Here is a 113,681-nt window from a genome sequence, read left to right as displayed (position 1 = left end):
CGGCGCCGGGAGGACGTGCTGGGTGAACCAGGTGTAGTTCACCGCCGCGGCGCCGGCCTCCAGATCAGCGCGGATGGCGTCCCACGGACCGCCGTAACCGCGCGAGCGTTCCACCATGAAACGGGCCGCATCCGGGGCGGACATGTCGAAGTGCTTCTCCGCGTCGAAGACCAGGAACGCGTACATCGAGTCCGCACCCGTCGGCGTGTAGCCGGCGATGTAGGCCGGCCCGCCGTAGTACAGCTCTGTCGTGTGCACCTCGGCCGGCCGCGAGACGAAGGCCCGCCAGATCCCCATGCCGGTCGGCTCGGGTCCGGCTTCGATTCCCAGGCCCGCGCGGACGGCGGAGTGCAGGCCGTCCGCGCCGATCACGAGGTCGTACTCACCGACCTCGACGTCACCGGAGAACACCGCGACGAGCTGGCCCCGTTCTTGCGTGCCGCTCACACGGATGCCGAACCGCGTGCGAACACCTGCCGCCTCTGCCCGATCGAGCAGAATGCGCGCCAGCGCCGGGCGGGGCATGCCCATCGCCGAGGGGAGCCCTCCCACTGTGCGCTGCCCAGCTGCGGAGGCGGGCTCCTCAGTGTCCGGGGCTCCCTCGGCTCGGCGTGCGATCACGGGCGCATCGGGACCGGGCGCGCGCAGCGTGAGACCGTCGAAGGCGTAGCCTGCCGCCGCGGCTTCGTCCCAGACCCCCAGCGTCGCGAACGCCTGCAGCGCGTTGCTCTGCAGGGAGATGCCCGACCCCAGAGCCGTCAGTTCGGGCTGCGATTCGATCAGGTCCACCGCCACGCCGGCGTCGGCGAGTCGGATCGCGGTCGCCAACCCGGCGATGCCTGCGCCGATGACGGCGACCTTCTGTACTGCTGTCACGTCAGAACCTCCTTGTTCGTGGTGCGACGGTGCTCCAGGGTGGGCGCGCCGATCGTCAGAGGAGCGCGATCGGGTTGATCGGCGACCCTACGGCGCCTGTGATGGGCAGCGGGGGCGCGGAGAGGAGGAACTCGTATCGTCCCCGCGCGGCGCAGAGGCGGCCGATCTCCTCGAGATCCCACATCTCCCCCACCGTCAGCCCCATGTTGGGGATAACGATCTGGTGCAAGGGCTGGAACGACTCATCGAATTCGTTCGGCCGCACTTCGAAGCCCCAGGTATCCGTGGCGATCGCTGCGATCTCGGAGCGGTGCAGCCAGCCGGCGGTGGTCAGGGACAGCCCCGGCGCGGGCCCGCCGGCGTACTCTCCCCAGCCGTCGCGTCGAGCACGGGCGAGCTGCCCGGTGCGCACGAGCAGGATGTCGCCCCGGGCGACCTGTGACGAGGAGCCCTGCGCCTCGATGCAGGCGGTCAGGTCGTCGACCGTGATCGCGTATCCGTCTTCGAGCTCGCCGGTGTCCGGACGCAGATGCCGGCCCATATCCAGCAGGACACCGCGGGAGAGGATCACGCCGGCTGCGTGTTCGATGCCGGTGACGAGATCGCCTTGCGTCGTGACGACGGCGCCGGCCGGACGGCCGTTGTAGGCCAGCCCCCGGTCGAAGATGTGCCCGAGCCCGTCCCATTGCGTCGAGCACTGCAGCGGCATCATGATGACGTCGTCTGCCCCGCCGATGCCGTGCGGATTCGCTTCCGGATCCCGCTCGTGGTCCAGCCCCGTGCCGGTCATGGTGTGCACCGGGTTGTTGCGCTTCTTCCAACCGCGCTGCGGGCCGTCCTCGTCGAAGGATTGGGCGAGCGAGACGCTCAGCCCTTCGGTGACCAGACGTGCGGCGTGCACCCGCTTCGCCTCGTCGATGAAGTTGAGGGTGCCCAGAACGTCGTCCTCGCCCCAGCGACCCCAGTTCCGGTAGGCCTCGGCGCGGATGAACACCTCGCCCGGGGCGTCCGCACGGTTCAAGTCCTTGGGGTCCTCCGACAGTGAACTCACGACGCGCCCCGTTCCAGTCCGTGTGACGCCACGATGCGCGTCACGCCTTGCCCTTGAGCAGCTGGGCCCGGATCTCTTCGGGCACGCCCTCCTCGGTCGCGGTCGGGCCGTCGGCCGGCGGGAAGGACTCGCTGAGGGACAACGGCATCGTGGTGTTCCGGTAGATGTCGAACGAGCCCTGCGAGGTCACCCACGTCTGCGGCTCCCAGTCCGGGACGTAGTTGCGGTAGCCGCCGGTGTTCAGCTCGACGCGCATCGTCGAGGGGTCACGGTAGTACAGGAACGACTGCTCTCCGATGCCGTGGATGGTAGGGCCGTATTCGATGTGCACACCGCTTTCCATGAGCAGGTCCGCCGCGATCAGCATCTCCTCACGCGTGTCGTACCAGAACGCGAAGTGGTTGACCCGCCCGGCTCGGGTGGAACCGTCCAGGACGACGCCGAGGTCATGGGACTTCTCATTCGTGGTCAACACGGAGAAGACGGAGATGGGCGCCTGCTCGAGCTCGGTCCGCGCCATCAGCCGGAAGCCCAGCACATCGCTGTACCACTGCGCGAACGCGTCGACATCGCTGGCGCAGATCGTGACGTGGTCCAGCTGCCGTGGCGCTCCGGCGATCTTCGAGCGGCGCTGGGGACGGTCCGGGAACGTGGAGGCGAGATCGCCCCCGGTGTAGCGATGGTGCGTCGCCTCCCAGTGCAGGACCATGGTGTGGCCCCAGGGGCCGACGAAACGGTATGCCCGCCCAATGCCGAACGCGTCGAACCACTCGCCGGCTGCGCCGGCCGCCTCGACACGCTCGACGACCGCGTCCAGCGCCTCGGCGCTCGTGGTCCGCCAGGCCATCGAGTCGAGGGAGACCTCATCGCCGGCCACGATGACGAGGCTGTAGCTGTAGTAGTCGCCCCAGCAGCGCAGGTAAACGCCGTGGTCGTCGCGTCCGACGACGGTCATGCCGACCTGGTTGACGTAGAAGTCCACCGACGCCTCGACGTCGGGGGTCGTCAGCGCGACATAGGACAGGTGTGAGAGCAGAGTGATCATCTTCGAGCCTTTCGCGGCGCAGGTGGCGCTTCCCTCCATCATTCGACGCGCAGGATTATTGGACAACCGAATAATCCCTATGTCAGGCATCGGTATCCCCGATAGGCTTGCGCCGACCGGAAGGGGTCAACGTGGAAGAGGATCCGCTGCTGTCCAGGCTCGACCTGAATCTCCTGGTCTCCCTGGACGCTCTGCTCAGAGAGCGCAATGTCACGCGCGCAGCCGAGCGGCTCTACTTGAGCCAACCGTCCCTCAGCACCGCACTGGCACGTCTCCGAGTCCACTTCGATGACGAACTGCTGGCCCGCCGCGGCAACACCTACGAACTGACGCCGCTCGCGACCCGTCTGCTGGAACACACGACCGTCGCACTCAGCACGGTGCGGAGGGTGTTCGAGAGCCAGGCCCGCTGGAATGCCGGTGAATCCACCCGCGAGTTCACGATCCACGGCTCCGACTATGCCCTTGCCACGATTGCCCCATTGGTGTCCCGGGCCGCCCGCGCCGAGGCCCCGGGGGTGAGGTTTCGATTCGTGCCGACATCGAGCCCGGCCATCGACGATGTCATCGTCCGCCTGGCCTCACTGGATGGCATCCTCCTCCCGCACGGGATCGTCAAGGATCGGCCCAGCCTGGATCTGTGGCGCGACGACTGGGTGCTCGTGGCGGCGGCGGACAATCCGCTCGGTGACGCCGTTCCCACCCTCGCCGATCTCTCGGCGCTGCCCTGGGTCTTCACCTATCAGACCCGAGGGGCCTTCACCGCTGTCGGTCGCCAGCTCGAACAGCTGGGCCTGCAGCCGCGTGTGGAAGTGGTCGCGGAGAGCTTCGCCCTGCTGCATCTGTTCGTGGAGTACACCGAGCGACTGGCCCTCATCCAGCGAAAGCTCGTCCCACTCGTCACCAGGATGGGCGGCCTGCGTACCTACGAGCTCCCGTTCGAAGCCGTTCCCCTGATCGAGGCGCTGTGGTGGCATCCGGCACACGACAACGATCCCGGGCACGAATGGATGCGTGGGGTGTTCTCCGCAGCCGCCCGCGAGCTGGACTGACGTTCTCCGCGGCTCGGACCTCGCGGTCGCGGGCGCTGCCGAGGCGGATGGAGCGTACGCCCCGGAGACCTCACTGATCGCCCGCGGCGACGCACCGGACGACCTGCTCGCCCAGCATCGAGATCCGACCGGTCATCACGTCGCCGTCCCTGAGGAACCGTCCCCAGTGCTGACCGTTCCCCGCCGGGCTGCCGGTCAGGATCATATCGCCGGGGAACAGACGCGTGGTCTGGGAAGCGTCGGAGACGAGGGCCGGGACGTCGTAGATCAGCTCCGCGGTCGTCGAGTCCTGCATGACCTCGCCGTTCAGCTCCAGGACCACTCGGGCGTCGCGCGGATCGACGAACCGCGCCGGAACCAGGAACGGGCCGGTCGGCAGGAAGCCCGGGGCGTTCTTGGAACGGAACCAGTCCGCTCCCAGGTCTCCCGGGCCACCCGGGAAGACGAGGTCGCGGGTGGTGATGTCGTTCGCGATCGTGTAACCGGCGATGTGCGCCGACGCTGCTTCCGGCGTCACGCGGAACGCCTCCCGCCCGATGACGACGGCTAGCTCCAGCTCCCAGTCATGCTGGTCGCTGTATGCCGGAAGCACCAGCGGCTCATCGGCGCCGACGACGCAGCCGGCAAGCCCGAGGAAGATGATCGCCTTGCCACTGGCCGCGCGTGCGTCCATCACCCGTTCGGCCCGCGCGCGGAGCACGTCCGGCGCCACGCCACGATCCTCTTTGGCGATGCCGCCCATGATCAGCTGGATCACGTGGGTGCGGTAATTCGCGCCCGCTTGCAGCACGTGACGTGGTTGGACGGGTGCGGTCAACGTCACCTCGGCCAGCGGCCGCCACGGACCGTCGGCGTCCACGAGCCTCTCCAGCCGGTCCCAGTCATCGGCGGCGAGGAAGTCGTTCAGGTGCGCGGCGCCCAGGTCTTCCCTGTCCAATGGACGGACGCGGTCGCCTGCCACCAGACCAAGACGCACGCCCGCGCCGTCGTGGTAACGGGCAAGCGCAAAAGGTGCCTCGGGCCCCATGCTGGTCATCGCGTTCCTCTCATCATCGCCGCGCGCTTCCGCGCGGGGCGCATACCCTCATGTCGCAGCGATCTGCTGGACCAATCCGTGCTCTTGAATCTCCTCGAGGACGCGGGTGCGCAGCTGCACGAACGTCGGCGTCGCTCTGGTGACCAGCTGGTTGCGTTCCCGGCCGAGCGGCACCTCGACATCGTCGACGATCCGCGACGGGCGCCCGCCCAGCACGACCACGCGATCACCGAGGTACACCGCTTCGTCGATGTCGTGCGTGACCACGACGATCGTGATCCCCAGCCGGTCCCTCAGCCCGAGGACGAGATCCTCCAGCTCGAAGCGGGTCTGGGCGTCGAGCGAACCGAACGGCTCGTCCATCAGCATGATCGGCGCCTCGTACGCCAGCGCGCGGGCGATCGCCACCCGCTGCTGCATGCCGCCGGACAGCTGCCAGGGGTACTTGTCTGCGCTCTCGCCGAGGCCGACCACCTCCAGCGCGTCCTGAGCGCGGCGAAGCCGCTCGGCCTTGGGGACCTTGCGGCCTTCCAGGGGGAAGGCCACGTTCTGCGCCACCCGCATCCAGGGCAGCAACGATCCGCGGTAGTCCTGGAAGACGACCGCGATCTGCTCGACCGGTTCCGTGATGACGCTGCCCGCGAGGGACACCGCCCCGGTGCTGGGAGTCGCCAAGCCGGCCAGAAGGCGCAGGAGCGTCGTCTTGCCGACACCGGAGGCCCCCACCAGGCACGTGATGTCACCGGTGCGGATCTCCAGGTGCAGGTCCTCGATCACCGCCACCCGATCGGCGCCCGTGCCGAACGACTTGCCCACATGCGCGGCGCTGAGCGCCACCTCCGCTGTCAGGTCATGAGTCACTTGCTTCTCCTTTCACTGCTGCGGACGCGACGCGACGCGTCCGCATCTTCACGCGTCCACGCGAGCACCCGGTGCTCGATGAGGACATAGACGACCGTGAACGCCCAGCCGATGACGCCGACGAGCAGTGTCCCGCCCCATGCGGCGGCGAGCTGGAACCGCTGCCCGCTCTGCAGGATGAAGTAGCCGACGCCTTCGGTCGAACCGTACATCTCGCTGACGACCAGCATCACCAGGCCGATGGTCACCGCCAGACGGATGCCGACGGCAATCTGCGGAGCCGCGCCGGGCAGGACCACTCGGCGGATCCGCAATCCGAGGGGGATCCGATACCCGCGTGCGGTCTCGAACACGCTCGGTGCGATCGAGCGGACGCCCTCGATGCAGTTCAGCAGGATGGGCCAGACGCACGCGAGGAAGATCAGGAAGACCTTGGGACCTCGGCCCACCCCCAGGACGAGGATGACGATAGGGACGAACACCACGATCGGGAGCGTCCGGAAGAAGTCGAGGTAGGGCGAGAGCACTTCGCCGACGTACGGGAGCAGACCGATCGCGAGCCCGAATCCCAGGCCCACCAGGATCGCGAGGGCCAGGGCGGCGAAGTAGTTGCCGAAGCTGAAGAGAAGATCTCCCCACAGTTGGCCCGAGGCGGCCCAATCCACGACCGTCTGCAGAATGGTCGCCAGCGACGGCCAGAACGCGGAGGTGGAGGCCGCCGACGCGACGAACCAGAGCGCCACCAGCGCGATCGGCAGCCACGCCTGCAGAAGGACGGTCGCCACGGGGCCATACGTTTTCGTCTTCATCTCAGTCATCCCCTCCCATCGCCGGACGCCATTTCAGAAGCGAGGTCTGCAGCTTCTCGAGTCCGGCGTTCACGGCGAACCCGAGGAGGCCGGCGGTGACGATGTACGCGAAGGACAGGGCCGAGTTCGCCCCCATCTGAGCCTCCGTGATCTGGTTGCCGATGCCGGGGGAGCCGCTGAGCACCTCGGTGGCGATCGCCACCAGGATGCCCACCGATGCGCCCAGGCGCAGCCCGGTCAGGATCGACGGTGTGGCACTCGGCAGCATGACCCTGCGCACCAGCAGTGCCCGGGGAATGCGGAACGACCGCGCCGTCTCGATGACAGACGACGGGACCTGGCGCACCCCCTGTTGCGTCTGCAGGATGATGGGGAACACGACCGCTACGAACACCAGGACGGACTTGAGCTCGATGCCACGGCCGAGGATCAGGACCAGCACCGCGATGAGAGCGATCGCCGGGAAGGCCCGACCGAAGTCGACCAGGAAGCGGGTGGACAGCTCAGCGGCAGCGGATGCGCCGGTGATCACACCGATCGCGATGCCGACGACCGCGGCTGCGAGAAGCCCGGCCAGGGCTCCCCACAGCGTCAGCCCGAGCGCCTGCCAGTATCCGGCGGTGACGACCTCCTGCGCCAGGGCAACGACCACGGCGGAAGGGGCGGGGACGAGACCTGCCGGGACGATCCCCACCGCGGCGATCATCGCCCACACGGCGATCCCCGCGACGAAGACACCGACCCGCCAGAGCGCCACGCCCCGCGTCGCGCTCTCGCGCCGTGCCGTCGCCGCACTCGTTCGGATGGATTGCGTCCACGTCATCTCGATCTCACCCCCGCCCTGAACCGAACCGGCCTCAGCGCGCCCCTTCCCAGACGATGTCCTCGACGGTCAGGTCTTCTCGGACCTCGCCGGTCTGCTTCATCGCGGAGAGCACGACGTCCCAGCCCTTGGGGTTGAACGTCACATCGAGCGGCTCGAGGATCATGACGTTGTCGATGAACGGTGCGGGCAGCTCGGTGTTCTCGTGGTAGACCTTGCGCACCGCGTCGGGGTTCTCGTTGCCGTACTCCGTGCCGAGGGTCAGGGCGGCGCGGAAGCGCTCCAGCGCCTCGGGGTTCTTCTCCGCGAACTCGACCGTGGACACCCAGAGCGACTGCGGCGCATAGGGAAGGAACTCCCGCACGCCGGTGCCGACGCGGGTGAAGCCGGCATCCAGCGCCGAGAGCATGAAGATGCTGAAGGTGAAGACGGCGTCGACCTGCCCGTTCTGGGCGGCGGCGACGAGCGCGTCCATGGGCACCGGGACGATCTCGACCGAATCGAGGCTCACGCCGTTCTCCTCCAGGGCGGTCACGACCGTGAGATACGGCAGGCCGCCGAGCTCGGGAACCCCGACCTTCTTACCCTCGAGGTCCTTCCAGTCGGTGATCGTGCTGCCCGGCGGGACGATGAGTCCGTCCGAGACCTCGCCCTCGTAGTCCGGCTTGGCCGACTTGGTCCCGGCCACCACCAGAATTGGCATCCGCTCATTGATGGCGCGGATCGCCGTCACCGCGTCCGTCGCGGCGATGTCGAACTCGCCCGCGATGAGTGCGGAGTTGGTCGCGGCGCCGCCGCCGCCGCCGGTCTCCTGCAGCTGGACGTCCAGACCCTCCTGTTCGAAGAAGCCCTGCTCCTGCGCGATGATCGCGCTTTCGAGGTTCACAGCGCCGCGGGCGACCCGGACGGTGATGAGCTCCTCCTCGCCGCCGGCCGAGGGACCGGCGGAGGGGTCGGCCGGCGCTGCCGGACTCGAGCAGCCTGCCATGGCCGAGACGATGAGAGCTGCCGCGGTGATCAGCGCGGCACCACGCAGTCTGCGAAGTGGTCGGTGATGTTCCATTTCATCTCCTTTGATGCGTCATCTACTTCTGCGGCGGGGGTGGGACCACCCCGACCTGTTCCCACTATCCGCATCAGTGAAGCCATCGGGGAAGACGGGTTCCCCGATGCGTTCCATTGGCGTTCCCAATACCTCGGGGACCCGGCGCCGGGTCTGCAGACCGGCTCCCGCGGCATCCACCCACCAGATCCCGATCGCCGGATCAGCCGACACGTCGCTGAGCCCACCCGCCACGACCCGCGTGCGCGCCCATACACTGAGCCATGACCAGCGCCGCAACCCGTCCGCCCGCCGACCAGTCTGCGGCCGAACCCGCCGCCGTCACCCGGTCGCAGGGGACCAGCCTCGCCTACGCGAGCGGTGTCCTCGGCGCGGTGTACGGCTTGATCCTGGCGCTGGCCGCACCGGACGAGCTGTTCGCCGACGGTCCGACATCATTCGCGCTCTGGGCGGCGGCCGGCTCCGGGGTCTCCGCGGCTGCGGCCTCCGGAATCGGGTACTGGCGTTCGCGCAGTCTGCCAGGGCAGGAATGGCGACGATCGCTGTCCACCTGGAAGTTCCTGATCAACACGCTCTCCGTGGTCATCGTGCACACCGTGCTCGCGTTCATCGAGACCTACGTCATCTATCGCCTGGTGGGCCTCGGCTTCGTCGGTCTGCCGGTGCACACACTGTGGTCGGTGGTCCTGATGGCGGTCACGGTCGGGCTCACGGCTCAGCTGGTGTACGCGTCCGTCTCGGAGATGACCACGCAGCGGATGTCGTCACTGCTGAGGACGTTCATCGCGTTCGGCATCATCACCGCCATGGTGCTCGCACCGGAGCCTGATTGGTGGAAGGTGCACTTCAGCCATCTGGGCACCTTCGACGATCTGTCCAGCCTGCTGTTCAACGGCACACTGGTCGCCGCCGGCCTGCTCGTGACGACCTTCGCGGTCTACATCGCACACGACATGCAGACGCTGGTGGACGCGGGGGTGCTGTCCTCACGGCGTTCGCCGCGTGTCGTATCGGCGCTGTTCGTGGGGATGGGTGCGGCGTTCGCCGGGGTGGGCATCTTCTCCGTCGACCTCAACCGCCTGGTGCACGACATCGCGGCGCTGGGACTGGCCTCGATGTTCCTGGCGCTGCTGGGCGGCGGAGCGAAGCTGCTCCGCGGGATGCCGCGGCACTATTTCATCTGGTCATGGGCCATTCTGGCCACGACGCTGCTGTCGGCGGTCATGTTCGCATTGGGGCTGTTCTCCCTCACGGCGATCGAGATCATCGTGTTCACCCTCATCTTCGGATGGATCTCGCTGTTCATCAGATACCTGGGGCAGGCGGGCGCCGCCGCTGAACTCAGCCCTTCCGGCCCGGTCCGCCGGTGACCAGCCGGTATCCCATTCCCGCTTCGGTCAACAGGTGCACGGGGCGTGCCGGATCTTGCTCGAGCTTCTTGCGCAGCTGCGAGAGGTACAGCCGGAGATAGCCGGTGTCGGTGACCTGAGCGGTGCCCCAGATGTCTTCGAGCAGGGCCCGGCGCGTGACCAGCGCGCCCGGGTTGCGGGCCAGGAGCTCCAGGATCCGCCACTCGGTCGGGGTGAGATGCACGAGGGCACCGTCGCGCGTGACCGCCTTCGCGGCGAGGTCGATCCGCACACCGCCGAAGGAGACGACAGGCTCGTCGGATGAAGCCACGGCGCGCCGGGATAGGGCCCGCAGCCGCGCCAGCAGCTCATCGACCTGGAAAGGCTTGGTCACGAAGTCGTCCGCGCCGGCATCCAGCGCCTCCACTTTGTCGGCCGAGCCGGTCCTGCCGGAGACCACGATGATGGGGATGCCGGTCCAGGCGCGCAGCGATTCGATGACCTGCACGCCGTCCAGGTGCGGCATCCCGAGATCCAGCATCACGAGGTCAGGACGCTCGCGTGCCGCGAGGGCCACCGCGGCGTGCCCGTCGGCTGCCACGACGACCTCGTAGCCGTGGGCGGAGAGGGTGATCTGCAGGGCTCGGACGAGCTGAGGGTCATCGTCCGCGACCAGCACCTTCATGAAGACCCCGCAGCCAGCGGCAGGACGATCACCATCGTGAGCCCGCCTCCGGGGGTCTCCTCGGCCATGAGCATGCCACCCATGCCTTCGGTGAAGCCCTTCGCCAGCGCCAGACCGAGGCCGAGCCCGGTGGTGTTCTCGGTGTCCCCGAAGCGTTGGAAGGGCGCGAACATCTCCTCCCGGCGGTTCGGGGCGATGCCGGTTCCGTGGTCGATGACGCGCAGCTGTGCGCTCCGCCCGTCGACGGCGGTCGTCACACTCAGCCGCGTACCGGCGGGCGCGTGGCGTTCTGCGTTGCTGAGCACGTTGACCAGCACCCGCTGCAGCAGGACGGGGTCGGCCCAGATCGCGGGCAGTTGCGGATCCAGCGCGAGGTCGACCACGTCGGGACCCAACCCGATCTCTTCCACGGCGGACAGCACGACGGCGGCAGCGTCGACGGGTCCGAGCGATGCGCCCAGCGCGCCCGCCTCGACCCGGCTGACATCCAGCAGGTCGGTCACCAGCTTCGACAGAGCGGCAAGGCTCACGTGGGCGGTCTCCAGAAGCTCGCGCGCGTCCTCGCCCGACAGGCTCTCTCCGGCGGCACGGAGTCCGCCGACTGCCGCGATCGCGGCGGCCAGCGGTCGACGCACATCGTGGCTCACCGCAGACAGCAGCGCGCTGCGCACCTGATCCGCGACCGCGAGGGCTTGGGCGGCTCGGGCGATCTCGGCCAGCTCGGCCCGTTCCAGGGCGACATTCAGCTGCGCCAGGATGACCTCGAGCAGGCGGCGCTCTGAGTCGTCCAGCGCCCGTCCGTGCAGTTCCAGTGTTGCCCGCGCCGCCCCACCGCCGGGTCCGACGCGCACCGCGGCGAAGCGCCCGTCGCGGACCGGTTCTCCGTCGGTGGCCAGGACGACCCCGCCCTCATCCAGCAGGCGCACTCCGGACAGGCCGAAGGCCTCGCGCGTCCGTGCGACCAGGGCCAGCGGGGCGCTCTCACCCCGGAGGACGTTGCCGGCCACCGTCGCAAGCAGTTCAGCCTCGGCCGCGGCACGCTGCGCGATGCGCGCCCGCCTGGCGGCGGTGTCGACGATGTAGCTGACCAGGATCGCGATCAGCGCGTAGAGCAGAAGCGCCGACAGGTGCAGGGGGTCGGACACCTCCACCGAGAACTGCGGCGCCACGAAGAGGAAATCCAGCGTCAATCCGGACAGCACGGCCGCCAGGAGCGCCGGCCAGATCCCGCCGACCAGCGCCACCACGACGACCAGGAGCTGGAATGTGAGCACTTCGGTGGTGATCGACTCCGGTGTGCGGAACAGGTACAGCAGCCAGGTGACGACGGGGCCGAGGATCAGGGTGACGATGAACCCGAGCGCGACTCTCTGCCTGCTGAGCGCGCCGCCGCTGAGACGAGGGAGCGCGAACCGGTCGCCCACGGCGGCGTGGGCCACGACGAGGACGTCGATCTGACCCGCTTCTCGGATCAGGGACGCACCGACGCCCGGACGAGACAGCGCCGCGAGCAGGCGGCCGCGGCTGCTTTCGCCGATCACGAGCTGCGTCGCCTTTTCGGAGCGGGCGAACTCCAGGATGGCGCGCGGCACGGCATCGCCGATGACCTGGTGGTACGTTCCGCCGACCGACTCCGTCAGCGCCTGCTGACGGGCAAGCTCGCCGGGAGAAGCCGTGCGGCCATGCTCTTCGCCGGCCACGTGCACCGCCAGGAGTGTCCCGCCGGAACGCTCGGCGACGCGCGCCGCCCGGCGGATCAGCACCTCCCCTTCCGGACCGCCGCTCAGCGCGACCACGACGACTTGTCGGGGGTCCGCGGGCTCGTCGACACCGTCCATCATCGGATCGCTCACCCCCTGCCCCTCGGAATCACCTGCGGCGGGCTCAGCGGACCGGCGCGCCGGCGTCAGCGTAGCGCCTCGGCCGGCCGCTTCTCCGGCTCGGGTTCGGGAGGTCCGGCGGGACGATGGGCGCGCCGCGCTGTCCTCTCCACCTCGGGGACGGGTCGCCCGGCGCGCTGGTCTCCGGGAAGGGGACGCGATCGACGCCCGTAGATGAGCTGCGACGAGTCCAGCAGCCACGGCACGAGGGTGATCGACACCCCGTGCACCATCATCAGCTGCTGCGCGATGCGCCGCGAGCGGCGGTTGTGCAGCAGCGCCTCCCACCAGTGCCCGACGATGTACTGCGGGAGGTACACGGTGACGACGGCCGAGCCGAACTTCTCGCGGTACTGCTTGATGAACTTCGTCACCGGCGCGGTGTACGACCGGTAAGGGGATGCGATGATCACCAGTTCCATCGGCACCCGGTGCTGCTCCCACTGCCGCTGCAGCGCCGCCGACTCCTCGTCGCTGACTGCGACGTGGACCGCGACGGCCCTGCCGTGCTGGGCCGCCAGCGCGTAGTCCACGGCTTTGAGAACGGGCTTCTGTAGACGATTGACCAGGACGATGGCCAGGTCGCCGTCCGCGCCGAAGTGGGTCGTGTCATCGACTTCGATCTCGCGCTCGACGTCGCGGTAGTAGCGGTTCACACCGATCATCAGAGTGGCCAGGATCGGGATGGCGATGAAGACGAGCCACGCGCCGTGGGTGAACTTCGTGATCGTCACGATCAGCAGAACCGAGATGGTCATGGCCGCGCCGAGCGCGTTGATGACGAGCCCGCGGTATGCCGAGCGGCGCTCCCGGCGGGCGGATGCCGCGGCCGCGGCATCCGATGATGCCTCCTGGCGCAGCACCCGCAGCCAGTGCCGCACCATGCCGATCTGGCCGATGGAGAACGAGACGAACACCCCGATGATGTACAGCTGGATCAGCGTGGTGAGGTTGGCCCGGTAGACGACCAGCACCCCGATCGCGGCGATGCCCAGGAGCACCATTCCGTTCGAGAAGACGAGGCGATCGCCGCGCGTGTTGAGCGCTTTCGGCGCGAATCCGTCCCGCGCGAGCACGGCCCCCAGCAGCGGGAATCCGTTGAACGCTGTATTGGCGGCCAGCAGCAGGACGCACGCCGTGGCCGCCTGGATGATGAAGAACGGGACGGACCCCATCCCGAATGTCGCCGCGGCGACCTGAGCCATGAGGCTCGGCTGCGGTGCCGATTCGCAGTCGAAGCCGATCAGATGGCACGGGTTCTCGGCGTAGTGCACTCCGGAGACGAGCGCGATCGCCACCAGGCCGGAGAAGAGCAGGATCGCGATGCCCCCCATCAGGGTGAGGGTCATCTGTGCGTTGCGCACTTTCGGAGCACGGAAGGCGGGCACGCCGTTGGAGACCGCCTCGACCCCGGTGAGCGCGGAGCATCCGCTGGAGAATGCGCGCAGCACGAGGAGGATCACGGCCGCCTGCGTGAGCGACTCCGCCTGCACGGCGAACTCGGCGCTCGATGCCACCGGCGGGTCGCCCAGCGCGGTGCGCGTCAGACCCACCACGATCATCACCGCGACCGATGCGATGAAGACGTACGTCGGGACGGCGAATGCGAACGACGCCTCACGCACCCCCCGGAGATTGACGATCACGATGAGGATCACGAAGCCCACGGCCATCTCCACCCGGGCCGGGTCAAGCTCGGGGATCGCCGAGATGATGTTGTCGACTCCCGATGCGACCGACACAGCCACCGTCAGCACGTAGTCCACGAGCAGCGCCGATGCGACCACGACCCCGGGCAGCTCACCCAGGTTGGTCCGGGCGACCTCGTAGTCGCCGCCGCCGGACGGATACGCCCGGATGAGCTGACGGTAGCTGGCGACCACCACGATGAGCAGCAGCACGACGCCGGCGGCGATCCACGGCGAGAACGCCAGGAATGCGGTCCCTCCGATGAGGAGGATCATCAGAAGCTCCTGGGGAGCGTACGCGACCGAACTCAACGCGTCGGAGGCGAAGATCGGCAGCGCGCGCTTCTTCGGCAGCAGCTGCTCGTCCAGCTTCTCGGAGGTCAGCGGTTCGCCGAGGATGAGGCGCTTGACGCGCGGGTGCTCATCGTCGACCTGCTCTGTTCCATCAGTCACGGGACGCGACACTACGCCGACCGGAGTCCCGCAGATCGCTCCGAGCACTCATCCTCACGGAATCCATACGGGCGCGCGCCGGGGCTATCTGGGGACGTGGGAGTAGTAGAAGAACCCCCGGCCGCTCTTGCGTCCCAGCTCGCCCGCGGCGACCTTGTCGCGCAGGATCTGCGGCGGGGCGAACCGTTCGCCCAGGGTCTGGTGCAGGTATTCGGCTATCCCGAGTCGCACGTCCAGACCGACCAGATCCGACGTCCGCAGCGGCCCGGTGGCGTGACGGTAGCCCAGCACCATCGCGGAGTCGATATCGGCGGCGCTGGCGACGCCCTCCTCCAGCATCCGCATCGCCTCGAGCGCGATCGCTGCGCCGAGGCGCGAGCTGGCGAATCCGGGGGCGTCGGTGACGACGATCGGCGTTTTGCCGAGCGCGGCCACCCAGGCTTCGGCGCCGGCACGCAGCTCGGCAGCGGTGCGCGGGGTGACCACGATCTCGACGAGGGCGGACGGAGGGACGGGGTTGAAGAAGTGCAGTCCGCAGAATCGCTCCGGTCGTTGGAGCGCCTCGGCAAGTCCGGACACCGAAAACGACGACGTGTTCGTCGCCAGCCACGCGGTGGCACCGATCACCCGCTCCGCCTCCGCCAGGGCCGCGATCTTCTGAGCGACCACCTCGGGGACGGCTTCGATCACCAGCTCGGCACCGCCGAGCGCAGCGTAGTTCTCGCTCACGGCGACGCGGGCGAGCACGGATGCGGCATCCATCGACCGATCATGCGAGGCCGCCTTGGCGAGGCCGTCCTGAAGACGGGATCGGGCCGCTGCGACCGAGGGATCGTCGCGCTCGATGACGATGACCGAGGAGCCCGCGCGAGCGAACACCTGCGCGATGCCTGCGCCCATCCGTCCACCGCCGATGACGCCCACCGCAGCCGGAACGGCGATCACGTGGACTCCCTCGGACGGTTCAGGAAGCCGGACATGCGCTCGGTCTTCGCATCGGATTCGAACAGGATCGCCTGCGCGAGATCGTCCACCAGCGGATGCGCGGAGCGCGGGGCGGCCAGGACTCTCTTGGTCAGCCGGACGGCCAGGGGATCCTGCTCGGCGATGCGGTCTGCGAGGGCGTCGGCGGCGGCGAGCAGATCCGGCGGCTCATGGATGGACGCCACCAGGTGGACCCGGAGCGCCTCTTCGGCGGTGAGCCGACGGCCGGTGAAGAGGATCTCCTTGGCGAGAGGCTCTCCGACCAGTTCGAGGAGCCGCCAGGTCGCACCCGCCGCGGCCAGTATCCCGAGCGCCGACTCCGGGTTGCCGAACACGGCACGGGTCGAGGCGATCCGGATGTCGGCGGCGTAGGCCAGCTCGGCCCCGCCGCCTATCGCGTGGCCGTCCACGGCAGCGATGACGGGCATCGGCAGCCGCGCGATCCGCGTGAACAAGCCGGAGTTGATCCCCGCCAGCGCCTCGTCGCGGCCGCGGCCGAGGAGGCTGCGGATATCGGCGCCGGCGGCGAAGATGCCCTTCTCTCCTGCGCTCGCGCCGGTCAGGATCAGGATGCGAGGGTCGCGCTCCAGCCGGGCGCACACCTCATGCAGCTCGGCGACCATCTCATCGTCGATCGCATTCCGCACATCGGGACGATGCAGCTCGACCACGAGCCGGTCACCCCCCTCGCGGATCCGCAAGGTGTTCATCACGTCAGGTTCTCACCCCGGTACGTCCGCGTCCACTAGCGTGCCCACCCCGCATCCGGGGGCGGGGGCGACCGGCATCCGTCCCGGCCGGCGATCACGCTGCGCGGTGGGTGGAGATCGCCGCCGAGTTCACGCCCGCCGGTCCAGGATGGCGCGCACGCTCGCGTCGGGTCGCAGGTCGAGGCGGCGAAGCAGCTGCGCGTTGAGGGCCACGACGACCGTCGACAGCGACATCAGGAAGGCGCCAACCGACATGGGCAGCACGAACCCGAACGGGGCGAGGACGCCCGCGGCCAGTGGCACGGCGATCAGGTTGTAGCCCGCCGCCCACCACAGGTTCTGCGTCATCTTGCGGTAGCCGGCCCGAGAGAGCTCGATCACCGACAGCACCGAGCGAGGGTCGTCGCTGGCGAGGATCACCCCTGCGGAGGCGATGGCCACGTCGGTGCCGGCGCCGATCGCGATGCCGACGTCGGCGCGCGCGAGGGCGGGCGCATCGTTGACGCCGTCGCCGACCACCGCGACGACCAGGCCTGCGTGCTGGAGTTCGGCGACCTTCGCGGACTTGTCCTCGGGGCGGACTTCGGCCAGGACGCGGTCAACACCCAGTTCCGCGCCCACGGAGTGGGCGACCGCATGGGCGTCGCCCGTGATCATCACGACCTGGATGCCGAGTTCGTGCAGCGCGGCGACGGCTTCCCGTGACTCGGGCCGGATCTCGTCGGCCAGTTTCAGCCCGCCGATGACCTCGCCGTCACGCACGACGTGCAGGATGATCGCCCCGTCGGCACGCCATCCCGCGGCCGCCGCCACCTCGCCGGCGCCGATGCCGTCGAGGAGACGCGGCCCGCCGACGCGGATTTCGTGTCCACCCACGGTTGCGACCACCCCGACCGCCGGTGAGGAGGCGAAGCCGCTCGCCGGCGGAACCGTCACGCCGCGGTCCTTCGCCGACCGGACGATCGCCTTCGCCAGCGGGTGCTCGCTGTCTGCTTCGGCCGCGGCAGCCAGGCTGAGCACGGCGTCCGCGTCCAGAACGCCGACGGGTGCGACGTCGATGAGGGTCGGCTCTCCTTTCGTCAGGGTGCCGGTCTTGTCGAACAGGACGGTGTCGATGGTGCGCATGCGCTCCAGCGCCAGGCGGTCTTTGACGAGCACTCCCCCGCGGGCCGCGCGTTCGGTCGCGATCGCCACGACGAGCGGGATGGCCAGACCGAGCGCGTGCGGACACGCGATGACCAGCACCGTGATCGTGCGCACGACGGCCGCGTCGGGGTTGCCCAGCAGCGTCCACACGAGCGCAGTGAGTGCGGCGCCGCCCAGGGCGAACCAGAACAGCCATGCCGCCGCACGATCGGCGATCCGCTGCGCGCGCGAGGTGGAGCTCTGCGCCTGCGCGACAAGCCGCCGGATACCGGCAAGGGTGGTGTCCTCGCCGGTGGCGGTGACTTCGACACGGATGCCGGAGTCCGTCGCCACCGTGCCTGCAGTGACCGTCTCGCCGATTCCGCGCGCGACGGTGCGGGATTCCCCGGTCACCAGGGACTCGTCCATGTCGGCACGACCGGCCACGATCCGCCCGTCCGCGGGCACGCTGCCACCGGGGCGGACCACCACCACATCGCCGACGCGGAGGGCTGACGGCGACACGGTCACCACCCGGTCCCCCTCGACGCGTTCGGCTTCGTCCGGCAGCAGGGCGGCCAGCGAGTCGAGCGCGGAGGTGGTTTGAGCGAGGGATCGCATCTCGATCCAGTGACCGAGGAGCATGATGACGATCAGCAGCGCGAGCTCCCACCAGAACTCGAGTTCGTGATCGAGCAGTCCCAGGGCGGCACCCCAGGAGGCGACGAAGGCGACAGTGATCGCCAGCCCGATCAGCAGCATCATCCCGGGTGTGCGCGTGCGCAGCTCGCTGACCGCGCCGATCAGGAACGGCCGTCCTCCCCACGCGTACATGACGGTCCCGAGCAGCGGCGAGATCAGGTACACGCCGGGGAACGGCGGCAGGCTGTACCCGATCGGCATCGCGAACATGCTCGAGAACCCGATCACCGGGATCGCGAGGATCAGGTTGATCCAGAACAGCCGTCGGAACTGTGCGACGTGGTCGGCACCGTGCCCCGCGTGGGCGCCGGGCCGGCTGTGATGACCGGTGGCAGCGGAGTGACCGGTGTGCTCGGTCCGGTGCGATGTCATGTCGTGCGCCGCGTGCGGGTTCGTCATCAGGGTCCTCCCGGCGCTCGCGCACCAGCCGACGATGGTCAGGAGGGTAGAACTCGATACCCCTCCGGGGTATTCCCGTCAGCCCTGCGCAAGCCCTCCGCGGATGCCGGCGGGTCAGAACGGGAACCACTCAGCGTCACTCCGCCGTTCACGTCCGCAGTCGCGGGCGCGGAAGCACCGCTGCGCGTTCTGCTGGCGCTGCTGGGCGTGATGATGCTCTTCGGGTTGACAGGCAAGGGAGGCCTGACCCGAAAGTCGGCGATCGTGGCGGTGCTCCTCAGCGTCGCCTATGTCGTGTCGCTGGCCGTCGTGATCTCCGCGTTCCCGCCGCATTCGTGGGGCATCCCGCTCATCGTGGTCGGGGCGGGTGATCAGCCCGCGGTGGTGTTCTCGTAGGCGCGCATCGCGGCCTGCTGCGCGTCCTGCAGTGCCTCCTCGGCGGTCTTGTCGCCGAGCAGCGCCGCGGTGATCGCGTTGTTCAGCTCGTTCTGGATCTCCTGGCCGGCAGGCGACGAGCCGAACGACTGGCCGTAGTCCACGACGTCGTAGTACGCGGAGATGACCTGGTCGAAGCCCGGGTTTCCGGTCTCGACGACCCACTTCTCGCGGATCATCTGGTCGGCCGACGGCGATCCGGTGAACAGCCCCGTGTTGATGCCGCCATCCTCGGCGCGGGTCTGCGCGCGCGCTTCACCGGCCGCCGTCCAGCCGTCGTCCGAGGTCAGGTTGATCATCCATGCGCATGCCGCGGCCGGGTTCTCGGCGCCCATCGGGATCACGAACGCAGTCCCGGAAGCCACCGAGAACGGCTCACCATCGGCGTTGCGGAACGGCACCGCTTCGATCTGCACCTGATCGACGTAGGGCGACAGCACGTTCGGGTACCACTGCGCGTTGACCTGAGCGCCCACCTGGTCGGCGACGTACTGGTTGTTGTCGCCGAAGGTGTCGAACGAGTCGGTGAAGCTCTTGACCGAGGCGAAGCCGCCCTGCGCGTCGGTGATCTGCTTCAGCGCCTCGATTCCGGCGAGGTTGCTGGGGTCATCGAGGGTCGGCGCACCGTCAGCGTCGGTCAGCTGTCCCCCCATCCCGAGCACCCACAGCCCGCCCTGGCCGGTCGCGACCGGGTCGAAGCCGAGCCGCGTGGGAACGCCGCCGGACTCCTGGTAGAGCTTGCCGATCGCGCCGAGCAGGGCGTCCATATCCGAGGTGTCGAACTCCTCCGCCGTGACCCCGGCGGCATCCAGCACGCGCGTGTTCAGCAGCACCGCCGGCGGCTGGTAGAACTGCGGCACGGCCCAGACCGCGTCCTCATACGTCACGTCATCCACGACGAACGGGTACCAGTGGTCGCGAGCCGACACGTCGTGCGCCTCGAAGCAGTCGTCCAGGGGCATGATCAGGTCCTGCGCCGCGTATGTGGTGACGTAGCGACGGTCCATCTGGACCACGTCGGGCACGTCGCCGCTGGCGATCCGCGTCGTGAACTTCTGCGCATCGAAGGCCGTGGCGTCCAGTTCGACCTCGACATCACTGAGCTGCTCCTCGGCGAAGTCCACGCGGGACTGACCGACGTCGTCGGCGTTCTCGAATCCCCATGCCTTCATGGTTCCGGTGGGTTCAGTGCTGAAGTCGGCAGCCGAGTCGCTGCCCTCGCCCCCGCCCCCGCCGCCGCAGCCGACGAGCACGACCGCGCTTGCCGTGAGAGCGGCGATTCCCAGAATGCGCCTGCGCATGTCCATCCCTTTCGATCGGGGCGGCTTCCTCGCCGCCGCCGGACGTCCCCCGTGCGAACCTGCGGCAGGGCGAGTGCCCTGCGAGGTCGGCCCGACTACGGGTGCCGTCCGTCTTTCGTTGACTTGTGATGTATCCGGTGATGACGAGTCCGGGATTCAGCCCTTCCTGCCCTGCGTGGCGACGCCCTCGATGAAGTAGCGCTGTCCGAAGGCGAACAGGATGAGCATCGGAATGGTCACGATCAGCGACGCGACCATGACGTACTGGTAGTCGCCCTGCCCGCCCGCCGTCGGGCTGTACTTGGTCATCGCGTAGGCGATCCCGAGCGGGGCGGTGAAATCCTCGACGGAGCCGGCATTGAGGTAGATCAGGGCCGCCTGCAGGTTGTTCCAGCTGGCTTGGAACTCGAACAGGAACACGATGATGAACGACGGAACGGACAGCGGCATCGCGATCCGCCAGAACAGCCCCCAGTAGCTGGCACCATCCAGACGGGCCGCTTCAAACAGCTCCTTGGGCAGACCGAGATAGAACTGGCGTTGCAGGAAGATGTAGAAGGCCGACCCGAACAGGTTCATTCCCCACAGCGGGACCCACGTGCCCAGCAGGCCGGTCTGCTTCCAGATGAGATAGATCGGGATCATGGTGACCGCACCGGGGAGCATCATCGTGGCCAGCACGAGCCCGAACAGGATGCCGCGACCGGGGAACTTGAAGTAGGCGAATCCGAACGCGACGATCGAGCTGGAGATGGCCACGGTTCCCGCTGCCAGCACGGCGATCGCGATGCTGTTCCACATCCAGCTGAGCAGAGGAAGCTGGTTCCACACCTCCACGTAGTTGTCCGGAACCCACGTACGGGGGATGAGGGAGTTGTCGAAAACCTCGCCGCGCGGCTTGAAGCTCGCCGCGAGCAGCCAGGCGAACGGGTACAGGAACAGCAGGGCGAAGCCGATGCCGAGGAGCGCCAGCATGATCCGCCCGAACAGGCTCTTGGGGCGGGCGAGGTTGCGGCGCCAGCGTGACCTCTTGGGCGGCACCGTGGCGGTGATCGTCGCCAGTTCCGGGGTCGGCCGGGCGATACCGGGGGTCTGCAGCGATGCCGACATCAGCGGTCTCCCTCGTAGTAGACGAATCTGTTGCCGAACTTCACCTGGATGACCGTGATCACCATGATGATGACGAACAGCAGCCACGCCATCGCGGCGGCGAACCCGAAGTTGAACTGACGGAAGGCCTGCTGGAAGAGGTAGATGGCGTAGAACAGCGACGCCTCCGGTGACGAGTTGCTCTGATCCCGCCAGAACAGCAGGTATGCCTGGTCGAAGACCTGGAACGCCGCGATCGAGAGCACGATGACGTTGAAGAACATCGCACCCGAAATCATCGGGATGGTGATGGAGAAGAACTTGCGCACCGGGCCGGCGCCGTCCAGGGAGGCGACCTCGTACAGCTCGAGGGGCACATTCTTGAGGGCGGCCAGGAAGATCACCATCGTGCCGGCCACCGCCCACAGCGTCATCAGGACGATGCTCGGTTTGACCCAGTCCGGATCGACAAGCCACTGCGGCCCTTGGATCCCGAAGAACCGCAGCCCCTGGTTGATGGCACCGGTGTTGCCGTTCAGCAGCAGGAAGAACACCGCCGCCGTCGCGACGGCGGGCGTCATCTTGGGAAGGTAGTAGAGGGTGCGGAACAGGCCGGCACCACGGCTCATGCGGTTCAGCAGCAGGGCCAGTGTGAGCGCGAAGATGATCTCCAGCGGCACGGCCATCACGACGTAGAAAAGGGTGTTGGCCAGGGAGACGCCCACGCGCGGGTCATCGAAGAGGCGCGCGTAGTTGTCGACGCCGACGGGGCGCGCGGTGTTGGTGGCGAGGTTGTAGTTGCTGAAGGAGATGTAGAGGCTGTAGACCATCGCCCCGGCGGTGAAGACGAGGAACCCGATCACCCACGGCAGGATGAACAGGTATCCCGCCAGCGCCTCCCGCTTGTCGTAGTGGACCTTGGTCTTGACCTTGCTCCTGCCGCGTCGCGGCTTCTTGGGCATCCGCGCGCGCCGCGCCTCGGCGTCTTCCTCGGCGGGTACCACGACCGCATCCGACGGTGTCGCGAGGCTCATCGCCGCACCTCGCGCGGTGATGCCTTTCGGCGATCCCGACTCGTCATCTCGATTCTCCACCTCAAGATGTGGCATCGTTGCCACAGGCTGGTCTCTACGGCCGGACCGCGCTCGTACGCAACCTCTCTCTCGCGGCCCGGATCCTGTAGGCAGTGGCCGGCACGGTCCCGAGCCGATGGTAGGCGCCGGGCACGACCCCGCCACAGGCCCTTGCGAACGGCGCGGTGCTGTGCTTCTCAGGTCGGTGATCGCGGTGATGCGTAGCCTGCGTCCCGGCTGTCTGCGTGTGCCGCGCCAGTGGCCGGACAGATCTCGACGGGACCTGCCGGTTCATCTGCCTCGTTGCGCGCGGCGGCGAAGAACGCCGGGCCACCGAAGCTGCCTCGCGCGGATGCCGCTGCTGCGGGAGCACCACAAGTGACCAACACAGCACGCCCGACAAGCGCACCGCGATCTTTCGGCACCAGCGTGGAAAAGGGTGCGGCTGAACTACGTTGCTGCGACGGTCGCTCCGAGCGCCGATACCGGCTCGGTGTGTGCGTTATCCATGTGGATCTGCTGTCCCTTGATCAGGGGATAGTCCGCCAAGGCGGTACCGTCGAGGTCTTCGTTGTGCATGTCGACCCCGGTCACCTGGCTGTTCTCGTAGGTCGTGTAGTAGTAGATCCCTTTGTCGGTGTTGCAGCACGAGGAGTAGATCGTGATCTCGAACTTGCCTGGAGAGACCTCCACGCATCCTCGCTGCTGTGCGACGGACCCCAGGATCTGGAAGAACTGGCTGATCGACTCGGACTCGGACTCACCCGAGACCGAGTTCATCTTCGTGAAGGCGGCCTTCACGAACCGGGACGAGGACGACAGATCTCCGGGGAGGCCGATCGCGCCCATCCCGCGACTGTAGACGTCGAAATCCAGCCCATCGGAGAAGTGCTTCTCGGGAGGGTTCTTCGACAGGTGCATGTAGTTGTTCAGGTTGAACAACTGGATGTCGAAGGTCGGGTTGTTGGTGAGGACCCCGACCGGGTTCTCGTAGACCTTGAGCCCCTCCTTGACGCTTTCCACAGTGATGGACTGATTCCGGTCGGAGATGATCCAGTGCAGCGGTGAGAGCTGGAAGGCCTCACTGAAATTGATCTTCACGAGGTTCAGCGTCTTCAGCGCCGTCTTCACCTCGTCCACCGTTTCGAACTGCCCGAGGATCCACGGGATGAACTCGAACGGAGTGATGTTGGTCTTGTCCTGCGCCTCGGGCTTGTAGTCGGCGTTCTCCGGGAAGTTGAGCCCCGCCATGCTGAGGCCCTTCTCGTTGGTCGCGTCGTAGTACAACGGGTATCCATCCGCGATCGTCGCCATCCCGATGATCGCGTGGTGCGTCGGGAGCGGTTCCGCCTTCCGGAATTCGAAGGGGAAGTTCCGAGGAGTCACCGTGACGGTCTCGTGGTACGAGAACTCCAGGTCCAGGTTGCGGCCGAAGTAGTGATCCCGCGTGGTGTAATTCGCTCCCGTGCACATGTGGCCCCTCCGAGCTGATTGGTCTCCGGCGTAATGGATAACCGTACGTCTGTGACGACCGCCCCGGTACTGCCGAAGGTCCCGCGAAGAGTCACCGGTGCTCGACGCCCGGCGCAGGCTCCACCCGTGTGTGCTGCAACTTCGCGCCGTGCGCCGCACGGGCAGCGCCATGCCGCCGGAGGGACGTACGCCTCATAGGGGCTTTCGTCCTCCGGGCCGCGACGGGACCTACTGCTCTGGGAAGCGGCCGACGCTCGTCGCAGAGTGGGTCCATACCGCTCGTCGCAGAGTGGGTTCCAAACCACGCGGCGAGAACAACATGAAAGGCAGATGAATGACTGATCGAAATTACGAGCTCCTGGTCGCCTCTTACGACGATGAGCAGTCGGCGCAAGAAGACTTCTCATCCATCAAGTCGCTGGACGACGTCAGGCTCGTGGCGGCGGTCGTTCTGTCCCGCGACACCGATGGCAACGTTCACGTGAAAGAGCACGGCGGGAAGTTCGTTGCGAAAGGAACAGCGATCGGCGTTGTTGCCGGCCTGGTGATCGGACTCTTCGCCCCGCCGTTGCTTCTCGTCACCGGTGTCGTCGGCCTCGGCGCCGGTGCCGGAATCGGCGAGATCGTGAAACGGCACGAAGAGAAGTCCATCGGCGTCGACGCCGAGGAATGGCTTGTCCCCGGCTCCTCAGCGATAGTCGCCGTGGTGGACGAGGAGGCTCTCGACCGAATCGACAAGGCCCTGGAGCGGGCCACGAAGCGAATCAACAAGGCCATCGAAAAGGGCGACTACGACGCCGTCGTCAAAGCCATCAACAAGGGTGACGAGAAGATCGCCGAAGCCGTCGACGCCTGACCCTGAGGCTGGCCGGAGCACGTGCCCCAGGCCGCAGAAACAGAAAAGGAGTGCCGGTTTCCCGGCACTCCTTTTCTGATCACTGTCTCAACACAGTGCGCGCCCGAAGAGACTCGAACTCCCAACCATGAGATCTGCGGGTCGACGTCGCGGTGAGGAGTTCCGAACGGCGCATCACGTCGCCGCGGCTGCCGTTGACGGCACGTGTTCGCAAAGCCCTCGGAGGCCGACCAGGTCGACCGTGTCGAAGCCGAGCCCCCGGCAGCCGCCGGCGCCTGTGCGAGGTCGTATCGCCGAAGGCACCGCGGAAACGGTGTAGCGGTTGGTTCCCGCGCTGGTCACGCTGTCTGCCCGACGCTCGTGTCAGCCTCTAACGCGTCGCGCCCCGCGGCATCGATGAATGGATACAGCCACTCATCGAGCGACCACATGGCGTCCAGATCGATCCGGTGGAGACGCCGTGTGCCTGCAGCATCCGCACGAACGAGCCCGGCATCACGCAGCACGCTCAGATGCCGTGAGGCCGTGAATCGATTGGTTCCCGTCGCCGCGGCGAGCGCGGTGATCGTCGTTCCGTCATTGCCATCGAGGTGCTGGTGAAGCAGCTGCTCGAGGAGCGCGCGTCGCTCGCCGAAGGCAACGGCACTCAGCCGGCGCTCGAGTTCATCCTCGCGCGTCATTGGGTCGTCCATGACCCTGTCAGCCCAGCTCGCGGAGGACTCTGGCGACGATCGTGGCGACCGCGAGTCCGTAGCGTTCGTGGAGCGTCGGAAGTGCGCCGGCATCCAGGAACTCGTCGGGCAGTGCCACGGGGACGACCTTGCGCGCGACTCCGCGGCGCACGAGCGAGGATGCGACGGTCTCGAACAGACCGCCGACCACGGTGTGGTTCTCGAGTGTGACGGCGAGACGTGGGGTGTCGATTTCTCGGATCACCGTTTCCTCGTCGAACGGCTTGAGTGTCGGGCTGTGCACAACGGCGACGTCGACCTTGTGGGCGGCGAGAGCTTCGGCAGCCTGCAGAGCACGCATCGTCATGAGTCCGCTGGAGACGAAGACGACGTCCGCGCCGGGGCGCAGTACCTTCGCCTTGCCTAGCTCGAAGGTGTAGTCGTACTCGTCGAGGACCGTCGGCACGTTCCCGCGCAGCAGGCGGAGGTAGGTCGGTCCTGGCGCGGCAGCGAGCTGCGGCACCGCCTGCTCTAGATCGACCGAGTCGCAGGGATCGACGATCGTGAGCCCCGGGATGCCGCGGAAGATGGCGACATCCTCCGTCGCCTGATGGCTCGGGCCATAGCCGGTGGTCAGGCCCGGGAGCCCGCCGACGATGTTGACGTTGAGGCCGGGTTCAGCGATGTCGAGGGCGATGAAGTCGTACGCGCGACGGGTGGCGAAGACCGAGTACGTCGATGCGAACGGGATGAGCCCGACCTCAGCCATGCCCGCGGCGGCACCGAAGAGGAGCTGTTCGGCCATCCCCATCTGGAAGAACCGCTCGGGGTGCGCGTCCCGGAAGATGTGCATGTCGGTGTACTTCGCGAGGTCCGCGGACAGTCCCACGATCCGCGGGTCGGACTCGGCCAGCGCGGCAAGGGCGTGGCCGAACGGAGCGGGCGCCGTCTTCTGACCGGGGTCGGCGAAGGAGGCGATCATTGCCGAGGTCTTGAGCTTCGGCTTGGTGGGGGTGCTCATGATGCCGCTCCTTCCGCCACGGTTGCGGCAGCCGCTTCGAATCCTGCAATCAGCTGCTCGCGGCAGACGGCCCACTCGCGCTCCTCGATGCGCATGAAGTGCGACTTCTCGCGCGTCTCAAGCAGCGGAACACCGCGGCCGACCTTGGTATCGCAGACGAGGACGTGCGGTGCACCCACGGGGTCGCTCTCGCCGATGGCGTCGAAGGCGCGGAGCAGTGCCTCGGGATCGTTTCCGTTGACTCGCTGCGTGTGCCAACCAAACGAGGCCCACTTGTCTTCGGCAGGCTCGATGTTGAGGACTCCGGCGGTCGGGCCGTCAGCCTGAAGTGCATTCATGTCGACGAGGGCGATGAGGTTTCCGAGCCGGTGGGATGCCGCACCCATCGCGGCCTCCCACGTCGAGCCTTCGTTCAGCTCGCCGTCGGAGAGGAAATTGATGATGCGGGACCGGCTTTGGAGGTGCCGCAGGCCGAGGGCCATGCCGACCGCGACCGTGAGGCCGTGGCCGAGCGATCCGCCGGAGATCTCCATGCCCGGCGTGTAGCTGGCCATGCCCGACATCGGCAGTCGCGAGTCGTCGGAGCCGTAGGTGTCGAGTTCTTCGATCGGGATGATGCCCGCCTCAGCGAGGGCGGCGTAGAGGGCGATCGCATAGTGTCCGGTGGAGAGCAGGAATCGATCGCGCTCTTCCCAGTGCGGGTCGTCAGGGCGGAAGCGAAGCTGGTCGGCATAGACCGCGGCAAGCATGTCCGCGGCACCCAGGGCCTGGCCGACATAGCCCTGGCCCTGCACTTCGCCCATCGCCAGGGCATTGAGACGGATGCGCTGCGCAGCCGCGCGCACGCGGGAGACCCGCCTGGCGAGGTCGACGTCAGTGGTGGCGGTAGTCATGGATGAAACTCCTTCGTTCGATCGCAGATACTCGGTAGACGCGAAAGCACCGGTCAGTGCATGTGGCTGCCACCGTTGATGTCGATAGTGGTGCCCTGCAGATAGCTGGCCTCGTCACTGGAGAGGAACACGAACACGTCCGCGACCTCTTTGGGAGTTGCCGTGCGTCCGAGTGGGATGGCTCCGACGATCGCGGCCTCGATCTCGTCGGTCGTTCCCACGCGGATGTTGGTGGCGACGGCACCGGGCGTCACGGCGTTGACAGTCACTCCGGTGGACCCCAGTTCGCGGGCAAGAGCCTTGGTGAAGCCGAGGATCGCGGCCTTCGCTGCGGAGTAGGGGACCTTGCCGAACACGCCGCCACCCCGCTGGGCGGACACCGACGACATGTTGACGATGCGGCCGAACCCGTTCTCGATCATGTCGGGCAGGAAGGCCTTCGTCACGAGGTAGGTGCCGGTCGCGTTGACGGCCATGACCTTGTTCCACAGGTCGAGCGTGGTCTCGAGGAACGGGACCGGTGAGGTGATGCCCGCGATGTTCGCGAGCGCGCCGACGGGCGGGAGCGAGCCGTCGGTCACTCGGCTCGCGACCTCCTGCTGTGCTGCGGTGACGGACGCCTCGTCGGCCACGTTCACCGGGCCGCCGTAAGCCGGGACGTCATACTCGGCGGCGATGTCTGCTGCGACCCGGGCAGCTGCTTCTCCGTCGAGGTCGAGGACGGCGATCGCCCATCCTGCCTTCGCGTACTCGCGGGCCGCTGCTTGTCCGATTCCCCGTTCGGCGGCTGCGCCGGTCAGGACTGCGGTGCGTGTGGAAGTCATCATCTCCTGCTCTCAGCCGCTCCATCGCGGCGGCGGTTTTGATCGTAACCTGAAATTGCCGACAGTTCAATAGTTAGCTGTTCGACTGTTGACAATGGCCGGGATTGTCCTGATACTGGGTTCTGCCACTCGCGCCGCGGGTCGGTCACAATGACGTGAGGAAGGCAGAGAGATGAGCGAAGCAGCCATCACCATGCGGGGTGTCGTCAACGGCACACCCCAGAGAAAGCGAGTCGCCGTCGGTTCCGGCGTCGGCGCAGTCATCGAGACGTATGACTTCATCGGCTTCGGCACAGCCGCGGCCCTGTACTTCGGCACCGCGTTCTTCCCCGGGTCCGACCCGATAACCGGAACACTGCTGTCGTTCGCCACCCTCGGTGCCGGATTTGCCGCACGCCCCATTGGCGGGATCATCGGCGGACACCTCGGCGACCGCGTCGGGCGGAAGCCGGTCCTCGTCGCATCGCTGATTCTGATGGGTCTGGCCACTTTCGCCATCGGCCTTCTTCCCACCTACGCGATGGTCGGCATCGTCGCCCCGATCCTGCTCGTGCTCGTCCGCATCGTCCAGGGCCTCGCATTCGGTGCTGAGTGGGGCGGCGCGATCTTGATGACGTATGAGCATGCGCCGTGGCGCTTCAAGGGTGGCTTCACCGGTATCGTCCAAGCTGGCTTCCCCGTCGGACTGCTGCTCGCGAACCTCGTCTTCCTCGTCAGCGTCCACCTGCCTGGCGACTGGGCATGGCGCGTGCCGTTCTTGGCCAGCATCATCCTGGTCATCGTCGGTCTGATCATCCGCGCGAAGGTTCCCGAGTCCCCGGTCTTCGAAGACGTTAAGGCTGAGGGCAAGGTCCTCCGGGCTCCGATTATCGAGGTCATCAAGACCGACTGGGGCAACATCCTCCGCGGCATTGGCCTCCGGGTCGCAGAAACCGCCGGCTACGCGATCTCGATCACCTACCTGATCTCCTACCTCAACACCAACAGGATCACCGAAAGCTGGCAGACACTGACCGCGCTGTCCCTCGCGGCCGGGATCGGCATCTTCGCCACCTGGGGTTGGGCACGACTCACCGACAAGATCGGGCGGCGACCGCTGTACCTGATCGTGACCGCTTTGGGTGTGTTCTGGGGATTCCTGATGTTCCTCGGCGTCAACACCGCCGTCTACCCCATGGTCATCATCGTCATCGTGCTCTCCTACGCGGTGTTCCAAAACGCACTCGCGGGTGCGCAGGGCGCCTGGTTCCCTGAGCTGTTCAACGCCAACACCCGCACCTCGGGGGCATCGCTGGCCTACCAGATCTCGGCCATGGTGTCCGGATTCACCCCCTTCATCACGACACTGCTGTTCGGCGCCTTCGGATGGGTCGGCCCGGCAGCCCTGTTCTCGCTATACGCACTCATCGGACTCGTCTCGGCCGTCGTGACGCCTGAGACCTGGACGAAGGCGCAGCGGGAGTACGCGAAGGAAGCATCCGCCGAGGCACGCGAGCTCGAACGCGCCAACTGAGTTGACTCGGCGCATACGAGAGCGGCGCACCCGAACACGTGCGCCGCTCTCGTAGACTCGACACGCAAACCACGGGAGGGATAGCGGATGACCGATAGTCCCGCCATTCTCGGATTGCAACGCAATACGCTGCGGATGCAGGCGATCGAGGTCCTCCGACGTGCCATCACCACCGGCGAGCTTCCGCCCGGGTCGCACGTCTCAGAGATCGAGATGTCTCAACGACTGCAGATCAGCCGCGGCACCCTCCGCGAGGCCATGCGCACTCTGCAGATCGAAGGTCTCCTCACCGAGGGATCACGGGGACGGCTCCTGGTCCGCCGCATGGACGACGAAGAGCTGCGGGACCTGTTCCTCGTCCGTGCTGCCCTCGAGGCTTTGGCCGCCCGCACTGTCGCTGAGAGCCCGCAGCGCGAGTCGGCCGTCGAAAGTCTGCGAGCGGCAGTCGGACTGATGAGCGCGGCGGAGAATGAATCGCTCGACGCGCGCATGCGTGCCGACCTCGACTTTCACCGCGAACTCTGCCGGCTGACGGGCAACGACACGCTCATGCGCGCCTGGAGCGCCTTGGAAGGGTCCATCCTGATGTCGATCACCCGATCCGGGATCGAGCGGGCGGTGCGGAACATGGACGTGCCCCGCCACCTCGAGATCGTGGACGCCATTGCAACGGGCGACCCCGACACGGCGGCCGCAGCGGTGGCGCAGCACATGGAGCTCGCCACCCGAACCTTGATCTCCTAGACCGGCTTCGACCGGATGTCGGTGACCTGGTGCTGTTCGTCTGGGCGCGCGCGACCCCTTGGGACCTGCGCAATCGATTCCGTCTCGATGGCGGCGATAGCGCGCTCCGCGCCTTCAGCCGCACCCCGGTACACCTGTAGCGACGACCCATTCCGGCCCGGGCAGTTGGCGACGGTGCAGACATGTGGCGCCCACAAGACCTTCTGACTCACCGCTGGCGACGAGCCCCGAAGGGCCGAATTCCGCGGAATCACGCGGGCGTACCAGCCCGCACCGGCCTCGGACTCTTCTGATTCGAGTCAGAGGCGGATCAGAAGAGTCCGGAAACAGAAAAAAGTGCCGGTTTCCCGGCACTTTTCCCTAATCACTGTCTCAACACAGTGTGCGCCCGAAGAGACTCGAACTCCCAACCTTCTGATCCGTAGTCAGATGCTCTATCCATTGAGCTACGGGCGCATGGCGTGCACTCGCGTGCGGCCAGCGTCCAGAATACCTCAGCATGGCGCTCCCGCCGAATCGAGCCGCCGCGAGGGCGGATCGGGCGGATAAGGGCACTGGCGAGGCGGCGCCGTCAGTCACCGAACGGGACCACCGGGTCCGCGTCCAGCGCGCGCAACTGACGGGTGAGCGCGACCCGGCGGTACGAGGCATCCAGCAGTTCTGCGACCAGGTCCCAGTCCGCGGCATCCGAGTCCACGCGCATGGCCAGCCAGCCATACGCGCCCTCGTATGCCGGCACGAAGACGTCTTCTCGCTCGAGAAGCGCGTCGCGTTCCGCCAGATCGGGCAGGAATTCGACCGCGTCGCGATCGTCGTGGGCAGCGCCGACGATGGCGAACTGTCGTTTGCCGGCCCGGAAGGTGACGCGACCGTGGGCGATGACCTCGGCCGCTTCGGGGTAGCGCATGCAGAGCGTGCGCATCCGCTGGACCAGCGGGTGGTCCACCGGAAACCGCATCGGGTGGGGCTCTGTCGCCACGGCATTCACTCCCGCTCGAGCTCGGCCGACTGCAGGCTCTCCCCCTCGACCAGGCGACGGCGGTGGGCAGCCAGTCGCGGCAGGTCTACCAGGCGAAGCGCCTGCATGCGCGCGCCACGCATCGTGTCGTACTCGGGGTCGTTGTCCGCGCGCATGCCTTCGACCTGCAGTCGGCGCTGGAGATTGGATTCCACGTCTCCCCACGCGGCATCGCGCGCCTGCTCGACGAGTTCGCTGACCGCCTCGGGGTCGGCGGCGCGGTTGCGCAGTTCCTGCGCCACGCCACGGTACTGCTTGTCGCGCTTGCGCAGGTTGCGGGTGTCGCGGTCACGGTAGTCGTGGGTGCTGTCCGGGTCGGAGAACTTGCCCCACGCGGTCTTGCGCTGACGGCGCGCGAGATCCGCGGCCGCCTCCTGCTCGTCGGCCAGCGCGATCAGCGTGTCGCGCGCGTACCCGGCGACGGCGTCCGCATCGAACTGCGCGTCGTGGGCGATCGTCTCCATCAGGATGTGGTTGCGCACGGCAAGGCGCGCAGCAGCCGAAGCGATCGAGACGCCTTCGAAAACGGCATCGGAGGTCTTTCCCATGCGACGCACTCCCCTCAGGACGAGGTTACCGTCAGCGGCGTCGAGGCGAAGTCGGCAAGAATCGTACGACGACGACGGGGTGGGGGCGAACGTGGGCAGAACGCGGCGATTGGACGTGCACGGCAGGACGAGCGTCATCACCGGCGCAGCCAGCGGCATGGGTGCCGAGATCGCCCGGGAGCTCGATCGCCGCGGTGCGCGGCTGGTTCTGATCGACAGGGATGCTGCCGGCCTGAGCGCCCTGGCTGCCGAGCTCTCCGGCACCGGCCACAGCGCGCACATCCTCGATCTGACCGATGATGCGGCCGTTGCGGCGCTCGGCGCCGCGATTACGGCATCCCACCCCCACGTGCAGTCGCTGATCACGTGTGCGGGCTCGTCCATGCTGGGCGACATCACGCAGCTGACCATGGCGGAGATGCGCTGGCTGATGGACGTGAACCTGTGGGGGACGGTGAGCATCACCCAGGCGCTGCTGCCGGCGCTGAGGCGCGAGCCGGCCGCGCACATCACGCACCTGGTCAGCATCTACGGCCTGGCAGCGCCCGCCGGTCGGATCCCGTACGCGATGAGCAAGTTCGCGGTGCGTGGTTTCACCGAGTCGTTGCGGCACGAGCTGGAGCGTTCGACGGTGACGGTCGGGGCCGTCTATCCGGCGGGGGTCAAGACGGGCATCATCCTCCACGGGCGCTTCGCCGCGGCGATCGAGCCGGCGGTGGCCCAGCGGGCGGCTGCCGCGCAGGCTCGGATGTATCACACCGAGCCGCAGGATGCCGCGTATCGCATCGTCGAGGCGACGGTGCGACGCAGAGCTCGCACCTTCGTGGGACGTGAGGCGCGACTTGTGGACGTCCTGACCCGGCTGGCGCCGACGCGCTACTGGAGTGCGATGCGGCGGCCGTTGCGGGAGGCGACGGACACGACGACGCCGATCGTCTAGTGCTCGAGAGCACAGCGGACGATCGGCGTCGTGGGTATGCGGGGACGGCGGCCCCGCAGGGGTCAGACTCCCTTGGTGCGGAACTTCTGGACGATCCCGCATTCGAAGGGGTCCCGAGCCGCGAGGCCGACCTCGTTGAGGTACCGGATCACGATTCCGTAGGACTTCAGAAGCGTCGTTTCCGTGTACGGCACATCGAGGGTCCGGCAGTGCTCGATCACGATCTCGCGGGCCTGCGCGAGGTGCGGGCGCGGCATGCTCGGGAACAGGTGGTGCTCGATCTGGTAGTTGAGGCCACCCATGAGCCACGTCGCCCACCAGCCACCGGACACGTTGCGGGACGTGCGCACCTGCTTGGTGAAGAAGTCGAGCTTCGCGTCGGCGTCGATGATGGGCATGCCCTTGTGATTCGGCGCGAACGCCGCTCCCATGTACACGCCGAAGACGGCGAGCTGCACGCCCAGGAAGGCGAAGGCCAGGCCCAGGGGCAGGAACACGAAGATCGGGGTCAGTACGACCGCGAAGCGGAGGGCGATGAGGACCAGCTCGATCCAGCGGCCCTTGACCGGCTGACGGAAATCGAGGAGGTGGCGCAGGCCGATGTAGTGGAGGTTGAGGCCTTCCAGCAGCAGCAGCGGGAAGAACAGCCAGCCCTGACGGCGGGTGATGAAGCTCATCGCCCCGTGCACCTTCACGGCGTCCTCTTCGAGGAAGCGGATCGTGTCGATCTCGATGTCCGGGTCCTTGCCGACGCGGTTCGGGTTGGCATGGTGGCGGGTGTGCTTGGAGCCCCACCAGTCCCTGCTCATGCCGACGATGCCGTTGCCGAGGATCAGCGCAAGCCTGTCGTTCGCTTTGCCCGACGTGAGGATCGTGCGGTGGGCGGCCTCGTGCGAGAGGAACGCGACCTGCGTGAACAGGATGCCGAGCGCGGCGGCGATGAGGAGCTGGAACCAGCTGTCGCCGAGCAGGATGAATCCGGTGATGGCTCCAGCGAAGCCCAGCGCGATCGCGCTGCCGACGGCGATGTAGAACCACGGAGTGCGGTCCAGAAGACCGGTCTCACGCACAACCTGGGACACCTTCGTGTACGCCTGCGTGATGGGCGGGAAGTCCTCTTTGCGGGCGTACGTCTGGCGTACGGCGCCGAGAGTGGACCCGGGTGCGGAGAGTGTAGTGATTGCGGCACCTACCTGATCGGGTTCCCGCACAGGCGGGAAGGGCGAAAAAGCGAAGGGCGGGCGCCTATCGCTGGTACCCCACAATACGTGCTGGCACATGCGCCGTCAGGAATGTGCTACGGGGGGTTGACATATGACGCGTGTCCCCCACAGGGGATGCGCAACCTGGCGTGCTAGCGTGGTCTTGGCGGTTTATTCCGCCCAGCGTCGTTGTCACGCTCCGCAGCTTCTGTGCCGCGGCTCTTTACACACGGCGAACCGATGCGCGAACCCGCGCCGTCGCCCCTTCAACGCCCATCTTGCGGCGTGCCCGGACTGAAAGCTCCTTCTCTATGTCTACTTTCCTCGACCTCGGCGTGCCCGCGCCGCTGGCCAACGTTCTCGCCACAGAAGGCAAGACCGAAGCGTTCCCGATCCAGCGCGACACGCTGCCGGACTCCCTTGCGGGCCGTGACGTGCTCGGCCGCGGCCGCACCGGCAGCGGCAAGACGATCGCGTTCGCCCTCCCCCTGGTGGCCCGCCTCTCCGGCGCGTACGCCGCCAGCCGGACCACGAGCCGCCCGCGCGGCTTGATCCTGGCACCGACGCGTGAGCTCGCGACCCAGATCGCCGCCACCGTCCAGCCCCTGGCCGCGGCCTCCGGCCTGACCGTGACCACCATCTTCGGCGGCGTCAGCCAGAAGCCGCAGGAGACGGCACTGCGCAACGGCGTCGACATCGTCGTGGCCTGCCCCGGCCGGCTCGAAGACCTCATGAAGCAGGGTGTCGTCAAGCTCGACCGCGTGGAGATCACGGTGCTGGACGAAGCCGACCACATGGCCGACCTCGGGTTCCTGCCCGGCGTCACGCGCATTCTGGCCGCCACGCCGCAGGGCGGGCAGCGCATGCTCTTCAGCGCCACGCTGGATCGCGGTGTCGACGGCCTCGTGAAGCGCTTCCTGCGCGACGAGGTGCGCCATGAGGTGGACGACCAGAGCGTCCCGCAGGGCGAGATGACCCACCGCGTGTTCATGATCAGCGATGACGAGAAGCCCGCGCTGGTCCGCCATCTCGCCTCCGGCCGTGGCCGTCGCATCCTGTTCACCCGCACCAAGCACCAGGCCAAGAAGCTGGCCAAGCTCCTGACGGCAGCCGGCATCCCGGCCGTCGATCTGCACGGCAACCTGTCGCAGGCAGCCCGCGAGCGCAACCTCGCGGCTTTCGGCGCCGACGCGGCCAAGGGCGGCGTCCGTGTGCTGGTCGCCACCGACGTGGCCGCTCGCGGCGTCCACGTCGATGACGTCGAGCTGGTCGTTCACGTCGATCCGCCGATGGAGCACAAGGCGTACCTGCACCGCTCGGGCCGCACCGCTCGGGCCGGCGCCGCCGGCACGGTCGTCACCGTCGTGATCCCCTCGCAGCGACGCGACGTGGCGGACCTGCTCCGCAAGGCCGGCATCCAGGCGCCGCTCGAGCAGGTCACCGCCGAGTCCGCTCCCATCACCGAGCTCGTCGGCGAGCGGGCCGAGCACGTCCGCCCCGCTCCGATCCAGGCCGAGCCGCAGCGTTCCGGCAAGCCCCGCACTGGTCAGACCTCGCAGGGTCGTGGCGGTCAAGGTCGTGGCGGTCAGGGCCGCGGCGGCAACGCCGGCGGCGCGAGCGCGGGCCGCGGCGGCGCAGCCGCCGGTCGCGGAGGCGCAGCCGGAGGCCGCGATCGTGCAGCGGCGGGATCCGCACCGCACGCGCGTCCGGTGTACTCGACCGGAACCGGTCAGCCCGCCGCCGCGCACAACCCGCGCGCCGGCCAGGCGGCCCGGCCCACAGGCAACCGTCGCGCGCAGCACAACGGAACGCGCTCCGGCGCACCCCGCGGCTGAATCGCAGCAGTGACGGGAACGGCCGGGTGGATTCTTCCGCCCGGCCGTTCCGCATTCGCGGCGGACACCTCCGCGTTCTAGCGACCTCCCCGGGCACGTGCAACCCCCCCTCCCGTCGGGCGTCGCAGGCGTAACGTCGGCAGCGTTACTTCACGAAAGGAGGCGCACATGGGATTCATGGATGACGCCAAAGAGACGGCCGAGACCGCGGGACGCAAGATCGAGGACAAGTGGGAAGACACCACTGACGCGATCGGCGACAAGATGGACGCGGCGAAGGCGGACGCGGACGTGAAGAAAGCGGAAGCCGACGTGGACAAGGCGCAAGCCGAACGCGATTCCGTCGAGACGCGCAACTCTCTCAAGGAGAAGATGCGCAACAGCTGACGCACAGCGACCTGCCCGGCTCGGCCGTGGCACAACGGGGGGCCTCGGAGAATACTCCGGGGCCTTCTGTCTGCCTCGGCCGCCCGCTCCCCGGCCCCGCCCGTTCGCCTGTCGCAATCCGCCGCCCCGCGCGGCGTGTCGTGACAGGCGAGCGGCCGCGGTGCGTGGCTCAGCTGTCGCAATCCGCGGCCCGCGCGGCGTGTCGTGACAGGCGAACGGCCACGGTGCGTGGCTCAGCTGTCGCAATCCGCGGCCCGCTCGGCGTGTCGTGACAGGCGAGCGGGCGGGGCAGGGGCGCGGGGTCAGGCGACCGACGCGGGGCGGAGCGAGGCGAGGGGAGCGGGGCGGGGCGGGGCGGGGCGATCGAGCGGGGTCAGGAGATGGCGGCGATGCGCCAGGATGCCTCGGTCGAGGCTTCCGGGTCGAGCACGATGAGACCGGTGTCGTAGTCGTACGATGCCGCGTTGAACGCGTCGGGCGCACAGGTCATCGGCTCGACGGCGAGACCGGCGCGGTGGCCCGGCTTGCCGACTCCCTTGTCCGACGTGTGGATCTGAACCCACGGGCACGCCTCGTTCCACACCATCTCGACACCCGAGCCGGCGGCATCCGTCAGACGCACGGTCGCACATCCGGACCCGTCTCGCGTCAGGGCGGTGTAGGCGTGGTCGAGTTCGACCGAGCCGATGCGACGCGGCTCGCGGAAGTCGAACCGTGCCGGATCATCGGCATCGACCGCACGCAGGTCGGTGGGGATGAGGCGATCCCGCGTCACAGCCAGAACCTCCCCGGCAGGCAGCTCGAGCGTCCAGTCGTCGACGGTTCCCGGCCCGGCCACCAGGTACGGGTGCGGCCCGGTGCCCCAGGGTGCGGCATCCGGGCTCTCGTTCGTCGCCCGGACGGTCTGCGTCAGACCGTCCGGGCCGAGCGAGAATGTGGTCGCCACGAGGATGCGCCAGGGATACCCGGTCTGCGGTTCGATCGTCGCGGCGAGGGTGACGTGGCTCGGGCCCTTGTCGATGGGCTGGAAGTCCAGCCACCCCGCCAGGCCGTGCATCGCATGGTGGCGGGCTGGCTCGGTCAGTGCCACCTGCCGCTCCGCGCCGGCGAAGGTGTAGCGGCCGTCGACGATGCGATTGGGCCACGGCGCCAGGGTCGCACCCCGATAGGACGGGCGGACCTGGTCGGCGTCGAAGGGGACGACGAGATCGCGTCCGCCGAACGTGAGCGAGCGCAGGGAGGCCCCGACGCTGGCGATGACGGCTTGGTGATCCCCCGCCCGCAGGGCGTGCTGGGTACCTGAGAGAACTGTGCGCATGAGAGAGGAGTGCCCCGGACGGGTCAGAAGCCCTGGGCCAGTCGATAGTACGCCTGGTTCCAGCGAAGCTCCTTCTGGAAGGCTCGCACCGTCGTCTCGTCGTCGATGACGAGCAGCTCGGTCCGGGCGATCTCGGCGAAGTCCCGGAACACCTCGATCCCGACTGCGGTCGTCATCACGGTGTGGTGGGCCGCTCCGGCGGCGAGCCAGCAGGCCGCGCTCGTGGCGAAATCGGGCGCCGGGCTCCACACCGCCCTGCCCACCGGGAGCTTCGGCAGATCCGGAGCCGTCACGTTCTGGATCACGTTGGCGACCAGGCGGAACCGGTCGCGCATGTCGCTCAGCGCGACGACGACACCGGGACCGGGGTCGGCAGTGAAGACCAGGCGGACGGGATCCTCCTTGCCGCCGATGCCGAGGGGGTGCACCTCCAGGCGCGGCGTCGCGGTCGTCAGCGACGGCGAGACTTCGAGCATGTGCGCGCCCAGGATGCGCTCCCGGCCGGGGACCAGGTCGTAGGTGTAGTCCTCCATCAGGCTCGCGCCGCCGGGCAGGCCGGCCCCCATGACGTTCGCGACGCGCACCAGGATCGCGGTCTTCCAGTCCCCCTCCGCGCCGAAGCCGTAGCCTTCGGCCATCAGCCGCTGCACCGCGAGGCCGGGCAGCTGCCTGAGCGAACCCAGGTCCTCGAAGGACGTCGTGAACGCGCCGAAGCCGCCCTCCTCGAGGAAGGAGCGCAGACCCAGTTCGATCGCCGCGCCGTCGCGCAGGGACTGGTGGCGGGCGCCCTCGCGACGCAGCTCCGCGGCCACGTCGTAGCGGTCTTCGTATTCGGCTACGAGCGCGTCGATGTCGGCGGCGGTCGCGGCATCCACCGCCTCGACCAGCTCGTTGACCCCCCAGGTGTTGACCTGTACGCCGAACCGCAGCTCCGCCTCGGTCTTGTCACCCTCGGTCACGGCGACGTAGCGCATATTGTCGCCGAAGCGGGCGAGCTTGAGCGTGCGCGCCGCAGTCCAGCCGGCCGCGGCGCGCTGCCAGTCCTCGATCTGCTGACGCACGGGCGGATGCGACACGTGTCCCACCACCGTCTTGCGGGCGACGCCCAGACGGGTCTGGATGTAGCCGAACTCGCGGTCCCCGTGCGCCGCCTGATTGAGGTTCATGAAATCGAAGTCGATGTCCGCCCAGGGCAGCTCGACATTCGCCTGCGTGTGCAGGTGCAGCAGGGGCTTCTGCAGCGCGGCCAGGCCGGCGATCCACATCTTGGCCGGGCTGAACGTGTGCATCCACGCGATCACGCCGATCACGTCGTCGCGCGCGTTCACCTCGAGAGCGAGGCGGCGGATGCCGTCCGGGTCCTTCAGAACGGGCTTCCACACGACTTTCACCGGAAGACCGGCCAGCGCCTCGGCCACCGCCAGCGACTGTGACGCCACCTGTCGCAGCGTCGCCTCCCCGTACAGGTCCTGGCTGCCGGTGACGAACCAGACCTCGTAGCCCTCGAGGGCGGTGCTCAGCGGTGTCCTGCTCATCTGGTCTCTTCTCGGTCGAGCGCCCCGGGCCGGGCGTGTGATGCGGCGTTCGTCTCGGTCAGGTCCCATCCGTTGTTGCTCCCGGACCCTCCGGGCCACAACGATGGGGACATCGCCGCGGGGGTCACAGGTACTCCACGGCAGCTCGCTCGACGTGCAGTCCGGCGCGGTACCGGTCGAGGTAGGCCGCGAAACCCGACACGTCCTCGGGCTGCGGTGCGGCGATGTGGATGCCGGCGCCGGCGAAGACGCGCCGGCCGAGGTACGCGGTCAGATCGGTGCGTGCGGCGTGCCCGAGGTACGAGGCCAGGACCGCCATGCCCCACGCGCCACCCTCGGACGCCGTCCCTCCGACGGCGACGGGGGCGTCCAGCGCGCCCGCGAGCAGCCGCTGCGCGACACCGGTGGTCCGGAACATGCCGCCGTGGGCGTGCATCCGGTCGATGGTGACGCCTTCACCGTCGAGCACCCGCATCCCGAGTGCGAGGGTCGCGAAGACGCCGTACAGCTGGGAACGCATGAAGTTGGCCAGCGAGAAACGGCTGTCCGGGGTGCGGACGAACAGCGGCCGGCCCTCGTCGAGCCCCGCGATCGGCTCGCCGGCGAGATGGTTGTAGGCCAGCAGCCCGCCGGCGTCCGCGTCGCCCTCGAGTGCCTCGCTGAAGAGCGTGTCGAACACCTCGTCGGCGCCGACCGGGCTTCCGCTCGCGGCGGCGAACCGGCCGAACAGGCCCGCCCACGCGGCAAGCTCGCTCGCGCCGTTGTTGCAGTGCACCATGGCCACCGGATCCGCCGCGGGGGTGGTGACCAGGTCAAGCTCGGGATGAACCCGGTGCAGCGGCCGCTCGAGCACGGTCATCGCGAAGATGCTCGTGCCGGCGCTGACATTGCCGGTGCGCGGCGCGACCGCGTTGGTGGCGACCATTCCGGTGCCCGCGTCACCCTCCGGCGGGCAGAACGGGATGCCGGGGCGCAGCGTCCCGGAGGGATCCAGCAGCTCGGCGCCCGCGGTGGTGAGCTCCCCGGCCCGCTGTCCGGCCACCAGCACGATGGGCAGCAGGTCCGCGATGCGCAGGCCGGGAGCGACATCGGCGACGAGCCCGTCGAAGCGGTCCAGCAGCTGCGCGTCATAGTCGCTCGTGCCTGCGGCGATGGGGAACATGCCCGAGGCGTCGCCGACTCCGAGGACCGGCCGCCCGGTGAGGCGCCAGTGCACGTGGCCGGCGAGTGTCGTGATGCGCCGCACGTGCGGCACGTGCGGCTCACCGTCCAGGACGGCCTGATACAGATGTGCGATCGACCACCGCAGGGGGATGTTCGTGCCGAAGGCCGCGGACAGCTGGGATGCCGCCGGTCCGGTGGTCGTGTTGCGCCAGGTGCGGAACGGGACCAGCAACTCGTCGTCTGCTCCGAAGGCGAGATAGCCGTGCATCATCGCCGACACCCCGATGGCGCCGATGGTCTCGAGAGGTTCGCCGTGGCGGCGCTCGGCATCGGCGTGCAGATCGGCGTAGGCGGCGCGGATCCCCGCCCACACGTCCTCCAGCGAGTACGTCCACATCCGGCCCTCGAAGCGGTTCTGCCACTCGTGGCTGCCGACAGCCAGAACATCGGAAGGGTCATCGCTGGAGATCAGGCACGCCTTGATGCGCGTCGAGCCCAGTTCGATGCCGAGCGCCGTGCGGCCTGCGCGGATCACCTCGGCGCTCATCTGCGCCCTCCGGGGTCGCGGCGTTCGTCCGTGGGCTGGCCGTACACGTTCTGGTAGCGCCGGTAGAGCGAGTCGATCCGCTCTTGCGGGATCGGGATGAGCGGGCCCGCCTGACGCGCGATGTGGACGGTTCGCGCGGCGTCCTCGCACATGACCGCCGCCTTGACGGCGTCCTTCGCCGAGACGCCGACCGTGAACGGACCGTGGTTCTGCATCAGCACAGCCCGTGACCGGTGACCGCGCAGCGTCTCCACGATGCCGCGTCCGATCGAGTCGTCCCCGATGATCGCGAACGGGCCCACCGGGATGGGTCCGCCGAACTCGTCTGCCATCCCGGTGATCACACACGGGATCTCCTCACCCCGCGCTGCCCAGGCCACGGCGTAGGTCGAGTGGGTGTGCACGACCCCGCCGATCTCGGGCATGTGACGGTAGACATAGGCGTGCGCGGCGGTGTCACTGGAGGGGCCGCGCTCACTGCCGGCCGTGGCCGGCACGACCGATCCGTCCAGGTCGCACAGGATCATGTTCTGCGGTGCGAGGTCGTCGTAGGCGACGCCGGACGGTTTGATCACGAAGAGGTCGGCGCCCGGCACGCGGCCTGAGACGTTGCCTGCGGTCCACACGACCAGCCCGTAGCGGACCAGTTCGCCGTGCAAACGCGCGACGTCTGTGCGCACGGCGGCGATCGCCGCCTCGAGGTCGGGGCTGAATGTCGTCACGGGAACCCTCCATCGGGTATGTGCAGCGCGGCGGACCGAACCGCGCCGGATGCCGTGAAGGTTACCGGTAACATGCGTGCTGCGCCACATCCGATCGCCGCGCGTGCGGGCATCAGAGCCGGCGCGTGCTCTTCCGGACGACCAATTCGGGTGCGGCCACGACGATGGATGCCGCCGATTGCGGCTCGGCGAGCACTTCGGCGATGCACCGCGCCGCCTCGGCCGCGACGTCCAGGCGCACCGTGGTCAGCGGCGGACGGTAGAACGCGGCATCCGGGTTGTCGTCGACCCCCACGACGCTGACGTCGCCCGGAACGGAGAGGCCGGCATCCACGAGCCCGGCGATGAGCCCCAGCGCCATCTGGTCGTTGCCGGCGAAGACGGCGGTGACCTCGCTGCGGGCTCGGATGGCGTCCGCGATCCCGGCCGCCGCCGCCATACCGGAGGCCGCGCCCCAGTCCCCTCCCCAGACACCGGCCGCCACGAGCCCGTGCGCGCCCAGGGCGGCGTGGAAGCCGTCCGCCCTGGCCTGCGCCTCCAGCCACTCCTCGGGCCCGGCGAGGTGGGCGATGTGCACATGCCCGGCATCGACGAGGTGATCGATTGCCCTGATCGCGGCGTCCCGCTGCAGCTCCGCGGCGTCTGGCCCGTGCAGGGCGACCACGGGCACGCCGACGCGCGCCGAACCCAGCGCCGCAAGGGTGCGCGCATGGGGCGCGACGACGACGATGCCGTCGACGTCCTGTGCGGACAGGTGCCGGGCGGCGTGGACGACGGATGCCTCGTCGCCGGCGTCCGCATACGCCGCGGTGATCCAGCGGCCTGCCGCGCGCGCGGCCGCCTCGAGGGCCAGGATGCCGATCGCCGGCCCGTACATGTTCGCGTCGGACGCCAGGATGCCGATGGTCCGGGTGCGGCGGGTGCCGAGGGCCCGCGCGGCGTTGTTCACGCGATAGTCCAGAGCGGCCATGGCCTCGATCACACGCCGGCGTGTCTCGTCGCGGATGCCGGGGTGCTCATTCAGCACGCGGGAGACGGTCTGCGTGGAGACACCCGCGACGCGGGCGACGTCCCGCACGCCCACGCGATCGGATGACCGGGGCCGGGCGGATTCGCTCATGCGCCCAGGCTATCCGCGCTGTGCGCGGGCGCAGCTTCCCTGACCGGCTCCCGCGCGGCGGGCGTAGATGTGATCGCTCACTCCCGAGGTGTCGGTGCGCGTCGGAGGTCCTCCGCGACAGGGTTGCGGGCAGCCGCTCGTTACCGAAATGTTACCGCTAACATGTTGCGCTCGTCGTGATTGTGAAGGCTAACATTCAGTCACACGACCGCCCGTGCTCGCGGCGGCGACGACCGGCAGCGGTGCCGGACCCGAACGAGGAGGTTTGGACATGAAGAAGAGCATTCTCGCCGGCGGTGCGCTGCTGGCGGCCCTGGCGCTGGTGGCGAGCGGCTGTGCCGGTTCGAGCGGCGGCAGCGGCGATGGCGGCGGCAGCGGGGGCGACGAGCCCATCACGGTCGGCTTCGCGCAGACCGGTTCGGAATCCGGTTGGCGCAGTGCGAACACGGAGTCCATGAAGACCGCCTTCTCCGCGGAGAACGGCTTCGACCTGACCTTCAATGCGGCCGACAACGACACTGCCGCCCAGATCGCCGCCGTGCGGGACTTCATCAATCAGGGTGTCGACGCGATCGTGATCGCCCCGATCGTGGAGGACGGCTGGGACGACGTGCTGCAGGAAGCTGCGGATGCCGGCATCCCGGTGATCCTCGAGGACCGCACGGTGTCGGCCTCGGACGATCTGTACGCCAGCTGGGTCGGCCTGGACTTCAAGAAGGAAGGGGTCATGGCCGCCGAGTGGGCGGCGGAGACCTTCGGCGACACCCCGACCAACATGGTGGTCCTGGAAGGGACGACCGGCTCGGCCCCGGCCAACGATCGGGCCGAGGGTTTCGATGAGGCCATCGAAGGAACCGCCATCGAGAAGATCGACTCGCAGACCGGTGATTTCACGCGCGACGGGGGCAAGACGGTCATGGAGGGATTCCTTCAGAAGTACGGCGTGGACGGCATCGACCTCGTCTACGCGCACAACGACGACATGGCCCTCGGTGCGATCGAGGCCATCGAGGCTGCCGGTGGCGAGCCGGGAGTGGACATCCAGATCGTGTCGATCGACGCCGTCAAGGACGGGATGCAGGCTCTCGTGGACGGCAAGATCAACTTCATCGTCGAGTGCAACCCGCTGCTGGGCGAACTGGCCGCCGGACTCGTCAAGGACGTCCTCGCCGGCGAAGAGGTGGAGAAGGAGGTCTACGTCGAAGACCAGACCTTCACCCAGGACCAGGCCGCCGAGGTCATCGACGACCGTCTGTACTGATCCGATCCGAATCCACCCGCAGAGCCGGACCGATCCTGTATCAAGGTAGGTCAGAGCACGCCGCCGGGGGCCGCCCAGGTCCCCGGCGACCGTGCCGGCGATGAGCTCGGAAAGGCACTGAGTCACCATGTCCGCGGACACCGCAGTCGGCCCGGTCGTCGAAATGACCGGAATCACCGTTCGATTCCCCGGCGTGCTCGCCCTGGATGCCGTCGATTTCACGCTCCGCCCCGGTGAGGTGCACGCACTGATGGGCGAGAACGGGGCCGGCAAGTCGACCCTGATCAAGGCGCTCACCGGAGTGCAGGCGGTGGACGCCGGGACCATCGTGGTCAGCGGCGAGCCGCGAAGGTTCAGCAGCACGGCCGATGCGCAATCCGCCGGCATCTCCACGGTGTACCAGGAGGTGAACCTGTGCGCGAACCTCTCGGTCGGGGAGAACGTCATGCTCGGACACGAGCGACGTCGCGGTGCCGGAATCGACTGGAGGGCGACGCATCGCGAGGCGGCGGAGCACCTCGGCAGCCTCGGACTGGCCATCGACACCCAATCGACCCTCTCCAGCCACTCCATCGCCATCCAGCAGCTGATCGCGATCGGCCGCGCCATGGTGCTGGATGCGAAGGTGCTGATCTTGGACGAGCCCACCTCGAGCCTGGATCGCGGCGAGGTCGAGCAGCTCTTCACCGTCATCCGCGACCTCCGCGGTCGCGGAGTCGCGATCCTGTTCGTGAGCCACTTCCTCGACCAGGTGTACGAGATCTCCGATCGGATCACCGTCCTGCGCAACGGACAGCTGGTCGGTGAGTACGCCATCGGCCGGCTTCCGCGCGGTGCGCTGGTGACGAAGATGATCGGCCGCGAACTGGACGAGCTGGCCGCCCTGGCCTCCGTCGCAGACCGGACGATCGATCGCACCGGAACGCCTGTCCTGAAGGCGACCGGGATCGGACGTCGGGGCGTGCTGGAACCGGCGGACATCGCCGTCTACGACGGCGAGGTCGTCGGTATCGCGGGACTGCTCGGCTCCGGCCGCACCGAACTGGTGCGCCTGCTCTACGGTGCCGACCGCTCGGACTCCGGTCAGCTGGAGGTCGGCGGCCGGGCCACCAGGCACACCACACCGCGTCACGCGATCGAGAACCGGGTGGCCTTCTCGTCCGAGAACCGCCGCGCCGAGGGCATCATCGCCGACCTCACCGTCGCCGAGAACATCGTCCTGGGAATCCAGGCCCGCCGGGGCGCGCTGCGCAAGGTGAGCCGCGCCGAGGCCGAAGCGGTGGTCGCCGAGTACATCGCCGCCCTCGGCGTCCGTCCCGCCGTGCCCGGAATGCTGGCCGGCAACCTCTCCGGCGGCAACCAGCAGAAGGTGCTGCTGGCCCGGTGGCTGGCGACAGCCCCGAAACTGATCGTTCTGGACGAGCCGACCCGAGGCATCGACGTCGGCGCGAAGGCCGACATCCAGCGCAAGGTGGCCGAGCTGAGCGCTCAGGGGCTCTCGGTCGTCTTCATCTCCTCGGAATTGGAGGAGGTGCTCCGCCTGGCGCAGCGGGTCGTGGTCATGCGGGACCGCCGCAAGATCGGCGAGCTGGATTCCAGCGACGTCTCGATCGAGGGGCTGATCGACTACATCGCCGACGAGAGACAGGAGAGCGTCGCGTGAAGACGATCGTGAAGCATCGGCTGTTCTGGCCGGTCGTCGCGCTGGTCGCGCTCATCGCGATCAACACGATCGCGCGACCGCAGTTCATCCTCATCACCGTGCGCAACGGCGAGCTGTACGGGGCGCTCATCGACATCCTCCGCAACAGCGCCCCGCTCATGCTGGTCGCCCTGGGCATGACGATCGTGATCGCCACCCGCGGCATCGACCTCTCCGTGGGAGCGATCATGGCCGTCTCGGGTGCCGTCGCCCTGACGATCATCGACGCCTCGTCCGAGCCGGGCAGTCTCGGCACTGTTCTGGTGGCACTGGCCGTGGCGCTGCTCGTCGCGCTCGTGCTCGGCGTCTGGAACGGCTTCCTCGTCGCCGTCGTGGGCATCCAGCCGATCATCGCCACCCTGGTGCTGATGCTGGCAGGTCGCGGAGTCGCGCTGCTGATCACCGAGGGCTTCATCACGACCGTCAACAGCGGCCCGTACGAGTTCATCGCCACCGGGTACCTGATCGGCCTCCCGTTCGCATTCCTCATCTCCCTCGCCGCGATCGCCACCATCGCGCTGGTGGAGAGACGCACGGCACTGGGGGTGCTCACCGAAGCGGTGGGCATCAACCCGGAAGCCAGCCGGCTGGCCGGCGTGCGGGCCCGCGGGATCGTCTTCAGCGCGTACGCGGTCAGCGGCCTCCTGGCCGGCATGGCGGGAATCATCTACAGCTCCAACATCCGCGCGGCCGACGCGAACGCTGCAGGTCTGTTCATCGAGCTGTACGCGATCCTCGCCGTCGTGCTCGGCGGCACCTCGCTGATGGGCGGCAAGTTCACCATCGCCGGAACCGTGATCGGCGTGCTCACGATCCAGACCCTGGAGGCCACAATCCTCTTCCTCGGCGTTCCGTCGGCACAGAGCCCGGTGTTCTTCGCGCTGGTCGTGATCATCGTGGTGCTCGTCCAGTCCCCCCGGCTGCACCGCTGGGGACGCCGCGCGATCAGCACCGCTGGCAGCAGGAGCCGGTCCGATGCGGGCGATCGGGCGGGGGTGGCCTCATGACGAAAAGCCTGGAACTCGAGCCCCGCCGCGCCGACGCCAGATCCCGGTATGCGACGTTCATGAGCAGGCGTGCCTCGCTCATGCCGACCTTCGCGGCGGTGGCGATCCTGATCGTGCTGCTGATCAGCGCTCAGGCCCGGTTCCCGAAGTTCCTCAGTCCCGGGAACCTGTCTGCACTGCTGCTGGACAACGCCTACCTCGTCGTCCTGGCGGTCGGACTCACCTTCGTCATCCTCACCGGCGGCATCGACCTCTCGGTCGGCTCCGTCATGGCCTTCACCGGCATCCTCGGCGCCAGCCTGCTCGCACAGGGGATGCCCGCCGGGATCGTCGTGCCGATCATGCTGGTCTCCGGCGCGCTCATCGGTCTGCTCATCGGGGTCCTCGTGCACTATTTCGACGTGCAGCCGTTCATCGCATCCTTGGCGGGGCTGTTCCTGGCCCGCGGGCTCGCCTTCGTCGTGAGCCTCTCATCCATCCGCGTGGAGGACCCGGCGGTGCTCTGGCTGCAGCGCACGCGGTTCCAGGTGGCCGGGTGGTACATCACCCCGACGGGCATCATCGCGCTGGTCGCCGTCGCGATCGCCGCGTACGTGCTGCTGTGGACCCGCTTCGGGCGCACCGTGTATGCGATCGGCGGCGGCGAGCAGTCCGCGCGACTGATGGGACTGAACGTGGCGCGCACCAAGGTCATGGTCTACGTCATCAGCGGCGTCTGCGGCGGACTGGCCGGGCTGCTGCTGACCGCGTATTCGGGCGCCGGATACCCGCGCAACGGAATCGGCACGGAACTGGACGCGATCGCTGCGGTGGTCATCGGCGGAACGCTTCTGTCCGGAGGGACCGGCTACGTGCTCGGGTCGCTGATCGGCGTGCTGGTCTACGGCACGATCAAGAAGGTGATCTCCTTCATGGGGGCAGAGCAGGCGTGGACGCAGATCATCATCGGAGCGTTGCTCCTGCTGTTCATCGTGGTGCAGCGCGTGATCGTCACGCGATCGCAAAGACGCAGATAGCCCGCCCGGCCGCTCTGACGGGGAACGCCACGCCGGTGCAGCGCAGTCGCGGACTCCTCCCCCGCGATAATGGCCTGATGGAGGAGTCTCGCCCGTTGCTGCAGCTGCGCGGCGCCACCGTGCGGTTCGGGGCGGAGACGGCGATCGACGATGTGGACTTCCGCATGTTCGCCGGCGAGGTGCACTCGCTCATGGGTGAGAACGGCGCGGGCAAATCCACCCTCATCAAGGCGATAACCGGCGCCATCCCCCTGGACAGCGGCAGCCTCGCCGTCGCGGGCGAGCGCGTGCGGTTCCGCACGCCGCACGATGCGCAACGGGCCGGGATCAGCACGGTCTACCAGGAGATCGATCTGCTCCCGAATCTGACGGTGGCGGAGAACATCTGCCTGGGTCGGGAGCCGCGCAGATTCGGAGCGCTGGATTGGGCGGCGATGCGCACACGCGCACGCGATGTGCTCGCCGACCTGGGGCTGGACATCGACCCGGCCTCGATTCTGGCGACTCATTCGCTCGCGGTGCAACAGCTGGTCGCGATCGCGCGGGCGATCTCGGCCGATGTGCGCGTGCTCGTCCTGGACGAGCCCACCTCCAGCCTGGACGCCGACGAAGTCGCCGAGCTCTTCCGCGTCATGCGCGACCTGACGCAGCGCGGCGTCGGGATCCTGTTCGTCTCGCATTTCCTCGAGCAGGTGTACGAGATCTGCGACCGCATCACCGTTCTGCGCGGCGGCCGACTCGTCGGCGAGTACGTGCCCTCGGAACTGCTGCGGATCGACCTGGTGCAGAAGATGCTGGGACGCGCCGTCGCCGAACTGGGCGTACGCGGTCGGATCGAGGCTGCTCCGGATGCCGAGGCGGTTCTGCACGGCAGCGGTATCACCCGCAGCCCGGGGATCACGGGTGCGGACGTGGAACTGGCCGAGGGCGACGTGCTGGGGCTGGCCGGACTTCTCGGGTCGGGCCGCACCGAGCTGGCACGCGCGCTGACCGGGATCGACCGGCTGGATGCCGGCATCATCACCATCAGCGGGCAGCCGGCGGAGCTGACCGGTCCGCGCCGGGCGATCTCGCTCGGTGTGGTCTACTCCTCCGAGAACCGCCGCATCGAGGGGATCATCAGCGAGCTGAGCGTTCAGGAGAACATCACTCTGGCGCTGCAGGCCGAGCGCGGAATCCTGCGTCGCCTGCGTGCGCAGCGGCGCCGCGAGCTGGCCATCAGCTGGATCGAGGCCTTGGACATCCGCCCCCCGGATCCCGATCGCCCTGCTGGCACCCTGTCCGGGGGCAATCAGCAGAAGGTGCTGCTGGCGCGCCTGCTCGCCCTGTCGCCTCGCGTCATCGTCCTGGACGAACCCACCCGCGGCATCGACGTCGGAGCAAAAGTCGAGATCCAGAACCTGGTCGGCGAACTGGCCGACAACGGCCTGTCGGTCGTGTTCATCTCGGCAGAGCTCGAAGAGGTGCTCCGGGTCGCCAGCAAGGTCGCCGTGCTGCGCGCCGGACGCGTCGTCCAGACGCTTGCGTCAGACAGCCTCACGGTCGACTCGCTGATGGCGCTGGTCGCACAACCCGATGAGTACAGCGAGGTGCCGGCCTCGATCACGGCGCCCGCCGAGTCGCCGCCGTCCACCACCCGGCCGCGCGGAGGGCCGGCGTGACCGACGAGAAGCCGGCGCGCGTGGCGAACATCTTCGACGTGGCCCGGCTCGCGGGCGTCTCGCATCAGACGGTGTCGCGCGTCCTGAACGATCTGCCGAACGTTCGCCCGGCCACCCGGGAACGCGTCGAGCACGCGATCGCCCAGCTGCGCTACAGCCCCTCCCCGGCCGCGCGGGCGCTCGTCACACGCCGCACCCGGACGATCGGACTGGTGGCGCCGGGGGTGTCGGACCACGGTCCCACGTCGATCGCGATGCATTTCAACTTCGCGGCGCGTGCGGAGCGCTATAACGTCGAGACGGTCAGCGCACTGGACCCCGACCCGGCCGGCGTGCGGGGTGTGATCGAGGGCTTGCTGCGCCAGCGCGTGGACGCGATCGTGCTCATCGTCGTGGATGTCGGAGTGCTCGAGGTGGTACGCGGCCTCGACCTCGGCATCCCGGTGGTCGCCGCCGCCGCGACGGCACGCCGCAGCCCGCTGATCGTCTCGATCGATCAGTACCGCGGCGCGCGGGCCGCCGTGCGCCATCTCGCCGAACTCGGCCACCGTCGCATCGTGCACGTGGCCGGCGCCGCTCGGGCGCCGGACGCCCTGGAACGGGTCCGCGGGTGGCGCGACGAGCTGGCGGCGCGCCGGCTGGAGATCGTCGAGCCGGTGCACGGCGACTGGTCGGCTGCGAGCGGTCACCGGATCGGCCGCGAACTGGAGATCGAAGCCGGTATGGCGGTGTTCGCCGGTAACGACCACATGGCGATCGGGCTGATGTCCGCGCTGCGCGAGCGCGGACTGCGCGTCCCAGAGGACGTCAGCGTCGTCGGGTTCGACGACGTTCCGGAAGCGGCATATCTTTACCCCCCGCTGACCACCGTGCGACAGGATTTCGCGGCGCTCGGGGAGCTCATCATGCAGAAGGTCCTGGTCGCCGTCGAGGAGCCGGACAGCGTGACCGAAGACACTCCGCTGCCGACCCATCTGATCGTGCGCACCTCCACCCGGGCACCCGCCGGCTGACGGCCGCTACAGAGCGGAGATCCGCTCCTTCAGCAGTGCTGCCTTGTCCGCCGGGAATCGGCTCGCGGCCATCGCCAGAACCGTGTTGGCCGGCATCCCCTTCACCATCCCGAGCATCGGATGATCCGGCAGCTGCGGCACGAGGTCGACGATGATCGCCCGTGCCTCCGGGTCGTCCAGCAGCTGGCCGAGCGTGGTGACGTCCAGGTCGTACTTACCGGCCATGAGTCGCTCCTCTGGTGCGATGGGGTGTGTCGTCGGTGCTGCGGGGGCGTCGTCGATGTGCCGTCGTCGACGCCCCCGCAGAGGACCGCCGAGGCGACTCAGCAGTCCTCTGCGCTGTTGGGCGTCAGGCGCGCGCGGCCGCGGGCTTGCGATTCTCGGCGCTGACCATCCAGGCGAACTGCTCGAGACTCTCGATGATCGCATGCAGGATGTCGGCGGTGGTCGGATCCTCGTCGTCGACATCGTCGTGCACGTCGCGCATCGTGGCGACGGTGCCCTCGAGTCGGGCGGTGATCAGGTCGACCGTCTCGGACGTGTCGACCTCGCCCTGGGGATACTCCGGCAGGGTGGTGGTCGCCGCGACGATGTCGCTGCGGCCGTCGGGAACCAGGTGCAGCGCCCGCATCCGCTCGGCCACGGTGTCGCTGAACTCCCGCGCGGCCTCGATGATCTCATCCAGGATCCGGTGGGTGTCGCGGAAGTTGCGGCCCACGACGTTCCAGTGCGCCTGCTTGCCCTGCATCTGCAGCTCCAGCAGGTCCACCAGCACCGCCTGCATGTTCTGGCCGAGCTCCTTGGATGCGACGAAGCCCTTCTCGGCGTTCTGCCGTCGCGTGGTCTTCGCTCCCGCACCGCCCCGAGCGGATCGCTTGCTCTTGGGGGAAACGGCAGTGGACTTTTCAATAGTGGCCATGTTCGTGTGAACCTCCTGAAGGAAGAAGCTATCGGCCCGTGCCGCCGGGGAGGGGGGCCTTGACAATCCAGGCCGCCGGCCGGACCGCGCGCGGCTGTGCGATCCGCCGCCGTCACCGACGCCGGCACTACCAGCACGTGCGAAAATTCTGCAATGCCCATCACCACGCCAGCGCTCCTCGTCCCCTCGACCGGCTCGACCTTCGAACGCGGGACAGTGCAGCGCCGGGATGTCGGACCGCACGATGTGCTCATCGACATCGCCTACACCGGCATCTGCCATTCCGACATCCACCAGGCGCGCGAGGAATGGGGGCGCGCGATCTTCCCCATGGTTCCCGGACACGAGATCGCAGGGATCGTGCGCGAGGTCGGCGCCCAGGTCACCGCGCACGCCGTCGGCGAGCGCGTGGGCATCGGATGCTTCGTGGATTCGTGTCGGGAATGCGAGAACTGCCGCGCCGGCGAAGAGCAGTTCTGCCTCCGCGGGAATGTGGCGACCTACAACGGGCGCTACTACCCGGGTTCCGGGCTGTTCGACGGCACCCCCACCTACGGCGGGTACAGCACCCAGATCGTCGCCGATGAGAACTATGTGCTGCACATCCCGGACGCGATCCCGCTGGACCGGGCAGCGCCGCTGCTGTGCGCCGGGATCACGACGTACTCGCCGCTGCGGCACTGGGGTGCCGGTCCCGGCACCCGGGTCGCCGTGATCGGACTGGGCGGGCTCGGGCACATGGCGGTGCAGATCGCTCACGCGATGGGCGCGCACGTCACGGTCCTGTCCCGCACGCTGGCCAAGCAGGACGAAGGCAGGGCACTCGGCGCCGACGAGTACTACGCCACTGAGGATCCCGAAACGCTGAAGACGCTGCGGGGTCGCTTCGATCTGATCATCAACACCGTGTCAGCCGAGATCCCGGTCGACCGCTACCTCGCGACGCTGCGCCTGGACGGGGCGCTGGTGTTCGTCGGGCTTCCGGAGACTCCGCAGCAGTTCCGTGTCTTCTCGCTGACCGGCGCGCGCCGCTCGATCGCGGGCTCGAACATCGGCGGCATCCGCGAGACCCAGGAGATGCTCGATTTCTGCGCCGAGCACGGCATCGCCTCGGTGATCGAGACGATCTCGGCGGACGAGGTCACCGCCGCGTACGACCGGGTCGTGCGGGGCGACGTCCGCTACCGCTTCGTCATCGACACGGGGACCATCCCCGCAGCCTAGGTACGCCGGACACTGCCGGTCGCTACGCCGGCGGGGCGCTCCGGTGTGCAGCGACATAGACCGTGTTGGAGGAGACACCGCCGGTGAGGGCGTTGTCGAACTCGACGACGTGCGCCACCGGACCGTCGAACACTGCAGTGAGGACGTCGAGGAATTCCGCGTCCGGCGGGTCGTCCGACCACAGTGCGAACACTCCACCGACGGTGAGATGCCGCTTCAGCGCCTGCAGACCGGCGACGGTGTACAGATCGGCGTGAGTGGGGTCCAACTGGTGACGAGGCGAGTGGTCGACGTCGAGCAGGATGACGTCGTAGCGGCGATCTCCGACGGGCTCCCGTCGCATCACGGCGAAGAAATCGTCGGCGACCAGCCTCGTGCGCGGATCGCGGACCAGTTCGCCCGAGACGGGCAGCAGTTCCCGTTCGTGCCAGCCGATAACGGCCGGCAGCGCATCGATCACCGTCAGCGATCGCACGCGAGGATCGCGCAGGGCCGCGACCGCCGTGTATCCGAGGCCGAGCCCACCGACCAGCACCGTGAGGTCCGCTCCGGAGGCCGCGGCCAGGCCCAGCCGGGCGAGCTCCTCCTCGGCGACGGTGAACAGGCTCGACATCAGGTATTCGTCACCGAGCTTGACCTCGTAGATGACCTGGCCCGTCGTGGGTTCGGCGCGGCGGCGCAGCGTGAGCTCACCCATCCGGGTCGGCTGCCAGTCGAGCTCTTCGAACCGCGCGATCATGAGACCGCCTCTCCGTCTCGCCCCAGCCTACCCAGTGCGCGCGGCGGCCGACCTGCCTAGCGTGGTAGTCCGGCACGAGCGGAGGGAGCGGGCGTGAGCGGAACAGGTCGTCGGGTGCAACCGGGTACGGGGGGATCGACGTCGACGCAGCGGACCCACCGCTACCTCCGGCTCGGCATCGGCGGGACCCTCGTCGTCCTTCTCATCGCCATCATCCTCACCGTCCCCACGGTGGGCTGGCTGCCCTCGCTCAGCGACTACTTCTACACGCCGGCGCGTAGCGCCTTCGTGGGCGCGCTGCTGGCGGCATCCCTGGCCCTTCTGGCCCTGTCCGGCCGCAATCCCGAGCGCTCGGCCCTCGACGCGGCCGCGCTGTTCGCGCCCCTCGTCGCCCTGATCCCGTCGGTGATCCGGCCCGGGACCGTCCCCGGAGTCGCGGTGGCCTGCACCGGGTGCGTGCCTGCGTCGTTCGAAGCGGACGTCGTCAACGGCGTGACGACCTACCTGATCGTCCTGGCGGCAGGCCTGGTGCTCGCAACGGTGCTGGCCGTCCGGGGTGCGATCCGCGGTGTGCGGTTCTCTCTGATCCTGGGGGGACTGGTCTTGGCCGTCGTACTGGTGACCGGACTGGTGGCGCCCGGGGTGCTCCTCGGCTGGGGGCACATTGTGGCGACCGGACTCTTCCTCGGGTCGATCGCAGCGGATGCCCTGATCAACGCGTTCTGGCGGACGACCAGCGCCACGCCGCCGAGGTGGCTGCGTATCGCCTATATGGGGCTCGCCGTCATCCTCATCGCGGATCTGCTCGCCCTGGCCGCGTTCGCCATCGCGACCAGGGATGCCGAACGCGTGATGTTCCCGTGGATCCTGGTCGGGGAGGTGGTCGCGCTTCTCGCGTTCGTCACGTTCTGGTGGCTGCAGACGTGGCAGCGATGGGACGAGACGGATCCCGCGTCGCTCGTCGCGGCATCCCCTCGCCTGCCGCCCCTCCGAGCGACGCGCTAGCCGATCACGGCGTCGGGATGAGACGGCGCAGCTGCCCGGTCTGGGCGAGGATCGCGAACCGGTCGGGCACGCCCCAGTGCTCCACGATCCTGCCGTCCACCACCCGCGCGATATCGATCACGGTCAGGTGGACGGGCGCTCCGGTCGGCGGCCCGATGAAGGGTCCGGTCTGAGTCGCCGTCGCCTCCGCACGGACCCAGACGGTGTCGCCGTCCTGCGTCCAGTCCCCCACCGTGAAGCGGATGTCGGGCATCGCCCGATGCACCTCGGTGATCCCCCGTTTCACCTTGTCGATCGCTTCCCGCCCCTGCCCGCTCATCCCGAACTGATGCTCGACCATGTCCGGTGCGCACAGCTCGTCCACGATGGCGGTGTTGCCGGTGGCGAATCCCTCCAGCAGCATCCGCTCCAGCACCCGCACCGCGGCGGGCATCGCTCGCTGATCACTCATGGCTCCTCGTTTCTGCAGTATTCGTGCAGTGGGTGCAGTATTACTGCACCCACTGCAGTGGATAGTATGTTGGCCATGGTCGCTCCCGTCAAGACCCCTCGCTCGACGTACCGCCAGGAGCAGGCCGAGGCGACGAAGCTGCGGATCGCGGATGCCGCCCAGACCCTGTTCGCATCGCAGGGGTATGGCGCGACGAGCATGGAGGCCATCGCCCGTGAGGCGGGTGTGGCCAACCGCACCGTGTACGCCGCGGTCGGCGCGAAGCGGCACATCCTGACGCTGATCTGCGAGCGGTGGCTGGAGCGGGCGCGCGCCGTCCCGCGCGCCGCAGCCGTGCTGGACGAGCCGGACCCGGTCGCACGCCTGCGCGGAGCGGCGGGTTGGATCACCGCGCTCTACTCGACCGATTTCGATGTCGCGCTGATTCTGGACTCGGCAGTGGACGAGGACCCCGAGACCCGCGAGCTGCTGCGCACGAAACTGCGTGGACGCAATCGCGTCATGGACAGGTTCATCGACTCGGTGGAGCCCGCGTTGTCGCTCCCCCCGGCGGATGCGAGAGCCATCTACCGCGCCTTGGCGGCCACGGGCGTATACGGCGGGCTGGTGGGGGATGCCGGCTGGAGTCCGGATCGCTTCGAACGCTGGCTCGCCGACACGCTGGTCGGTCAGCTCCTCACCTGAGGCGCGCCGCGCTGGTGTCCGCGCGGCGGTTCTGTCGATACGATCGAAGAAGGCGAAGAGGATAGAGGGCGCGATGTTGTTCCTGGTGTACGTGGTGCTGTTTCTCGGCGGGTTCTACCTGTTCGGCGCGGCTTTCAACGCCGAATCGTGGCAGGGTCTGATCTTCGCCGCCGGCATCCTCGCGGTCTCCCTCGCGCTCGGGCTCGTCGTGCACTCCCAACGCAAGTCCTGACCGACCTTCGCTTCGGGGGACAGACATGGCTGCACGAGCGGCACGGAGCGGATCCCTGCTGCCGCGACGCGGATGCGCACTGGTCACGGTGGTCGTCGTGGACGAGAACGGGTTCTCGCACCAGTACGAGCGGATCGAGGCGCCCATCGGCGCTGTGCGCGAGACCTTGGCGGCGCTGCACCTGCAGTCCACGGCGCTCGCCGCGCCCGCGATGGGGCAGGACACCGCCTGAGCGTGGGTGTGTGGGCACGGAGGCTATGGGTCCCGCGCGGAATGCACAACCCCTGACTGTGCGGGGACGCGGTAGCCCATGATGGGTTCATGATGACGCTGCATTACACCGGCAGGTCCGTGCTCATGCCGAACGACGTATGTGATGCGGTGCTCCGCTATGCACGAGCGCTCGCAGACACCCAGTCGTCCGACGTGGTCGCCGTGCCCGTCATCGCCGAGGGCGGCAATCTGGTGGATGCCGAATTCCTGTTGGGGCCGGCGAGCCAGTTGTATGCGGTGCCGGCAGCGGACAGCTCGAACGATCGCGGGAACGCCGCGGCGGTCGCTGAACTCGATCGCCGCATCAGCCTGTTGCACCCTTCGGTCGTCGTCCCCTCCACCGGCCCCCTCGACTCGAGCGCTCACGTCGACCTGGATCGCTGAGAATCGAGCAGTTCCAGCGTTCATCGCGTGGTCCAGCCCTCGCGACGCCATCACCGGTGCGCGCTTTTGTCAACCCCGGCACCGGTCCGCGACCTCCGGCGCACAGTGGAATCGGAGCTGCCGCACGTCGCGGTTAAACGGCAGCGTCCGCAGGCGGAACGGAGACCGAGGCGATGAACGAGGGACGGCACGGTCAGGCGGGAGGCGCGGGCGCGCCGCAGCGCTTCGTGCTCGCCCGCGTGGATGCGCGGCACTGGGTGATCCACGATCGCCGGTCCGGTACGGCCAGCGCCGGCGTGGCGGCCCGCCTCAGCGTCAGCGACGACGACGACGAGGTGCACGTCACCTGGCTTTCCGTGACACCGCTCCCGATCGTCTACGCGACACCGGGCGATGTGCTGACGAGCCTGGAGATGTGGCAATCCCGGCCGCACGGCGGAACCAAGCCCATCCCGATCCCGCATTTCCCGCCCCCCAGGCACAACGACCGGTCCTCCGCCTCTTAGAGGTATTCGCAGCCGGCGGCAAGGCCTTGGCGATGACCCCGGCCTGCCCCAGACTGTCGGGATGGTCTTTGTCGGCTATCACGCCTCGCACGAACAGGTCCCGCCCAGCAGACTCCTTGCGGCGGTCGTCCGCGCCGAGCAGGTGGGCTTCGACGGGGCGATGTGCTCGGATCATCTCGCCCCGTGGGGGATCGCGCAAGGCGAATCCGGGTACGCCTGGAGCTGGCTGGGAGCAGCGCTCGCATCGACCTCGTTCTCCCTCGGCGTCGTCACGGCGCCCGGTCAGCGCTACCACCCGGTTATCAGCGCGCAGGCCATCGCCACCGTCGAGGAGATGTTCCCCGGCAGATTCTGGGCGGCGCTGGGCAGCGGCGAGGCCGTCAATGAACACGTCACCGGCGACCCCTGGCCGTCGAAGGAACGGCGCAACGCGCGACTGGAGGCCTCGGTCGGGGTGATCCGCGAGCTGCTGGCCGGGCGTGAGGTCTCGCACACCAGCGAAATCACGGTGGACCGCGCTCGCGTCTGGAGTCTGCCCGCCGAACCGCCGCCCCTGCTGGGTGCGGCGGTCACCGCCGAGACTGCCGGGTGGCTGGCCCGGTGGGCGGACGGACTGGCGACCGTGGCCCAGCCGCCCGAGAAGCTGACCGACGTGCTGCGGGCCTATGCCGACGCGGGCGGAACCGGTCCCCGCGTGCTGCAGGTGCATGTCTCGCTGGAAGACACGGAGGAAGCGGCGCTGCGTGTTGCTCGGGAGCAGTGGCGCCATTCGGCGATCACCGAGTCGCTCTGGGACATCGAGCAGCCCGAGCACTTCGACAAACTGGCCGGCGAGCCCACCGACGACCAGCTGCGGAACGGCGCCCTCATCTGCGCCGACCCGATCGAACTGGCAGACCGGGTCGCCGGTCTGGTCGCACTGGGGTTCGACCGGGTCTTCGTCCACGGCATCAGCAAGGATCAGGATGCCTTCCTGGAGCGAGCGGAACGCGATCTGCTCCCCGCGCTGCGGAGGGCGATGTGAGGATCACCGACACCGGCGACCTGTGGTGGAAGACCGCCGTCATCTACTGCCTCGACGTCGAGACGTACATGGACGCCAACGGCGATGGGATCGGCGATTTCGCGGGACTCGCCCAGCGCATCGACTATCTGGCGGATCTGGGAATCACCTGCCTCTGGCTGATGCCGTTCTACCCGTCCCCGGATCGGGACGACGGATACGACATCAGCGACTTCTACGGCATCGATCCGCGCCTGGGCAACCACGGCGACTTCGTCGAAGTGATCCGCACCGCGCACGACCGCGGCATGCGCGTGATCGTCGATCTGGTCGTGAATCACACCTCAGACAAGCATCCGTGGTTCGTCTCCGCGCGGCGCAGCAGATCCTCGCCGTATCGCGACTTCTACGTGTGGCGCGACGAGCCTCCCACGCACCAGCAGCCCACGGTCTTCCCCGGCGAGGAGTCCAGCGTGTGGGAGCTGGACGAACGCAGCGGGCAGTACTTCCAGCACGTCTTCTACAGGCATCAGCCCGACCTCAACATCGCCAATCCACGAGTCCGCGACGAGATCGCCAAGACGATCGGGTTCTGGCTCGCGCTCGGCGTCAGCGGCTTCCGCATCGACGCCGTCCCGTTCTTGATCGCGCCGCCCCACGGCGTCGACCTGGGCGATCCGCACGAGCTGCTGCGGGACCTGAAGCGGTTCCTGCAGCGACGCGCCGGCCATGCGGCCCTGCTCGGCGAGGTGAACCTCCCCTTCGACGAGCAGCTGCAGTTCTTCGGCGGCGAGCGAGGCGGTGAACTGGATCTGCAGTTCGATTTCGTCTCCATGCAGGCGCTGTATCTCTCGCTCGCCCGAAGCGATCCTGCGCCGCTGATCGCCGCACTCAGCGCGCGCCCGCCGGTGCCCTCGGATGCCGCCTGGGCGAACTTCGTGCGCAACCACGACGAGCTGACGCTGGACAAGCTGAACGACGCCGAGCGCGAGGAGGTCTTCGCCGCCTTCGCACCGGACGAGACTCAGCGGGTGTACGGGCGCGGGATCACCCGCCGGCTGCCGCCGATGCTCGGCGGCGATCCACGCCGGATACGCATGGTCTACAGTCTGCTCTTCTCGCTGCCGGGGACCCCGGTGCTCTTCTACGGCGAAGAGATCGGGATGGGCGAGAACATCGAGATCCCGGGACGCGGATCGGTGCGCACCCCGATGCAATGGACGGACGGCAAGAACGGAGGGTTCTCCCACGCGGCGCGAGGACGCCTCGTCGCACCGATCCCGGGCGACGGCTATGCCCCGGCACACATCAACGTGCAACAGCAGCGCAACGACGACGGATCACTGCTGCAGTTCATCCGCCACCTGATCAGCCGTTACCGGGTCTCCCCCGAGATCGGGTGGGGGGATCTGGAGATCCTCGACCACGATGGCGAGGGTGTCCTCGCGCACGCGGTGAACTCCCCCGTCGGTCGGATGGTGGCGCTGCACAATTTCACCGAGGTGCCCGTCCGTCTGCGCGTCCGACTGGGGACAGTGCAGGAAGGCACTGCCCTCATCGATCTGGGTGGCCCGACCCGGATGGAGGTCGGGCCACGCGGGAAGGTCGAAATCGAGCTCGCGCCGTTCGGGCATCGCTGGCTGCGCGTTTCGCCGCCCGGGGACACCCGGATCGGCTGAGCTCACCAGACCTCGATCGCGCCCCTCTGCCTCATCTCGGCCAGCAGCGCGTCCTCGAACGCGTCCGCATCGTCGCGGAGATCTTCGTCGAGGACGTACACGTCGGCGCGGAGATCGTCGTCGATGTCAACCCGCACCTTCTCGCTGTTCATCGCTCACCCCCTCGTGTCGAACGTGTCCATTCTCCGCCGGGCGACACGGCGACGGAATGGGGCTTGACAACGCGCTCACCATGGGAGCGGCAGGCTTCTCAGGCGGTGACCTCGTTCAGCGACGCGGTGAGCGCAGCGGGAAGGTCGCGAGCGAGGAACCCGATGCCGAGGCGGTCGGTGAGCGCATCGCCGGCTCGGGCGTGCACCCAGCTGCCCCACACCGCGGCGCGTGACGGGTCGACGCCGCGCGCCGCGAAACCGGTGATCGCGCCCGCCAGCACGTCGCCGCTGCCGGAGGTCCCGAGGCCCGGGCCTCCGGCCGGAACCTGCCAGGTGGCACCGTGGGGGTCGGCGATGACGCCGTAGCAGTTGACGACTGCGTCGAAGCGACGCGCGATCTCCAGGAGGTCGGATTCGCGGTCCTCTCCCAACTCCCGCGCGAGCAGGAGCTCCGCCTCTTCCTGGTTCGGGTTGAGGATCAGATCGCGGGGCAGCCGTTCGCGGGGAACGTCGGCCAAGACCCCGAGGGCATACGCATCCAGGACCAGACACCGGACACCGACGTCGGCGACGGCGAGCAGCGTCGCCTTCGTCTCGTCGCCGTTGTCGAACCCCGGACCCAGCAGCACCGCATCCGCCGCTTCCAGCTCACCGTGGGCCGGCTCCGCGATCGGATCGGAGGCATGCTGCGGGAGGGAGAGGACTGCCGCTTCGGGAATGACCACGCCGAGCTGACCCTCTACGGATGCCGGGACCACGAGCCCCAGACGTCCAGCACCGACCCGCAGTGCCGCCTCGCCGGCGAGCACGACCGCCCCCGGCGAGCGGCGGGAACCGCCCACGACCATCACCCGACCGCGGGTCTTCTTCGAATCCCCCGGGGCGGGCAGCCCCCACTGGCGAAGAAGCTCCGCCGTGACGAGCTCACTCGGGCTGGACATCGGGGCTCCCGGGGTGCTCGGTGACCGCTGCGCCTTCGCGGGTCAGGTGATCCACCGTCGAGAACTCCACCAGCTGCCATCCCGATTCCACGCGGACCAGGTGGGTGACGGAGGCGTTCAAGACGGTGTGCGCCGCCGCGAACTCGAGCAGATCTCTCTCCTCCAGCGGCAGCAGGAGATACAGCAGGAGCATGACGACAGCGTCGTGCGCGACGATCAGAGCGCTCTGGGCAGGGCTCAGGAGCGCGTCGCCGAGAAAGGAGCGCAGCCGGAGCGCCACGTCCGCCCACGATTCCCCGCCCGGCGGCCGGTGATAGAACTTGCCCAGGCGACGGCGCCGCTCGGCCTCTTCGGGATGCCGCATGGCCACGCCGCGGGTGGTGAGCAGGTCGAGGATGCCCAGTTCACGGTCGCGGAGACGCTCGTCCACCGCGATGACGGCACCGGCCGGACTGCCCGCCAATGCGATGGCGAGGGTCTCGCGCGCGCGGACGTACGGGGACACCCAGAACGCGTCCAGCGCGGAGCGGTGTTCGCCGATCCACGCGCGCAACGCCTCGGCCTGATCCTCGCCGGTGCGGGAGAGCGGAACGTCGGCGTCTCGGATGTCGATCGGGACCACCTCCAGTCCTTCGCGCTCCGCTCGGGACGCGGCGGCGTTCGCGATGCTCTCACCGTGCCGCACCAACCACAGTTCAGTCACTGCCATCGCGTCAGGCTACGTGTCCGGCGCCGGCGCCGACAGAGCTTGACAAGCCCCGCCGTCGTGGGCGTCGCCGGGGCGGGCGCGCCGCACCCCGACCGATAGCGGGCGAGCCGCGCGCGGTCAAGCCCGTCCACCTCCGTCCCACGCGCGCTTACAGTGGCATCCTGAACGGAAGGATTCGACATGTCCAACGTCACGCCCGAACTGCCCCTTCCCGACGGCGACCCGGCCGCCCCGACGACCGAGGTGGACGGCGAGAAGGCTCTCGATCCCGACGTCAATGACGACCTCGTCGACAGCGCCGCGGCCGATGCCGTCGCCGCCGACGGGGACCGTGACGCCCAGCAGAAGTGACCCCGCAATCCCGCGGAGCAGAGACGGCCGAGGACGTCGTGCTGGCTCCGATCGGTCCTGCTGACGCCGGCGAAGTGCTCACGATCCAGCGCGCCGCGTTCGTCTCCGAGGCGCTCATCTACGGCGATCCGGACATGCCGCCCCTGGTGCAGACCCTCGAGGAGCTCGCGGCGGAGTTGCAGGACGCCGACGGCTGGGTCGCCCGCGTCGGCGGCCGCATGGTCGGCGCGATCCGGACGCGTGAGGCGGACGGGGTGCTCCTGATCGGGCGCATCGCGATCGCTCCTGACATGCAGGGCGCGGGCATCGGCCGACGGCTCCTCCAGGCGGCCGAGGAGCATGCCTCGGCCGACGAAGCCGAGCTGTTCACCGGGAGTCTGAGCGAAGCGAACATCCGCCTCTATGAGAGCTGCGGATACGTGCAGACCGAGCGGGTGGACGAAGGCGACGGCACGGCTCAGGTGTTCATGAGGAAGTCGCTTCGCGCACGCTGAGGGGGTCCTATGGCCAGGGTGGGCACCTCCGGCTGGAGCTATGACCACTGGGAGGGTGTGCTGTACCCGCCCCGCCTTCCGCCCCGCGACCGTCTCTCCCACTACATCCGCGCGTTCGACACGGTCGAGCTGAACGCGAGCTTCTACCGTTGGCCGCCTCAGAAGACCTTCGCCTCGTGGCGCGGACGTCTGCCGCAGGGATTCGAGCTGACCGTGAAGGCGCCGCGCGGCCTGACGCACGCCCGCCGCCTGTTCCAGCCCGAGCAGTGGCTGGAACGAATGAGCACGGGGCTGCATGAGCTCGCCGGACGCCGTGGCCCGCTGCTCGTGCAGCTGCCCCCGACGTTGGAGCGCGACGATGACCGCCTGGACTGGTTCCTGGCGCGCGTGCCCGAATGGATGCGCCCGGCGGTCGAGCTGCGGCATCCGTCCTGGAACGACGAGGCCGTCTTCGCACTGCTCGAGCGCCGCGGCGCGGCGTACTGCGTGATGAGCGGCGCCGGCCTGCCCTGCATCCTGCGCGCGACCGCGCCGCTCGTGTACGTCCGCCTGCACGGTCCGGACACCGCGCACCTGTACGCGGGCTCCTACTCGGGTGACGAGGTGGCATGGTGGGCGGACCGCATCCGGGAGTGGGAGGCCGCCGGTCACACTGTCTACGCATACTTCAACAACGACGGCGGGGGCAACGCCGTGCGCGATGCCCAGGGACTGCGCGCGGCCCTGGCGCGGTGACCTGTCTCCGAGACATCGGAACGGACGCGGGACGAGTGGCGCGACAAGCACGCCACGGCCGATCGGTCAAGCCGTCGTCGTCGCCCTGACCGGGATGCAGGGTGGTGTGAGCACGTGCGCTGACCGTGCGGCAGCGTCTGCTCAGCGGACCGCGGGCACCGAAGAACGGAAGACACATGCACAGCGCGCCTCGGCACCATCAGGTCGTCGTGATCGGCGGCGGCAACGCCGGGCTGTCGGTGGCCGGTCGGCTCCGGCGGATGGGGGTGGACGATGTCGTCGTGGTGGAACCGCGAGCGCACCACCGCTACCAGCCGCTCTTCTCCCACATCGCCGGAGGAACGGCACCGGCCGCTATGGCGCTGCGCGACCAGGCCGATGTCATGCCGAAGGGAGTCGGCTGGATCCGGGATGCTGTGACCGCCGTCGACGCGGAATCCAGCAGCCTGCTCCTCGCCTCCGGCACCCGCCTCGGGTATGACCACGTCATCGTGTGCCCGGGCATCCAGCGGGACTGGGATGCGATTCCCGGTCTGGCCGCCGCGATGGCATCCAGGTCCGGCGCCTCCAACTACGAGTTCGAGCTGGCCGCAAAGGCCTCGCCGCTGCTGCGGGACCTGCGCCGCGGCACGGTCGTCTTCAGCCAGCCCCCCGGCCCGGCGTCCTGCGCGGGCGCCGCACAGAAGCCGATGTACCTGGCCTGCGACTACTGGCGCAGGACCGGCGTCCTGGGGAACATCCGGGTGATCCTGCTGGTGCCCGACGAGAGCGTCTTCGGCATCCCCGAGATCGACGCCGAGCTGGACCGCAAGATCACCGAATACGGCATCGAACTGCGCACCCGCACGCAGCTGCTCGACGTGGATGCCGAGGAGCGCACCGCGCTCGTCGGCCGTCCGGACGGAACGGGTCGCGAGAAGCTGTCCTACGACGTGCTGATGGTGGAGCCTCCCCAGTCCGCCCCGGACTGGCTGAAGCGCAGCACCCTTCCCTCCGCCGACGAGACCCGAGGGTTCGTGGAGGTCGACCCGCGGACGCTGAGACACAAACGGTACGAGAACGTGTGGTCGTTGGGCGACGCGGCGGCGACCACCAACTCCAAGTCGGGGGGCGCGCTGCGCAAGCAGACCCTCACGCTGGCCAAGAACCTGGCGGCGGCCTTGAAAGGCAAGCCTGCCGTCGCTGCGTACGAGGGCTACTCGGTGTGCCCCTTCACCGTGTCGCGATCCACCGTCGTGTTCGCCGAGTTCGACGATCGCGGCGAACTGAAGCCGACGATCCCCTTCTGGAAAGGACTCGCGCGAGAGCGACGGCTGACGTGGGTACTGGATCGCCACATCCTGCCCTGGGTGTACTGGCACATGATCCTCAAGGGCCGCGCCTGAATCGGCCGGTCAGAGGCCGCGGCGGCTTCAGCGCAGGTGCGCCGACGCGGCGCGCGGCGTTTGGGCCTCAGTCGGAGGATCCGGGTCGCACGACGGCGTCGGGGACAATGTCGATGCGCGTGACGCCCTCCCGCTTGCTCACGTCGATCCTCGGAGCCGCATCCTCCTCGGTCGATCCGGCGGCGCGCAGGAGTTGATCGCGGCGCTTCTCTTCGTCGGTCATCTCCTCGACCCCGCCCGCCGCGGCATCCATCGCTGTGCTCCCGGCATCCTCGATGCGCGGCGATGCGGCCGTCTGCCCGCTCTGGCCCTGGTGGTCCGCTGACTTCATCGAGTCCTGCCCTTCTCTGCGCACGGTCGGCGCGTCGGCGTTTGCCCTGCCTCTATTCACTCGCATCGGGCTGCGGGCGGGAAGGCCTTGACAAGAGAACAGGCTCCCCGTCCCGGAGTGGGCGATCTGATCTGCGCGCGGTGCGACATGTCCCGTAGCGGTTCCGGCCGATCTTGACCAGCCCAGGACGGAAAGTCCGCCGAACCCGGATAGTGGATGTCATTGACGGAAGGATTCAGCGATGTCTCGCAACGTGAGATTGCTGCAGTGTGCGCCTGAGGATGTCTTCGAGGTTCTCGGCGACGGCTGGCTCTTCCCCTCCTGGGTCGTCGGAGCGTCCCGGATGCGCGAGGTCGACCCGTCCTGGCCGCGCGCCGGATCCCGCCTGCACCATTCCTTCGGGGTCTGGCCGGTGCTGATCAACGACGCGACGCTCGTCGAGGAATACCGCCCGCCGCACCGGATGGTGATGCGTGCGCGCGGCTGGCCGATCGGTGAGGCGCGCGTGACGCTGGATGTCAAGCCGCGGGGGGATTCCACCGTTGTCCGCATCCAGGAGGAAGCGGTGGCCGGACCCGGACGCTTCGTACCCGCTCCGCTGCTGGATCTCGGGCTGCACTGGCGCAATGCGGAGACGCTCCATCGCCTGGCCTACCTCGCCGAGGGCAGGGCCGAAGGCAGGGCCGAAGCGCCGTCCCGGGCGACGACGGCCGAACGTGAGCGGGGAAGCGACGAGGCCTCGGCCAGGTGAACGGTCGGCGGTCGCACCCTCGTGCCGTGGCGCTGGACGCCGTCGTCGTCGGCGCCGGCCCCAACGGGCTGGCCGCGGCCGTCACCCTCGCCCGCGCGGGCCTGCAGGTGCGCGTGTACGAGCGCGATGAGCGTGCCGGCGGCGGGGCGGCCAGCCGTGAGCTCACGCTGCCCGGTTACCTCTCCGACGTCTGTTCCGCGGTGCATCCCCTCGCCTTCGAATCCCGCTTCTTCCGCGAGTTCGGCCTGCAGAACCGAGTGCGATTCGCAACGCCCGACATCTCGTTCGGGCACCCACTCGACGGAGGTCGCGCCGGGATCGCCTACCGGGACCTGGAGCGCACCAGCGCCGGACTGGGCGTCGACGGCCCCGCCTACGCACGCCTCATGGGACCCCTGGTGCAGCGCACCGCGCAGCTCGCCGAGTTCACCGGCTCCTCCCTGCTGCGCGTGCCCGCCGACCCGCGCGCCGCGATCGCGTTCGGCATTCGATCGCTGGAGCAGGGCGGGCCGGCATGGAACGCCCGCTTCCGCACCGACCTCGCACCCGCTCTGCTGACCGGCGTCGCGGCGCACACCATCCTGCCGCAGCCGAGCGTCGCCGCCGCCGGCGCCGGGCTGGTGCTGGGTGCATACGCGCATTCGCGCGGTTGGCCGATACCGATCGGCGGAAGCCAGGCGATCATCGACGCCATGGTCGACGATCTGCGCGCTCATGGCGGTGAACTGGTCACGGGAGTGGAGGTCACGTCACTCGCCGAACTGCCCAGCGCCCGGGTCACCGTGCTGGATGTCACCCCCCGTGCGTTCCTGCGCATGGCCGCCTCCCGGATGCCGGCGCCGTACCGCCGCGCTCTGCAGCGCTTCCGGTACGGAGGCGGCGTCGCGAAGGTCGACTTCGCGCTCAGCGACCCGGTGCCCTGGGCGAACGGCGACCTGCGGCGCGCGGGCACGGTGCACGTGGGCGGCACAAGGGCAGAGATCGCGGATGCCGAGAACCACGTCAACCGAGGACGCCTGCCCGATCGGCCCTACGTGTTGGCCGCCCAGCAGTCCCTGTTCGATGCCTCGCGCGCCCCCGCCGGCCGGCACACGCTGTGGGCGTACACGCATGTTCCGGCCGGCAGCCCGCAAGATCGGCAGGAGGCGGTCATCCGGCAGATCGAGCGCTTCGCACCGGGGTTCCGCGACACCATCCTGGCGACCAGTTCGCGTACCGCCGTCCAGCTGCAGCAGCACAATCCGAATTACATCGGCGGGGACATCTCCGCCGGTGCGCCCTCGCTCGTGCAGCTCCTGCGCCGCCCGGTGCTGCGCCCCGACCCGTGGCGCACGCCGGTTCCCGGGGTCTATCTCGCCTCGGCATCCGTCGCCCCCGGTCCGGGTGTGCACGGACTGGGCGGATGGCACGCCGCATTGAGCGCGCTGCGGCATGACTTCGGCACGCGCGCACTGCCCGATCTGTCTCCGCGCGACGGTCAGTTCATCGACCCCCCACCCTCGATCCGAGAAGAGCCATCGTGAGTCCGAAGACCGCCGTCATCTGGAACCCGACCAAGACCGAGCGAGAGACGTTGGAGGCTGGGCTCGCCCAGACCGGCCATGAAGCGGCGACCGGTGAGATCGGGTGGTGGGAGACCACGGAGGACGACCCCGGGCAGGGAGCGGCCGGTGAGGCGCTGGCGGCGGGTGCGGAGCTGGTCATCGTCGCCGGCGGAGACGGCACGGTCCGTGCCGTGGCCCAACACCTCGCGGAGGTCTCCGCAGACGTCGACCTGGCGATCGTGCCGTTGGGCACCGGAAACCTGCTCGCCAGGAACTTCAGCGTGCCGATCAACGATGTCACCGCAGCCCTCGCGCAGGCGTTCAGCGGTGATCCCAGGCCGCTGGACGTCGGCTGGGTCGACATCGACCTGGTCGGCGGCTCGGAGCGACACGCGTTCGTGGTCATGGTGGGGTTCGGCATCGACGCGCACATGCTGGCGGAGACGAACGATGATCTCAAGGACAAGGCCGGGTGGCTGGCGTATGTGGAGTCGCTGGGCCGCGCCCTGGCCGCGAGCGAGATCGTTCCTTTCCACATCACGACGGACGAGCAGCCCGGGCGGGACGAAGACGGGCACACTCTGCTCATCGCCAACTGCGGGATGATCCAGGGTGGGCTGACGCTTCTTCCGGACGCCGATCCGGCGGACGGCGAACTCAACTACCTTGTGCTCAGCGCGGAAGGTTTCGCGCAGTGGGCCGGCACCCTCAAGACGATGATCTGGGACAACGCATTGAAGCGGCTGATCTCCCAGGACGATGAGCTGACGAACACCGATACGGTTCATCACGGCCGGGCGAGGAAGCTCGTCGTGACACTTCCCGAGCCCCGGGCCTTCGAGATCGACGGCGAAGAGATCGGGGAGACCCGGTCCTTCACCGTGTCGCTCCAGCCCGCGGCGATCCGTCTGCGCTGACGCCCGCCGACCGCGACGGCGGCTACGCGACGAGGGTCAGCGACGCCGCGTGGAACTCCTCCAGCTCGATGACCAGACCGTTCGAGGAGCTCGCCGCCTCGGCGAGGACCTGCAACACCGGAAAAAGCCCGTGACTTGCCTTTTTCCCCGTCCCGGCTATGGTGAGGCTATGTCCATGGCTGTCCTCTCGCGCCCCCCGGAGCGTCCCGCCGACGCCACCGTCGTCGTGCGTGCCATGGATATCGCCGGAGCCCGGCACGAGGTCCTTCCGCCCCGGATGGTCCTGAACGGAAGCACATCGCCCCTCCGTTCGCCGTTGCGCGCTCCACCGTGATCCGTGTCCGAAATACGGGCCATCCGGCTACCCAGCGCGTCGCATCTGCGGCGCTCTTTTTTTTACCTGAGGAGTGGTCATGCTGACCGATAACCCATCCCTGTCCGTCCCGGCTCCCGACATCGACGCGGCGGCCATCCGCCGGTCCTTGGAACAGCAGCTCAAGGAGCGCGAAGAGCTGATCAGCGACCTGGCACCCCGCGCCGCTCCGAACATCGACCCCGTCGCGTGGGCGACCACGGCAGCGACCCGCAAGGTCGTGGACCGCATCCTGGCGGCCCTGGAGCGACTGGACGACGGCACCTACGGACGCTGCGTGCGCTGCGGGGACACCATCGTGGCCGGCCGTCTCGAAGTGCTTCCGTACGGAGAGACGTGCGTGTCCTGTCAGAACGACGTGGACAAGTCCTGAGCTGAGCACACGGCGAGCGTGCGGTCGCCACGGCGGACTCCTGACGGAATCGGAAGAGATTCAGGGTGGTGCCGTTCCGCAAAGAGCACCACCCTGGAAGCGAAGGAAGCGGGATGCCGACCGGCAAGCCTCGACGCGGGCGACCCCGACCGTCGCGTGGCCGGCTCCGCGGCATCCTCCACCCTCGATGAAGAACGGAGCATCATGACGATCGACACCACCACCCCCCTCTGGCACCACGCGCTGTTCTCGGATGGCTGGCGCGCCGGCGCTGCCGAGCCGATCACGGTCACGGCCCCGGGCACCGGCACCCCCCTGGCGACGATCGCCCAGGCGGACCCGACCGACCTCGACCGCGCGGTCGAGTCAGCCACGGCCGCGCAGAAGCGCTGGTCGAAGCTCTCCTACGCCGTACGCGCTGCAGTGATGCTCAAAGCGGCGCAGCTGCTGGAGTCCGACCCGGCCCGCCTGGCGGACGTCCTGGTCCCCGAGAGCGGTTCCGGTCACGGCAAGGCGGCCTTCGAGGTGGGACTGGTGGTGTCCGAGTTGCAGGAGGCTGCGGCGCTGGCATCCCACCCCTATGGCGAGCTGCTGCGCAGCGTGAAAGAGCGCACGTCCATCGCGCGGCGGGTCCCGCTCGGCGTTGTGGGGGTCATCTCGCCGTTCAACTTCCCGGCCATCCTGTCGATGCGCTCGGTCGCTCCGGCGTTGGCTCTCGGCAACGCCGTGATCCTCAAGCCGGACCCGCGCACCTCCATCTCCGGCGGCCTCGCGCTGGCCGCGCTGTTCGAGGAGGCCGGACTGCCCGACGGCGTGCTGCACGTGCTGCCCGGCGGAGGCGAACTCGGTGCCGCGCTGGTCACGCACCCTGGGGTGCCCTGCATCTCGTTCACCGGCTCGACGCAGGCGGGCCGCAAGGTCGGTGCCGCCGCGGCTCCGCTGCTCAAGCGCGTGCACCTTGAACTGGGCGGCAACAACGCGATGCTCGTGCTGCCCGACGCCGACGTCCAGGCCGCCGCGTCCGTCGGTGCGTGGGGATCGTTCCTGCACCAGGGACAGATCTGCATGACCACCGGTCGTCACCTGGTGCACCGTTCGATCGCCGCGGAGTACATCGCTGCCCTCTCCGAGAAGGCGAAGGGGATCCCGGTGGGCGACCCGGCCGAGGGCCTGCCGCTGGGGCCGATCATCGACGAAGGGCAGCGTGATCGAGTGCACGGCTATGTGCTGAACGCGGTCGAGAACGGCGCCACGCTCGCCGCCGGCGGTGAGTATGACGGGCTGTACTACCGCCCTACGGTGCTCACGGACGTCGCCGTGGAGAACCCCGCTTGGACCGAGGAGATCTTCGGCCCGGTGGCGCCGGTGCAGGTATACGACGACATCGACGAGGCGATCGAGATCATCAATGCCACCGAGTACGGCCTGTCGGTGTCGATCATCACGTCGAATCCCTACGCCGCCTACGAACTGTGCGACCGGATCGAGTCCGGCGCCGTTCACATCAACGACGCCACTGTGGACGACGAAGCCGTCATCCCGTTCGGTGGGACCAAGGCCTCCGGTGTCGGCGGTCGCTTCGGCGGTCCGCAGGCCAACCTCGATACCTTCACCGAGACGCAGTGGATCACGATGCAGAGCCGAGTGGAGCGCTATCCGTTCTGATCGTGCGGCGAGTGCGCGGCGCCGCGAACGCACGACCCGGGAATCATGGTTAGCTGGCGGCAGCCCATGTCGCTGATGACACCTCGCCGAAGTTCGTGGCGGCGACAGCTGCATGGCCTGTTCCGCCCACAGCTGCCCGCCCACGATCGGCGGGGGCCCGCCCAAGGACAAGAGGTTTCTCACGTGCTGACCGAACTGCTGACCCCGCACCGCCACATCGCCGAGCAACTTCAGCCCGGTCCACGGCGGCTCGGCGGCCGTCGTGACGCCGACACCCGCGGCCTGGTCTTCGGCGACGCCCTGACGACGGCGCAGCCGGCATGACCGCCGCTGACACGGGCGTCATCGACGTCCACGCCCACGTGCTGCTGCCTTCCCTGCACGCCGAGGTGGAGCGGCGCGCACCCGAACTCGTCGCGGAGGCGGCCGCCCTCGATCTGCGCCGCAACGGCGCCGCCAGCCAGGCGGTGTCGGGTCCCATGATCGGGGTGCGCATCCCGAAGCTCACCGATGTCGGCGTGCGGCTGGCCGACATGGACGCGCAGGGCGTCGAGCGACAGTGGGTCAGCGCCTCCCCGAACCATTTCTACCCGTGGGCACCGGAGGGACTGGCGGTCTGGGCCGCCGGCGAAGCGAACCGCCTGATCGCCGAGTACGTGGCCCATGCCCCGGACCGGCTCACCGGCCTGGGCCTGGTTCCCATGCAGCATCCCGGCCGCATGGTCGAGTACCTCGATGACGCGGTGCTCGGTCACGGGCTCGCCGGAGTCGAGATCTCGTCCTTCGCCGGCGATGTCGAGCTGTCGGACGAGCGGCTCGAGCCCTTCTGGGCACGCGCAGCCGAACTCGGCGCCGTGATCTTCCTCCACCCGTTCGGGTGCAGCCTGGACGAGCGGCTGGACCGGTTCTACCTCGCCAACACCGTCGGCCAACCGGTCGAGAACGCGGTGGCTCTGTCACACCTGATCTTCGCCGGGGTGCTGGATCGGCATCCCGGATTGAAGGTCGTGGCTGCGCACGGCGGGGGGTACCTCCCCACCGTCATCGGGCGCTCAGATCACGCCTGGCACGTGCGCCCGGATGCGCGCGGCTGCGCGCATCCGCCGTCGACCTACCTTCGCAAGCTCTGGTTCGACACCGTCGTGCACGACACGCGAACGCTGCGCGCTCTGGTCGAGGTGGCCGGCGAGGATCGCGTCGTCCTGGGCAGCGACTACCCCTTCGACATGGGGCTCGATGATCCCGTCGCGAAGATCCGGGAAGCGGAACTGCCCGAGCACGTCACTCGGCGGATCCTCGGCGGCAACGCCGCGGCTCTGATCGAGAGGCAGAAGAACGCCTGAGGATCGCTCCTGGCCCTCCGCGGGCGCGGTCACCGCGGTCCGTGCTCGATCATCGTGCGGATCCCAGGTGAGAGGATCACGACGCGGTCCTCTGCTCCCGCCGCCGCCACCGCGGCGGCGGCGATGTCCGCCGGCCCTTCGGTGAAGTGCGCCGATCCCTCCGCATCGACGGGAACGACGACTGCGGAGGGCAGCGCGCCCGTCAGCTCAACCACCTGACTGCTCGTCAGCGATACGTACGCGTCGATCCGGGGCGTACGCCCCGCGCCGGCGAAGACGACCGCGATCCGGATCGGTCCGAGATGGTGCTCGATGTCGCGGACGACGCGAGTGGAGGCGTTGTCCCCGTCATCGCCTTCACAGTCGCGCCCGGCAGACGCTCGGCGGCAGTCGGCGTGGACAAGACCAGGGGAACGCTCGCCAGCAGCCGCCGACCGCGCGCATCGAGGTTGTCCGGGTGCTGATCGTGCGAGAGCAGGACGGCGTCGATGCGACCGATCCTCTCGGCGGGCACAGCCGGTCCGCGCAGCTTGGTGAGGAGGGATCCGCCGGATCCCTGCGGACCGGGCGGGCGACATCGGCGGCTCCGAGCGAAAAGGGGCCTCGGCTCGAGCCCCGCGAGCCGAGGCCGGAGAGTCTGCGCGCAGCATCCGCCCCGGTCAGAAGGTGAGCAGCACCTTGATGGCGGTGCGCTCGTCCATCGCCCGGTAGCCAGCGGCGGCGTCTTCGATCGGCAGGGCGAGGTCGAAGACCCTGCCGGGATCGATGGTGCGGTCCCAGATGAGGCGGATCAACTCGGGCAGGTACTGGCGCACCGGGGCGGGTCCGCCGTGCAGGTGCACGCTCCGGAAGAACAGCGCGTGTCCGTCGAGCTCCACGCCGTGCGAGACGCCGACGTACCCGACATACCCGCCGGGGCGAGTCGAACCGATGGCCTGCCACATGGACTCCTGCGAGCCGACGGCCTCGACGGTTCCGTGCGCGCCGTATCCCCCGGTGAGCCTCTTCGCCTTCACCGCGCCGTCGTCACCGCGTTCCTCGATGATGTCGGTCGCTCCGAACTGGCGGGCGAGGGCCTGCCGCGCGGGGTTCCGGCTGAAGACGATGATCCGCTCCGCGCCGAGCTGCTTCGCTGCCAGGACGGCCGACAGGCCGACAGCGCCGTCACCGACCACGACGATGGCCTTGCCCGGGCCGGCCTCGGCCGCGACCGCGCCGTACCAGCCGGTGCCCAGCACGTCGGACGCTGCCAGCAGCGCGGGGATCAGATCGGGATCGGGGCGCCCGGGGGTCGCGACGAGGGTGCCGTCGGCCCACGGCACGCGAGTCAGCTCCGCCTGCGTTCCGAGCCCGCCCATCATCACGCTGTGGATGCACCGCGACTGGTACCCGGCCCGGCAGATCTCGCAGGTGTTGTCGGAGGCCACGAAGGACCCGACGACGAAATCGCCGACCTGCACGGTGCGCACGTCCTGCCCGATGTGCTCGACGACGCCGGCATACTCGTGCCCCATCGCCTGCGGGGTGCGGCGCAGCGGCTCGACCCCGCGGTACGGCCAGAGGTCGGACCCGCAGATGCACGACGCGGCCAGGCGCACAACGGCATCCGTGGGCTCCAGAATCTGCGGCGCTTCGCGCTGCTCCACCCGCACGTCGCCGGGCCCGTACATCATCACTCCACGCACAACGCGCTCCTTCCGGTGAGCCCGACGAGTGCATCCAGCTCCGCGCCAGGGCACTGCGCCGGCCGGTGGGTGAGACCGACGGGTGCCCTGGACGACGGGGATGACGTTGTCACGCGGCGGTATGGCAGTCAAGTCCTTCCGCGTAGCGGTGCCCCGCGCGGTGGGGAACCGCCCGTCCAGTAGCGTGGGCTGAGTGCAGCAGAACTCCGTCGCCCTTATCCGTGCACGCTGGCACCAGGATGTCGTCGACCAGGCCGTCGACGGGTTCATCCGCGAATTCGCGGCTCTCCGCCCCGACTTCGCGGTCGAGTCCTTCGACGTTCCGGGCGCGCTGGAAATGCCCTTGCTCGCGCGGCGCTTGGCCCGCACCGGGCGCTACGCGGCGGTCGTCGCGGCCGCCTTCGTCGTCGACGGCGGCATCTATCGCCACGAATTCGTCGCCCAGGCCGTGATCGACGGGCTCATGCGCGCCCAATTCGAGACCGACGTCCCCGTGCTCTCGATCAGCCTCACCCCGCATCAGTACCAGCCGACGGCCGAGCACGACGCGTTCTTCAGCGCGCACTTCGCCGCCAAGGGTGCCGAGGCCGCCCGGGCCGCCGACATGATCGTCCGACGCTGGGCCGAGACCGCCTGACCGGCGGACGAACCGGACCGCAGCGACGGCTCACCAGGACGTGGCGACGTGCGCGTGGGCTCGCAGAATCGCCTCGGTCGTGCCCGCAGGCGCGCGTCCGATCCCGCACTCCGTTCCGATCCCGAATCCCGCTGGGAGGCGCGGCCCCTCCGCACTCTTAAGCGACAACGTCCGCATCGCCCCCACCCCTTCGAGACGTCGCTATCTGGCTCCGCCCGAAATCATCCACGTCCGCACGACGCCTCGATCGACAGCGGACGGATCACGCGGTCAGACCTTCGTGGGGGTGCGGCGCGGCTGATCGTCGGAGCCGATGGCCGCGAGGGACGCCGGGAAGAACCGTGGGCGCACCCAGAGAGCGACGTAGACCAGTCCGACGAGGACGGGCACCTCGATGAGCGGGCCGACGATGCCGGCGAGCGCCTGACCGCTGGTTGCACCGTAGGTCCCGATGGCGACGGCTATGGCGAGCTCGAAGTTGTTCCCGGCGGCGGTGAAGGACAGCGTGGCCGTTCGCGCGTAGGTCAGCCCGATGAGCTTGCCGGTGGACAGTCCGATCAGGAACATGACGACGAAATACGCCAGGAGCGGCAGCGCGATCCGGCCGACGTCCACGGGATGCGCGATGACCTGCCGACCCTGCAGGGCGAAGAGCATGACGATCGTGAACAGCAGTCCGCCCAGAGCAAGGGGGCCGATCCTGGGCAGGAAGACGGCCTCATACCAGTCGCGCCCACGACGACGTTCGCCGATCCGGCGCGAGAGATATCCGGCGAGAAGGGGGATACCCAGGAACACCAGGACACTCACGGTGATGGCCCACATCGAGAAATCCGCAGTGGTCGTGGACAGCCCGAGCCAGCCGGGCAGCACCTGGAGGTAGAACCATCCCAGCGCAGCGAAGGCGACGACCTGGAAGACGGAATTCAGCGTCACGAGGAATGCCGCCGCTTCCCGATCCCCGCACGCGAGGTCGTTCCAGATCAGCACCATCGCGATGCAGCGCGCCAGGCCGACGATGATCAGCCCGGTGCGATACTCCGGCAGGTCCGGCAGCAGCAGCCAGGCCAGAGCGAACATCAGCGCAGGTCCGACCAGCCAGTTCAGCACGAGCGAAGAGACCAGGAGGCGCTTGTCGGACGAGACGACCGCCGCGTCGGTGTAGCGCACCTTCGCGAGCACCGGATACATCATCACCAGCAATCCGACGGCGATCGGAACGCTGATCGTCCCGACCGAAGCAGCGTGGAGCAGGGCACCGAACCCGGGCGCGATGACGGCGAGGACGAGCCCCACCGCCATCGCGAGGAGGATCCAGACGGGCAGGAACCGGTCCAGCAGGCCCAACCGTGCGCGGTCGGCAGCAGTGTTCACAGGGCTCCTCGAGACGGATGCGCGAACGGAAGGATCGCGAAGACGGGCTGGGCGGCGCTTCGATTCTGCCGTCGCGTGGAAGGGCGGGAGGCGATGGGTCAGGCCGTGGCGAGGAGACTCGACACCCGATCCAGCGCGCCGGGCACGAGCGCGAAGTACGCCCAGGTCCCGCGCTTGCTGCGTGTCAGGAACCCCGCACTGGTGAGCACCTTCAGGTGATGCGAGACCGTGGGCTGGCTCAGGCCCACCGGTTCGGTCAGGTCGCAGACACAGGCCTCCGCGTTCTGCGACGCGGCCACAATCGACAGAAGCCGCAGACGGGCCGGATCGGCCAGGGCTTTCAGAGTCGTCGCGAGACGCTCCGCTTCGTCGGCGGTGAGCGGTTCCCGGACGAGGGGCGCGCAACACGCGTCGGTGTCGCGGCCACTCACGTTCGTCATCTCGAGCATCCTCGGCATATATCGAGCGTAGTCGATATTGACAGATGTCGATAGATGCGCTCAGACTGGGTATCGAAGTTCATCGATATCTCATGGAGGATGCTGTGACCCTGCTCGATCTGACGCCACGCGTATCGGCATCCGACCGTCTTTCCACGCTGCCCGTGGCGGTCATCGGCGCGGGGCCGGTCGGTCTGGCGGCGGCGGCGAACCTCGTCGAGCGCGGCATCGACTTCGTGGTGTTCGAGGCCGGAGACGAGGTCGCGGCCAGCGTGCGGGCATGGGGTCACACTCGGCTGTTCTCGCCGTGGAAGCACCTCGTGGACCCGGCGTCGCGCCGACTCCTCGCGGAACGCGGCTGGGAGCTGCCGGATCCGGATCGAGCACCGACGGGCACAGAGCTCGTCGAGAAGTACGTCGCACCGCTCGCCGAACTCGACGAGATCGCACCACGGGTTCGGCGGGGTGTCGAGGTCATCGGTGTCTCGCGGGAGGGCATGGACCGCACCCGGACCCGCGCTCGCGCCGCGGCTCCCTTCGTGGTGCGCACCCGCACCGCCGGCGGCGAGGTGCAGGACTTCGCCGCCCGCGCGGTCATCGATGCCTCGGGCACCTACCTCTCCCCCAACCCGCTGTCCTCGAGCGGGCTGGATCTGCTCGGGATGGCGGACATCGGCGACGCGGTGACCGCCGCGCTGCCCGACGTGCTCGGCCGTGATCGCGCGCAGTTCGCCGGCCGCCACACGACCGTCGTGGGCGCAGGCCACTCCGCCGCCAACACGCTGCTCGGGCTCGTCGAACTTGCCCGACAGGAGCCCGGCACCGAGGTCACCTGGCTGATCCGCAACGAGCAGGCGGTGCGGGTCTCGTCCTCTGTGGACGATGAACTCGCCGATCGTGCGCAGCTGGGCAACCGGGTGGATCAGGCCGTCGCGGACGGGCTGATCACGGTCCTGTACGGGGTGGAGATCATCCGAGGACGGCGAGCCGGAACCGCCGTGGAACTCGTGGCGCACCGCCGCGGCGAGGTCGTGACGCACACCACCGACCTGGTCGTCAACGCCACCGGATTCCGCCCGAACCTCGAGATCCTCCGCGAGATCCGCCTCGAGCTGGACGAGATCGTGGAGGCACCCAAGCGGCTGGCCCCGCTGATTGACCCCAATATCCACTCGTGCGGGACCGTCGAACCGCACGGCTTCCGAGAATTGACCCACCCCGAGCAGGGGTTCTTCATCGTCGGCATGAAATCGTACGGCCGCGCCCCGACCTTCCTGCTGGCCACCGGGTACGAGCAGGTCCGCTCCGTGACGGCATGGCTGGCGGGAGACGCCGCCGCGGCGGCGCAGGTGGAGCTGGTCCTCCCGGCGACCGGGGTCTGCTCGACCGACGCCGGCGACGGCGGTGGATGCTGTTCATGACGCAGGTGCGTGAGATGACACCGGCGGATTGGCCGGCGGTCGAGCGGATCTACGCCCAGGGGATCGAGGACGGAGAGGCGACCTTCGAGGTCGCCACCCCGGACTGGCCGGCTTTCGACACGGGAAAGCTGCCCGCTCTGCGCTTGGTGGCCGTCGACACTGCCGGCACGATCCTGGGCTGGATAGCAGGGTCCGCGGTGTCGGCTCGTCCGGCGTACAGCGGTGTCGTTGAGCACTCGGTGTACATCGATCGCAACGCCCGAGGACGAGGGATCGGGCGCCTCCTGCTGGACGCGTTCATCGGCGCTGCCGAGGCAGCCGGCATCTGGACGATCCAGTCGAGCATCTTCCCGGAGAATGCCGCCAGCCTCACGCTCCACGAGGCAGCGGGGTTCCGGGTCGTCGGGCGACGCGAGCGCATCGCCCGGTCCGGAGCCGGCCCGCACGCCGGCGACTGGCGCGACACACTCCTGATCGAGCGGCGCAGCTCGCTGGTGCATGGCGAGCACGATGGATGACGCGACGATCCGCCGATATCTCGGCGATACCCGCACAACCGTCCTGGACATCATCGACACGGAGCGCGTGCGGGACGCGGACGAGGTCGCGCGCGTGTGGTCCGCCCGCCGCGCGGACCTCTCCCCGGCGCATGCCCGGCGGCTGCCCCGGATGGCGGCACAGCTGCTGTGGCAGCTGCGGAATCTAGGGTGGATCGAGCAGCGCCAGCAGGTGTGGGTCATGACCGATCTTGGGCGATACGCCCGTCGACTCGATCACACGCCGACCTAGGCCACCCAGAGCCATCACCTGCCGGTCTTCATGAGCGATGGATCCCGGTCCGATTCCGACTGAGAGAAAGTGAGACCTCGATGACCGACAAGCCCACCGTCCTGTTCGTCTGCGTGCACAACGCGGGGCGTTCGCAGATGGCCGCCGGCTACCTCCGAGCCTTCGCGGGCGACCGCATCGAGGTGCTCTCTGCCGGATCGGCTCCCAAGGATCAGGTCAATCCCGTCGCGGTCCAGGCGATGGCCGAGGAAGGGATCGACATCGGCGCCAGCACCCCGAAAGTGCTCACCGTCGAAGCGGTCAAGGAGTCTGACGCGGTCATCACCATGGGTTGTGGTGACGCCTGCCCGATCTTCCCGGGCAAGCGTTACGAGGACTGGGAGCTCGACGACCCTGCCGGCCAGGGGATCGACGCGGTACGGCCCATCCGCGACGAGATCCGCCGGCGGGTAGCAGCACTCATCGCGGAGCTGTTGCCCGAGAACGACGTGGCATGATCTGACGTCCGGTCGACCGGTTAAGCCTCCTGAGCAGAAATGGCCGATCGCGGAGCAGTAGCCAAGAGAAGTAGCACGTGACCGGGATTTTCTGGACAAGACGGAGGGATTTGAAATCGCGCGGATGGCACCCGGGCTGATAGGAACTGCATGGTTCCGGGGGTTCTGAGGTAGCGGGTGGCTACGCTGTGGAGGCAGGTGGAGCTGTCGGCCTACTCCGTAGGCGTCGCGGAGAAATAGTTTCTGAGGCCGTCGAGGATCTCTGCGTAGAGCGCGCGTGTCGAGGCCTGCTCACCGTTTTCCGTACGTCTCACCCATTCATCAAACGCCAGACGATGGGCCGTGCCCAGCGCGGTGACGAGTATGCGTGCTTCGAGTTCGCTGTCGGATCCGTTGGCTTCGAGCACGATCTGGGCGAGTTGGCGAACATGCTCGGCGTCGATTGCGAGAGCGATGGCCAGGAGAGCGGGCTCAGAGATGACCAGTCGGCGTACTCTGAGCACCCGTTCGTGTTGGTCAGGGTGCTCATCGTCGAACACCTCAAGGAGGTCGCGCTGTGCTCGTTCAATTGCGGCGATCACGGGGGTCCCGCCGTCGACGTCGTGGCGTACGCGGGTGACGAGCTCGTTAAAGCCGTCATCGTCGAGGAAGATGACGTTCTCTTTCGTTTCGGCATAGCGGAAAAAGGTCCGAGCGGAGACGCCTGCGGCTGCTGCGATGTCATCAGCGGTGGTGCCGTGTACCCCGTTGCGCTCGAACAGGTCGAGGGCGGCGTCAGCGAGTTCCCGACGAGTCTCTTGTCGGCGTCGTTCCCGCAAGCCGAGCGGGACGTCGTCAGATGGCGAGCTGTGCGAATCGACCATGGGGAACATTGTTGCACTGTCTGCCTAACTGGCAGTTTCTGCCATATAGTGGTGTGGTTGTGGCCCGCCGTCGTGTCGTCATCCGCGCTTCTGCGCCCGCACCAGAAAGCTTTTCGTGACTCTTCAAGAAGATTCGGACACCGCGTCGGTCTCCACCGTCGATTCCACATCGCAGCGCACCGGGCCTGTGATCGCGCTGCTGGTGGCTTCAGCGTTCGTCGTCATCCTGAACGAGACGATCATGGGCGTGGCGCTGCCGCGACTGATGGTGGACCTCGATATCACGGCGGCCACAGCACAGTGGCTGACGACCGGCTTCCTTCTCACCATGGCGATCGTCATTCCGCTCACCGGTTTTCTGCTCGCACGATTCCCGCTGCGGTCGCTGTTCTTCACCGCGATGTCCTTGTTCGCACTCGGCACGTTGATTGCGGCACTCTCGCCAGGGTTCGAAGTGCTTCTGGCGGGTCGAGTCGTCCAGGCTTCGGGAACTGCCATCATGATGCCCCTGTTGTTCACGACCGTGCTGAATGTCGTGCCCGCTTCACACCGCGGCCGCATGATGGGCGTCATCTCGATCGTGATCGCCGTCGCTCCCGCTGTCGGTCCAACGGTGTCGGGAATCATCCTTTCTGCCCTGGACTGGCGTTGGATGTTCTGGCTTGTGCTTCCGATCGCCGTCATCGCCCTGATCCTCGGGGCCGTCTGGGTGCGCAACATCACTGAGACGCGGCCCGCTCGTTTCGATGTGCTGTCTGTGGTGCTCTCCGCACTCGGCTTCGGTGGACTGATCTACGGACTCAGCTCCATCGGCGAATCCGCATCGGGTCACACACCGGTACCCGTGTGGATCCCGCTCGCCATCGGAGCCTTCTCGCTGGCGATGTTCGTGCTGCGACAGCTCGCCCTGCAGAAGACCGACACCGCGCTGCTGGATCTGCGCACATTCACCTCTCGGTCGTTCAGCCTCGCTGTGGTCCTGGTCGTCGTTGTTATGGCGGCTCTCTTCGGATCGCTGATCCTGCTGCCGATCTACCTGCAGCAGGTTCTCTCGCTCGACACGCTGACCGTCGGGCTCATGCTGCTTCCGGGCGGTGTCCTCATGGGGATCGTTGCACCGATCGTCGGGTCGCTGTTCGACCGATACGGACCGACGCCCCTGGTGATTCCGGGGATGATCGTAGCTGCAGGAGCGCTGTGGGGGATGGCGACCTTTGACGAGCAGAGCTCGATCGGCTGGATCGTCACGGTGCACGTCACACTCAACATCGGCCTCGGATTCGTCTTCACCCCGCTCCTCACATCCGCGCTGGGTTCGCTGCCGCGAAAGCTGTACTCGCATGGCAGCGCCATCGTGAGCACGATCCAGCAGGTCGCCGGCGCCGCAGGAACCGCGCTCTTCATCACATTGATGTCAGTGGGGGCGGCGGATGCCGCCGCTGCCGGTGCCGGCGAGGTCACAGCGACGAACGCGGGCGTGCACGCAGCCTTCCTGCTCGGTGCATGCGTGGCCACCGCTGCAGTCGTATTGGCGTTCTTCGTGCGACGACCCGCGCCGACAGAAGATGAGACGCCCGTCCTGATTCAGCACTGAATCTTCCACGGTCGCTGTGCTGCAGCTATCGATCGCGCGGCGCTTCATCTTCGACAGACCCCGGACGCACGAGCTGAACCTCAATGGATCGAAGCCCTCGTGCAGACCGCGAGAGGCGAGCTAGCCAGAAACGATGGCGGTCTCAACCAGTCAGTGCACCACTCGGGAACGGTTGATCCGGAGGTGCGGGTGAGGTTCGCGAGTGAGCAAGAGGACGAGCTGTGGCAGCGGTGGGCAGCTGGTGAGTCGAGTCGGTTGATTGCCCGGACGCTGGGAAGCACCCCTCAGGCGGTGCGAGCGGTGCTCGGGCGGCACGGCGTCCGACCGCGAACTCGCACACGCGGGAAGCAACAGTTGACCGCTTCGGAGCGCGAGGAGATCTCGCGCGGTGTCGCGGCCGGGCGATCCAGTAGACGGATCGCAGCGTTCTGGGGCGAGCACCGTCCACGGTGTCGCGGGAGATCAGCCGTAACGGTGGACGGACGCGATATCGTGCGGCCGTCGCGGATGCCGCGACGTGGGAGCGCGCGCGTCGCCCCAAGGTGTCGCAGCTCGCGGCTTCTCCGGATCTTCTGGCCGCGGTTCGCGATCGACTGGGGCGCGATCGAGATCTGGGCATCGGACAGGCCACCCAGGTGTCAGCGACCGTCGCAGCCGACAGCATTCTCCCCATCCGAAGCGCGGCTCAGGGCATTGCTGGTGGAGCATCCGGAGGTGCCGAGGACAGTGATCGCGGAGCGGGTCGAGTGGCCCGGGACAATCGCTTGGCTCCGGAACAACGTGCGCAGGTTGCGGCCGGAGCATCGACCAGTCGACCCGGCCGCCCGGCTGAGCTGGGTGCGTGACGTGGACGCAATGCGATCTCTGGTTCCCGCCGCGGAAGATCCCGCTCGAGGACGGCTCTTCCGTGCTGCTGCCGATGACGGCTACTGTCGCCGCTCAATCGAAGCTGAGCATCGAGAGCGTGCGGCAGCAGCTCGGCGATGGCTACCAGTGCCACCCCGGCGCGGGCCTGGGTGGCACACCTGCGCGGTTGTCAGGTGTCTGGAGCAGGAACGGCTCGAGCGAGGAGAGGAAGGCGAATCGCGCGATTCGGTCGTGGCCGTGATTCGTGGCGTGCCCGGCCAGCTCCCCGTGCCCATGGAGAGCCACCGAGGATGTCGTCGGCAGGTTGAGTTGCGTGATGAGGCTGCGGAGATCAGCGGCGAACGTGTCGTCGTCGTAATCGGTGCTCACCCTGCTGGACTGCCCGAATCCGCGACGGTCACAAGTGATGACGCGGTAGCCGGCGGAGACGAGCGACCGAGCCTGAAGCTCCCCAGAACGCCCGCCCAAGGGGGTAGCCGCGATTGAGGACGACGGGGCTGTCCCGCACCCTGGCCCTCGTCTCGACGTCGGTGGTGCTCTGAATACCGACGTGAAGTACGCCATCATGCTCTTCTTGGGGATCGGGCACAGCAGAGGGTGGCGCGGTTCGGGCGCGGAAGCATCCGTAAACACCCCAGTCAGGAGCCTGGTATTCGCTGCTGACACCGCGGTATCGTGGCGCATGCTTCTGGGGAGGCGACAAGAGCGGGAGTTGCTCGACGGACTGATCACGGCTGTGCGCAAGGGCGACAGTCGCGTGCTCGTCCTGGAAGGCGAAGCCGGAGTCGGCAAGACGGCGTTGTTGGATCTGCTGGTCGATCGGGCGGACGGATGCCGCGTGGCTCGCGTCATTGGAATGCAGTTTGGAACCGAGCTGGCGTATGCCGGAGTGCATCAGCTCTGCGCGCCGTTCCTGGACCGAGTCGGCCACCTGCCCGCTCCGCAGGGCGCGGCTCTGGAGATTGCCTTGGGCGCCCGCGCTGGCGTGCCGCCCGACCGATTCCTGGTCGCTCTCGCGGTGCTGGGGCTTCTGTCAGTGATCGCCAAGGAGGCTCCCCTCGTCTGCATCGTCGATGACTTTCAGTGGCTCGATCGCTCCTCCTCGCAGGCGCTCGCCTTCGTCGCCCGGCGACTCCATTCAGAGTCTGTCGGCCTCATCTTCGCGGTGCGAGATGGACACAGCGGGCTTGGAGTTGACTCACTCCCGCACGTGCACCTCGATGGGCTCGGCGACGACGACGCCGCATCGCTCCTCGCCGCCGTAGTCCATGTGCCGCTCGATGCGCGCGTTCGTCAGCGGATCCTCACGGAAGCGCGCGGAAACCCGCTTGCGATCCAGGAGATATCACGCACCCTGACGGACGCCGAGTTGCAGAGCGGTGTGATCTTCCCGGGCACAGGCACAGCATCCGAGTTGGAAGCCTCGTTCGCACAGCGGTGGTCGCAGCTCCCCGCGGAATTGCAGCAGTTGCTGCTCGTCGCTGCAGCGGAGCCATTCGCGGACACGGCGATGATCTGGGGGGCGGCGGAACTGCTCGGTATCACTCCGTACGCGAGCGGGCCTGCGGTCGCCGCTGGATTGTGCGCTGCGGACTCCACCGTGCGCTTCCGACACCCACTCGTGCGGTCGGGGATCTACCACGCAGCATCACCGGACGCGCGCCGCGTTGTGCACCAGGCCCTGGCGGATGTCGCAGGCGCCGATTCTGCCCACGAGTGGCGCGTGTGGCACGTCGCGCGCGCCCAACTGCCGCCCGACGAGGATGTCGCCGCCGAGCTCACCACCGCTGCGGAGCGAACCCTCGCCCGAGGGGCTCCGGCCGCCGCTGCCGCGTTATTGCGCGAGGCGGCCACCTACACAGTCGATCCCGAGCTGCGCAGCGTCCGCGCACTCGCGGCGGCTCAGGCCGGAATGCAAAGTGGCCAGCATACGCAGGCCCTGGCATCGCTCTCGATCGCACAAGGATCATCGAGCTCAGCACACACCTTTCACCGCGCGGAGCTCATCCGCGCCCAGATCGGCGCCGCCGCCGCACGCGGAAGCGGGGCGGTGCCGGCTCTGCTGGCCGCCGCCAAGCATCTTGAGCCGTTGGACCCTGCGCTGGCGCGGGCTACGTACCTCGAGGCGTTCGCTGCCGCGCTCTTCGCTTCGTCGCTCGCCGTTCCGGGCGGAACTCTCCATGATGTCGCCTCGCACGCCCACGCTGTTCAGTTGTCGCCCGAACCAACCCCCTCCGACCTCTTGCTGCGCGCGCTGGCAGCGCGCATTCTTCCGAACGGCGAGCGGAGCACTGAACTCATGCGCGCGGCATTCGACGCCCTCCTTTCAGCGCGCCCCGTCGGCGTTGCGAGCATGCAGGCCCTCTGGGTCGCCGGCATCGCCGCCGTCGATATGTGGGAGCACCAATATTGGGACCGACTGACCGATCTGCACGTCAGCGCGTCTCGTGAGGCCGGCGCGATCAGCCAACTTCCCCTTGCGCTGTCCTCGCGTCAGGGCGCCGTGCTGTTTTCTGGTGATTTCGAGCTGGCCGACCTTATCGGGCAGGAGTGCGCCGCCGCCGCAGAGGCTACCGAGAGCCGCAACGTCCCGTATACGGAACCGGTGCTCACCGCGTGGCGCGGCGACGAGGCAGCCTCCGCACGGATCATCGGCTCTTATCTCAACGACGCGACCGCGCGCGGCGAGGGGGGCGGCGTAGCCTTCATGCATTGGGCGCGCGCACTCCTCGCCAACAGCTCGGGCCGCCATGCCGAAGCGTTGGTGGCGGCCCGAGAGGCTGCGAAGTTGCGGCATCCGTTCGACACCTCAAGCAACCTCGGGCTTATGGAGCTTGTCGAGGCGGCAGCGCGCACCAACGCACATGACGAGGCGCGTGCCGCGATCACGCTTCTCGAAGCCGGAATGAATGGCTCCCAGTCCACCTGGGGTCGCGGGATATTGGCCCGTTCGCGAGCGCTGGTCAGCGCCGGCGAAGACGCCGAGGAAGAGTTCCGCGACGCGATCGCGAATCTGGAGCGGGGTGGAATCGGCACTGAGCTGGCCCGGACGCACATGATGTTCGGGGAATGGCTGCGGCGAGCGCGTCGAATACAGGACGCACGCACGCATCTCCGGGAGGCTCACGACCGGTTCCGACGGATGGGTGCGGCCGCTCTCGCCGCACGCACAGCGCGCGAACTGCGTGCTTCTGGGACGACGGTCACATCCGTCGCCAGGACAGACCGTGGCCTCACTCCTCAGGAGGAGCAGATCGTCAGGCTCACCGCGGAGGGGCTCACCAACCCGGAGATTGCGGAGCGGCTCTTCCTCAGCCCTCGGACGGTCGAGTACCACCTCGGGAAGGTGTACAACAAGCTGGGGATCAGCTCGCGCGTCCAGCTCATTCGGAAGCTGAATGCGTGACGGTGCCGCGGCGCCGCCAGTCACCCCCGAAGCGGCGCCTGATCCTGCTCGCCGGGGCTGTTCGGCGTCCATCCGAACCAACCGTCCTCGGACGGGATCACACTCCACTCACCGCAGGTGAAGACCCGCTTTGCGGCGTACGGGTCCGGCGCGCCCTCGATTGCGTAGGTGGATCCGGACTGCCGGTCAATCTCCACACAGATGCTGGGGTCCAGCGGGGAAGCGCTCGACAGCAGGATGGACGCGTTCGTTGCATCCGGCCTCGTCGACTCGACGATGCGGATGTCGCTCGCATCGTCCGGCACCCATGCCGCGTGGGCGACGGACGAGTCCGGCGCATCGGCCGCCGTCTGGAAGATCGAAGACCTCTGGTGGTAGACGAGCTCGTCGACGACGGAGCAACCGGAGAGCCCGACAGTGAGAGCAGCGAAGGATGCGAGTAGGGCTACAGCACCGGTCCGGGCCGGCTTGGAGTCATGAAGGGACATGACTCCAGCCTCTGCGAAAGCATCCTCCTGGTCGTCCGCCGCGCGATGTATCATCGTGCTCCTCGCGATGGATCCTGGCGCGACCACGGGCGCCCACGGGCTGCCGTCCCACGTCTCTGGAAGGGGTTGGGCGAACTCGCAGCCCCTCGAATCGGCATCGCGCCGGCCCGGCTTTCACCTCCCACGACACCCAGGCCCGTCGAGTCGCTCGTCCCACGCATTCAGGTGCAAGCGTCGGCGTTGATCGCGTGAGGTGCCACCCGGGGATTCCCCGGTCAGCGCTCGCATGCGAACGGCGAGGCAGACATCGGCGATGCCGCGCTGGATGACTGCATGGTCTTGCGCGCAACCGGTTGGGGAATCATCCGCGTTGTCGCCGCCCAGCGCGAGTGGCGATGACGGAACCCTTCGCGCAGGTCGAGTCGCATGACTCAAGCGCCACATCGGACGGAGAGGCGATCGTGAGTCCGACAGAGGTCCCCATCTCAAAGGAGCAGTATCATGCCGCACTTCACCACCTCGGACGGAACCGAGATCTATTACGTCGACCAGGGCGAAGGCCAGCCGATCGTGTTCTCACACGGATGGCCCCTGAACTCCGATGCGTGGGCGGTCGAGCTGAAGGTGTTCGCGGACGCCGGCTTCCGGACGATCGCGCATGATCGGCGCGGCCACGGGCGTTCTTCGCGCTCGTATGCGGGCAACGACATGACCACCTACGCGCGAGACCTGTCCGAGCTGGTGAACCACCTCGACCTCCGTGACGTCGTCGTCGTCGGCCACTCCACCGGGGGTGGGGAGGTGGTCCGCTATGCCGCGCAGTTCGCGGACGGCCGGGTGAGCAAAGTGGTGACCGTGGGCGCCGTTCCGCCCATCATGCTCAAGTCAGACGGCAACCCTGAGGGCACCTCGATCGAAGATCTCGATGGCATCCGCGCCGCAGTGCTGAAGGACCGGTCGCAGTTCTGGTTTGATCTCGCAGAGCCGTTCTACGGGGCGAACCGGCCCGGTGCCCAGGTCTCCGAGGGGGCGAAGAAGGACTTCTGGCGGCAGGGGATGCTGGTCGACCTGCCCGCCGCGTACGACTGCGTGAAGGCGTACTCGGAGACGGATCAAACAGAGGACCTCAAGGCGATCGATGTTCCGATCTTCATCGCGCAAGGAGACGACGACCAGATCGTGCCAATCGCCGCCGCCGCCGAGAAGTCGATCAAGCTCGTGAAACACGGCACGCTCTAGGAATCTCACGGAAGGACACAAACGCACGATGGCTCTTTGACCAGTCTGCCCTCCTCGAGCTGGTCGGGGAATTGAAACTCACCGATGTGAATGACCGAGTCCGGGTCGCGACCGAGTCGCTCTATCAGGAGTTGATTGACGCGGAGGCGGCCGCGTTCATCGGTGCTGCGCCGTTCGAGCGCACCCCGGATCGTGTTGCGCAGCGCAACGGGACCCGGCTGCGCACGCTCGCCACCACCGCGGGTGAGCTCGCGCTGCGGATCCCTAAGCAGTTCTCACTGACCATCGCACGATGGCTCACCACGTTCTCGACGTGACACTCGAGCCGGGAAACGACACCAACTCCGGGGACGTCACCTTGTTCCGGCATTACCGCTGAGCGATCTCGTAGCTGAGGACGCATGCCGCTGAAACCGTTCTCGCCTGTCTGCGTTGGTCAGCCGGCGCCTGAGAGATCTAAATGCCGCCCACGCACCTTCCGCCATGAGCGCCACCGGGACTCGGTCAGTTCCCGCCGCTCGGGCCGTGGCGTGAAGACGGCCTCGCTGGCTAACGTGGGGACCGGCACCTCCCGCATCGCCGCAGCTTGACGCGCCGCTCCCAGTGCGGAAAGGTGAGACTCTCCAACGACGCTCAGCCGACGATCGAAATACGTCGGCGGCGAGCTGGACGAAGCCAGCGCCGGCCGACAGATCCGCGGCCACCATGACGGCGTCGTCGTCCTGCACCATGTGCTCGAGCACCAGCCGGTGGGCGAAGAGCACCCCCTCCACCACCGCCCAGTCCGTGGCGCGGCGGCCCCGCGGCGCGGCGTGGGATCGGGGATGATCCCCATCGCGGGCCGTGACATCCCAAGCGGGCCACGCTCGGCCGTACGTGCGGCAAAAAGAACGGCGCAGACCTAATCTCGCTCGACGGCGACCGCGACGGCGCCGCCGACGTGATCATTTCCCCGACGCTGTCTGGCCCGGTTCGGCCGACATGGCCGGCGCCATCGGCCAGGGCCAGACCGCCATTTGACGCACCGTGCAACAGCCACGCTCCGGACCTAATGTGCACACACTGGAGAAGCCAACGATTACGCGGGCCAGGGCGCGCGCGCCAGCGGGTCACCACGTGGGTGGTACCAAGCGTCAACAGCGCATCCGATGAATCACCTAACCCAACGGCAACTGCTGCACTGGCGGGTGACCGCGTGAGGTGCCTTCCAAGTGGAGGTCTAGTAGCGGCTGAAGAATCGACGCATGGCGACTACGAGTGCTGCGGATCGCCGCAGCGTCGTTGCTGGAGAGCCGGCGGTGACGGATTCGGGGGCGAACTCGCTTTCGCACTATGCGCACCGCTCTATCATCACCACCCACGGTTAGCGTTACGTCGGAACTGTGATGGCCGACCGCCGGGCTGCAATCGTCAGCCGCGCGGGCGCCCGGCGACAGATTCCGCCACCCATAACTGACGGTGGGAATGACGTGCTCATCCACTCTCTGCGCAGGTTCTGGTCGTACATATAACATGTAACACGGATAGTGTCGGCGGGCAAGTAGCGGAAGTGTCCCGTTGCTGTTAAGAAGTGTCCCGTTGCTGTTAAGAGGAGTGGATCGCCATGACGGTGCAGAAATATATCGGTCTTGTGTCGCGTCCGCGCGTGGGACTTGTCTGGACCGAACCCACTCCGCGCGTGGTAGCGGAACTGGAAGCGATGCCTTTCGACTCCCTGTGGGTCGGTGGACACGTGGCGTCAGACCATGCGATTCCCGAAACGATGGTGGAACTCGCGCGGCTGAGCGCGATGACCGACCGGGTACAGATCGGTACGTCGATATTGCCGCTCCCGCTTTACCCTCCGGCGATCGTGGCCAAACAGATCTCCGACATCGACCGAGCGTCGGGAGGACGCGTCGTTTTGGGAGTTGGTGTGGGAGGGGAGTTTCCCAAGGAGTTCGAGGCCTGCGGCGTTCCGGTGTCGCAGCGGGGTGCTCGAGCTGATGAGATGATCCCATTACTCCGGCGATTCTGGAGCGGAGAGCCGATCACGCACCACGGCATGCACTATGGGTTCACTGAAGTGCGCGTGCACCCCGCTCCCGCCCAAGACGATCAGCTTCCGATCGTGATCGCGGGCAGAACAGAGCGTGCGATGCGACGGGCAGCGCTTCTGGGGAATGGATGGATGCCCTACATGTACTCGGCCCGGCGGTATGCAGAGTCCGTCGCGGACATCCGGATGCGAGCGAGCAGGGCGGCGCGCGACCTCGCCACATTTTCTTGGTATGCGTGGGTGTTCGTGAACGTCGCAGCGGATGCAGAGGTCGCGCGGCAGGAAATGGCCGCCTACCTAAGTAGGGCAGGATTCGAACAGACCGCAGAGAGCGTCGAGTATCGCACAGCGGCCGGCTCAGCGGAGGAGGTCGCTGAGAAGCTGCAGGCGTACGTCAATGCGGGTGCAGAGCATCTCATCCTCGCCCCGGTGCCGCGCGCACGTCGGGAGGCAATCGCCCGCGCGCTCGCAGACAACGTGCTGCCACTGCTGCGGCTCAGGGATGAGCGCTAGGAATGTTGCGGCCGAAGAGCGCGTCGTTGGACATGTGCGCGATCTCGCGATCGAAACTATCCCGCCGCCGACAATACCTAGGCTTGGTCGCCTTGCGACGAGAAGCGATATTACGTGCGGGCAAGCTCGGGTTGCGGACTTCGCTGGCGGGGCGAGGGGGCGCACTACTGAGAGAAGAAATCGGCGCCACATATCTAGAATTCTCACCACGCTGCGAGGCGAGCGTCCTGCTGTGAAGGCCGGGGGCTTCTCCTTGACTACGTCAAGATGCGTGGTCAGCTTCGACATCGATGGCACTCTGGAGATTGGAGACCCGAAAGGGCCGGTCACCCTGGGCTTCGTCAGCAGGCTCCGCGAAGCCGGTCTGGTGATCGGGAGCTGCTCCGACCGAACGATAAGAGAGCAACGCGAACTATGGGAAGCTCATGCCTTCCAGCCCGACTTCACTGTAAACAAGGCTGGTCTCCCCCACGTGAGGCTGATGTTCAGCGCGGCGCAGCACATCCACATCGGCGACACGGAAGTCGATCGCCACTACGCCCAGCTGGCTGGCTTTGAATTCTGGTGGCCATGGGACGTCCCGGCCGAGAATGATGGGTGGCCGCCAAGGAACACCACGAGCTGATCGGCGGTCGGGGCTGTCTCCCATGCTGGCAATCACATATGCGGAAGGGAGCTCGTTCGCTAGCGCGGACAGCCCCATGGACATCAGGCTCCACAGCAAGGTGAGAGGATGGCGCAGGCTGGAAGCCAGGAGCCACGTCGTTCGACCGCAAGCCAATCAGACACGGAGTTCGGGCGGCGGAGTTGAAATAGCTCGCGCCGCACTTGACGGCGCTCCTACGAGAACGACCCATTCCGAGCGGAGGTACAAACGATCGCGGGTCGCGGGGGTCTGAAGGCCCATCCTCGTCGCATGCCCAAGCGCACTCCTCGTTCAGGTGGCAGTGCAGCCGGAGCGCACGGTGTCGATGATCGCGGAAAAGTCTCGATCTGCGCCCGAGCCCTCCGCAAAGTCGCGGTAGATTGCGCGCGCCATTCGTCCAAGGCGAGCGTCGACTGCCACGCGTTCGAACGCCTCCTCCGCGAGACCGAGATCCTTCGACATGAGCGTTCCAGAGAATCCTGGCGCGAAGCCGAAATTGGCTGGGCTTAAGGGAACCGGGCCGGGGACCGGGCAGTTGGTCGTCAACGCCCAACATTGTGCGGAGGATCCGGACATGACATCAACCATCGTTTCGTGCGACAACCCCAGTCGCTCTCCCAGGACGATGCCCTCGGCGACCGCTATCTGTGTTATGCCGACGATCATGTTGTTGCAGATCTTCGCTGCTTGCCCCAGACCCGAGTCACCGCAATGAACGATCCGCTCTCCCATCGCTTCGAGCAGGGGAAGCGCCGCAGCAAAGTCGTTCCCATCGCCTCCGACCATGAACGCGAGGGCGCCGCGCTCTGCGCCGACGACTCCGCCGGAAACCGGCGCGTCGAGCGCGCGATGCCCCGCCGCAACCGCGAGCACCGCGGCCTCCCTCGCGTCCGCCACCGAGATCGTTGAGGAATCGATGAACAGGGTCCCGGAACGAGCGACTGACAGTAGCCCGGGGGAGTCCGCCGATCCCCGGTAGGCGTTCAGAACGTGGCGCCCCGTGGGAAGCATCGTAATGATCACGTCGGCGTGTATGGCAGCGTCCCCGCCGCTCGCCGCCATTTCGACCCGTGCGTCCAGGGCCGCCTGGCGAGCGGATGGAGAAGGGTCGAATCCGATCACTCGGTGTCCGGCTGCGACCAGATTCATGGCCATGGGCATCCCCATATGTCCAAGCCCGAGGAACGCGATGGTGGTCATTCTTTCTCCTTCGACGAGAGTGCACCTGAGAGGCCGAGATCGCCCCCGGGCGGCCGATCGAAGAACGCCGCGATGCTACGGGGTTCCACGTCGGCGTGTTCCCGAGGCTGCCAGCGGGGGGTTCGGTCCTTCTCGATGAGCTGTGCGCGGATTCCTTCTGTGAAGTCGTGGGTGGTGAATGCGTGGCGGGAGACCCTGTACTCCTGGTCGAGGGCCGCTTCGAGCGACGACATTCGCGCAGCGCGACTGAGTGCCTCCCGCGCGACGGCGAGGGCAAGGGGCGATTTCGAAGAAATGAGGTCTGCAAGCTCCCGGGCCCGCCGCGGCTCGCTCCGGCGCAGCGCGTCGATGATTGCTGGGATGGACTCGGCAGCAAAGGCATCTCGCGTCCAGTCGCGTTCCTCATGGAGGATGCCGGTGCCGGGATCCTCGGCCGCGCTCGCGACCGCGAGCGGGGCGTCCTGTGTCTCGAGCGCGGCGAGGAGCGTGTCGACTTTGTCGCGAGGCACGAACACATCGGACAACCCAACGAGAATCGCATCGGCGGCTCCGACACTCTCGCCGGTCAGCGCGAGCCTCGTCCCGAAGTGATCTGGGGCGTGTGAGAGCAGCCACGTGGCCCCCACGTCGGGAACGAAGCCGATCGTCACCTCGGGGAAGCCCACGACCGAGCGCTCCGTGACGACGCGATGCGAACCGTGCGCCGAAAGCCCGACGCCGCCCCCGAGAACGAGTCCGTCCTGAATGGCCACGAATGGCTTGGGATACCGGGCGATGCGGGCGTTCATCGCATACTCGTCGCGCCAGAACGCAGCAGAGGAGCTTCCGTCCCCGTCCATCGCATCGTGGTAGAGGCTGACGACGTCCCCACCTGCGCACAGGCCGCGGTCGCCGGCTCCCGTCACCGTGACCGTGGCGATTGCGGGATCCACCTCCCACTCGTCGAGAGCGGCCGAGATGGCAGCGACCATCCCGTGCGTGAGGGCGTTGATCGTCTTCGGCCGACTGAGGGTGACAAGTCCGAGTCGACCACGGCGCTCGACGATGACGTCCGAGCCCTCCGGGCCTCCGGTGCTCAAGCGCTGATCGGTGTGTGAGGCAGGTGCGGACATCGTCAGTGCATCGTCGGGATGACGAAGCTCGCGCCTTCTTTGATTCCCGAGGGCCAGCGGCTGGTGACCGTTTTGGTCTTCGTGTAGAAGCGGAACGCGTCGGGTCCGTGCTGGTTCAGGTCGCCGAATCCGGACTTCTTCCACCCGCCGAACGTGTGGTATGCGATCGGTACGGGGATCGGCACGTTGACGCCTACCATTCCGACCTCAACGCGGGCCGAGAAGTCGCGTGCGGCGTCGCCATCGCGGGTGAAGATCGATACGCCGTTGCCGAACTCGTGATCGGTGGCCATCGCGAGTGCCTGTTCGTAGTCGTCTGCGCGGGCGATGATGAGCACGGGTCCGAAGATCTCCTCACGGTAGATCGTCATGTCGGTCGTGACGCGATCGAAAAGCGTGGGTCCGAGGTAGAAGCCGTTCTCGTGCCCCTCGACGATATATCCGCGACCGTCGGCGAGGAGCTCCGCACCCTCGTCGACGCCGAGCTGGATGTAGCCCTCGACGCGCTTCTTCGCCTCGGCCGTGACGAGCGGGCCGTAGTCGCTGCCCTCCTCGAGCGCGGGACCTACGGTGAGGTACCGGACGCGCTCGGTGAGCCTCGCCGCCAGCGCATCGGCGGTCTCGGCCCCGACCGGAACCGCGACAGAGATCGCCATGCATCGCTCACCCGCCGAGCCGTATCCGGCCCCGATGAGGGCATCGGCGACCTGATCGAGATCGGCGTCGGGCATGACGATCATGTGGTTCTTCGCACCACCGAAGCACTGCGCGCGCTTGCCGTTCGCGGCGGCCGTGGCGTAAATGTACTGGGCGATCGGAGTCGACCCGACGAAGCCCACAGCCTTGACGCGCTCGTTGTGCAGGATCGCGTCGACGGCTTCCTTGTCGCCGTTGACGACGTTGAGAACCCCGGCCGGCAGACCCGCCTCGAGGAAGAGTTCCCCGATCCGCAACGGCACCGACGGGTCGCGCTCGGACGGCTTGAGTATGAAGGCGTTGCCCGCCGCGAGCGCCGGACCCGCCTTCCACAACGGGATCATCGCCGGAAAGTTGAAGGGCGTGATGCCCGCGACCACCCCGAGTGGCTGACGCATCGAGTAGACATCGATACCCGTCCCTGCCCCGGTCGTGTACTCGCCTTTAAGTAGATGGGGGGCGCCGGCCGCGAACTCGATCACCTCGACCCCGCGCTGGATGTCGCCCTTCGCGTCGTCGACGGTCTTGCCGTGCTCACTGGCGAGCAGCCGGGCGATGCTCGGAGTGTCCTTCTCGATCAGCTCCAGGAACCTCAGCAGCACGCGTGCACGCCTCTGCGGATTCCATGCGCCCCACTCGCGCTGCGCCTCCGCCGCATTCGCAATCGCCGCCTCGACCTCGGAGGTGGATGCCAGGGGCACGCGCGCCTGAACCACGCCCTCGCTAGGATCCCACACATCCGCGAATCGGCCAGACGTGCCGGTGACATGAACGCCGCCGATGAAATGGGTGAGTTCGCGAGTCATCTGCGACATCCTTCTCCCGCGCCCCTATCGGCGCGCCGTTGATCGTCCGTAACAGCAGGTGATCATTTATACTGCACTCTGCATGCAATGTGTAAATACACTAGCACGGCCCTCCGACAATCAATCGGTTACTTGACAACTGCCCTCGATGCACGTCGAGCGCCTCACGCGATCGACGTGCATCGCCGTTTGAGCAAGGGCGGACATCACTCTCGGCCCGCGCAGGTTCTCCCAGCCTTGAGTCCACTCCAGTCGGCTGGCGATCTCCCACACAGACCGATGCGGCGACGCGTCGAGCAGCAGCGCGACCTGCTCCGCGCGTTCGCGATGGTGGGTCTCGACCTGCGCGCACCGTTCGGCGAGCCCCGAGAAGCGGAACTCGTGGCCCGGGCACGCTTCGTAGTCCCCGAGTGCAGCGACCGCAGCGAGGGACGCCAAATAGTCACCGACAGGATCGTCGCCCGCGGACCGGCTTCCCAGGCCGATACCAGGATTGGTCACGGGGAGAAGATGATCCCCCGTGAAAACCAGTCCGGCTTCGTCCTCGACCAACGCGAGATGCCCCGCGGTGTGTCCGGGAGTCTGCAGCACTCTGAGTGCTCGATCGCCGACCTGGAGCACTTCGCCGCCCGTCAGCACTCGATCGACGATGAAGTCCTGCCCTTCGGCGACTGGCCATGCCGCCGCGAGGCGAATCTCCTCGCGGTACTCGGGCGGCACCGACCATTCGACGAGCAGGGCGAGGATGGAGGCACCGTCGATGAGTGTGCGGTTTTCCTGCATGGCTCGGAGATCAGCGATATGCATTCCCACCGTGGCCCCGGTCTCCGCGCGAATCCGAGCCGCGAGACCCGAGTGGTCTGCGTGCACATGGGTGAGCATCACCGACGCAACGGCAGCGATCGAGTAGCCCATCTCGTCGACCGCAGCGACGAGAGCCCGCCAGTTGGCGTCCGTCTCGAGTCCGGTGTCGACGATGTGTATGTCGCCTGAGCCGCCCTCGATCAAGTAGCTGTAAGAGAAGGGGATCTGCGGGTATGGCATGGCCAACGCCACCGCGAATACCCCAGGGCGCACCATCTCCAGAGGGGGAAGATCGCCATCCTGGAATGCCCTCCGCTGGCTCTCACTCGTCGCGCGCATCGCGCCCGTCCTCCACCGCAACGAAGGGTCGACGAAGCCGGCGACGGGCAGCCACCGCATCGGACGCGCGCGTGTTCGTTATCACATCAAATTCCTAGATCTTTATGCATGTTGCATACTACATGTCTAAAGCGATGCAACGTGATATAATGTCATTACCCATGATCACTCTTGCATGCAACATGTAGATTGGGCTGATGCTCAACAAGACACGAAGAAGTGCCGAAGTCCACCGGCGGAACGGCACAACATGATGCTCACCGGCAAAGTCGCCGTCGTCACGGGATCCGGTGGTGGTGCAGGTCGCCACACGGCACGAACGCTCGCGGCGAACGGCGCGAAGGTGGTCGTAAATGACGTCCGCGACGGCGCAGCAGAGGCAGTCGCCGACGAAATTCGAGGTGAGGGCGGTGATGCTGTCGCGGTCGATGCATCGGTTGCCGACGTCGAGGGCGCGGCCGCTATCATCGACACCAGTGTGAACGAGTTCGGCCGCATCGACATCCTCGTGAATAACGCGGCCATCCTGCGCAGAGGTCTCGTGCACGAGACACCGATCCAAGATTGGGATGATGTCATCGCGGTTCACCTGCGAGGCACGTTCTTGTGCTGTCGTGCTGCCGCGCCTCACATGATCCGGGCGGGTGCCGGCCGAATCATCAACACGACATCGACGGCTGCGCTCGCCGCCGTGCCGGCGACGTCCTCGTACGCAGCGGCCAAAGCCGGCATCATGACGCTGAGCATGCTCCTCGCAAAGGAACTCGCCTTCCATGGGGTGACCGTCAATGTCGTGGAGCCGCTGGGTGGTGCAGGAGGCAGTTCGCTAGGCACGAGCCCGCTCACCGACATGGCGCAACGGGTCCGACTCGCGTACGGCTGGTCATTCCCGCCACGCGCCGCAGATGCGCCGCCGCCTCCGGAGGCGCGGATTCCGACAACTGTAGGGTCGCTGATCGCCTACCTCTCGTCTGACGTCGCCGAGTACATTAACGGACAGGTAATCGGCGTGACGGACTCGAGCCTGCGACTTTGGTCACCGTACTCGGTCGCGCAGACGCTGCACGTCGGCTCCGACGTGACATCCGAGACGCTGAAGAATGTCTTCCCTACGACACTGGGACTCGGCCTGTCAAACGATGTCCCCACACTGCCACAGCTCCGCTCCGACACGCCGAGCCGGACGGAGCGCTGATGCACTACGTGGTCTACGGCGCCGGGGCCGTCGGCGGAGTCGTGGGCGCACGCCTTGCGGACGCAGGCATCCGAGTCACCCTCGTTGCGCGCGGCGGACACCTCGAGGCAATCCGCGCAGACGGTCTCACGCTCGAGTCCGTGAGTGGCAGGACGCGCCATCGCCTGGATGCGTTCCCCTCCGCGGAACATGTCAGATGGGCGAGCGAGTGCACCGTCTTGCTCGCCGTGAAAAGCGATCAGACCGCGGCAGCGCTCGACGATCTGGCCGCGTTTGCGCCGCCAGAAACGACAGTGGTCGCGATGCAGAACGGCGTCGCGAATGAACGGCAGATCTCGCGACGGTTCGACGGCACGTATTCGTGCTTCGTGATGATGCCGTGCGCGCATCTCGAACCAGGTGTCGTCGTCGAGCAGTGCCATCCGATACCGGGGATCATCGACGTCGGCCGCTATCCGAGCGGTAGAGATCCATTCGTCGATTCGCTCGCGTCCGACCTCGTATCCGCCGGCTTCGCCGCCGAGTCCCGCTCCGAGATCATGGCGTGGAAGTACCGGAAGCTCCTCACCAACCTCGGCAACGTGGTGCAGGCGTGTTTTCGGCCCGGGCACGCAGCAGACGAGCTTGCGGGCCTGGCAAGGGAAGAGGGCGAGGCTACGCTCCGCGAAGCCGGCATCGCCGCCGTCAGCGAGGACGAGGATCTGAGGCGACGCGAAGGGATTCTGCGAGGATGGGCACGCCCTGATGCCTTCGGGTCATCGTGGCAGAGCCTTGCGCGCGGGACCGGCAGCCTCGAAGCCGACTATCTCAATGGGGAGATCGCGCTAATGGGTCGCTTGCATGATGTGCCGACGCCCGTCAACCGCAGCCTTCAACTCGTCGCACGCCGCGTCGTCATCGACCGCGTCCACCCGCGGACGATGGACGCGGCCTCGCTGCTCGACTCCTATCGAGCCTCACCCGTCAGCAGGACAGCGGCCGGATCGTGATAGAAGCTCCCCACTCCCAGGAGTGCTGTCTGCGCGCCCGGCACCTGACGATCCCCGCAGGTTCCGCGAAGCTGGCGCACGGCCTCTGCGTAGTAGTTGAATCCGCCGGAGCGACCCTGCGACAGGTTTCCCCCGTTCGTCGTGACAAGCGTGCGTCCCCCTAGCCGGAGGATATCGTTCTCCGCGTCCCACGAAGACCTGAACAGGTCCTCCGCCTCACCGGGCCCGCAGAAGCCCGCGGCCTCCGTGAAGCTGACGGCGCCGACTGTGTAGCCGTCGTACGGGAAGAACAGATCCATCTCGTCCACCGTGAGATCCGTGCGGTCCCAGAGGCCCTCCATCGCGGGCCATGGAGTGAGCTCGGTCCAGCTGAGCCCGTTCTCGTAGAATTCACCCACACGAGTGCCGCCGAGCGACATGGCGTCGATGTACACGGGATTGTTCGGTAGATCTTTCGCCCGTTCGGCGGTCGTCAGCACGAGGGCTTCGCCCACGTCGACGGGCACGTCCATGTCGAGCATCTGCATCGGCGCCCAGATCTCGCGCGACTGGTAATAGTCATCGAGCGTTATCGGTGTGCGCATGATCGCGTTCGGGTGCTTGACTGCATGAGATCGGTTGTTGACGGCGATTCGTCCGAACACCTCTTTGCTCGCACCGTAGTCATGCATGTAGCGCCCCACCCAGCCAGCGTACGGCTCGCCTGAGTGGTGCCATCTCTGCGCGATGTCGGTGTTCCGCCACGTTCCGGCTCCGGTGAGCACGGCGGCCCTCCGCCGGTATGGGTCGTTCGCCGCCGATTGCGACATCTCGGCACCCCGCCGGTAGGACTGCACGATGAGCACTGTGTCGCACAGTCCGGTGGCGACAGCTTGCGCGGCGTAGACGAAGCATGAGCCGAGCCAGCCGTTGAGCACCCAGGTCGTCTTCTCGATTCCCAGCGCCCCCTGAAGCGCAAGATAGGTGGCTTCGCCGACAGCGAATGTATCGCGCCCGGATCCGCAAATGCCGTCGATTTGCGACCGATCGATCCCGGCATCCTGGATCGCAGCCGTTGCCGCCTCGAGTCCGAGGCCGAGGTGTGTTTTTTTCGCATCTCGTGCGTAGCGGGTGGAACCGACGCCGACGACGGCGACCTGATTCCGGATCGGATTCCTAGCCAATTGTGGCCTCCTCTTTCAGATCGATGGGACGAAAGGCGGGGCTCAGCAGCCCCTGCCGAGGCACCCATGTCAACTCGACGTCCATGTCGTGCCGCAGGTCGTCGTACGCGACGCCGTCGACGGTCGAGACGTAGCGCAGGCCCTCCTGCTCAGCCAGCTCGACCGCGACCAGAATGAGGCCGGTGCCGAAGCTGCGGCCCGCCTCGTCGTTAGCGCGAGCCTGCTGAACGCGAGTGAACATGAAGAGCTTCCCTCGCCCGCTCACCTCGGTCGGTGTCAGGGACCATGACCAGCAGACCGGGCAGAGCGGTCGGTGGGGGTACACCCAGTGACCGCAGTCGTCACACCTGTTGATGAGTAGTCTCTGCTCGAGTAGTCCTCGATAGTGCTCGATGTTGTCGTACGTGATCGGAACGTCGGGGAACGCTTCGAATACCTCTGTCTCAGTAGCCGACATGGCACATCCTCGGTGTCGTGGGTCTCTACTTGCAACTCCTGCTCGCGTCTCAGGCATCCGCCGCCACCGGAGCGTTCTGGAGGGCAAGCTGCTGAATCCGCACGCGGTCGTACTTGGCGTTCCCGAGCACGGGCAGCGATTCGACGATCTCGATGTCTCGCGGAAGCTTGAAGCGCGCGAGGCGCGCACTCAACCACTCGAGCAGAGTGGTCCCGTCGAGGTCCTTCTCCTGATGTAGGACGACGTACGCTCGGCCGATCTCGGTCTTCCGCTGGTCTGGGACGCCGACCACGACGCAGTGCAGAACCGCATCGTGCTCGACGATCGCACGCTCGACCTCCTCGACCGACACGTTCTCGCCCCCGACCTTGAGCATCAGTTTGAGGCGCCCCTCGAAGGTGACGTATCCGTCCTCGTCCATCGAGATCAGATCCTCGGTGTGCACCCACCCGTCCTCGTCGATCGCCTTGGCGGTCTCCTCCGGCAGTTTCCAGTAACCGCGCATAACGTTGCCCCGAATCCACGCCTCGCCGATCACGCCTCGTGCGGCCTCCTGCCCCGTTTCGATGTCAACGACCTTGACCTCGTTCCCACGGAGTGCGCGACCGTTCGTCGCCGACTGCCGCTCCATCGGATCCTCGGGGCCGCATAGTGTGGCGGCAGCCATCGCCTCCGTCTGACCATACGGATTGATGATCAGGCGGAGATTCGGCATCAGCTCCTTCATGCCCTTGCCTCCGGGACGGCTGATCTGAACCGACGAGAAGTCGCGCCCCGCCTGCAGCGCGACCGTCACGAGTTCGTTAGCGAGGATGCCGAACATTACGGTCGCGCGCTCAGACTCGATCAGCTCTCCTGCAAGCTGCGGATCGAACGCCTCGGTGAAGACGAGCAAGCCCCCTACTGCCTGCATCGTGTGGATGCCCCACATGCTGCCGCCGCTGTGGAAGAAGGGCATCGAGCTGAAGAAGATGTCGTCGGAGGTCAAACCTGCTCGCTCGCTGTGCGCTCTGCCCCACACTTCGATCGCCCCTTGCTCGAGCATGACGCCCTTCGGCCGACCCGTGCTTCCCGAGGTGTATTTGATAATGGCGAGATCGTCGCCTCCGACGCTCGCGCTGATGGCTTCGGCTGCGGCCGACGACGCGCTATCGCCCGCCGCCAGCTCGTTCCACTGGTGCAGGTTCTCGTAGCTGGCGTCCGATGACCGCTGAAGGACGACAATATTTCGAAGCTCCGGAAGCTCCGGACTCCAGAAGCCACTACGCGGCGCCGTCCTGATCTCCGGAGCAATGCTCGCGATCTCCTCTACGAAGTCGATCCTTCGGAATCGATCGAGGATGACCAGGTGACGCGCCTCGGATTGCTTCAGGAGGTACGCGACCTCGGGCGCCTTGAGCCAGGTGTTGAGCGGAACGAGTGTCGCACCGAGTCTCAGCACCGCCAAGTAGGTAAGGATCCATTCGGGCCGGTTTGTCATCCAGATCGCCACTCGGTCACCGCGGCGGACTCCGATGCTGTACAGGCCCTCGGCTAGCCGACTGGCCTGGTCGGCGACGTCTGCATAGGTTAACGACCGCCGTCGGTGGTCGTCGTCGACCTGGAGGTATGCGATTTTGTGAGGATCGTTCGCCGCGTTCTCCGCAACTGTCTGCCAGACCGATCGCTTCCGCGCTGCGACGAGGTCATCGTCCAAATTCACGTTGAGATTCCTTTCTGCGGCGCCGCCAGCTCGAGGACGGACCTGCCCTCGAGCTTCGGCCCCGTGGTGTGCAGGTGACAGTTCACGATCACTCCTTGATCGTTCACGTACGGAGGCGGGGCCTCTTCCTGACAGATGTCCATCGCGAACACGCATCGCGTGCGGAAACGGCACCCGGACGGCGGATCGATCGGAGACGGAGACTCTCCCGAAACGACGATCCGCTTGCGTGCGCGCTGCGTGACGGGGTTCGGGACGGGCACCGCCGACAGGAGCGCCGCGGTGTAGGGGTGGCAAGGCGCCGTGTACACGGCCTCTGCCGGTCCCTGCTCGATGACACGGCCCAGCTGCATGACCGCGATCGAGTCGCTGACGTGGCGCACGACCGAGAGATCGTGCGCGATGAACAGGCAAGCGATCCCGAGGCGCTTCTGCAGATCCGACACGAGGTTGATCACCTGGGCCTGGGTGGACACGTCCAGAGCAGTGACGGGCTCGTCGAGCACGAGGAGGTCGGGTTCGACAGAGAGCGCCCGCGCCATCGCCGCTCGTTGTAGTTGCCCTCCCGAGAGCTCACCCGGATACCGGTCGGCGAGTTCGGCTGAGAGACCGACGAGTTCGAGCAGGACCACAACCCGCGGCTTGTGTCTGCTGTGCCCTCCGCCGAGGTGCGTTCGCAGCGGTTCAGCGATGCTCCGGCCGATGGTGCTCAGCGGATCAAACGAAGAGTATGGGTCTTGGAAGACCATCTGCACGTTCTGCCGGACGGTGCGCAACCGCCCGCCGCCCAGAGTGGTGATGTCCCCGCCGGCGATCTGGACGGTTCCGCTGGTCGGGTCGATGAGGCGCGTCACAAGTCGGGCGACCGTGCTCTTGCCCGAGCCGGACTCGCCGACCAGACCGAGGGTCTTGCCCCGCTCCACTGCGAGGTCCACTCCCGACACAGCCTCGAGGTACTTCTTCCCACGTCCGAAAAGGCCGTGGCTGCGAACTGGGAAGCGCTTTGTCAGGCCGACGGTGTGCAGCGCGATATCGGCTTCTGCCGTCTCCCCCACAACGTCGGCCCCCCGGGTCGTTCCTTCGTCGGTCCGCATCATCGGGCACCGTTCAGCGCGAGGTCCTCGGAACGGACGCAGCGCACGTGTCCGTCTGAGACGTCGGCGAGCGGGATCGCGACGGTGGCACACTCCGAGATGGCAAAACGGCACCGGGGGTGGAACCGGCACCCGGTCGGCATCTGTCCAGCGATCGGCACGTTGCCGGGAATTACCGTGAGCTGAGCTGATGTCCTTCGCTCCAGCTGGGGCATCGCCCCCAGCAGTCCCTCCGTGTACGGATGCTTCGGCTCCGCGAAGAGGTTGAAGACGGGGCGCTGCTCTACGAGCTGACCGGCATACATGACAGCGACCTGATCGCACAGGTCCGCAACCACGCCCAGATCGTGCGTGATGAACAGAATGGCCATCCCGAGCTCTTGTTGGAGTCGACGAAGCAGATCGAGGATCTCGGCCTGCACCGTCACATCCAGCGCTGTCGTCGGCTCATCGGCGATGAGCAGGGCGGGCCGGTTTACGAGTGCGAGGGCGATCATGACGCGTTGACGCATACCGCCCGAGAGCTGGTGGGGATAAGCAGAGAAGCGCTCGTGGGCGGCGGGGATGCCGACCATCTCGATCATCTCGATCGCGCGTGCGCGAGCAGCCTTTCGTGGCACTCCGTGCACGACCTGTGCCTCGACGAGCTGGTCTCCGACGGTGAACGCCGGGTCGAGGCTGCTCATGGGATCTTGGAAGATCATCCCGATCTCCTTGCCGCGCACGGCCCGCATCTCATCCAACGACAGGTCGAGCAGGTTCCGACCGCGCAGTTCGATGCGGCCTTCGGCGATGTGCGCCATGTGTGGTGGGACCAATCGCATCACCGAGAGAGACGTCACGCTCTTGCCTGAGCCGCTCTCGCCGACCAGACCCACGATCTCACCTGGGCGGATCGCCAAACTTACGTTGTCGACGACGCGGCGGGTGCTCTTGTCACCGCTCACGAAGTCGACGCTGAGCCCCGTGATCTGCAGCAGACTCTCGGTTGTCGACGCAGCCAAGACAGACCGATCGCGTCTGCGACGCGCAATCGAGGAATCAACGGACGTCAACCCACGTCTGGCACGACGATTCGCGCTCTGGCGCCGGCTGACACCGAGGACATCTCGCAGCCCATCGCCGAACACGTTGAACGCGTACACGGTCGCAGCGATCGCTATCGCGGGTGCCAGCACCTGCACGGGCTCGATGAAGAGGGCTGTGTCGTAACTGCGTCGGAGCATGTTCCCCCACGTCGGGGTCGGCGGTGGCGCGCCCAGCCCGAGGTAGCTCAGGGCGGCCTCGGCGAGAAGCGCGGCGCCCATGACATACGTCGCCTGGACGATCACAACGGAGCGGACGTTCGGCAGCAGCCGACCGAGCATGATCCGGTGCGCCGGGGTGCCGATCGACAGCGACGCTTCGATGAAGGTCTCCTGCCGCACCGCGAGAGCCTGCCCGCGGATCACACGGACCAGTCCGGGCGCCATGACGACGGCGAGTGCCAGGACCGTGTTCGCCACCCCAGGCCCAAGCACGCCCGCGATCGCGAGTGCGAGCACGAGGGCCGGAAAGCTCAGGGCGGCGTCGACAATGCGCATGATGACGTTGTCGACGCGCCCGCCGCGATAGCCGGCCACGAGCCCAAGCGGCAGCGCGATCACGAACGCGAGAGCGGCGACAGCGACGCTGACGACGAGAGAAACTCGCGTCGCAAAGATGAGTCTGCTCAGGACGTCGCGGCCCAGGTCATCGGTCCCCAGCCAGTGAACAGCGGAAGGACCCGCGAGGACATACGCACGATCGCGAAACTCTGGATCGTAGGGGGCGAGAAGCGGCGCGGCCACGGCGACGACCACCAGCAGCACCAGGAAGATCGCTGAGCCCACCGCAGCGGGGTGCTGCAACAGCCTCTGCCACTGCGCGTTTCCCCCACTCCGGCGTCTAGGAAGACGCACTCCCGTCGTCACTGTCACAATTCCAGCGCTCATCACGACACCTTTATCTTCGGGTTGAGGAAGCCGTAGCTGATGTCGACCAGCAGACTCATCAACATGGCTGTGACGACGAAGACGAGCGTCACCGCCTGGATCACAGGCAGGTCCGCCCGCAGGATCGCCGTGAGCATGTAGGAGCCGAGCCCCGGAATCGCGAAAATCTGCTCGATGATGACGGTTCCGCCCAACAAGTAGCCGACCTGCACACCCAGGACGGTGACCGCGGGGATTGCTGCGTTCTTGAGTCCATGCTTCATGACGACGAGCCGCGGAGAAGCTCCTCGCGCCCACGCCGAGCGCACATAGTTCGAATCAAGCACGTCCATGAGTGCCGCCCGGATCTGGCGGACGAGAATCGCCGCCATGTGCAGTCCCAGGGTGAGCGCTGGCAGGATCATGAACCTCAGCCAGCCCAGAGGAGAACTCCAGAAATCGGCATAGCCAGACGTCGGCAGCCAGCGGAGATTCACCGCGAGGATCATCACCAACAGGATTGCAAACACGAAGTTCGGAATCGCCAGACCGAGAGTGGCGACACTGCGAGCGATGCTATCGATCCAGGTGTTCGGCCAAATGCCGGCAGCCAGGCCGAGCGGGACAGCGATCAGCAGACCACATACGGCCGCCGCGATCGCAAGGCCCAATGTCACGGGCAACCTACTTGCGATCTGGGAGCTGACCGACTCGCTCCCATACAGTGACAATCCGAAGTCGAGCCGGAGGACCCCAAACAGCCAGTATCCGTACTGGACAACAAGAGGTTCGTTGAAATGGTATCGCTCACGCACCTCGGCGACCTGTTCTGGTGTCGCCTCGGGACCGGCGATGAGAAGCGCCGGATCACCGGGCACCAGCGCGATCAATAGGAAGACCGCGAAGGAGACGACGACCAGAACAGGAATCGCCGAGATGACGCGACGACCGATGAATTTCAGCATTTCCTGCCGTCCGTCCGACCCACTACTTCCGCATGGAGAAGCTGGTGAGGTCAGGTTGCCCGAATGAGCTGAGCTGGAACGTGAACCCGGGGTTGGCGACCACCTTGTCTGTGTGTGCCTGGAACTCCGACAGCGAGTAGAACCACCACGTGGGGAGGTCGTCGCTGAGCGTCTGCAATGCGGCGGTGTAGGCGGCGTCGGTCTCGGCCTCCGTCGCGTCGATGGACCGGGTGATGGGGAAGTTGTCCGTAAACCCGGCACTGTCGTACCCGCAGAAGTTCAAGGGCGTTCCCGGCAGGAACGACGCGTGAAGGGGCCAGGTGGTTCGGAACACGGCGATGTCCGGCTGCGTCTCGTTCAAGGTGAGCGGGTTCTGGTACGGCTCGATCTCCACGTTCAGCCCGACCTCCTGAAGCCTCGACTGGATCAGCTCGGCGGTGGCGATGTAGACCTGCTCACGTGAGTCGGTACCCAGCCGGATTGTAGTGCCCTCCGATACCCCCGCCTCTGCAAGAAGTTCCTCGGCCAGCTCTGGGTCGAACTCGTACCGGTCCACCAGACCGGGGACCGCGTGCGACGAGTTTGGCGGCACCGGCAGTTGGGTCAGCGCGCCCTGCCCCGCGAAGGTGAGCTCGTTGATCTCGACTGGATCCAAGGCGTGCACGACCGCCTGTCGTGCCTCGAGGCTGTCGAACGGCGCCCGCGTCGAGCAGAACTGAATCCCCATCGTGTAGAGCGTTGGCAGCGCGGTGACTTCGAGGCCGCGCCCCTCTGCCGCAGGGATGTCTGTCGCGGAGATTCCGGCCATGTCGATCGTGCCGCCCGCGAGAGCTGCCAGGCGCGGCGAGCCGGCCGCGGTCTGGATGAACTCAAAGCCTCCCACCGGCTGCCGATCCGGGTTCCAGTAATCCTCGAACTTCGTCAGCACCACTTTCTGGTTCTCCACGTACTCGACGAATTGGTAAGGCCCTGTCCCGACCGGGTTGTCGCGGAAGTCTTCGCCCGCAGCGTCCGCGGCGGCCACAGCAGTCGGGGACACAACGCCCAAGCCAGACAGCGACTCCATCAACAGGCGGTTTTTGTACTCCCCCGCAACTGGGGACGCGAGGTTCACTCGCAGCTCAAGCTCGCCGAGCACCTCGAAGGACTGTAGGGCTCGCAGCGCCGGATTAGTGATGTTCTCAGGCCCGATCCCGATGAATCGTTCCCACGAGTACTTGACGGCCTCGGCGTTGAACGGGGTTCCGTCCTGAAACAGCACGTCATCACGCAGCGTCAGGATGAAAGTACTCGCGTCGGGGAACTCCACCTCTGTCGCCAGTCCCGGCACCAGGCTCCCGTCCGGTGTCTCGTAGAACATGGTGTCGTAGATCAAATCCATCCACACCCGGGTGCGAGAGTGACCGCGGAAGTCGATGGGGTCGGTGATGAACCCCACCGCGGCGAAGTCATCCCCGTACTTCAACACCCCCGCCGGATCGAACTCTGACGCCCCAGCGTCCCCGCCGTCATCCCCGCCGCGATCGCCGGCCGACGCACACGCTGTCAATGCGAGGGCCGCGATGATCGCAACAGCGACCCCCGCACGCCGACGCCGCTTCCTTGCGGTCCAGAACATAACTGCCTCCATTGGCGTCAGTAATCGCAGGAATACTGCTCCGATCAACATCCTTGACGTGATCGTGGTACTCTTTATATGTTACATGCAACACATTACACTGTGGCCATGGCATCTAGTCAAGTCCCGCGCTTATTACATGCAATACGTCTTCCGTATAGGGTCTGTCCGTGTTCGCGCAGTGCCGCCCCGTCGAGCGAGCTCTCGCCGAGGCGCAACCTGATGTCACGCGTAGACCGGACGCGCAGAGCATGCGAGTGAGCCTCATCGACCACGTCGCCGAGAACCCACCCGCCCGACCTGCGGTCCGCTACAGGCGAGCGAGACGATGCGCTCGCATGTAGCCTGCGACCCTGCGCGGCCCGTCTTCCTCAGCAGCTCTCCGCGCCCGTGACTCGAGCGGCCCCGGGGAAGGGGATGTCAGCCGCGTCGAGCCGCTGGGATCGCACGCTCAGGGTGAGGGCGCCGTTGTGCTCGGACTCTGCCCGCGCCTGCGTCCATCGCGCGTCGGCACGCAAGGCGTTCCAGTTGGCATCCGGATCCCCTCTATGGCGTAGCAGATAGACGAGCACCTCGTCATCGTCCTGGGCCACCCAGTAGCCGAGGCTCGTCATTCCGTGTTGCTCGAACAGCCATACCGAGTGGTCTTTGAAGCGAGCGACGAGATCCGTCATCCGCCCGGGCGCCGCGTTGTACGTCCGCAGTTCATAGGTCATGGTCGATCCTCCTGTCGTGAGCGCCTCGAAGTCGACGACGTCTCTCCGTGCATCACGGCTCCTCGACCCCCGGGGGCGCGTCTACGTCCAGCGGCGTCTCGCCGAGGAAGGCGCGCACCAGGCTGGCGCGGGACCGCGCATCATCGGCCGGCCCGGAAAAGGCGACCTCGCCGCGGACGACGACGACGACGTCATCCGCCACCCGCATCCCGACATCGGCGTTCTGCTCCACCATGAGCACGGCGATCCCCGAATCGGCGATCGCCCGCACCGAGGCGATCACCTGGTCGACGATCGCCGGGGCGAGACCCATCGAGGGTTCGTCCAGGAGCATGACCCGTGGTCGCGCCATGAGTGCGCGACCGAACGCGAGCATCTGCTGCTCACCACCGGAGAGCAGGCCGCCTGCACCAGAGCGTCGCTCTCGCAGGATGGGGAACATCTCGTAGACGCGATCCAGATCGGCCGCGAGATAGGACTTCGGCGCGGAGTATGCGCCCATCCGCAGGTTCTCATCGATCGTCAGCCGCGAGAAGATCCTGCGTCCCTCGGGAACCAGCGACAGCCCCTCGGCGACGATACGGTGCGCGGGTCGGCCCAGCACTTCGGTGCCGTCCAGCAGCACGCTGCCGCTCGTGGCGCGCTGGAGTCCGCTGATGGCGCGCAGCGACGTGGTCTTGCCGGCGCCGTTCGTTCCCAGCACCAGTGTGATGCGCCCCGCGCTCACCGACGCGCTGAATCCCCGCACGGCCTGGGCGCGCCCGTAGCTGACGTGGAGGTCACTGACCTCAAGCATCCCGACTCCCCTTCGCCTTGCCGAGATAGGCCTCCTGCACGCCCTCGTCCCTGACCACGTCCTCGGGCTTTCCCGACGCGATCAGCCGGCCGAAGTTCATCGCATAGAGGTAGTCGCACGTGTCGACCATCATCTGCACGTCATGCTCGATCAACAGCTGCGTCAGCCCCTCGGAACTCAGCCGAGTCAGGAGTTCGCCGATCTCCGCGCGTTCGTCGCGGTTCATGCCCGCCGTGGGCTCGTCCAGCAGCAGCAGACGGGGCTGGCTCGCCAGCGCGCGGGCGATCTCGACGCGTCGCTGCGCCCCGTACGACAGCTCGTCGGGGTAGTTGGCGAGCAGGTCGCCGACGCCTATCCGCTCGATCGCCTGAGCCACGTCCTCGTCCCGCGAGCTCCGACTGCGACCGCGCCGCGGCACGTCGACAGCGAGCCTGATGTTGTCGAGCACCGTACGATCCGCGATGAGGCGAACGGTCTGGAATGTACGCGCCACACCGAGTCGTGCGACCCGGTGAGGCGAGACGCGCGAGTACGACGAACCTGCGAAGAGGAGGTCGCCGCGAGTGAGCGGCGCAAGTCTGGTGATCGCGGCCAGCAGCGTCGTCTTCCCCGAGCCGTTGGGCCCGAGAATCCCGAAGATGTGGCCGTGCGTCAACGAGATCGAGATACCGTCGACGGCCTTGATGCCGCCGTAGTGCACGGCGACATCGACCGTCTCGAGCACCGGGGCCGCGGCGGAGATCGGGCTCATGTGATTCTCACCTCCTCGGCGCGGATCGGATCGGGAACGGGCGCTCGTCGCGACCTGCTCAGACGACGCCGCAGCAGCACGATCGATCCCCAGATGCCGCCGGGAAAGAAGATCGCCGCGAGCGTGACGATGATCCCGTAGACGACGGTGCGCCACTCCCCCGCGACCGAGAGCAGGGCGGGCAGCCACGTGAAGATGACTGTGCCGATGAGCGCGCCGATCCATGACCGGGCCCCGCCGACGATCACGACGGTCAGCGCGAGGACCACGAGGTGGAACCCGAGATTCTCTGGTGAGATGGTGGTGCGCAAGAGCACCTGCAAAGCGCCGCCCAGGCCCGCGACGACCCCACTGATGACGAAGCTCGCCCAGCGGAAACCGGCGACGGGGATTCCCAGCGACGCGGCCAGCGCGGGGTCGGTGCGCACGGCATCGATGCGCCGTGCGATGCCGCCGCGCTCGAGGAACACGAAGGCGGTGATCACCAGTGCGAGGATGACGCCCAGGTGCCAGAGCTCTATGCGTCCCGCGGCGCCGAAGAGCCCTACGTGGCCGCCCGTGAGGTCCTTCAGGTTGCCTGCCAGGACCGCCACGATGAGATCGAACGCGACCGTCGCCATCGCGAGGTAGAGACCGTTCAGCCTCTGCAGCACGAGCCCCAGGAGCGCGCCGACGAACGCGGCGACGAGCACGCCCAGCGACACGGCGGTCCACGTGTCGAGTCCGAACTTGACCATGGCCATGCCGGCCGTGTATCCCCCCACTCCGAACAGTCCCGCCCCGGCGAAGGAGAAGACACCCACGCGCATCGGCAGCTGAAGACTCAACGCCAGCAGAAAGGTCGTGACCGTCCCCTGGATGAGGACGGTGTTCGCGGCGATCCACATCACGCCCGCCTCACCTCCTTACGACCGAAGATGCCCTGGGGGCGCACGAGGAGGATGATGAAGATGATGCCGAAGGCGACGGCGTTGGCCCAGCCGCCGTATCCGGCCAGGGTCACGTAGGTCTCGGCCAGCGCGAGCACGAGGCTTCCCACCACCACCCCGAGCACGCTTCCGACCCCGCCCAGGACGATGATGGCGAACGCCTTGATCAGGAAGACGTCCCCGGTGGTGGGCGCCATCGTCACGAGATGGGCGGTGAGCAGGGCTCCGGCGAGGCCGCCCAGGAGACCGGCGAACGCCATCGCTCCGACGGCGAGCCGGGCCTCGTCCACTCCCATCAGGCGCGACGTGTCGGCGTCGACGCCGATAGCCCGCAGCGCCAGGCCGGTGCGCGATCGCTTGATCCAGATCGCCGTCCCGATGCTGATGACCACGGCCAGACCCAAAATCACCGCGCCGGTCAGGGAGACCCGCAGCCCCGCGAACTGAAGCACCGGATTCTGCTGGGTGACCGCGAACCCGAACGGCAGCGACTTGGTGAAGAGAGCGGCGATCCCGACGAGGATCGACGCGACGCCGATTCCCCCGATGATGATCTGGGTCTCGGCGGCGCGATGGTCGGCGGCCCGCCGCAGGATCGGCGCGAACACCCCGAGTTGAAGGAGGGTCGACAGCACGACCCCCGACGCCCCCGCGATGACGACGTACACGATCAGCGGCACGGACACCGCCGTCCCCACGAGGTAGGCGGTATACGCCGAGAACATGAACAGCGCACCGTGCGCGAAGTTCAGGATGCCGAGGGTCCCCCACGTGATCGACATCCCCAGCGAGAACAGGACATAGATGGATGCCAGGATGCAGACGTTCAGCAGGTCTTGCACGGTCGGTGCGCCTCTCGATGAGAATGGATCCGTCGTGAGCGGGGATCGGGCGACGCACCCGATCCCCGTGGTCTCACTCCGCGATGATCTGCTCGGTTCCGTCCCATTCCACGACGGTACCCACACCCCGCGCATCGTTCGAATTCTCGAACGTCAGGGGCCCCTGCGCCCCCTCGAATCCTTCGTCGGCGACCGCGACCAAGCCCTCGGCCACGGCGGACGGCTCTGAGGAGTTCGAGTGTTTGACCGCGCGTGCGATCCACCACGTCTGGTCGTAGGCCTCTGCGGCATAGGTGTCCGGAAGCTCACCGAACTTCTCCTCGAACGCCGTCGTGAACTCGGCGGGCACGCCTTCCGGGATGGCATAGGTGAACCCGGTGACGAAGCGAAGGCCCACGCCCGCATCGCCGATGGAGGCGAGCTGGGCGTCGGTCATGGAGTTGGCCGAGTAGAACTGACCAGTGAAGCCCGCCTGACGCGCCTGGACGACGGCGGTGGGGACCTGCGAGCCGGTCATGATCTCGAGGACCGCGTGGGGCTCGCTCGCGGCGATCGTGCTCGCCGCCGCCTGGAAGTCTGTGGCGGAGTTCTCGAACTCGAAGGTGCCGAGGATCTCGATGCCCGCCTCGTCGAGCAGTTCGGGCAGCACCGCGGTGGCGAGCTCGTTGTACGTCGGGATCCCGTTGGTGAGGATCGAGACGGTCTCGATGCCGCTCGCCTTCATGTTGTCCACCGCCGCCGCCCAGATGGACTCCTGAGGAGCGCTGGCGCGGAACTGCAGGTTGCCGCTCTCCAGCAGTCCGCCGACGCCTGACTGCGTGTAGACGATGGGGATGCCGGCGTTCTGTGCGATCGGCGCCACGGCGAGGGCCTCATTGGAGACCTGGGGACCCAGGATGGCCGAGACCCCGCCGCCGGCGATCGCCGATGTGAGCTGCGATGCCGCGGTCTGGGGATCGAAGGCACTGTCGTATTCGGTGATGTCGATCGTGACCCCCTCGCCGAGGAAGCCCGACGATTCGATCTCCTCGATGGCGAGCTCTGTGCCCTTGGCGGCCGACAGCCCCGTATAGGCGACCGGCCCCGTGGCGTTGCGGACGGCGACGAGCTTGATCTCCGACGCGATCCCCCCCTCACTCGCGCCAGGATCCGGAGCGGATTCGCCCGAGCATGCGCTCAGCGCCAGCCCGGAGATGGTCAGCACCACGGCTGCCACTAGTGTCCGCCGCATACGACTCGTTCGGATTGTCAGCACCATCACTCCTTCGTGATCACCTGGGGGTCACCCTTTCGTGGCGGCGGGACCGCTCAATCATCCCCAGGAAGATTTAACTGTGTTACATGCAACATACATGAATCCCGTGGCTCGTGGGCGTCCTCCACGCGCCCCGCAAGCTCACCCTCAGCCGTATTGCAGGTGGGGCAGCCATGTCACGATCTCGGGGAAGAGAATGAAGAGGGTCAGCAGGATGAGCATCGCCGCGATGAACCACAGCACGCCGATGTAGACGTCGTTCATCGTCGACTTGCGGCCCATGTTGATCTTCGGATCGCTCATCAGCTGATTCACCACGAACACCAGGAGTCCGACAGGTGGACTGACGATCGCGATCTCGGCGAGGATCACCGCGAAGACGCCGAACCAGAGCAGATCCACCTCATAGGCCAGAAGCGCCGGCGTCAGGATGGGCAGCGTGATGAGCATCATCGCGAGGGGCTCGAGGAAGGTGCCGAGCACGAGATAGATCAGGATCAGCAGGAAGAGGAAGGCGACCTTGGACAGGTTCGAGTCCATGACGAAGCCGATGAGCAGGTGGGTCGCGCGGCTCATCGACATCATCCGAGCGAGCACGTCGATCGCCGTCAGTAGCAGGAACAGTCCGGCCACGGTCGGGACCGTCCCCATCGCACTGTCCTTGACGATCCGCCAGAGATTGCGGAGGCTGCGTCCGTCCTTGGTGCTGAGCCACCCCGCCAGAACCGCGGTGAGGGCGCCGAACGCGCCGGCCTCGGTCGGAGTGAAGACCCCGCTGAACAGGCCGCCCAGCACCACCAGCACGACCAGCGCCGCCGGGACCACGCCCAGAAGGGACTGCCATCGTGTCTTCCACGTCACCCCCGTCATCTCGACGGGCGGAGCCAGCGAGGGATTCAGCGCGGACCGGAAGACGATCACGACCCCGAAGGCCACCGCGATCAGAATGCCCGGAACGACGGCCGCAAGCAGCTGGGGGCCGACGGGCACCTGGACGATGCCCGCATAGATCACGAGGAGGATGCTCGGCGGGATGAGCTGACCGAGCGTGCCGGCCATGGCCACCGCGCCCGTGGCCAGACGCGGTGAGTACCCGGCCCGCATCATCTCGGGCAGGGCGATTCGGCCCAGGGCGTAGGAAATGCTCACCGAGCTGCCGCTGGCAGCGGCGAGTCCCGCCCCCGCGAAGTTCGTTCCCAGCGCGAGCCCGCCGGGGAGCCGGCCGAGCCACTGTCGCGCGGCGACGAAGGCCCTCTCCGCGACGCCGGAGTGCCAGAGGGCGATGCCCATGAACACGAACATCGGGATCACGCTGAGCGACCACTTCGCCGAGCCGGTGTAGGCGAGCTCGCCGATGGTGGTGGCGAGCACCTGGAATCCGCCAAGCTTCCACAGTCCGACCGATGCGGCGCCGATCATGGCGAAGGCGATGGGCACGCCCGTCATCATGAGCGTGAGCATGAGGCATATGACAATCGTGCCGGAGAGCTCGCGCGGCATCGGCACCGTGAGCAGACCGCCCAGGATGATGACGCTCACCCCCAGCCAGACCCAGAAGGCGAAGCGGGGCCGAGCGGGTCCTGCGGTCACCCCGGGGGCCACTCCGGCGTGCTCAGCGGCGACGGTCATGAGCCACCTCCCCGTCGAGCTCCGCCAGGATCTCCTGCTCCTCGATCGCCCCGTCGCGCAGCCGCGCGCCCCGCAGGACCCGCTGGATCGTCGCCGCCGTCTGCCCTAGCAGCAGCAGGAGCCCGATGACCACCACTACGCGGAACGGCCACAGCGGCACGTAGATCACGGCGGGCCGCATCTCCAGGATCGCGACCGAGCGCGCCGCGCTCATCCATGCGTAGGCGGTCATCATTCCGATGACGAGGCCGCCGATGCCGAAGCCGACGACGTCGGCGATCCTGCGACTGCGTCCGTGCAGGCGCTCGACCGAGAGCGTCACCCGCAGGTGCTCGTTCTTCAGCTGCGCGTACGCGACGGCCAGGTAGACGATCGTGGGCATCCACATGAAGCTCACGATCTCGAGCGTGGCGGGCAGAGGGTGGTTGAAGACCGCGCGGCCGATCACGTCGGCGACGATGTGCAGGCCCATCAGCACCGTGGCGACGGCGGCGACGCCCGCCGCGCCCCGGGTGAGCGCGTCGACCGCGC

General features: G+C 67.6%; 112 protein-coding genes, 1 tRNA gene and 1 pseudogene (2 of these 114 running past the window's edge). 48 read left to right on the top strand and 66 right to left on the bottom strand.

From position 1 onward, the window contains the following. The 3 genes in view from NQ152_RS13210 to NQ152_RS13200 are tightly spaced (at most 55 nt apart) and all read right to left on the bottom strand, a layout consistent with a single transcriptional unit that may run on beyond the window. On the bottom strand, positions 1-876 hold the 5' portion of the coding sequence (locus NQ152_RS13210; RefSeq protein WP_257524331.1) for an FAD-dependent monooxygenase. The gene continues 300 nt to the left of window position 1, outside the view; only the first 876 of its 1,176 coding nucleotides appear in the window; the start codon lies at positions 874-876; the stop codon falls past the left edge of the window. Between the two features lie 55 nt (positions 877-931). Continuing rightward, a complete protein-coding gene (locus NQ152_RS13205) occupies positions 932-1,927 on the bottom strand; it encodes a cyclase family protein (protein WP_374113593.1) in 996 nt (331 codons plus the stop codon). 40 nt (positions 1,928-1,967) lie between these two features. Next, positions 1,968-2,972: a VOC family protein gene (locus NQ152_RS13200; protein WP_257524330.1), complete on the bottom strand. Its 1,005-nt coding sequence runs from the start codon at positions 2,970-2,972 to the stop codon at positions 1,968-1,970. A 131-nt stretch (positions 2,973-3,103) separates the two neighbouring features. Here NQ152_RS13200 and NQ152_RS13195 point away from each other — a divergent pair, with 131 nt between their 5' ends. Beyond that, the gene (locus tag NQ152_RS13195; protein WP_257524329.1) at positions 3,104-4,024 is read left to right on the top strand and encodes a LysR family transcriptional regulator; all 921 of its coding nucleotides are present in this window, start codon (positions 3,104-3,106) and stop codon (positions 4,022-4,024) included. 70 nt (positions 4,025-4,094) lie between these two features. On the opposite strand, the gene NQ152_RS13190 is transcribed toward NQ152_RS13195, so the two are convergent. From NQ152_RS13190 to NQ152_RS13170, 5 genes are read right to left on the bottom strand one after another with little or no spacing between them, the layout of a single operon-like run. Continuing rightward, positions 4,095-5,060 carry a fumarylacetoacetate hydrolase family protein gene (locus tag NQ152_RS13190; protein ID WP_257524328.1) on the bottom strand — a complete coding sequence of 322 codons (966 nt, stop codon included), beginning with the start codon at positions 5,058-5,060 and terminating at the stop codon, positions 4,095-4,097. A gap of 48 nt (positions 5,061-5,108) precedes the next feature. Next, the gene (locus NQ152_RS13185; protein WP_257503607.1) at positions 5,109-5,921 is read right to left on the bottom strand and encodes an ABC transporter ATP-binding protein; all 813 of its coding nucleotides are present in this window, start codon (positions 5,919-5,921) and stop codon (positions 5,109-5,111) included. Next, the gene (locus NQ152_RS13180; protein WP_257524327.1) at positions 5,918-6,730 is read right to left on the bottom strand and encodes an ABC transporter permease; all 813 of its coding nucleotides are present in this window, start codon (positions 6,728-6,730) and stop codon (positions 5,918-5,920) included. Before NQ152_RS13180 ends, NQ152_RS13185 begins: the two co-directional genes overlap by 4 nt. Before the next feature lies 1 nt (position 6,731). Beyond that, a complete protein-coding gene (locus NQ152_RS13175) occupies positions 6,732-7,553 on the bottom strand; it encodes an ABC transporter permease (RefSeq protein WP_257524326.1) in 822 nt (273 codons plus the stop codon). A gap of 34 nt (positions 7,554-7,587) precedes the next feature. Beyond that, positions 7,588-8,616 carry an ABC transporter substrate-binding protein gene (locus tag NQ152_RS13170; RefSeq protein WP_257524325.1) on the bottom strand — a complete coding sequence of 343 codons (1,029 nt, stop codon included), beginning with the start codon at positions 8,614-8,616 and terminating at the stop codon, positions 7,588-7,590. Positions 8,617-8,879: 263 nt separating this feature from the next. Between NQ152_RS13170 and NQ152_RS13165 the strand changes: the two genes are divergently transcribed. Further along, positions 8,880-9,986: a DUF998 domain-containing protein gene (locus tag NQ152_RS13165; RefSeq protein ID WP_257524324.1), complete on the top strand. Its 1,107-nt coding sequence runs from the start codon at positions 8,880-8,882 to the stop codon at positions 9,984-9,986. Here the strand turns inward: NQ152_RS13165 and NQ152_RS13160 are convergent. The 6 genes from NQ152_RS13160 to NQ152_RS13135 all read right to left on the bottom strand — a co-directional run bounded on the left by NQ152_RS13160 (position 9,958) and on the right by NQ152_RS13135 (position 18,591). Beyond that, complete coding sequence (locus NQ152_RS13160) at positions 9,958-10,650, bottom strand: response regulator (protein WP_257524323.1); 693 nt, start codon at positions 10,648-10,650, stop codon at positions 9,958-9,960. The genes NQ152_RS13165 and NQ152_RS13160 overlap by 29 nt on opposite strands. Beyond that, complete coding sequence (locus tag NQ152_RS13155) at positions 10,647-12,503, bottom strand: DUF4118 domain-containing protein (RefSeq protein WP_257524322.1); 1,857 nt, start codon at positions 12,501-12,503, stop codon at positions 10,647-10,649. The genes NQ152_RS13160 and NQ152_RS13155 overlap by 4 nt, the downstream gene beginning before the upstream one ends. Before the next feature lie 53 nt (positions 12,504-12,556). Next, positions 12,557-14,671, bottom strand: coding sequence for an APC family permease (locus NQ152_RS13150; protein ID WP_257524321.1), 2,115 nt, complete (start codon positions 14,669-14,671; stop codon positions 12,557-12,559). Positions 14,672-14,755: 84 nt separating this feature from the next. Beyond that, positions 14,756-15,616, bottom strand: a complete 861-nt coding sequence (locus NQ152_RS13145; RefSeq protein WP_257524320.1) for a 3-hydroxyacyl-CoA dehydrogenase family protein — start codon at positions 15,614-15,616, stop codon at positions 14,756-14,758. Next, complete coding sequence (locus tag NQ152_RS13140; RefSeq protein ID WP_257524319.1) at positions 15,613-16,365, bottom strand: enoyl-CoA hydratase/isomerase family protein; 753 nt, start codon at positions 16,363-16,365, stop codon at positions 15,613-15,615. The genes NQ152_RS13145 and NQ152_RS13140 overlap by 4 nt, the downstream gene beginning before the upstream one ends. A 129-nt stretch (positions 16,366-16,494) precedes the next feature. Next, positions 16,495-18,591, bottom strand: coding sequence for a heavy metal translocating P-type ATPase (locus NQ152_RS13135; protein WP_257524318.1), 2,097 nt, complete (start codon positions 18,589-18,591; stop codon positions 16,495-16,497). Positions 18,592-18,816: 225 nt separating this feature from the next. On the opposite strand from NQ152_RS13135, the gene NQ152_RS13130 reads away from it, so the two are divergent. Further along, entirely contained in the window at positions 18,817-18,987 is a 171-nt protein-coding gene (locus tag NQ152_RS13130) for a hypothetical protein (protein ID WP_257524317.1), read from the top strand. Here the strand turns inward: NQ152_RS13130 and NQ152_RS13125 are convergent. From NQ152_RS13125 to bsh, 4 genes are all read right to left on the bottom strand, one after another. Next, positions 18,963-20,327 (bottom strand): extracellular solute-binding protein, encoded by a 1,365-nt coding sequence (locus NQ152_RS13125; RefSeq protein ID WP_257524316.1) that lies wholly within the window; start codon positions 20,325-20,327, stop codon positions 18,963-18,965. The genes NQ152_RS13130 and NQ152_RS13125 overlap by 25 nt on opposite strands. A gap of 156 nt (positions 20,328-20,483) precedes the next feature. After that, positions 20,484-21,437, bottom strand: coding sequence for a carbohydrate ABC transporter permease (locus NQ152_RS13120; protein WP_257503619.1), 954 nt, complete (start codon positions 21,435-21,437; stop codon positions 20,484-20,486). Continuing rightward, positions 21,437-22,450, bottom strand: a complete 1,014-nt coding sequence (locus NQ152_RS13115) for a carbohydrate ABC transporter permease (RefSeq protein ID WP_257503620.1) — start codon at positions 22,448-22,450, stop codon at positions 21,437-21,439. Before NQ152_RS13115 ends, NQ152_RS13120 begins: the two co-directional genes overlap by 1 nt. Positions 22,451-22,939: 489 nt before the next feature. Next, complete coding sequence (gene bsh, locus NQ152_RS13110; protein WP_257524315.1) at positions 22,940-23,962, bottom strand: choloylglycine hydrolase; 1,023 nt, start codon at positions 23,960-23,962, stop codon at positions 22,940-22,942. A 334-nt stretch (positions 23,963-24,296) separates the two neighbouring features. Here bsh and NQ152_RS13105 point away from each other — a divergent pair, with 334 nt between their 5' ends. Further along, entirely contained in the window at positions 24,297-24,818 is a 522-nt protein-coding gene (locus tag NQ152_RS13105) for a DUF1269 domain-containing protein (protein WP_257503622.1), read from the top strand. 338 nt (positions 24,819-25,156) lie between these two features. Here the strand turns inward: NQ152_RS13105 and NQ152_RS13100 are convergent, their stop codons facing one another. From NQ152_RS13100 to NQ152_RS13085, 4 genes are read right to left on the bottom strand one after another with little or no spacing between them, the layout of a single operon-like run. After that, a complete protein-coding gene (locus NQ152_RS13100) occupies positions 25,157-25,498 on the bottom strand; it encodes a helix-turn-helix transcriptional regulator (RefSeq protein ID WP_257524314.1) in 342 nt (113 codons plus the stop codon). Between the two features lie 19 nt (positions 25,499-25,517). Beyond that, positions 25,518-26,510, bottom strand: a complete 993-nt coding sequence (locus NQ152_RS13095; protein ID WP_257524313.1) for a transketolase family protein — start codon at positions 26,508-26,510, stop codon at positions 25,518-25,520. Next, positions 26,507-27,403, bottom strand: coding sequence for a transketolase (locus tag NQ152_RS13090; protein ID WP_257503625.1), 897 nt, complete (start codon positions 27,401-27,403; stop codon positions 26,507-26,509). The genes NQ152_RS13095 and NQ152_RS13090 overlap by 4 nt, the downstream gene beginning before the upstream one ends. Positions 27,404-27,456: 53 nt before the next feature. Further along, positions 27,457-28,230 carry an SDR family NAD(P)-dependent oxidoreductase gene (locus NQ152_RS13085; RefSeq protein WP_257524312.1) on the bottom strand — a complete coding sequence of 258 codons (774 nt, stop codon included), beginning with the start codon at positions 28,228-28,230 and terminating at the stop codon, positions 27,457-27,459. A 169-nt stretch (positions 28,231-28,399) separates the two neighbouring features. Here NQ152_RS13085 and NQ152_RS13080 point away from each other — a divergent pair, with 169 nt between their 5' ends. Beyond that, entirely contained in the window at positions 28,400-29,740 is a 1,341-nt protein-coding gene (locus tag NQ152_RS13080) for an MFS transporter (RefSeq protein WP_257524311.1), read from the top strand. A gap of 87 nt (positions 29,741-29,827) precedes the next feature. Then, a complete protein-coding gene (locus NQ152_RS13075; RefSeq protein WP_257524310.1) occupies positions 29,828-30,484 on the top strand; it encodes a GntR family transcriptional regulator in 657 nt (218 codons plus the stop codon). Between the two features lie 383 nt (positions 30,485-30,867). Here NQ152_RS13075 and NQ152_RS13070 read toward each other — a convergent pair. The 3 genes from NQ152_RS13070 to NQ152_RS13060 all read right to left on the bottom strand — a co-directional run bounded on the left by NQ152_RS13070 (position 30,868) and on the right by NQ152_RS13060 (position 32,050). Then, positions 30,868-30,940 (bottom strand) — tRNA-Arg (locus NQ152_RS13070). 115 nt (positions 30,941-31,055) lie between these two features. Next, complete coding sequence (locus NQ152_RS13065) at positions 31,056-31,463, bottom strand: MmcQ/YjbR family DNA-binding protein (protein ID WP_257524309.1); 408 nt, start codon at positions 31,461-31,463, stop codon at positions 31,056-31,058. A gap of 5 nt (positions 31,464-31,468) precedes the next feature. Next, positions 31,469-32,050, bottom strand: coding sequence for an asparagine synthase (locus NQ152_RS13060; RefSeq protein ID WP_257503636.1), 582 nt, complete (start codon positions 32,048-32,050; stop codon positions 31,469-31,471). A 91-nt stretch (positions 32,051-32,141) separates the two neighbouring features. Here NQ152_RS13060 and NQ152_RS13055 point away from each other — a divergent pair, with 91 nt between their 5' ends. Further along, entirely contained in the window at positions 32,142-32,990 is an 849-nt protein-coding gene (locus NQ152_RS13055; protein ID WP_257524308.1) for an SDR family oxidoreductase, read from the top strand. Between the two features lie 62 nt (positions 32,991-33,052). On the opposite strand, the gene NQ152_RS13050 is transcribed toward NQ152_RS13055, so the two are convergent. Further along, entirely contained in the window at positions 33,053-34,171 is a 1,119-nt protein-coding gene (locus NQ152_RS13050) for an acyl-CoA desaturase (RefSeq protein ID WP_285178383.1), read from the bottom strand. Positions 34,172-34,503: 332 nt separating this feature from the next. Between NQ152_RS13050 and NQ152_RS13045 the strand changes: the two genes are divergently transcribed. Together NQ152_RS13045 and NQ152_RS13040 are read left to right on the top strand one after the other, a co-directional pair. Further along, positions 34,504-36,027, top strand: a complete 1,524-nt coding sequence (locus NQ152_RS13045; protein ID WP_257524307.1) for a DEAD/DEAH box helicase — start codon at positions 34,504-34,506, stop codon at positions 36,025-36,027. Between the two features lie 168 nt (positions 36,028-36,195). Next, entirely contained in the window at positions 36,196-36,414 is a 219-nt protein-coding gene (locus NQ152_RS13040; protein WP_257524306.1) for a hypothetical protein, read from the top strand. A 373-nt stretch (positions 36,415-36,787) separates the two neighbouring features. Here NQ152_RS13040 and NQ152_RS13035 read toward each other — a convergent pair whose 3' ends face one another. The 5 genes from NQ152_RS13035 to NQ152_RS13015 all read right to left on the bottom strand — a co-directional run bounded on the left by NQ152_RS13035 (position 36,788) and on the right by NQ152_RS13015 (position 42,820). Then, on the bottom strand, positions 36,788-37,732 hold the full coding sequence (locus tag NQ152_RS13035; protein WP_257524305.1) for an aldose 1-epimerase family protein: 945 nt from the start codon (positions 37,730-37,732) through the stop codon (positions 36,788-36,790). 23 nt (positions 37,733-37,755) lie between these two features. Then, a complete protein-coding gene (gene araA, locus NQ152_RS13030) occupies positions 37,756-39,267 on the bottom strand; it encodes an L-arabinose isomerase (RefSeq protein ID WP_257524304.1) in 1,512 nt (503 codons plus the stop codon). 124 nt (positions 39,268-39,391) lie between these two features. Beyond that, positions 39,392-40,978 (bottom strand): xylulokinase, encoded by a 1,587-nt coding sequence (locus tag NQ152_RS13025; RefSeq protein WP_257524303.1) that lies wholly within the window; start codon positions 40,976-40,978, stop codon positions 39,392-39,394. Next, positions 40,975-41,700 carry an L-ribulose-5-phosphate 4-epimerase gene (locus NQ152_RS13020; protein WP_257524302.1) on the bottom strand — a complete coding sequence of 242 codons (726 nt, stop codon included), beginning with the start codon at positions 41,698-41,700 and terminating at the stop codon, positions 40,975-40,977. The genes NQ152_RS13025 and NQ152_RS13020 overlap by 4 nt, the downstream gene beginning before the upstream one ends. 112 nt (positions 41,701-41,812) lie before the next feature. Further along, on the bottom strand, positions 41,813-42,820 hold the full coding sequence (locus NQ152_RS13015; RefSeq protein ID WP_257524301.1) for a LacI family DNA-binding transcriptional regulator: 1,008 nt from the start codon (positions 42,818-42,820) through the stop codon (positions 41,813-41,815). Positions 42,821-43,091: 271 nt separating this feature from the next. Between NQ152_RS13015 and NQ152_RS13010 the strand changes: the two genes are divergently transcribed. From NQ152_RS13010 to NQ152_RS12985, 6 genes are all read left to right on the top strand, one after another. Beyond that, the gene (locus tag NQ152_RS13010) at positions 43,092-44,081 is read left to right on the top strand and encodes an ABC transporter substrate-binding protein (protein WP_257524300.1); all 990 of its coding nucleotides are present in this window, start codon (positions 43,092-43,094) and stop codon (positions 44,079-44,081) included. 127 nt (positions 44,082-44,208) lie between these two features. Continuing rightward, complete coding sequence (locus NQ152_RS13005; protein WP_257524299.1) at positions 44,209-45,744, top strand: sugar ABC transporter ATP-binding protein; 1,536 nt, start codon at positions 44,209-44,211, stop codon at positions 45,742-45,744. Further along, on the top strand, positions 45,741-46,790 hold the full coding sequence (locus tag NQ152_RS13000) for an ABC transporter permease (RefSeq protein WP_257503648.1): 1,050 nt from the start codon (positions 45,741-45,743) through the stop codon (positions 46,788-46,790). Before NQ152_RS13005 ends, NQ152_RS13000 begins: the two co-directional genes overlap by 4 nt. After that, on the top strand, positions 46,787-47,806 hold the full coding sequence (locus tag NQ152_RS12995; protein ID WP_257524298.1) for a sugar ABC transporter permease YjfF: 1,020 nt from the start codon (positions 46,787-46,789) through the stop codon (positions 47,804-47,806). Before NQ152_RS13000 ends, NQ152_RS12995 begins: the two co-directional genes overlap by 4 nt. Positions 47,807-47,883: 77 nt before the next feature. Then, positions 47,884-49,467: a sugar ABC transporter ATP-binding protein gene (locus NQ152_RS12990; RefSeq protein ID WP_257524297.1), complete on the top strand. Its 1,584-nt coding sequence runs from the start codon at positions 47,884-47,886 to the stop codon at positions 49,465-49,467. After that, on the top strand, positions 49,464-50,480 hold the full coding sequence (locus tag NQ152_RS12985) for a LacI family DNA-binding transcriptional regulator (protein ID WP_257503651.1): 1,017 nt from the start codon (positions 49,464-49,466) through the stop codon (positions 50,478-50,480). Before NQ152_RS12990 ends, NQ152_RS12985 begins: the two co-directional genes overlap by 4 nt. A 6-nt stretch (positions 50,481-50,486) precedes the next feature. Here the strand turns inward: NQ152_RS12985 and NQ152_RS12980 are convergent, their stop codons facing one another. After that, positions 50,487-50,705 carry a hypothetical protein gene (locus NQ152_RS12980; RefSeq protein WP_257503652.1) on the bottom strand — a complete coding sequence of 73 codons (219 nt, stop codon included), beginning with the start codon at positions 50,703-50,705 and terminating at the stop codon, positions 50,487-50,489. Between the two features lie 124 nt (positions 50,706-50,829). Beyond that, on the bottom strand, positions 50,830-51,399 hold the full coding sequence (locus NQ152_RS12975) for a Dps family protein (RefSeq protein ID WP_257503653.1): 570 nt from the start codon (positions 51,397-51,399) through the stop codon (positions 50,830-50,832). Positions 51,400-51,552: 153 nt separating this feature from the next. On the opposite strand from NQ152_RS12975, the gene NQ152_RS12970 reads away from it, so the two are divergent. Beyond that, a complete protein-coding gene (locus tag NQ152_RS12970; RefSeq protein ID WP_257524296.1) occupies positions 51,553-52,623 on the top strand; it encodes an NAD(P)-dependent alcohol dehydrogenase in 1,071 nt (356 codons plus the stop codon). Between the two features lie 22 nt (positions 52,624-52,645). Here NQ152_RS12970 and NQ152_RS12965 read toward each other — a convergent pair whose 3' ends face one another. Further along, entirely contained in the window at positions 52,646-53,362 is a 717-nt protein-coding gene (locus tag NQ152_RS12965; protein WP_257503655.1) for a spermidine synthase, read from the bottom strand. Positions 53,363-53,455: 93 nt separating this feature from the next. Here NQ152_RS12965 and NQ152_RS12960 point away from each other — a divergent pair, with 93 nt between their 5' ends. Continuing rightward, positions 53,456-54,367, top strand: a complete 912-nt coding sequence (locus NQ152_RS12960; protein ID WP_257524295.1) for a hypothetical protein — start codon at positions 53,456-53,458, stop codon at positions 54,365-54,367. A gap of 4 nt (positions 54,368-54,371) precedes the next feature. On the opposite strand, the gene NQ152_RS12955 is transcribed toward NQ152_RS12960, so the two are convergent. Further along, positions 54,372-54,818, bottom strand: a complete 447-nt coding sequence (locus tag NQ152_RS12955) for an ester cyclase (protein WP_257524294.1) — start codon at positions 54,816-54,818, stop codon at positions 54,372-54,374. A 75-nt stretch (positions 54,819-54,893) separates the two neighbouring features. Between NQ152_RS12955 and NQ152_RS12950 the strand changes: the two genes are divergently transcribed. From NQ152_RS12950 to NQ152_RS12920, 7 genes are all read left to right on the top strand, one after another. Next, on the top strand, positions 54,894-55,502 hold the full coding sequence (locus NQ152_RS12950; protein ID WP_257524293.1) for a TetR/AcrR family transcriptional regulator: 609 nt from the start codon (positions 54,894-54,896) through the stop codon (positions 55,500-55,502). A gap of 73 nt (positions 55,503-55,575) precedes the next feature. Beyond that, positions 55,576-55,734, top strand: coding sequence for a hypothetical protein (locus NQ152_RS12945; protein ID WP_257503659.1), 159 nt, complete (start codon positions 55,576-55,578; stop codon positions 55,732-55,734). A 25-nt stretch (positions 55,735-55,759) separates the two neighbouring features. Further along, complete coding sequence (locus tag NQ152_RS12940) at positions 55,760-55,966, top strand: hypothetical protein (RefSeq protein WP_257503660.1); 207 nt, start codon at positions 55,760-55,762, stop codon at positions 55,964-55,966. Positions 55,967-56,055: 89 nt separating this feature from the next. After that, positions 56,056-56,391, top strand: a complete 336-nt coding sequence (locus tag NQ152_RS12935; RefSeq protein ID WP_257503661.1) for a hypothetical protein — start codon at positions 56,056-56,058, stop codon at positions 56,389-56,391. Between the two features lie 173 nt (positions 56,392-56,564). Then, positions 56,565-56,897 (top strand): hypothetical protein, encoded by a 333-nt coding sequence (locus NQ152_RS12930; RefSeq protein WP_257524292.1) that lies wholly within the window; start codon positions 56,565-56,567, stop codon positions 56,895-56,897. A 61-nt stretch (positions 56,898-56,958) separates the two neighbouring features. Then, entirely contained in the window at positions 56,959-57,921 is a 963-nt protein-coding gene (locus NQ152_RS12925; protein WP_257524291.1) for a TIGR03885 family FMN-dependent LLM class oxidoreductase, read from the top strand. Beyond that, positions 57,918-59,579 carry an alpha-amylase family protein gene (locus NQ152_RS12920; RefSeq protein WP_257524290.1) on the top strand — a complete coding sequence of 554 codons (1,662 nt, stop codon included), beginning with the start codon at positions 57,918-57,920 and terminating at the stop codon, positions 59,577-59,579. Before NQ152_RS12925 ends, NQ152_RS12920 begins: the two co-directional genes overlap by 4 nt. Before the next feature lie 2 nt (positions 59,580-59,581). On the opposite strand, the gene NQ152_RS12915 is transcribed toward NQ152_RS12920, so the two are convergent. From NQ152_RS12915 to NQ152_RS12905, 3 genes are all read right to left on the bottom strand, one after another. Beyond that, the gene (locus NQ152_RS12915) at positions 59,582-59,731 is read right to left on the bottom strand and encodes a hypothetical protein (protein WP_257503666.1); all 150 of its coding nucleotides are present in this window, start codon (positions 59,729-59,731) and stop codon (positions 59,582-59,584) included. Between the two features lie 98 nt (positions 59,732-59,829). Continuing rightward, on the bottom strand, positions 59,830-60,672 hold the full coding sequence (locus tag NQ152_RS12910; RefSeq protein WP_257524289.1) for an NAD(P)H-hydrate dehydratase: 843 nt from the start codon (positions 60,670-60,672) through the stop codon (positions 59,830-59,832). Then, on the bottom strand, positions 60,656-61,381 hold the full coding sequence (locus NQ152_RS12905) for a histidine phosphatase family protein (RefSeq protein ID WP_257503668.1): 726 nt from the start codon (positions 61,379-61,381) through the stop codon (positions 60,656-60,658). The genes NQ152_RS12910 and NQ152_RS12905 overlap by 17 nt, the downstream gene beginning before the upstream one ends. 180 nt (positions 61,382-61,561) lie before the next feature. On the opposite strand from NQ152_RS12905, the gene NQ152_RS12900 reads away from it, so the two are divergent. The 4 genes from NQ152_RS12900 to NQ152_RS12885 all read left to right on the top strand — a co-directional run bounded on the left by NQ152_RS12900 (position 61,562) and on the right by NQ152_RS12885 (position 64,346). After that, positions 61,562-61,732 carry a hypothetical protein gene (locus NQ152_RS12900; protein WP_257524288.1) on the top strand — a complete coding sequence of 57 codons (171 nt, stop codon included), beginning with the start codon at positions 61,562-61,564 and terminating at the stop codon, positions 61,730-61,732. Next, a complete protein-coding gene (locus NQ152_RS12895) occupies positions 61,729-62,226 on the top strand; it encodes a GNAT family N-acetyltransferase (RefSeq protein WP_257524287.1) in 498 nt (165 codons plus the stop codon). Before NQ152_RS12900 ends, NQ152_RS12895 begins: the two co-directional genes overlap by 4 nt. A gap of 9 nt (positions 62,227-62,235) precedes the next feature. Further along, a complete protein-coding gene (locus NQ152_RS12890; RefSeq protein WP_257503671.1) occupies positions 62,236-62,961 on the top strand; it encodes a DUF72 domain-containing protein in 726 nt (241 codons plus the stop codon). 176 nt (positions 62,962-63,137) lie between these two features. Continuing rightward, positions 63,138-64,346, top strand: a complete 1,209-nt coding sequence (locus tag NQ152_RS12885) for an NAD(P)/FAD-dependent oxidoreductase (protein WP_257503672.1) — start codon at positions 63,138-63,140, stop codon at positions 64,344-64,346. Positions 64,347-64,413: 67 nt separating this feature from the next. Here NQ152_RS12885 and NQ152_RS12880 read toward each other — a convergent pair whose 3' ends face one another. Beyond that, entirely contained in the window at positions 64,414-64,677 is a 264-nt protein-coding gene (locus tag NQ152_RS12880) for a hypothetical protein (protein WP_257503673.1), read from the bottom strand. Between the two features lie 241 nt (positions 64,678-64,918). Here NQ152_RS12880 and NQ152_RS12875 point away from each other — a divergent pair, with 241 nt between their 5' ends. The 7 genes from NQ152_RS12875 to NQ152_RS12845 all read left to right on the top strand — a co-directional run bounded on the left by NQ152_RS12875 (position 64,919) and on the right by NQ152_RS12845 (position 71,643). After that, on the top strand, positions 64,919-65,428 hold the full coding sequence (locus NQ152_RS12875) for an SRPBCC family protein (protein ID WP_257503674.1): 510 nt from the start codon (positions 64,919-64,921) through the stop codon (positions 65,426-65,428). 26 nt (positions 65,429-65,454) lie between these two features. Further along, on the top strand, positions 65,455-66,951 hold the full coding sequence (locus NQ152_RS12870; RefSeq protein WP_257524286.1) for an NAD(P)/FAD-dependent oxidoreductase: 1,497 nt from the start codon (positions 65,455-65,457) through the stop codon (positions 66,949-66,951). After that, the gene (locus NQ152_RS17295; RefSeq protein WP_257524285.1) at positions 66,948-67,889 is read left to right on the top strand and encodes a diacylglycerol kinase family protein; all 942 of its coding nucleotides are present in this window, start codon (positions 66,948-66,950) and stop codon (positions 67,887-67,889) included. The genes NQ152_RS12870 and NQ152_RS17295 overlap by 4 nt, the downstream gene beginning before the upstream one ends. Before the next feature lie 413 nt (positions 67,890-68,302). Then, on the top strand, positions 68,303-68,635 hold the full coding sequence (locus NQ152_RS12860; RefSeq protein ID WP_257524284.1) for a TraR/DksA family transcriptional regulator: 333 nt from the start codon (positions 68,303-68,305) through the stop codon (positions 68,633-68,635). Positions 68,636-68,839: 204 nt separating this feature from the next. Then, on the top strand, positions 68,840-70,300 hold the full coding sequence (locus tag NQ152_RS12855; protein ID WP_257524283.1) for a benzaldehyde dehydrogenase: 1,461 nt from the start codon (positions 68,840-68,842) through the stop codon (positions 70,298-70,300). Positions 70,301-70,483: 183 nt separating this feature from the next. After that, a complete protein-coding gene (locus NQ152_RS12850; protein WP_257524282.1) occupies positions 70,484-70,624 on the top strand; it encodes a hypothetical protein in 141 nt (46 codons plus the stop codon). After that, positions 70,621-71,643 (top strand): amidohydrolase family protein, encoded by a 1,023-nt coding sequence (locus NQ152_RS12845; protein WP_257524281.1) that lies wholly within the window; start codon positions 70,621-70,623, stop codon positions 71,641-71,643. Before NQ152_RS12850 ends, NQ152_RS12845 begins: the two co-directional genes overlap by 4 nt. Before the next feature lie 29 nt (positions 71,644-71,672). Here the strand turns inward: NQ152_RS12845 and NQ152_RS12840 are convergent, their stop codons facing one another. Both NQ152_RS12840 and NQ152_RS12835 read right to left on the bottom strand, forming a co-directional pair. Beyond that, a complete protein-coding gene (locus NQ152_RS12840) occupies positions 71,673-71,858 on the bottom strand; it encodes a hypothetical protein (RefSeq protein ID WP_257524280.1) in 186 nt (61 codons plus the stop codon). A gap of 444 nt (positions 71,859-72,302) precedes the next feature. Then, on the bottom strand, positions 72,303-73,328 hold the full coding sequence (locus NQ152_RS12835; protein ID WP_257524279.1) for a zinc-dependent alcohol dehydrogenase family protein: 1,026 nt from the start codon (positions 73,326-73,328) through the stop codon (positions 72,303-72,305). A gap of 193 nt (positions 73,329-73,521) precedes the next feature. Between NQ152_RS12835 and NQ152_RS12830 the strand changes: the two genes are divergently transcribed. Further along, positions 73,522-73,965, top strand: coding sequence for a 6,7-dimethyl-8-ribityllumazine synthase (locus NQ152_RS12830; protein ID WP_257503685.1), 444 nt, complete (start codon positions 73,522-73,524; stop codon positions 73,963-73,965). Between the two features lie 270 nt (positions 73,966-74,235). Here NQ152_RS12830 and arsB read toward each other — a convergent pair whose 3' ends face one another. Together arsB and NQ152_RS12820 are read right to left on the bottom strand one after the other, a co-directional pair. Continuing rightward, positions 74,236-75,339, bottom strand: coding sequence for an ACR3 family arsenite efflux transporter (gene arsB / locus NQ152_RS12825; RefSeq protein ID WP_257524278.1), 1,104 nt, complete (start codon positions 75,337-75,339; stop codon positions 74,236-74,238). Between the two features lie 98 nt (positions 75,340-75,437). After that, positions 75,438-75,797 (bottom strand): metalloregulator ArsR/SmtB family transcription factor, encoded by a 360-nt coding sequence (locus NQ152_RS12820; RefSeq protein ID WP_257524277.1) that lies wholly within the window; start codon positions 75,795-75,797, stop codon positions 75,438-75,440. Between the two features lie 74 nt (positions 75,798-75,871). On the opposite strand from NQ152_RS12820, the gene NQ152_RS12815 reads away from it, so the two are divergent. The 4 genes from NQ152_RS12815 to NQ152_RS12800 all read left to right on the top strand — a co-directional run bounded on the left by NQ152_RS12815 (position 75,872) and on the right by NQ152_RS12800 (position 78,486). Further along, positions 75,872-77,200, top strand: coding sequence for an NAD(P)-binding domain-containing protein (locus tag NQ152_RS12815; protein ID WP_257524276.1), 1,329 nt, complete (start codon positions 75,872-75,874; stop codon positions 77,198-77,200). Further along, entirely contained in the window at positions 77,197-77,718 is a 522-nt protein-coding gene (locus NQ152_RS12810; protein WP_257524275.1) for a GNAT family N-acetyltransferase, read from the top strand. The genes NQ152_RS12815 and NQ152_RS12810 overlap by 4 nt, the downstream gene beginning before the upstream one ends. Beyond that, positions 77,711-77,989 carry a hypothetical protein gene (locus tag NQ152_RS12805; RefSeq protein ID WP_257524274.1) on the top strand — a complete coding sequence of 93 codons (279 nt, stop codon included), beginning with the start codon at positions 77,711-77,713 and terminating at the stop codon, positions 77,987-77,989. Before NQ152_RS12810 ends, NQ152_RS12805 begins: the two co-directional genes overlap by 8 nt. 80 nt (positions 77,990-78,069) lie before the next feature. Beyond that, positions 78,070-78,486, top strand: coding sequence for an arsenate reductase ArsC (locus NQ152_RS12800; RefSeq protein ID WP_257524273.1), 417 nt, complete (start codon positions 78,070-78,072; stop codon positions 78,484-78,486). Between the two features lie 212 nt (positions 78,487-78,698). Here NQ152_RS12800 and NQ152_RS12795 read toward each other — a convergent pair whose 3' ends face one another. Continuing rightward, the gene (locus NQ152_RS12795) at positions 78,699-79,349 is read right to left on the bottom strand and encodes a TetR family transcriptional regulator (protein ID WP_257524272.1); all 651 of its coding nucleotides are present in this window, start codon (positions 79,347-79,349) and stop codon (positions 78,699-78,701) included. A gap of 115 nt (positions 79,350-79,464) precedes the next feature. On the opposite strand from NQ152_RS12795, the gene NQ152_RS12790 reads away from it, so the two are divergent. Next, positions 79,465-80,943, top strand: a complete 1,479-nt coding sequence (locus NQ152_RS12790) for an MDR family MFS transporter (protein ID WP_374113592.1) — start codon at positions 79,465-79,467, stop codon at positions 80,941-80,943. A 987-nt stretch (positions 80,944-81,930) separates the two neighbouring features. Here NQ152_RS12790 and NQ152_RS17385 read toward each other — a convergent pair. Continuing rightward, positions 81,931-82,374: an alpha/beta fold hydrolase gene (locus NQ152_RS17385; RefSeq protein ID WP_374113591.1), complete on the bottom strand. Its 444-nt coding sequence runs from the start codon at positions 82,372-82,374 to the stop codon at positions 81,931-81,933. On the opposite strand from NQ152_RS17385, the gene NQ152_RS12780 reads away from it, so the two are divergent. Next, positions 82,361-85,216, top strand: a complete 2,856-nt coding sequence (locus tag NQ152_RS12780) for a LuxR C-terminal-related transcriptional regulator (RefSeq protein WP_257524270.1) — start codon at positions 82,361-82,363, stop codon at positions 85,214-85,216. The two genes, NQ152_RS17385 and NQ152_RS12780, sit on opposite strands and share 14 nt — an antisense overlap. 20 nt (positions 85,217-85,236) lie before the next feature. Here the strand turns inward: NQ152_RS12780 and NQ152_RS12775 are convergent, their stop codons facing one another. Further along, positions 85,237-85,791, bottom strand: coding sequence for a hypothetical protein (locus tag NQ152_RS12775; RefSeq protein WP_257524269.1), 555 nt, complete (start codon positions 85,789-85,791; stop codon positions 85,237-85,239). Positions 85,792-86,205: 414 nt separating this feature from the next. Between NQ152_RS12775 and NQ152_RS12770 the strand changes: the two genes are divergently transcribed. The 4 genes from NQ152_RS12770 (at position 86,206) to NQ152_RS12755 (ending at position 90,119) form a co-directional block, all read left to right on the top strand. Then, the gene (locus NQ152_RS12770) at positions 86,206-86,943 is read left to right on the top strand and encodes an alpha/beta fold hydrolase (protein ID WP_257524268.1); all 738 of its coding nucleotides are present in this window, start codon (positions 86,206-86,208) and stop codon (positions 86,941-86,943) included. 86 nt (positions 86,944-87,029) lie between these two features. Beyond that, a complete protein-coding gene (locus NQ152_RS12765) occupies positions 87,030-87,260 on the top strand; it encodes a transposase (RefSeq protein WP_257524267.1) in 231 nt (76 codons plus the stop codon). A gap of 1,286 nt (positions 87,261-88,546) precedes the next feature. Beyond that, the gene (locus tag NQ152_RS12760) at positions 88,547-89,494 is read left to right on the top strand and encodes an LLM class flavin-dependent oxidoreductase (protein WP_257524266.1); all 948 of its coding nucleotides are present in this window, start codon (positions 88,547-88,549) and stop codon (positions 89,492-89,494) included. A 271-nt stretch (positions 89,495-89,765) separates the two neighbouring features. Continuing rightward, positions 89,766-90,119, top strand: a complete 354-nt coding sequence (locus tag NQ152_RS12755; RefSeq protein WP_257524265.1) for an HAD family hydrolase — start codon at positions 89,766-89,768, stop codon at positions 90,117-90,119. Between the two features lie 312 nt (positions 90,120-90,431). On the opposite strand, the gene mmsB is transcribed toward NQ152_RS12755, so the two are convergent. From mmsB to NQ152_RS12735, 4 genes are all read right to left on the bottom strand, one after another. Beyond that, the gene (gene mmsB / locus NQ152_RS12750) at positions 90,432-91,340 is read right to left on the bottom strand and encodes a 3-hydroxyisobutyrate dehydrogenase (RefSeq protein WP_257524264.1); all 909 of its coding nucleotides are present in this window, start codon (positions 91,338-91,340) and stop codon (positions 90,432-90,434) included. Continuing rightward, positions 91,337-92,452: an enoyl-CoA hydratase/isomerase family protein gene (locus tag NQ152_RS12745; RefSeq protein WP_257524263.1), complete on the bottom strand. Its 1,116-nt coding sequence runs from the start codon at positions 92,450-92,452 to the stop codon at positions 91,337-91,339. The genes mmsB and NQ152_RS12745 overlap by 4 nt, the downstream gene beginning before the upstream one ends. 2 nt (positions 92,453-92,454) lie before the next feature. Continuing rightward, complete coding sequence (locus NQ152_RS12740; protein ID WP_257524262.1) at positions 92,455-93,954, bottom strand: CoA-acylating methylmalonate-semialdehyde dehydrogenase; 1,500 nt, start codon at positions 93,952-93,954, stop codon at positions 92,455-92,457. Positions 93,955-94,074: 120 nt separating this feature from the next. Next, positions 94,075-95,157, bottom strand: coding sequence for an MBL fold metallo-hydrolase (locus NQ152_RS12735; RefSeq protein WP_257524261.1), 1,083 nt, complete (start codon positions 95,155-95,157; stop codon positions 94,075-94,077). Between the two features lie 190 nt (positions 95,158-95,347). Between NQ152_RS12735 and NQ152_RS12730 the strand changes: the two genes are divergently transcribed. Then, complete coding sequence (locus tag NQ152_RS12730; protein WP_257524260.1) at positions 95,348-96,292, top strand: SDR family NAD(P)-dependent oxidoreductase; 945 nt, start codon at positions 95,348-95,350, stop codon at positions 96,290-96,292. Further along, positions 96,292-97,281 carry a ketopantoate reductase family protein gene (locus NQ152_RS12725; protein ID WP_257524259.1) on the top strand — a complete coding sequence of 330 codons (990 nt, stop codon included), beginning with the start codon at positions 96,292-96,294 and terminating at the stop codon, positions 97,279-97,281. The genes NQ152_RS12730 and NQ152_RS12725 overlap by 1 nt, the downstream gene beginning before the upstream one ends. Here the strand turns inward: NQ152_RS12725 and NQ152_RS12720 are convergent. From NQ152_RS12720 to NQ152_RS12650, 16 genes and pseudogenes are all read right to left on the bottom strand, one after another. After that, complete coding sequence (locus tag NQ152_RS12720) at positions 97,239-98,444, bottom strand: hypothetical protein (RefSeq protein WP_257524258.1); 1,206 nt, start codon at positions 98,442-98,444, stop codon at positions 97,239-97,241. The two genes, NQ152_RS12725 and NQ152_RS12720, sit on opposite strands and share 43 nt — an antisense overlap. Further along, complete coding sequence (locus NQ152_RS12715) at positions 98,437-98,685, bottom strand: hypothetical protein (RefSeq protein ID WP_257524257.1); 249 nt, start codon at positions 98,683-98,685, stop codon at positions 98,437-98,439. Before NQ152_RS12715 ends, NQ152_RS12720 begins: the two co-directional genes overlap by 8 nt. Before the next feature lie 57 nt (positions 98,686-98,742). Beyond that, positions 98,743-98,901: pseudogene (locus tag NQ152_RS17380) on the bottom strand (zinc ribbon domain-containing protein); the annotation flags it as partial. A 49-nt stretch (positions 98,902-98,950) separates the two neighbouring features. Continuing rightward, a complete protein-coding gene (locus tag NQ152_RS12710) occupies positions 98,951-100,603 on the bottom strand; it encodes an AMP-binding protein (protein ID WP_257524360.1) in 1,653 nt (550 codons plus the stop codon). Next, positions 100,600-101,538 carry an oligopeptide/dipeptide ABC transporter ATP-binding protein gene (locus tag NQ152_RS12705; RefSeq protein ID WP_257524256.1) on the bottom strand — a complete coding sequence of 313 codons (939 nt, stop codon included), beginning with the start codon at positions 101,536-101,538 and terminating at the stop codon, positions 100,600-100,602. The genes NQ152_RS12710 and NQ152_RS12705 overlap by 4 nt, the downstream gene beginning before the upstream one ends. 158 nt (positions 101,539-101,696) lie before the next feature. After that, entirely contained in the window at positions 101,697-103,586 is a 1,890-nt protein-coding gene (locus NQ152_RS12700) for a dipeptide/oligopeptide/nickel ABC transporter permease/ATP-binding protein (RefSeq protein WP_257524255.1), read from the bottom strand. Between the two features lie 83 nt (positions 103,587-103,669). Continuing rightward, the gene (locus NQ152_RS12695) at positions 103,670-104,614 is read right to left on the bottom strand and encodes an ABC transporter permease (protein WP_257524254.1); all 945 of its coding nucleotides are present in this window, start codon (positions 104,612-104,614) and stop codon (positions 103,670-103,672) included. Between the two features lie 22 nt (positions 104,615-104,636). After that, a complete protein-coding gene (locus tag NQ152_RS12690) occupies positions 104,637-106,232 on the bottom strand; it encodes an ABC transporter substrate-binding protein (protein WP_257524253.1) in 1,596 nt (531 codons plus the stop codon). A gap of 371 nt (positions 106,233-106,603) precedes the next feature. Continuing rightward, the gene (locus tag NQ152_RS12685) at positions 106,604-106,948 is read right to left on the bottom strand and encodes an NIPSNAP family protein (RefSeq protein ID WP_257524252.1); all 345 of its coding nucleotides are present in this window, start codon (positions 106,946-106,948) and stop codon (positions 106,604-106,606) included. Between the two features lie 52 nt (positions 106,949-107,000). After that, the gene (locus tag NQ152_RS12680) at positions 107,001-107,744 is read right to left on the bottom strand and encodes an ABC transporter ATP-binding protein (protein WP_257524251.1); all 744 of its coding nucleotides are present in this window, start codon (positions 107,742-107,744) and stop codon (positions 107,001-107,003) included. Beyond that, positions 107,737-108,495: an ABC transporter ATP-binding protein gene (locus NQ152_RS12675; RefSeq protein ID WP_257524250.1), complete on the bottom strand. Its 759-nt coding sequence runs from the start codon at positions 108,493-108,495 to the stop codon at positions 107,737-107,739. Before NQ152_RS12675 ends, NQ152_RS12680 begins: the two co-directional genes overlap by 8 nt. Then, complete coding sequence (locus NQ152_RS12670; RefSeq protein ID WP_257524359.1) at positions 108,492-109,382, bottom strand: branched-chain amino acid ABC transporter permease; 891 nt, start codon at positions 109,380-109,382, stop codon at positions 108,492-108,494. The genes NQ152_RS12675 and NQ152_RS12670 overlap by 4 nt, the downstream gene beginning before the upstream one ends. After that, complete coding sequence (locus tag NQ152_RS12665) at positions 109,382-110,266, bottom strand: branched-chain amino acid ABC transporter permease (RefSeq protein ID WP_257524249.1); 885 nt, start codon at positions 110,264-110,266, stop codon at positions 109,382-109,384. The genes NQ152_RS12670 and NQ152_RS12665 overlap by 1 nt, the downstream gene beginning before the upstream one ends. 73 nt (positions 110,267-110,339) lie before the next feature. Further along, entirely contained in the window at positions 110,340-111,497 is a 1,158-nt protein-coding gene (locus NQ152_RS12660; protein ID WP_257524248.1) for an ABC transporter substrate-binding protein, read from the bottom strand. Between the two features lie 171 nt (positions 111,498-111,668). After that, entirely contained in the window at positions 111,669-113,150 is a 1,482-nt protein-coding gene (locus tag NQ152_RS12655; protein WP_257524247.1) for a TRAP transporter large permease, read from the bottom strand. Beyond that, positions 113,134-113,681, bottom strand: partial view of a TRAP transporter small permease subunit gene (locus tag NQ152_RS12650; RefSeq protein WP_257524246.1) — the 3' portion only. The gene runs 55 nt beyond the window's last position; 548 of the gene's 603 nt are visible here — the last part of the coding sequence; its start codon lies beyond the right edge, outside the window; the stop codon is at positions 113,134-113,136. Before NQ152_RS12650 ends, NQ152_RS12655 begins: the two co-directional genes overlap by 17 nt.

The sequence above is a fragment of the Microbacterium sp. zg.B48 genome, from assembly GCF_024623505.1.
In the GTDB taxonomy this organism is placed as follows: Bacteria; Actinomycetota; Actinomycetes; order Actinomycetales; family Microbacteriaceae; genus Microbacterium.
The sequence above is the reverse complement of the archived record's forward strand: the minus strand, read 5'-3'. Positions and strand labels throughout refer to the sequence as shown.

Coding starts and splice junctions, on each gene's coding strand:
- NQ152_RS13200 (WP_257524330.1), bottom strand. CDS start 2,972: ATGATCACTCTGCTCTCACACCTGTCCTATGTCGCGCTGACGACCCCC.
- NQ152_RS13190 (WP_257524328.1), bottom strand. CDS start 5,060: ATGACCAGCATGGGGCCCGAGGCACCTTTTGCGCTTGCCCGTTACCAC.
- NQ152_RS13180 (WP_257524327.1), bottom strand. CDS start 6,730: ATGAAGACGAAAACGTATGGCCCCGTGGCGACCGTCCTTCTGCAGGCG.
- NQ152_RS13175 (WP_257524326.1), bottom strand. CDS start 7,553: ATGACGTGGACGCAATCCATCCGAACGAGTGCGGCGACGGCACGGCGC.
- NQ152_RS13170 (WP_257524325.1), bottom strand. CDS start 8,616: ATGGAACATCACCGACCACTTCGCAGACTGCGTGGTGCCGCGCTGATC.
- NQ152_RS13165 (WP_257524324.1), top strand. CDS start 8,880: ATGACCAGCGCCGCAACCCGTCCGCCCGCCGACCAGTCTGCGGCCGAA.
- NQ152_RS13160 (WP_257524323.1), bottom strand. CDS start 10,650: ATGAAGGTGCTGGTCGCGGACGATGACCCTCAGCTCGTCCGAGCCCTG.
- NQ152_RS13140 (WP_257524319.1), bottom strand. CDS start 16,365: ATGAACACCTTGCGGATCCGCGAGGGGGGTGACCGGCTCGTGGTCGAG.
- NQ152_RS13135 (WP_257524318.1), bottom strand. CDS start 18,591: ATGACGAACCCGCACGCGGCGCACGACATGACATCGCACCGGACCGAG.
- NQ152_RS13125 (WP_257524316.1), bottom strand. CDS start 20,327: ATGCGCAGGCGCATTCTGGGAATCGCCGCTCTCACGGCAAGCGCGGTC.
- NQ152_RS13120 (WP_257503619.1), bottom strand. CDS start 21,437: ATGTCGGCATCGCTGCAGACCCCCGGTATCGCCCGGCCGACCCCGGAA.
- NQ152_RS13115 (WP_257503620.1), bottom strand. CDS start 22,450: ATGAGCCTCGCGACACCGTCGGATGCGGTCGTGGTACCCGCCGAGGAA.
- bsh (WP_257524315.1), bottom strand. CDS start 23,962: ATGTGCACGGGAGCGAATTACACCACGCGGGATCACTACTTCGGCCGC.
- NQ152_RS13105 (WP_257503622.1), top strand. CDS start 24,297: ATGACTGATCGAAATTACGAGCTCCTGGTCGCCTCTTACGACGATGAG.
- NQ152_RS13100 (WP_257524314.1), bottom strand. CDS start 25,498: ATGACGCGCGAGGATGAACTCGAGCGCCGGCTGAGTGCCGTTGCCTTC.
- NQ152_RS13095 (WP_257524313.1), bottom strand. CDS start 26,510: ATGAGCACCCCCACCAAGCCGAAGCTCAAGACCTCGGCAATGATCGCC.
- NQ152_RS13090 (WP_257503625.1), bottom strand. CDS start 27,403: ATGACTACCGCCACCACTGACGTCGACCTCGCCAGGCGGGTCTCCCGC.
- NQ152_RS13085 (WP_257524312.1), bottom strand. CDS start 28,230: ATGATGACTTCCACACGCACCGCAGTCCTGACCGGCGCAGCCGCCGAA.
- NQ152_RS13080 (WP_257524311.1), top strand. CDS start 28,400: ATGAGCGAAGCAGCCATCACCATGCGGGGTGTCGTCAACGGCACACCC.
- NQ152_RS13075 (WP_257524310.1), top strand. CDS start 29,828: ATGACCGATAGTCCCGCCATTCTCGGATTGCAACGCAATACGCTGCGG.
- NQ152_RS13060 (WP_257503636.1), bottom strand. CDS start 32,050: ATGGGAAAGACCTCCGATGCCGTTTTCGAAGGCGTCTCGATCGCTTCG.
- NQ152_RS13045 (WP_257524307.1), top strand. CDS start 34,504: ATGTCTACTTTCCTCGACCTCGGCGTGCCCGCGCCGCTGGCCAACGTT.
- NQ152_RS13040 (WP_257524306.1), top strand. CDS start 36,196: ATGGGATTCATGGATGACGCCAAAGAGACGGCCGAGACCGCGGGACGC.
- NQ152_RS13035 (WP_257524305.1), bottom strand. CDS start 37,732: ATGCGCACAGTTCTCTCAGGTACCCAGCACGCCCTGCGGGCGGGGGAT.
- araA (WP_257524304.1), bottom strand. CDS start 39,267: ATGAGCAGGACACCGCTGAGCACCGCCCTCGAGGGCTACGAGGTCTGG.
- NQ152_RS13025 (WP_257524303.1), bottom strand. CDS start 40,978: ATGAGCGCCGAGGTGATCCGCGCAGGCCGCACGGCGCTCGGCATCGAA.
- NQ152_RS13015 (WP_257524301.1), bottom strand. CDS start 42,820: ATGAGCGAATCCGCCCGGCCCCGGTCATCCGATCGCGTGGGCGTGCGG.
- NQ152_RS13010 (WP_257524300.1), top strand. CDS start 43,092: ATGAAGAAGAGCATTCTCGCCGGCGGTGCGCTGCTGGCGGCCCTGGCG.
- NQ152_RS13005 (WP_257524299.1), top strand. CDS start 44,209: ATGTCCGCGGACACCGCAGTCGGCCCGGTCGTCGAAATGACCGGAATC.
- NQ152_RS12995 (WP_257524298.1), top strand. CDS start 46,787: ATGACGAAAAGCCTGGAACTCGAGCCCCGCCGCGCCGACGCCAGATCC.
- NQ152_RS12990 (WP_257524297.1), top strand. CDS start 47,884: ATGGAGGAGTCTCGCCCGTTGCTGCAGCTGCGCGGCGCCACCGTGCGG.
- NQ152_RS12980 (WP_257503652.1), bottom strand. CDS start 50,705: ATGGCCGGTAAGTACGACCTGGACGTCACCACGCTCGGCCAGCTGCTG.
- NQ152_RS12975 (WP_257503653.1), bottom strand. CDS start 51,399: ATGGCCACTATTGAAAAGTCCACTGCCGTTTCCCCCAAGAGCAAGCGA.
- NQ152_RS12970 (WP_257524296.1), top strand. CDS start 51,553: ATGCCCATCACCACGCCAGCGCTCCTCGTCCCCTCGACCGGCTCGACC.
- NQ152_RS12965 (WP_257503655.1), bottom strand. CDS start 53,362: ATGATCGCGCGGTTCGAAGAGCTCGACTGGCAGCCGACCCGGATGGGT.
- NQ152_RS12955 (WP_257524294.1), bottom strand. CDS start 54,818: ATGAGTGATCAGCGAGCGATGCCCGCCGCGGTGCGGGTGCTGGAGCGG.
- NQ152_RS12950 (WP_257524293.1), top strand. CDS start 54,894: ATGGTCGCTCCCGTCAAGACCCCTCGCTCGACGTACCGCCAGGAGCAG.
- NQ152_RS12945 (WP_257503659.1), top strand. CDS start 55,576: ATGTTGTTCCTGGTGTACGTGGTGCTGTTTCTCGGCGGGTTCTACCTG.
- NQ152_RS12940 (WP_257503660.1), top strand. CDS start 55,760: ATGGCTGCACGAGCGGCACGGAGCGGATCCCTGCTGCCGCGACGCGGA.
- NQ152_RS12935 (WP_257503661.1), top strand. CDS start 56,056: ATGATGACGCTGCATTACACCGGCAGGTCCGTGCTCATGCCGAACGAC.
- NQ152_RS12930 (WP_257524292.1), top strand. CDS start 56,565: ATGAACGAGGGACGGCACGGTCAGGCGGGAGGCGCGGGCGCGCCGCAG.
- NQ152_RS12925 (WP_257524291.1), top strand. CDS start 56,959: ATGGTCTTTGTCGGCTATCACGCCTCGCACGAACAGGTCCCGCCCAGC.
- NQ152_RS12915 (WP_257503666.1), bottom strand. CDS start 59,731: ATGAACAGCGAGAAGGTGCGGGTTGACATCGACGACGATCTCCGCGCC.
- NQ152_RS12910 (WP_257524289.1), bottom strand. CDS start 60,672: ATGTCCAGCCCGAGTGAGCTCGTCACGGCGGAGCTTCTTCGCCAGTGG.
- NQ152_RS12905 (WP_257503668.1), bottom strand. CDS start 61,381: ATGGCAGTGACTGAACTGTGGTTGGTGCGGCACGGTGAGAGCATCGCG.
- NQ152_RS12900 (WP_257524288.1), top strand. CDS start 61,562: ATGTCCAACGTCACGCCCGAACTGCCCCTTCCCGACGGCGACCCGGCC.
- NQ152_RS12890 (WP_257503671.1), top strand. CDS start 62,236: ATGGCCAGGGTGGGCACCTCCGGCTGGAGCTATGACCACTGGGAGGGT.
- NQ152_RS12885 (WP_257503672.1), top strand. CDS start 63,138: ATGCACAGCGCGCCTCGGCACCATCAGGTCGTCGTGATCGGCGGCGGC.
- NQ152_RS12880 (WP_257503673.1), bottom strand. CDS start 64,677: ATGAAGTCAGCGGACCACCAGGGCCAGAGCGGGCAGACGGCCGCATCG.
- NQ152_RS12875 (WP_257503674.1), top strand. CDS start 64,919: ATGTCTCGCAACGTGAGATTGCTGCAGTGTGCGCCTGAGGATGTCTTC.
- NQ152_RS12860 (WP_257524284.1), top strand. CDS start 68,303: ATGCTGACCGATAACCCATCCCTGTCCGTCCCGGCTCCCGACATCGAC.
- NQ152_RS12855 (WP_257524283.1), top strand. CDS start 68,840: ATGACGATCGACACCACCACCCCCCTCTGGCACCACGCGCTGTTCTCG.
- NQ152_RS12845 (WP_257524281.1), top strand. CDS start 70,621: ATGACCGCCGCTGACACGGGCGTCATCGACGTCCACGCCCACGTGCTG.
- NQ152_RS12820 (WP_257524277.1), bottom strand. CDS start 75,797: ATGCCGAGGATGCTCGAGATGACGAACGTGAGTGGCCGCGACACCGAC.
- NQ152_RS12815 (WP_257524276.1), top strand. CDS start 75,872: ATGGAGGATGCTGTGACCCTGCTCGATCTGACGCCACGCGTATCGGCA.
- NQ152_RS12810 (WP_257524275.1), top strand. CDS start 77,197: ATGACGCAGGTGCGTGAGATGACACCGGCGGATTGGCCGGCGGTCGAG.
- NQ152_RS12805 (WP_257524274.1), top strand. CDS start 77,711: ATGGATGACGCGACGATCCGCCGATATCTCGGCGATACCCGCACAACC.
- NQ152_RS12800 (WP_257524273.1), top strand. CDS start 78,070: ATGACCGACAAGCCCACCGTCCTGTTCGTCTGCGTGCACAACGCGGGG.
- NQ152_RS12795 (WP_257524272.1), bottom strand. CDS start 79,349: ATGGTCGATTCGCACAGCTCGCCATCTGACGACGTCCCGCTCGGCTTG.
- NQ152_RS17385 (WP_374113591.1), bottom strand. CDS start 82,374: ATGGCGTACTTCACGTCGGTATTCAGAGCACCACCGACGTCGAGACGA.
- NQ152_RS12770 (WP_257524268.1), top strand. CDS start 86,206: ATGCCGCACTTCACCACCTCGGACGGAACCGAGATCTATTACGTCGAC.
- NQ152_RS12760 (WP_257524266.1), top strand. CDS start 88,547: ATGACGGTGCAGAAATATATCGGTCTTGTGTCGCGTCCGCGCGTGGGA.
- mmsB (WP_257524264.1), bottom strand. CDS start 91,340: ATGACCACCATCGCGTTCCTCGGGCTTGGACATATGGGGATGCCCATG.
- NQ152_RS12745 (WP_257524263.1), bottom strand. CDS start 92,452: ATGTCCGCACCTGCCTCACACACCGATCAGCGCTTGAGCACCGGAGGC.
- NQ152_RS12740 (WP_257524262.1), bottom strand. CDS start 93,954: ATGACTCGCGAACTCACCCATTTCATCGGCGGCGTTCATGTCACCGGC.
- NQ152_RS12735 (WP_257524261.1), bottom strand. CDS start 95,157: ATGCGGTGGCTGCCCGTCGCCGGCTTCGTCGACCCTTCGTTGCGGTGG.
- NQ152_RS12730 (WP_257524260.1), top strand. CDS start 95,348: ATGATGCTCACCGGCAAAGTCGCCGTCGTCACGGGATCCGGTGGTGGT.
- NQ152_RS12725 (WP_257524259.1), top strand. CDS start 96,292: ATGCACTACGTGGTCTACGGCGCCGGGGCCGTCGGCGGAGTCGTGGGC.
- NQ152_RS12715 (WP_257524257.1), bottom strand. CDS start 98,685: ATGTTCACTCGCGTTCAGCAGGCTCGCGCTAACGACGAGGCGGGCCGC.
- NQ152_RS12695 (WP_257524254.1), bottom strand. CDS start 104,614: ATGCTGAAATTCATCGGTCGTCGCGTCATCTCGGCGATTCCTGTTCTG.
- NQ152_RS12690 (WP_257524253.1), bottom strand. CDS start 106,232: ATGTTCTGGACCGCAAGGAAGCGGCGTCGGCGTGCGGGGGTCGCTGTT.
- NQ152_RS12685 (WP_257524252.1), bottom strand. CDS start 106,948: ATGACCTATGAACTGCGGACGTACAACGCGGCGCCCGGGCGGATGACG.
- NQ152_RS12680 (WP_257524251.1), bottom strand. CDS start 107,744: ATGCTTGAGGTCAGTGACCTCCACGTCAGCTACGGGCGCGCCCAGGCC.
- NQ152_RS12675 (WP_257524250.1), bottom strand. CDS start 108,495: ATGAGCCCGATCTCCGCCGCGGCCCCGGTGCTCGAGACGGTCGATGTC.
- NQ152_RS12670 (WP_257524359.1), bottom strand. CDS start 109,382: ATGTGGATCGCCGCGAACACCGTCCTCATCCAGGGGACGGTCACGACC.
- NQ152_RS12660 (WP_257524248.1), bottom strand. CDS start 111,497: ATGCGGCGGACACTAGTGGCAGCCGTGGTGCTGACCATCTCCGGGCTG.
- NQ152_RS12655 (WP_257524247.1), bottom strand. CDS start 113,150: ATGACCGTCGCCGCTGAGCACGCCGGAGTGGCCCCCGGGGTGACCGCA.